Genomic DNA, 115,343 nt, shown 5'->3' on the forward strand with positions numbered 1-115,343 from the left:
GGCGCGGCGCCGCAAAATCGAGGAAGGCGCGCAGCTTCACCGGCAGCAGCCCCTGGCCGACATGGATCAGGTGGACGGGCCATGGCGCCAGTTCGAACGGCTCCAGCACGAGCGTGACGAGGCCGGCCCGCCGCGTCGTGGCGACCTGGTAGGAGAGCACGCGGGTCAGCCCGATACCGGCGATCGCGGCATCGATGGCCGCCTCTGCCGCGTTGACGGTGAGGCGCGAGCGGACCGCTACGGTGATGTCGCCCCGGTCGCCCGCGAAGCGCCAGGTGCGCGGCGAGGCCAGCCCTTCGTAGGTGATGCAGTCGTGGGCTGCCAGATCCTCCGGCCGCTCGGGCGTGCCCCGTTCCGCGAGGTAGGCGGGGCTCGCCGCGACAACGCGGCGGATCAGGCCGACCCGCGCCGCGATCAGCCCGCTGTCCGGCAGCGCGCCGATGCGGACGGCCACATCGATGCGGTCCTCGGTCAAGTCCACCAAACCGTCCGACAGCATCAGCTGCAAGGCGATCTCTGGGTAGGCCTTGAGAAAGGCGATCGCGACAGGCAGTACGTGCAGACGCCCGAACACGACGGGTGCCGTGACCGTGAGGTCGCCCCTTGGTGCGCTGTACTCGCCGGCGGCCGCGCGCTCGGCCTCCTGCACCTGCTCCAGGATCTGTTTGGCGGCGGCGGCGTAGGAGCGCCCGGCGTCGGTGAGGGCGAGAGAGCGGCTGGAGCGGGCCAGGAGCCGGGTACCGAGGTGCGCCTCCAGCTCGGAGACCTTGCGGCTCACCGTGGCGAGCGGCATACGCATCCGGCGGGAGGCCGCCGACAGGCTGCCGGCCTCGACGACGGCGAGCAGCACGGCCATGGCATCGAGGCGGTCCATCCGACCTGGGATCCGAGCGAGGAGCTGCGCCTGCATACCCTTCCATTCCATGGAAGGGTAGCTCCCGATCGAAGCCTATGACGGCCTCGTCTGACAAGATCTACATGTGTGGCTGCGAGACCCTCGCAGATGGAGTTCCGCCCCATGGACCATTTTCCGCGACCAGACGGTGCTGCTGACGCCGACGCATCCCCGGGGCCAGGCTACGCCAGCGACGTCGCCTTCACGCCCACGGTCAAGGCGGTGCAGGCGCGCAGGGGGTCGCGCGCCGGCTATGCAAAGATGGAGGAGCGCGGCTCCTGGCAGACGCGCATCGAGCCTGATCTGGCCCAGTTCATCGAAAGCCAGATCAGCGTCTTCCTCGCCACCGCCAACGGGGACGGGCAGCCCTACATTCAGCACCGCGGCGGCCCGCCGGGCTTCCTCAAGGTGCTCGATCCCTCGACCATCGGCTTCGCCGATTTTTCGGGCAACCGCCAGTACATTACCCTGGGCAACCTCACCGACAATCCCAAGGCCTTCCTGTTCCTGATCGACTACGTCAACCGCCAGCGGGTGAAGATCTGGGGCGAGGCGAGGGTGGTCGAAGGCGACGGCGATCTGATGGCGCGGCTCATGCCGCAGGGCTACAAGGCGAGGCCCGAGCAGGTGATCCTGTTCAGCGTGGCGGCGTACGACATGAACTGCCCGCAGCATATCCCGCAGCGCTTCGACGCGGCGGACGTGGCGGCGGCGCTCACCGAGCGCGAGCGGCGCATCATCGCCCTCGAGGCCGAGGTGAAGCACCTGGAGGCGGTGCTGGCCGCGGCGGGAGTGGGCGGAGGCGGCGGCGAGCGGGAGCCGCTGCGCTGACGCTGCAGGAGTCGCTTACCGTCATCCCTGCGGTTTGAACGGCTTGAGGTTGAGCTTGGTCTGGTGCCGTTCGAAGGCCGCGTCGCCGGCGACGTCGCGGCCGGCGAAATAATCGCGCTGCCACGGCGCGTCCGAGCGCTCGCTCAAGGCCTCGTTGAAGCTGCGTCGCGAGTCCGCCCAGGCGCCGTGCTGGGCGGCGAGCTGCGGTTCGTCCACCAGCGGCGCGACCCGCGGTGCAAAGCTTTCCAATTCGCCGCGCCGCATGGGCGCGATAAAAGCGACCGGCTCACCTGCGGCGAAGACGATGGGCTCCAGCGGCCGGGTCACCTTCCAATTCATGGTGAAGGTCGCGGTGGCCCAATCGGTCTCCACGATACCGTCCAGCGCTGTCACCCCATCCTTGGGCCAGTTCGGCGGCCCGCGCACCAGCAGATTGTAGCCGGGCGGGGTGCGGAACAGATAGGGAATCGAGAAGGTCAGGATGCCCGAGCCGAAGTGGCTCATCGCCATAGGCGGCCCGGTGCCGATGCGCTGGCGTACCAAGAGGTCCTCCGGCGCGGCGCCGCCCGTCCACCAGATCTCGAACTCCTGATGGGCGACGATGAACCAGCCCGCCTGGTTGGCGATGAGCAGCGGCAGGCAGCGCTGGGCAAATTGATGGGGAGTCGCCTTCATCCAGGCGCGTTCGACGCTGGCCGGCACCAGGGACAGGTGCTCGACCGAACCGGTCGCGTAGGCGATCAGTTCCAGAGTCGGATGCAGCTCGTGGCGGACGGCGGCTTGGGCGGCCGGATCGGCTGACGGGATGCTCAATCGGGCGGGTCCGCTATGGTGGCTGCACCTGGCGAATCTACATGCAGGCGCACGCCCGTGGCGAATCCGAAACGCGCGAGGAAACGATGGGACCCGTGTTCAGATCGTCGCGCCGCCAGACGCCACGCCGGCCGCGGGCCTTGCTGGCGTGGGAGCTCGGCAGCCGCGGTAACGTCGCTATCCTGCTCGGCGTGGCGGCGCATCTGCGCGCCGCCGGCATCGAATGCCTGGCGGCTTTGGCCGACACGCGCCACGATCAGCACTTCCTGCCGCTCGGCATCCGCACGGTGCAGACCGTCGCCTGGCCAGCCGCGCGCGGCGCCGACGTCGCCTGGACGCAGCGTCCGGTGTTCGGCCTGACCGATCGGCTCGCCAACCACGGTTTGGCCGATCCGGCCAGCCTCGCCGGCGCGATCGGCCACTATGAAGCCCTGTTCGGGCTGTTCAAACCGGACGTGGTGGTCTGCGCGAGCGCCTTCGGCGGCCTGCTGGCGGCGCAGGGTCGGATGCCGGTCGTCGCCTGCGGTACCGCGCAGGAACTGCCCCCGATCGTCGCCGGTGTTCCCGTGCTGTTTCGCGGCCCGGCCGCCGTCCCGAGTTGGCCGTTCCCGGATGTGCTCGACGCCATCAACCAGGGCCTCGCGCTGGCCGGGCGCTTCCCGCTCGAGCAGCTCGGCAGCGTGCTCGCTGCGGAGGAGGTGATGCCGTTCGGCCCCGACGCGTTCGACATCTTCGCGCCCTGGCGAAGCGCACCGTGCCTGCCCGCCTATGCGCCGGGCGGGCTGGCGAGCCGCGATGCCGATGCGAGCGAGAGCAGCGTCTGTCTCGACGGGCGCATCGCCGCGACGCCGCAGGTGGTGGCCGGGCTGATCCGCATGGACGGGCCGGTCCGCGCGGGCATCCCGGGCCTGCCCGAGCGCGAGCGCCGCCTGCTCGGCGAGGGCGGCGCCGTCATCGGCGACGCGCCCGCACCGTTGCCGCAGCTGCTGCGACGCTCCCGAGTTCTCGTTCATCACGGCGGCCCGGAGCTCGCCGGCGCCTGCCTGGCCGCCGGCGTGCCGCAGGTTATCCTGGCGCAGGCCGACGAAGGTCACCTCACCGGGGCCTATGTCCGCGACCGCGGGCTCGGTGCCTACCAGGACGTGGCGCTGGCCACGACCGGCTGGCTGGTCGACTGCGTTCGCCACGCTCGCAGCGATGAGATCGCCACGGCGTGCCGCGCCTTCGCGCCGACGGCACAGGCCTGGTATGGCGACGATCCGGCCCTCCTCGTCGCTCGGACCGCAGCTCGCCTGGCCGGCATCACGGCGGATCTGGGCGGGCGATAGAACAGCCGCAAGACAAATTGCGGGGCCTGGAGGATGACGAAGCCTTCGGCGTTCGACCGGCGCCGCTCGAGCGTTTTGCCATTGGATGAGGCCATCCAATGCTCATAGTCTTTTGAATCTGGAGCGCTTCCAGCAGTAGTGTGCGGAGCAGCGGCCCGCGCGGGGCAGGGGTGGTGGGACACCCGAAGGTGCCCCACCGTCGGCGCTGCTACGCGTTGTTCTGGCCGCCCAGACTGTCGAGAAGATTCTCCAGGCCGTCAAAAGCGCCACCCAGGGTGCCGCCCATAAGACCGTCCGGTCCGGAGATGCCTCCCGCCAGATCCGGAACCGAGTCCACGGTCTCTGGGATGGTGTTCGCCACGGGTGGGAGTGCGTCCGACACGCTGTCAACGATGTTTGCAACGTCTTCGGTGACGCCGCTCAAGAAATCATTCCAGTTATCGGTCACTTCATCGACCAATTCGAAAACATGGGCGGAATTTGCAGTGATGTTGTTGGCGATCTCTTCGAGGGTCTGATTGTCAATGGCAGTCATCTCAGCCTCCAGCGCGCGGGTTCGCACAGCGGCGGGAGCGCGCGCTTTACTCCCACCATGCTCGCTACGGCCTGCTCCAGCTCGTGCAGCGCCCTAACGACTTGGCCCACAGCGCCGTCGATCGACATCATGCGCGTTGCGGTTGAAATCTAGACAAGTATACAACAAGCTAAATTGCCGCCGTATGAACGCGGTAGGCCAAAATGACAAGTACATCTGTGGAATAGGATTACGGAGGCAATGTAACGTTAGAATGTCGATCGCGATAGAGGCGCCGTGACGCCGAGCGACATCCTGTTTGATGCTGAGGCGGAAATAGGGCGTCCTCCGCTTTAGCCTAAGCTAATGCTGACACGTGATTTGGAGGCGCCGGAGAGCTGTTGCGCGATCGCCGCTGCGGCAGAGGTGGTATGGGGAGCCGGCCCTTCATGGCGCCAGGTGATCGCGCGATTGGTCGCGCCGGATGGCTCTGGCGCCCCTGGTTCAGGGCGGGCTTGTCAATAGTGTCCGCCGCTTCACTTACGCATCAAAGTTATGCATTTTTTGCATGGCTAGCATGGAAATCCTGGCCTCCGGGAGCTGGTGCCGACCGCCGGCGGTGAGAATCGTCCGGTCCTCTGGATGGGCCGGCCGACCGCCGCGGCGCAGTCACCCGGACTGCATCCCCCGTGTTCGCTGATCAGGCCTAGGCGCTTCGCGATTGGGTGGGGGGCACCCGGTCGCGAAGCAACGCTCCGGATTCAAAACGTTGGAGCATGCAGTGGGCGAGGGGGTGTTCGTCCAGGCCGGAGCTGCGCTTCCCCGCCGGCACCTCGTCGACCGTGCCGCGCGGCGGCGCTTCGTACGCAGCCCGGCGTGGTGCCGTGCGGCCTGGGTGCCCGAGCTCAAGCTGCTGCGCGTGATGTCGGCGTGCCAGTGGCCGTCGTGCACGACGCGGGCCGCTGCGCTCGAGTTTGGACGGCGTCCCGGCCCAAAGCATGGCGCCATTGGACGGGTCATCCAATGGCGCAGACATGCTCATCCTCTTTTGAAGCTGGAGCGCTTCTAGAGCGCTTGGCTCAGTTTCAGCCGAGCGCGCAGGGTTCCTAGATGTCGGCGCCCTCGATGATGTTGCCGAAGCGTTTCCAGCCGGTGCCGTCGAAGCGCTGCAGCTGCACCTGTCGCAGGGGGTGATAATTGGTCGGGCTGGTATTGACCTTGATGCCGGGCAGCATGGTCGGAACCTGCATGTCCTTCAGGTTGCTCGCCTGCTTCATGATGTTCTCGCGCGAGAAGTGGCCGTCGCACTGCGTCAGCACCTGCATCAGCACCTTGGCGACGGTGTAGGCGTAGGTGTTGTAGGACTCGTGAGGATTGCCGTCCGGAAAATATTTCTTCATGAAGGCGAGGTAGTCGCCGATGCCCGGGTCTGACGCCCAGGCGGGGTCGCTGGCGTCCTTGACGTAGGCCGAGGAGATCACGCCGACGGCCCGCTCAGGCCCGGCCGGGATGAGGACGCCGGTGATCGAGGCGCCGCCGCTGGCGATGAAATGCGTCGCCTTCCATTGCAGATCGTAGGCCTTGCGGATCGACTGGGCGACGAACTTCGCCGTGGTTCCCGACAGCAGCATGTCGGCGCCACTGGCGCGCAGCGATACGAGCTGGGAATCCACGGTGGGATCGGCGGCCTCGTGGGCGATCGCGGTGACGCGCTTGTCGAAGTCCGATCCGAGCACGTCGCGCACGCCGCCGACGTAGTCCTTCCCGAGATCGTCGTTCTGATAAAGGATGGCGATCTTGGCGTCCGGCTTCTGCTGCAGCATATACTTTGTATAGATCTGGGACTCGATGCGCGCGCTCGGGGCAAAGCCCATGGTCCACGGATTTTCCTTGTAGTTCCCCCATTTGTCGCCGTTCACCGACAGGAACAGGTGCGGCACCTTCTTGGCGTTGACGTATTTGACCACGGCCGAATTCGGCGCGGTGCCGAGCATGTTGAACAGGAACGAGACCTGGTCCTGCTCGAGCAGGCGGCGTACCTGTTCCAGCGTCTTGGGCGGACTGAAGCCGTCATCATAGTAGATGTAGGTGATCTTGCGCCCGGCGATGCCGCCGCTTTCGTTGATCATGCGGAAGAACGCGTCTTGGCAACGCGCCTGGACGCCGAGTGCCGACACCGGGCCGCTGAGCGAAGTCGTCGAGCCGATCTTGATCTCGGTGGCACTGACTCCGGTCATGTCGTCGGCGCGCGCGGCCCGCGGCGCCAGCAGCGCCAGGGCGGACGAGGCCGATCCCGCGAGCAGCGCGCGGCGATCCATTGCGAGCATAGATTCCTCCCGTTCCGTGTTTCTGTTTTGTTGCCTGACATGTACACGATCCCGCCCAGGTCCCGCTAGAGCGCATTCCGATCGGATGAGGTCATCCGATCGGACGGGTACGGCCCAAGGGGTCGAATCGAAGCAATTGCGACCTGGGGGCGAGCGGCAAGCACGGCGGGCCGTGGTCCCGGGCTCCGCGAGTGTCTGTCGAGCGACAGCCGGTAGAAGACCTTCCTGAACGCCGCCAGACCGGCGAGGAAGTGGAATCACGATCGCGGCGGGCTGACGTCCCCTATCTCGCTCCCCACATCTTCGGGCGAACATATGCGCCGTGGATAGCCGTCCAGGACCGTCAAGACGCGAGCATGACGATGACCGAAGCTTCAGCCTCTCGCCCCCGCGCGCCGACGGCGGGCGACTACGCCGTCGTCCCAGGCTCGCTCGGGCCGCGCCGCGACTTTCGCATCAGCGTCGGCCTGCGCGAGGGCTGGGACCCGGAGGGTCGCGTCTTCGACGTGTCCGAGGCGGTGCGTACCGCCCGCGCCTGGATGAGGCGCCGGGTCGAGGCGGGCAGGCCGGCGCTGTCCGGGATGTTCACCCGCGCCGAGGTGACCTATGCATGGCCGCGCCGCGACGGCACCGTCGGCTCCGATCGCGAGCCCGTGGCGCTGTTCACCGGCGAGGCCGTGCACGCTTATCTCGGCCATCTGCCCGACGCGACGATCGAGGCTATGCTGAACGAGCTCGCGACAGAGCTCGGCGCCGCCCTGGGGCAGGAGCGCATCTATGTGGCATTCGCCGACAGGACGTGGATCCTGGACGCCGGGGAGCGTTGATGCCCATGGTTGTCGTTGGCCAACGCCAAGCGAAAGATCTCGGCCGCGCCGCGCTTGAGGGCCGTCGACGATCAGACCGGCATTTCGGGCGCCGACCAGATCATCGCCGAGAGGCGGGTGGCCCGCCGATGACCGTCGAGGAGTTCGTCGCATCGCCCGGGGCCGGGCTTCGACGGGCTCGCTCCGACGGTGCAACCTTCGCAGGGGAAGCAGGATGAACATCGACCTTTCAGGCAAAGTCGCCCTCGTCACCGGGTCCACCGAGGGCATCGGATTCGCCATCGCCCGCGGACTTCACGCTGCCGGTGCCGCGGTGGTGGTCAACGGTCGCACCAGGCAGAAGGTCGACGCGGCCGTGGCACGGCTCGGCGATCGCGCGCGCGGCCAAGCCATCGATCTCGCGACGTCAGAGGGGTGCGCGGCGCTGATCGGGGCCGAACCCGCGCCAGATATCGTCGTCAGCAACCTCGGCATCTTCCAGCCGCTCGATTTCTTCGAGACCGATGATGCCGTCTGGGATCGCCATTGGCAGGTGAACGTCATGGCCGGGGTGCGCCTCGCGCGCGCCTACCTGCCGAGAATGGCCGACAAGGCGTGGGGCCGGTTCATCTTCCTCGGCTCGGAATCCGCCTTCAACATCCCCGCCGAGATGATTCACTACGGGGTCAGCAAGACGGCCGACGTGGCTCTCGCACGCGGACTTGCCAAGCGCATGGCCGGCACAGGGGTGACGGTCAATTCGGTCTTGCCCGGCCCGACCTTCTCCGAGGGCGTTGCCGAGATGCTCAAGGACCGCGTCACGGCCGAGCGGTCGCTCGAAGAGGCCGGCATCGACTTCGTCAAGACGCATCGGCCCACCTCCATCCTTCAGCGCCCCGCCACCGTCGAGGAGGTCGCGAATATGGTGGTCTACGTCGCATCCAAACAGGCGTCGGCGACGACCGGTGCGGCGTTGCGCGTCGACGGCGGCGTTGTGGATTTCATCGTCTAGAAGCACTTCCGCGTTTCTTCGAATCGCCGAACGCTCTGTCTGTTTGATTTGTCGCGTTTTCTTCACGCGAACCGGCGTCCGCTTCGCGCAAAACGCTTCAGCGCAGGATCGAACGCCCGACGGGGCTCGGCGCGTCGTGGGGCAGGAGCGCATCCACGTGGCTTTCGACGAATGCACGTGGATCCTGGAAGCGGGGCACCCAGACGGGGGCTATGCGCGCAGATGGTCAGAGCGGCTGGCCGACGTCGATGCGGTTGCCGTCGGGATCCTCGAACACGAAGGCCCGCAGGCCGTAGTCCTTGTTCGCCAGTCGCTTGATGATGCGGAGCCCATGGCGCTCGCACAGGGCATAGAACGCGTCGACATCGCCCACCATCATGTGGGCGACATTGAACGGCGGCGCCCTGTGCCGGGGCTGCAAGGTGAGGTGCAACTCGGCTTGGTCGCGTTTCAGGATCATGAAGCCGACAGGGTCTCCGTTCTGGAAGGTCGTGGTGAAGCCGAGCACGCTCGTGTAGAAGTCCCGCGCCCTCTGGATGTCCTTGACAGGCAACATCGCCGCGATCCGCCCGAAGCGGATGCCGTGGTCATCGCCGTCGCTCATCGCATACACCTCTGCGTGGAAGACGCCGGCGACGGTACGGGCGGTGCCGATACGCTGCTGCGCTCCGATCCCTGGGAAGGTGAGGCGGTGCTCGTTGATATAATCTACGGCCGGCTCCGAAAAACGACAACACGTTCCTTTGTCGTCTTGCGCCCCTATGGCATTTTCGAGCGAAGTGGACGCCGGTTCGCGTGAAGAAAATGCGATAAAAAAATAAGTAGAGCATTTCCGCGATTCGGAGAAACGCGGAATTGCCCGCACGTGAGGGTGGATTCGGATTCAGTGTGGCGTGCTGGGCGCAGCCGGCGTCTCGGGCTTGATCTGCTTGTGCTTGCCCTTGAGCCGCTCGCGCAGGCTTTGGAAGGTCACGTAGAGCGCCGGGATGACGAAGATGCCGATGAACGACGCGGCGATCATGCCACCGAACACCGGCGTGCTGACGTTGCGTCGCGCCAGCATGGCCGCTCCCGTCCCGATGACCAGCGGCAGCAGGCCGAGGATGAAGGCGAACGACGTCATCATCACCGGCCGGAAGCGTAGCCGCGCACCTTCGGTCGCCGCCTCGAGCAGCGGCACGCCGTGTTCGCGCCGCTCCTTGGCGAACTCGACGATGAGGATGCCGTTCTTCGCAGCGAGCCCGATGAGCACGACCATGCCGATCTGGGCATAGAGATCGAGCGTCAGCCCGGCGAGCACGATCGAGGCGAACGCGCCGACGATGCCGACGGCGACGGATAGCAGGACGGGCACGGGTATGGTCCAGCTCTCGTAGAGCGCCACGAGGAACAGGTACGCGAAGAGCAGCGCGAAGCCGAGGATGACGGTGGTCTGCCCTTCGGCCCGCTTCTCCTGGAAGGAGACGTCCGTCCAGGCGCCGCGGTAGCCGGCAGGCAGCGCCTTGGCCGCCACCTCGTCCATGGCCCGCAGGGCCTGGCCCGACGAGACGCCCGGGGCAGGGCTGCCCTGCACCGTCACCGCGAGGCGGTTGTTGTAGCGGATCAAGGCCTGGGGGCCGACGATGACGCGGGCTTCGGCGAGGCTGCGCATGGGCACCATCTCGCCCGAGGCACTGCGCACGTTGATGCGGTTGATGTCGTCGACCGACTTGCGGTCCTGTGCCTCGGCCTGCACCTGCACCTGCCAGGTGCGGCCGAACAGGTTGACGTCGTTGACGTAGATGCCGCCAAGCGAGGCCTGCAGCGCCTGGAAGATGCTGCTGGTGGAGACCCCGAGGATCTGGGCCTTGTCGCGGTCGATGTCGAGGAACACCGACGGCGTCGTCGCGGAAAAGGTGCTGAACACGCGCGTCAGCCGCGGATCCTGGTTGGCGGCGATCAACAGTCCGCGCAACGCCTGGGCCATGGCCTTGGGATCGCCGCCGGCGACGTCCTGCACCACGTAGCTGAAGCCGCCGCCGGTGCCGAGGCCGATGATCGGTGGCGGCGCCAACGGCAGGGCGCGGGCCCCGCGCACTGCCGCGAACTTCTGGCCGAGCCGGGCGATCACCGCCGGCGCCGTCGCGGAGGGATCCTCCCGTTCCGCGAACGGCTTCAGGGTGACGATGATGAAGCCGGCGTTGGGCTGCGAGTAGTTGTCGACGAAGTTGAGGCCGATGATCGAGGAGTAATCGGCAATGGCCTCCTCTTGCTTGAGGATCGCCTCGACCTGCGCGATGGCCTCGCCGGAGCGGCCGATCGAGGCGCCGTCAGGCAACTGCACGACGACGAAGAAGGCGCCCTGGTCCTCCTCCGGCAGAAAGCCGGTGGGCGTGATGCGGGCGAGGGCATAGGTGCCGCCCAGCGCGGCCGCGACCAGCACCAGGCCGAGGATGGAAATGCGCACGAGCCGGGCGACGACGGCGCCATAGCGGTCCCGCACCCAGTCGATGCCGCGCATGAGGGCACCGATCGGCCCGCGCCGGGGCCCATGGTGGGGTTTCAGCAGGATGGCGCATAGCGCCGGCGACAGCGTCAACGCGTTGATCGCCGACAGGAACATGGCGACGGCGACGGTGACGGCGAACTGCCGGAAGAGCTCCCCGGAGATGCCCGGAATGAAGGCGACCGGCACGAACACCGACAGCAGCACGAGGGTGATGGCGATGATGGGGGCGGTGATGGTCTTCATCGCCTCCTTGGTGGCTTCGGCCGGCGTGAGGTCCGGCCGCTCCTCCATCTTCGCCTCCACCGCCTCCACCACGACGATCGCGTCATCGACGACGATGCCGATGGCCAGCACCAGGGCGAGCAGCGACACGGTGTTGGCCGAATAGCCGATGGCGTTGAGCACGACGAAGGTGCCGATCAGGCTGACCGGCACCGCGACGGTGGGGATCAGCGTGGCGCGGAAGTTGCCGAGGAACAGGAAGACGACGAGCACGACGAGCGCGAAGGCTTCCAGCAGGGTGTGCTGGACCACCTCGATCGTTGCCTTGACGAACGTGGTCGGGTCGTAGGTGACCTTCCAGGCGAGGCCGTCCGGGAATGACTTGGCCGCCTCGTCCATGCGCTTCTTCACGGCATCCAGGGCGGTGAGAGCGTTGGCGCCGGGGCTTTGGTAAATGCCGATGAGTGTCGCCGCCTGGCCGTTGAGGCGGGTCGAACGGTCGAGGTTGGAGGCGCCGAGCTCGACGCGGGCCACGTCGGAGAGCCGCAGCACCGAGCCGTCCGGGTTGGTGCGGACGACGATCTTCTCGAATTCGGGGATCGAGGTCAGTCGTCCCTTGGTCTGGATGTTGAGCTGGAGCTGCTGATCGTCGGAGATCGGCCGGGCGCCGATGCGGCCGACCGCCGCCTGCACGTTCTGCCCGCCGATGGCATTGGTGATGTCGCTGCTGGTGAGCCCGAGGCCGGTCAGCCGGTCGGTCTGCACCCACACGCGGATGGCATAGTCCTGCGCGCCGAACAGTTTGGCATCGCCGATGCCGGGCGTGCTCTTGATGTCATCGAGCAGATTGATGGTGGCGTAGTTGGAGATGAACAATTCGTCGTAGTTGCCCTTCGGCGCATAAAGCGCGATCACGCCGAGCAGCGCCGACGACTGCTTCTTGACGCGCACGCCCTGGCGCCGCACGTCCTCCGGCAGCTTCGAGAGCGCCACCTGCACGCGATTGTTGACGTTGACCGTGTTGATGTCGGGGTCGGTGCCGAGCTCGAACGACACGAGCAGCGAATAGCTGCCGTCATTGCCGTTGACGCTCTTCATGTAGATCATCTTGTCGACGCCGACGACCTCGCTCTCCAGGGGCTGGCCGATGGTCGACTCGACGACGGCAGCCGAGGCGCCGGGGTATGTCGTCGACACGGACACCTGCGGCGGCACGATGTCCGGATACTGGGCGATGGGGATCGACAGCAGCGACACGATGCCGGCAATGACGGTGACCAGCGCGATGACGACCGCGAGCCGAGGCCGGTCGACGAAGACGGAGGAGAGCAAGGCGTCAGCTCCGCGAGGCGAGGGGGGTGACGGGGCTCGCCGTCACCGGCGTGCCGGGCCGTAGGCCCTCCACGCCCTCGACCACGACCTGCTCGCCGCCGTTCAATCCGGATTGAATGATAGCGTTGGCGCCGCGCTCGCCGGCGAGCGCGACCCGCCGCACGACTGCCTTGCCGTCCTCGACGACGAATACATAGACGCCCTGCTGGTCGGCAATTAACGCAGCCTGCGGGACAAGGACGGCTTCCTCGGCCTTGGTGCCAGCGATCTGGGCGCGCACGAGCTGGCCGTCGATCAGCGTGCCCGAGGGATTGGGCACGCTGGCCCGCACGGCGACCGTATCGGTGCCGCGATCGACACTGGTGTCGATGAAGTTGATCCGGCCAGGCTTGTCGTAGGTCGCACCGTTGGAGAACGAGATCTTGACGCCGAGCGCTTCGCCGGCCGCCCGCCGCTCGTCCGCCTGGATGTCGAGAAACTCCCGCTGGCTCACCGGAATGACGACATACATCGGATCCTGGCTGACGATGGTGGCGAGCGGGCCGCTCTCGGGCCCGACGACGTTGCCCTTGGTTGCCTTGGTGCGGCCGATGACGCCGGCGATCGGTGCCGTGATGTCGGTGTAGCCGAGGTTGATTTTCGCCGTTTCGAGCGAGGCCTGGGCGATGGCGGCATCGCCTTTTGCGGTCTCCTCCTCCGCCACCCGCTGATCGCGCACGGCAGCCGAACCCGACTGGCTGCGCAGCAGCTCTTCGGCCCGCTTGCGCTGGGCCGAGGCGTTCATCACCTGGCCGTTGGCCTTGAGCAGTGCGCCCTGCGCCTGCTCGACGGCCGCCACGAACGGCGGCTTCTCCAGGCGGTAGAGGGAGGCGCCGGCCTCGACCTTGTCGCCTTCCTTGAACAACACGGCGTCGATAAAGCCGGTGACCCGGGCCCTGACCTCGACGCGCTCCACCGCTTCGACGCGCCCGACGAAGTCCAATGCCTTGGTCACCGGCTGTCTGGTCGCGATCACCGTGCCGACGCGCACGCTGGCAGGCGTCTGACCCAGCGCGCGTTCGAGCCCCGGCGCCAATATGAGGAGAGCCGTCAACAGTGTCGTTAGCCCGGCGGCAGTCCATTCGCGGGACATGGGATTTTCCTTGTTGGCCACGAGCGGGCGGCTTGAACTTGGCTTTAGCGACCGGCCAGAACCTGGAGCCGGGCGATAGGGCCGTCAATACAATTCCGGCACCTTGTGCCTGGCGTAGTCCGCCTCCTTGTAGCCCCCAGGCTTCTGGCGCTTGGGCAGCTTGATGTCCTCGCGCGGCACCTCCTTGTATGGAATGTGACTAAGGAGATGCGAAATAATGTTGAGCCGCGCGCGCTTCTTATTGTCTGATCGCGCCACAAACCAGGGCGCCCACTCCGTATCGGTTGCCGCGAACATCTCGTCGCGGGCCCGCGCGTAGTCGTACCAGCGTGAGTAGGATTCCAGGTCCATCGGCGAGAGCTTCCACACCTTGCGCGGATCGTCGATGCGATCCTTCATCCGCCGGGTCTGTTCTTCTTCCGAAACCTCGAGCCAGTATTTGAGCATGATGATGCCCGACTCCACCGCGGCGCGCTCGACGAGGGGCGTTCCGCGGAGAAACTTCTGCACCTGCTCGTCGCTGGTGAAGCCCATGACGCGCTCGACACCGGCGCGGTTGTACCAGGAGCGGTCGAAGATCATGATCTCACCCGCGGCCGGGAACAGCGGCAGGTAGCGCTGGATAAACATCTGGGACTTTTCCCGGTCGGTCGGCGGCGGCAGCGCCACCACGCGAAAGACCCTGGGGCTCACCCGTTCCATGATCGCCTTGATGACACCGCCCTTGCCGGCGCCGTCCCGCCCCTCGAAGACGATGCACACCTTGGCGCCCGTGTGCTTCGCCCAGAGTTGCAGCTTCACCAGCTCGATATGGAGCTCCTCGAGCTTGCGCGCATAGGCTTTGCGCGACAGTGGCACCGGCATGTCCATGGCGCGCCCTCCCTTAGTAGGCCGTCAGTCCCAGTGGAGAAAGAAGCCGATGTCGCCGGGCAGGCCCCCCGGCCAGTCCATGATGATCGCCTTCAGCTTGAAGTTCGCGGGCTGCAGCTGGTCCCGCCAGAGCTCATAGGCCTGGCGCGGGCGCCCCGTCAGCGTGTCCGGCCAGCCAGACTCCGAGTTGTTGATGGCACGCCCCTTGTCCGAGCACAGATCGTTGGGGAAGCGCATCACCATGAGCTCGGTGTCGCCGCGCTGGGCGGCGCTGCGCAGGCGCGCCATCAGATTGTGCACGATCTCACGCAGTCGCTCGGGCGTCGCGTCGATGGGCTGTGCCAAGGTCTTCGCAAGCTCGGCCCGCGCCCTGTCGGCCCGATCCATGGCGGAGACGAACTGGGCCGCCTTCGCCATCTGCATTTCCTGCATGTAGTGACGGAGGTCATCGGCTGACATGAAGGTCTCGTCGCCGAGATCGTGATGCTCAACTGCTTGCGACGACATCGCTTCCCCTCCTTCTTATTGCAGAGGCTAATTTGCCCGCTTCCAGACTAGCGCCGCACATCCGCAGCACCGCATTTTCGATAGCTGCTCCCGACAGTGTCCGTGAGGCTTGTGTAACGCCGCAATTCGGCAGCGGAACGAGACGCCAGGATGGCCTTCATCTCTTCGCTGGCGACGGCGTTGGTGCAAGCGAGATCAAGCACGCGCCGGTCGCCCGACCGTTTCGTCGCCTTGATTGCGCACGATGCGAGCGGCGTCTGGAGGCGGTTCCCGGCGATGATGAAAGCGGCGGTGAAGGCGCTCGCACTCGGCTTGAAGGCGAGCCCCTTGCCAGTGGACACGAAGACGTCTTGGCAGGTGCCGCCCTGCTCGAGCCAGGCACCTTGAAATTCCGCCGCGGTCGAGCCGGTCGGCACCCCCACAAGAGAGAGGAGTGCCACCAGCCCGCCTGTCCAGATGAGCATCTGCGTGCGCACAGCTTGGTCCCTCCCGCGAACAGCGTGCCGTCGCGCAACAACGCTCACTTCATGAGCCATTCTTATCTCGACAGCATGCCAAATCGTCTCAATTCTGTCCAACGAAAGGCCTGCCTTCCGACGGCAGAAAACTTTATCTTGGCAGTATGGCAAAGTGCTCGTTGGCTGTCCAACGGCAAGTGCGCGGCCCGCGGGCGCATCTCTTCTGACGAGGGACCGTCCCGACCCTGTGCGGCGCACCTCGTTCGGACGTTGAACAGGCAGGAAGGTGACGTGCCGGCAAGGCGGATGACAGGCCCGCGCGCGACGCTCAGAGCTGCGGCTATACGACCACCGCCTTGCTCGCTACCGCGCCCTTCGCGCCGTCCCGCTCAATGTAAGCTACAGCTTCGCATCGGGTAGATGAATACTTATCGAGGTGAGCGGTATCCGATGTTCTGGCTGGGGGCTGGCCGGCGCACATCGCTCCTGTCCGAGCGCCGCTCCAGATCGAACGACTTGGAACATCCCGATCAGATCGTTCCATCCGATCGGGAAATGCACTCGGCGCGAGCGCCGCTGCAGGATATGGAGCAGCCATCCCCATCCAGTCAGGCTCGGACGCGCGAGCCATCGGACGTCAGGCCGCAACGCCAAGGAGGAACCGTGAACGGGTCAGAGCGCTTCATTGTCGTCACCGGGGGCCCCGGCTCCGGCAAGAGCACGCTACTCGACGCGCTGGCCGCGGAGGGTGTCGCCGTCATGCCGGAGGCCGGACGTGCCATCATCCGCGATCAGGTGGCGATCGGTGGTGCAGCATTGCCCTGGGCCGACTCCGCGGCATTCGCCGAGCTGATGCTCTCCTGGGAAATGCGGTCCTGGCGCGAGGCAGACCGGTTGCCCCACCCCGTGCTGTTCGACCGCGGCGTACCGGACGTCATCGGCTATCTCGAACTGTGCGGCCTTCCGGTGCCGGCCCATGTGGGCCGTGCGGGTGAGCTCTACCGGTACAACGCCCGCGTGTTCATCGCGCCACCCTGGGCGGACATCTATGTCCAGGACGGCGAGCGCAAGCAGTCCCTCGACGAGGCTGCCCGCACGCACGACGCCATGGCCGCGGTCTACGGTCGCTTGGGCTACGAGTTGCTGGCGCTGCCGCGCACGCCGGTCGCGGAGCGGGTCCGGTTCGTGCGGCGCGCGCTAGGCCTCGCCGACGTCTAGGTAGGGCATGTCCGGCGAATTCCTTTCGCCGGACATGCCCTCTCTCGTTGCTCCGACGCGATTGCGGACACAGAACCGCTGCACGCTCCTGCTGCTCGCACCCTAACGCCCTCCGGCGACACGCAGCACCGCGCCGGAGACGTAGCTCGCCGCGTCCGACAGCAGGAACACGATCGTGCGCGCCACCTCGTCGGCGCTGCCCTCGCGGCCGATGGGAACGCTGCTCTTGAGCCGCTCCAGCCGATCGCGAGCGCCGGCGGCCGCATGGATCTCCGTGTCGATCAGCCCCGGCGCCACCGCGTTGACGCGGATGCCGTCGGGCCCGAGCTCCTTGCTGAGCCCGATAGTGAGGGAATCGATGGCGCCTTTGCTCGCCGCGTACCAGACGAACTCGCCGGGGCTGCCGAGCGTGGCCGCCACGGACCCTACGTTGACGATGGCGCCGCCGGCGCCGCCCTGGCGCATCGACAGCCGTGGGATCGCCTCGCGCGCGACCAGAATCGCGCCGGTCACGTTCACCTGAATACATTCGGCGATCATGTCGGGCGCGGCCGTCGCCAGCGGGCCGACATGGCCCGTGACCCCGGCATTGTTGACGAGGTCCGTGATGCGGCCTAGGCCGTCGTCCACCTCGGCGAACAGCCGCGCGATGTCGGCCGGCCGGCCGGTGTCCGCCTGCACGGCCAGCGCCCGCCGGCCCCTGGCGCGGATGGCGGCGGCAACCCGGCCCGCGGCGTCCGCATCGTTCCGGTAGGACAGGGCCACATCGAAGCCCGCATCTGCCGCCTGCACGGCCGCCGCCGCACCGATGCCGCGCGAGCCTCCGGTGATCAGCACGATCCTGCGTATCGCATCGGTCGTCATCTACTCCCCCTGATTGCTCGGCCGCGGCCGGAACTTACCCGCGGCTCGCGGGTTCGACGTTGGAATCATTATCAACTATGTCGCGCGCCTCCGGCCACCATGCCCATCATAGGATTGTGCCATGCTGCAGCGAACCGATGCCTCGCAGCGAGGCGAATTGTACCGGGTCAAACTGGCGATCAATGGTGCGCCGCACGACGTCGAGGTCGCGCCCTGGGTGACGCTGCTCGACCTGCTGCGCGAAGGGCTGGGTCTCACCGGCACCAAGAAGGGCTGTGACCACGGCCAGTGCGGTGCCTGTACCGTGCTGCTCGATGGAATGCGCGTGAACGCCTGCCTGCTGCTGGCGGTGACCTGCGACGACCGGGCGATCACGACGATCGAGGGCGTCGCGAGCCTGGAGCCGACGGCGGGCGGCGGGCTGCATCCGCTGCAGGATGCCTTCATGGATCACGACGCCTTCCAGTGCGGCTATTGCACGCCCGGCCAGATCTGCTCGGCGGTGGGGCTGATCGCGGAGGGCCACGCCCACAGCCGGGACGAGGTGCGAGAGCTGATGAGCGGCAACCTCTGCCGATGCGGCGCCTACAGCAACATTGCCGACGCCGTCTGGCAGGTCCTCCGCGATGGCACGGCCGGGGAGGGCGGGCGATGATCCGCTTCGACTACGTGCGCCCCACCAGCGTGCCGGATGCGGTGAAGGCGCTTGCGGCAAAGCCGGGCGCGCAGGTGATCGCCGGTGGCACCAATCTGGTCGACCTCCTCAAGTACGACGTGGCCAAGCCGTCGCGGCTGATCGATATCAATCGTCTGCCGCTCCGCGCTATCGAGGACACCGCCGACGGCGGCCTCAAGCTCGGCGCCCTCGTGACCAACGCCGACGCGGCCTATGACGTCCGGGTCGCGCAACGGTTCCCGCTGCTCGCCAGCGCCATCCTGGCAGGCGCATCGGCGCAGCTGCGCAACGCGGCTACCACCGGCGGCAACCTGCTGCAGCGCACGCGCTGCCTCTACTTCTATGACCCCCACGTGCCCTGCAACAAGCGCGAGCCTGGTACCGGCTGTCCGGCCAGGACAGGGGTCAATCGCAACCTGGCGGTCCTGGGCACCAGCGAGCACTGCATCGCGACTCATCCTTCGGACATGTGCGTGGCGCTAGCCGCTCTGAATGCCGTCGTGCACGTCACCGGCCCGGCGGGCGAGCGGCAGATCGCCCTGAGCGACTTCCACCGCGTGCCGGGCGACCGCCCCGACCTCGACAACACGCTGGAGCGCGGCGAGCTGATCACCGCCGTCGAGGTGCCGTTCTCCGATTTCGGCCGCCACTACACCTATCTCAAGCTGCGGGACCGGCTGTCCTACGCCTTCGCGCTGGTGTCGGTCGCGGCCGCCGTGCGCCTCGATGCCGGCCGTATTGATGAGCTGCGGGTGGCGCTCGGCGGGGTCGCCCCCAAGCCGTGGCGCAACCTGGAGGCCGAGGGGCTGCTTGCGGGGGCTGCGCCGGAGCGGCGCGCCTACGAAGCCTTCGCCGACCGGCTGCTCGCTGGCGCCCAGGGCTTCGGCGACAACGACTTCAAGCTCGGGCTGGCCCGCCGCGCCATCGTCAGGGCGCTGACGCAGGCGGTTGCCGGTACCCCTCAATCGCAGAGCGACAAGCGCGTCGCCTGAACGCTGCGGACCAGCACGGAGGAAATGGTCATGCCGCCCACGGCGATCAGCCAAGCCCCCGGATTCGTCGGCCGGCCGACACGGCGCGTCGACGGCCCCCTCAAGGTCACCGGACGGGCGAAATACGCGGCGGAATACGACGCGCCCGGGCTGGCATACGGCTACATCGTGTCGAGCGCCGTCGCCGCCGGTCGGGTGCTGGCGATCGAGGCCGATGCGGCACTCCAGATGCCGGGCGTCATCCGCATTTTTAGCCACGCCGACCGGCCGGCCACGGCGACCGCGGACAAGGCCTGGCAGGATGAGGTGGCGCCGCCCGGCCACCCGTTCCGCCCATTCGGTAGTGACGAGATACACTTCGCCCTGCAGCCGATCGCGCTCGTCGTGGCCGAGACCTATGAAGCGGCGCGCGATGCCGCCTCGCTGGTGACGGCGCGCTATGAGGTGACGCAGCATCGCGTCGATCTCAAGCGCGAGCGCGCAACGGCCTACGATCCCCCCGAGAAGCGCGCCGGCATCCCGCCGCCGCCAGCCCCGCGCGGCGACTTCGCCCAGGCTTACGCGGACGCGCCGGTCAAGATCAGCGCCGACTACGTGCTGGCGCCGGAATATCACAATCCCATGGAGATGTTTGGGACCACCGTGGTCCGCAACGACGATGGCAAGCTGCTCGTCTTCGACAAGACGCAAGGCTCCCAAAACGTCAAAGCCTATCTCGCCGGCGTGTTCGGCCTGCCGGAGGGCGACATCCGGGTGGTCAACGCCTACGTCGGCGGCGCCTTCGGCACGGCCTTGCGGCCGAACATGAGCGCGGTGCTGGCCGTCATGGCGAGCCTGGCACTGGAGCGCTCGGTGCGCGTCACCCTCACGCGCGAGCAGATGTTCGCCCTCGGCTACCGCCCGCACATGGAGCAGACCGTGTCCCTGGCGTGTGGGCGCGACGGCAAGCTGCTTGCCGTGCACCACGATGCCGTCTCGGGCACGTCGCCTTTCGAGGACTACCAGGAGGCGGTCGTCAATTGGTCGGGCATGCTCTATGCCTGCGCCAATACCAAGTTGAGCTACGCCCTCGCCAAGCTCAACACCAATACGCCCTGCGACATGCGCGCCCCGGGGGCAACCAGCGGCGTCTATGCGCTCGAGGCCGCCATGGACGAACTCGCCCATGCTGCCGGCATCGATCCGCTAGAGCTGCGCATCCGCAACTTCTCGGAGCGCGATGGCAACACGGACAAGCCTTACTCCAGCAAGGCGCTGATGCTCTGCTACCGGGAGGGCGCGGCGCGCTTCGGCTGGTCGCGGCGGCAGCTGGCACCGCGCTCCATGCGCGAGGGCAACGAACTGGTCGGCTTCGGCATGGCGACCGGCGTGTGGGAGGCGATGGTGGTGCCGGTGACGGCCAAGGCGATCTTGTCGGCCGACGGCGCGCTCGAGGTGTCCACGGCATCGTCCGACATCGGCACCGGCACCTACACCATCCTTGCTCAGATCGCCGCGGACGCCTTCGGCCTGCCGCTCGAGCGCGTGACCGTGCGGATCGGCGACTCCGCTCTCTCCGCTCATCCGGTCGAAGGGGGCTCGTGGACCGCGGCCTCCGCCGGCGCCTCGGTCAGCCTCGCCTGCGCCAAGCTGAAGGAGCAGGCGCTTGCCCGGGCGCGGCGGATGACCAATTCGCCCCTGGCCCAGGCCGCGATGGAGGAGGTCGCCTTCACAGACGGACGGATCGCGCTCGCGGGCGATGCCGGCCGCGGCGTCTCGCTTGCCGATGTCCTGCGGGCGAGCGACCTCGGCCATCTTGAAGAGGAAGCCAGCTTCACCCCCGACGAGAAGCTCGCCGGGCGCTATGCGAGCTATTCACACGCCGCGGTCTTCGCCGAGGTGCGCGTGGACGAGGAACTGGGCGTCCTGCGCGTGCCGCGTCTGGTCAGCGCCGTCGCCGGCGGCAAGATCCTCAACCCCAAGACGGCGCGCAGCCAGATCCTCGGTGGCGTCGTCATGGGGCTGGGCATGGCGCTGCACGAGGAAGGGCTGTTCGACCACGATCTCGGCCGGCTGATGAATCACAACTATGCCGAGTATCACGTGCCGGTCAACGCCGACATCGGCGACATCGACGTGCTGTTCGTCGACGAGCACGAGGACAAGCTCGGCCATCTCGGGGTGAAAGGCCTCGGGGAGATCGGCATCGTCGGCACGGCGGCGGCCGTCGCCAACGCGATCTTCCATGCGACCGGCAAGCGCGTGCGCGACCTGCCGATCACGTTGGACAAGTTGCTGGGCTGAGCCAGCGTTAAATGAGGCCGCCGAACATGTCGTTCAGCCGCTTGCCCGACGCGCCTCCGGCGAGGCCGGCGAAGGAGCCGGCCTTCATCTGCTCGGCTGCGGCGATCGCGCCGGCCCAGGCGACCCGGGCGAGGCCTCCGCCGATGCTGATACGGCGCACGCCGAGCTCGGCCAGTTCGTCCACCCCGAGCTCCGGGCCCATCACCAGCACATTGAGCGGCTTGGGCGCCACGGCGCGAACCATGGCCGCGATATCCGCTTTGTCGCGTACGCCCGGCGCAAAGAGACAGTCGGCGCCGGCCTCGGCGAAGGCGACGAGCTTGTCGATGGCAGGAGCCATTGCCTTGGGGTCGCGCAGCAGGCCTTCGGTGCGCGCCACCAGGAGGACGTCGGCGCCGGAGGCGTCGATGGCGGCCCGAGCGGCACGGATCCGTTCCACGGCCAAGCTCCTGTCGTAGATCTGCGCCGGCGCGTCCACATCGCGATCCTCGATGGAGAGGCCGGCGACACCTGTCTCGACGGCGAGCGTCACGCTCGCCGCCACCCCCTCCGGAGCGGTGGCGAAGCCGGACTCGAAGTCTGCGTTCACCGGCAGATCGACTGCGGCACAGAGCGCGGTGAGATGCGCCAGCACGTCGGCGCGGGTCACGGCGTAGTCCGGGCGCCCCGCGGTCCAGGCGAAGCCCGAACTGGATGAGGCGAGGGCGGCGAAGCCCAGGTGCTGCAGCATGCGCGCGCTGCCCACGTCCCAGGGGTTGGGCAGGACGAAGCATCCGGCCGCGTGGAGGGCACGGAACGCAGCGCGCTTGTCAGCGGTGGATCGGGTCATCGAAGTCTCGTCTCATCTGGAACGGCGGCGCAGCATAGGCATCGCCGCCGACTTGCGGAAGCGGATCGGCGCGACGCGGCGCAGAGGGACGCGGTCGCGCGAACGCCAGCTCCGACAGCATCGGAGCTGGCGCGCAGGTCCACTCGCCCTACGCGGGCGGGAAACCACTGGGCCGGCGGTGTCTAGATCGGCACGCCGTAGTAGTCGTTGACACGGCGGCTCCAGCCCGGATCGTGCGCATAGTCCCGCGTGATAGTTGGGGCCTTCTTCAGCCGGTCGGGGCTCTCGTCGACCACGTAACCGCCGAGGCCGGTATCATAGTGCAGCTTCTGCCAGGGCAACGGGTGGTAGTTCTCGCCCATCCCCAGAAAGCCGCCGAACGACATGAGCGCATAGGCGACCTGGCCCGAGCTCTTGTCGAGCATGACGTCGTAGATCGAGCCCATGCTATCGCCGTCGCTGTTGTAGACGCTTGTGCCTTCGACCTTGCTCGCCGCGATCAGGTTGGCGGTCTCGTCGGCGGCGACGTGACCGCCCATATGAGCGTGGGCCATGGCTATCTCCCTGTTGAGTACGCCTTGGGAGATTAACGCGCCAGGAGTCGGCACTGTTTCAGCTAGGCCGCAAAAAGCGCAGCCCACAGACGGCTCGGGCAGCGGCGCCGCCCGAGCCGACAGCCACGCTTGCGTCCATGGCCGGGCCCGAAGCAGGCTCCCGGCCGGCGCGCTACTCCGCTGCTTCGGCCGCGTAGGCGGCATAGTCGGTATAGCCGGCCACGTCCCCACCGTAGAACGTCGGCCGATGGTAGGGCGTGAGCGGCGCGCCGATGCGCAGCCGCTCCGGCAGGTCCGGGTTGGAAATGAAATAGCGGCCGAAGGCGATGGCGTCGGCGTGGTTCTGGGCGACGGCGGCCTCCGCAGCGTCACCGGTGAAGTTGCCGGCGGTCATCAGCACGCCGGGCCACAGGGGCCGGAAGGTCTCGGCCCCCGGCGGCACGTTCTGATGGTTCACCTCGCGTTGCCCGGCGCCGCTGGCGCGGGGCTCGATCAGATGCAGATACGCGAGCCCGAGCGGGGCCAGTTGGCCGATGACGTAACTATAGAGCGGCATCGGCTCGGCCTCGCCGCTGTCGTTGGCAACGCCGAACGGCGACAGGCGGATGCCGACCCGGTCGGCGCCCCACACGTCGCAGACGGCGCGCGCCACCTCGAGCGGGAGGCGAGCGCGGTTCTCGATCGTGCCGCCGTAGGCATCGGTGCGCAGGTTGGTGCGCGATTGCAGGAACTGCTCCAGGAGGTAGCCGTTGGCGTTGTGGATTTCGACGCCGTCGAAGCCGGCCGCCTTGGCGTTGTCTGCCGCTGTTCGATAGGCCGCGACGATGCCCGGGATCTCGTCGCCTTCCAGCGCCCGCGGCGTCTCGAACGGCTGCGCCGTCCAGTCCGCGCTCATCCCCTTGCCCTCCGGCCGTACGGCGGAGGGGGCGATGGGCAGACCGCCGCCCGGCTGGTGGGAGCGGTGCGAGATGCGCCCCACGTGCCAGAGCTGCAGGAAGATGACGCCCCCCTTGGCGTGCACCGCGTCGACGACGCCCTTCCAGCCATCGCGCTGCTCGTGGGAGTGGATGCCAGGCGTGGCCGGCGCGCCCTGGCCGTGCGCCGCCACCTGAGAGGCCTCGGCGATGATCAGGCCACCCGGGGTCGCGCGCTGGCCGTAATACGCGGCATTGAGCGGACGCGGCACGTTGCCTGGGCCTGCGCGCATGCGCGTCAGCGGCGCCATGACGATGCGGTGCGCGAGATCGTAGGGGCCGATGCGAAACGGCGTGAACAGCGACGGCCGGACCGTAGCGGTCATGGGGGGCTCCTGGCTTTCCCGTTTTCGGCTGCCATGATAGCGCGCGTGCCCGATCGGGGAAGCTGCGCTGTGCGCAGGCCGCGGGCGCGTGGGGCGGCGGCGCCCGGACGGAGCGTCCGCTACTGCTCCAAGTCCTTTGATCTAGAGCGCGTCCCTCCGATCGGGCGGGCCATGCGATCGGCAAGCGCCCTAGGCCGCGTCGCTCTGGTAGCCCGCGCCCAGCGCCTGATGGGCCGACATCAGCGATTGGTTAATGACTTGGTGCATGTCGAGATAGGTGTAGGTGCCGCACCGTCCGATGAACCGCACGCTGGGGCGGTGTTCGGCAAGGGCGGCGTAGCGGCGGTAGCGAGCTGCAAATTCGCCCTTGGCGTCGCGCACCGGGTAGTAGCGCTCCATCCCGTTGTCCTTGTAGTCGCAAGGCTCCTCGGTGGTCCGTGTTTTGGTGGCTGAACCCGCGGCGTCGTGGCCCGGCAGGAGGTGCCAATAGGTCTCGCGTGTGAGCGGGCCGTCGTCGGTGTAGTTGACGACCGATGTCGGCGGCGCCGTGCCGGCCCACGCCTGATGGTGGAACCGGATCGAGCGATACGGCAGTTCGCCGAAGCGAAATCCAAAATATTCGTCGATCGGGCACGACAGGAAGGCGCAGTCGTACGCGTCCTCCTGCCCCGGCGCGAACGCGGCCCCGAGCGTGACGTTGATCCGCTCGTGATCGAGCATGCGCGCGATGATCTGCGTGTACCCCTGCGCCGGCAGCAGCTGGAAGCGATCATTGGGAAAGTAGCGGTCGTCGCCGTCGAGACGGATGGGGATCCGCTTCACCACCGCGGCGTCGAGCTCCTCGAGCTCCATGCCCCACATTTTCTTGGTGTAGGGGCGGAAGAACAGATCGGTGATCTCGCGGCCCAGCCGGCTTTCCAGATACTCGCCCGCGTTGCGCGGCGACGGGTGCGCGATGCTCAGCCGGTCCAGGAGGCTGCTGACCGCCGCGTCGGTGGGCAGCGAGACGTCGTACATCTCCTCGAGGGTCCGCCGGTTGACCGGAAACGAGATCAGGCGGTCATCGACGCGGGCGGAGACGCGGTGTTCGTAGGGGACGAAGGATCCGAAGCGCTCCAGCCAGCGGACGACCTTGGCATTGTTCGTATGGAACAGATGTGGACCGTACCAATGGACGCGCACCCCGCGGTCGTCCGGGCCGTCATAGGCGTTGCCGGCCACATGGGGCCGCCGCTCGATGACGGTCACGTCGAGGCCGGCTTCGGCGAGGACGCGCGCGTGGACCGCGCCCGCGAAGCCGGCGCCGACGACCAGCGCGCGGTCACCAGGTTCACAAATCTGCATGGGAGATGGGCCCTTCTTCGACCGCGCCGTGTGCAGGCCGTTCAGTTGAGACCGGAGCGTAGCCTGCATATCGATGCGGGGTCACGTATGCAGATAGTAAACGTCACGTCTACTGAGGTATTACGGCTTTATCGATATAGGACATATTTGAATAAAGCGGATGGATTATTTGACTTAAGTTGGCATACCTCCTTTGAAGTACATCGCAAAGACGAGGGATTCGGAGGGTGCGCGGCATGGCCGGCTTCGGCCGCGCAACGCGCGACCGGTCGGGGAGCGGCGGGACGGGCCGGCATCGCGGCCGGAGCTCCGCAGGGCGAAAGCGGCGGGCACGGAGCCGACGGGCGGGGCAAGGCTCGGCGGGGCAAGGCTCGGGCGGTGCGGGGATGGAGATGGTGCAGTGGCCCGGATGTTGCGCTGCTCAAGGCTTTCAGCTACCCCAATCCGCGTTCTTTGGCCGACCGCGCCGTCGCGGCTCTTCAGCCGCGACCCGCGAACGGGAGCAATGATGTCGAAGCGTTTTCTGGTGACGGGCGGGGCGGGCTTCATCGGGTCGGCCGTGGTACGGCGGCTTTTGGGCGCTACCGATCACCATGTGCTGGTCGTCGACAAGCTGACCTACGCCGGCAATCTGGATTCGCTGAAGCCGGTGGCGGACGAGCCGCGCTATGGCTTCCTCAGGGCCGACATCTGTGACGCCGTCGCCATGCGTGCCGCGCTGGAGCGCTTTCAGCCCGACGTGGTGATGCACCTGGCCGCCGAGAGCCATGTCGACCGCTCCATCGACGGCCCGGCAGCCTTCGTGGAGACCAACGTCGTCGGCACCTTCGCGCTGCTGCAGGCGTCGCTCGACTATTGGCGCACGCTGACAGGCGCCAAGCGTGACGATTTCCGCTTCCATCACGTGTCGACGGACGAGGTCTATGGCACGCTGGGGTCCGACGGCCTCTTCCATGAGGAGTGGCCCTACCAGCCCAACTCCCCCTATTCGGCGTCGAAGGCAGCGTCCGACCACTTTGTGCGGGCCTGGCACCACACCTACGGCCTGCCGACGGTGGTCACCAACTGCTCCAACAACTATGGCCCGTATCACTTCCCCGAGAAGCTGATCCCGCTGATGATCCTCAACGGCATCGAGGGCAAGCCGCTGCCGGTCTACGGCAAGGGGGAGAACGTCCGCGACTGGCTGTTCGTCGACGACCACGCCGCCGCCCTCATCCTCGTGGCCGAGCGCGGGCGGCTGGGCGAGAGCTACAACATCGGCGGCTGGAACGAGCGGCGCAACATCGACGTCGTGACGGCGATCTGCGCGCTGCTGGACGAATTGGCGCCGGACCGCAGCAACGAGAGTCGGTCGCGCCTGATCACCTATGTCACCGATCGCCCGGGCCACGACCTGCGCTACGCGATCGACGCAGCCAAGATCGAGCGCGAGCTCGGCTGGCGGCCCGCCGAGACCTTCGAAACGGGCCTGCGCAAGACCGTGCGGTGGTATCTCGACAACCGCACGTGGTGGGAGCGCGTTCGCTCCGGCACGTACCGGGGCGAACGCCTCGGCATCGCCGTCTGACGGACCGGCGAGGTCCAACGCGCGCGAGCCCGAGGGCCGCGAGCATCCCCCGATAGCGCCGCATGGAGAGGAGCCGATGGTGAGCATTGAGGCGACGGCCATCCCGGACGTCAAGGTCGTGACCCCCAAGCGCCACGGCGACCATCGCGGCTTCTTCAGCGAGACCTTCAACCTGCGCGACTTCGCGGAGGGGGGGATTGCCGGCGGTTTCGTGCAGGACAACCATTCGCTGTCGGGGCCGGTGGGCACGGTGCGGGGGCTGCACTTCCAGTCGGCTCCGTTTGCCCAGGACAAGCTGGTGCGGGTGGTGCGCGGCGCCATCCTCGACGTCGCCGTCGACCTCCGTCGCTCTTCGCCGACCTATGGGCGGCACGTGGCGGTGGAGCTGTCGGCGCAGAACTGGCGGCAGCTGTGGGTGCCGGTCGGCTTTGCCCACGGCTTTTGCACGCTCGAACCGGACACCGAGGTGGTCTACAAGGTGACGGGCTATTATTCGGCGGCGCACGACCATGGGATGCGCTGGAACGATCCGGACCTGGGAATCGCCTGGCCGGTCGCTGGCGATGCGGCCCTGCTGTCGGCCAAGGACGCGGCGCAGCCGCGCTTCGCCGAGCTGCCGGCTTATTTCGATTGAGCGGCGGGGCAGACGGCATGCGTATCCTCGTCACCGGCACCGAGGGCCAGGTGGTGCGCTCCTTGACCGAGCGGGCCGGGCGCCTGACGGATGTGGAGGTCGTTGCGGTCGGCCGGCCGGCACTCGATCTGGCGCGGCCGGAAGCGGTCGCGGCGGCGCTCGATCCGGTGGGAGCCGACGTGATCGTGAACGCGGCCGCCTATACCGCCGTCGACCAGGCGGAGAGCGAGCCGGAGCTGGCCGACACCATCAACGGTGCCGGTGCCGGTGCCGTGGCGGCCGCCGCTGCCCGTCGCGGTCTGCCGGTCGTCCAGATCTCCACCGACTATGTCTTCGACGGCAGCCGTGAGCGGGCCTATGGCGAGGAGGACGCGACGGGCCCGGTCTCGGCCTATGGGCGCTCCAAGCTCGCCGGCGAGCGGGCCGTGCAGGCGGCCAACGCGAACAGCGTCGTGCTGCGCACCGCCTGGGTCTACAGCCCGTTCGGCAAGAACTTCGCCAAGACCATGCTGCGGCTGGCCGGGACGCGGGACGAGGTCGCCGTGGTCGACGACCAGATCGGCGCGCCGACCTCGGCGCTCGATATCGCCGACGCTATCCTGGCCGTGGCGGCCCAGCTGGTGGCGCGGCCCGGCGACGACGGGTTGCGCGGCGTCTTTCACATGAGCGCCGCCGGGCGTGCCTCGTGGGCCGATTTCGCCGAGGCCATCTTCGCTGCCTCGCGCGCCGCGGGCGGACCTACGGCCCAGGTCAAGCGTATCACCACGGCCGAGTTCCCGACGCCGGCACGACGGCCCGCCTATTCGCGGCTCGACTGCGGCAAGCTGGAGGTGGTCCACGGCGTGACGCTGCCGGACTGGCGCGAATCTGTGCCGAGTGTCGTGGAGCGCCTGCTGGCCGAAATTCGTTAGAGCGTCGCGACGGAGCGGCCCCTCCCAATCGGGGAAAGTCGCTGAATTCAAGTACTTGGAGCGTGAGCCTGATCGGATGGTTCCATCCGAGCGGGAAATGCTCCGGAAGCGCTTCGCGATCGGGGCCTAATCCCCGATCGCGAGAGGCGTTCCCGATTCAGTGAGTTGAGCATTTCTGCCCTTGGATGACCTCATCCAGCGGCGAGATGCTCTAGCGCAGCAAGGCTGGGAGCCCGCGCGCATCGATGAGGAGCACATGAAGGGGATCATACTCGCGGGCGGTAGCGGCACGCGCCTGCATCCGATGACAAGCGTCATCTCCAAGCAGCTGCTGCCGGTCTACGACAAGCCGATGATCTATTATCCGCTGTCGACGCTGATGCTCGCCGGCATCCGCGACATCCTGGTCATCTCGACGCCGCACGACCTGCCCCGCTTCCGTGAGCTGCTGGGCAGCGGCGAGCGCTGGGGCATCAAGCTGAGCTACGCCGAGCAGCCGCGGCCGGAGGGGCTGGCGCAGGCCTATATCATCGGCGCCGATTTCGTGAATGGCGAGCGCTCGGCGCTGATCCTGGGCGATAACCTGTTCTACGGCCACGGCCTGACGGACGTGCTCAAGGCGGCGGCGCGCCGTAGCAGCGGCGCCACGCTGTTCGCCTACCACGTCAACGATCCCGAGCGTTACGGCGTGGTCGAATTCGCTGACGGCAAGGCGATCTCGCTGGAGGAAAAGCCGGCCCAGCCGCGGTCGAGCTGGGCGGTGACGGGACTCTACTTCTACGACGCGCAGGTGGTGGATATCGCCGCCCGGCTCAGGCCCTCGGACCGCGGCGAACTGGAGATCACCGACGTCAATCGCATCTACCTGGAGCGCGGCGCGGTCGACGTGGAGCTGCTGGGACGGGGCTTCGCCTGGCTCGATACCGGAACGCCCGACAGCCTGCTGGAAGCCGGTGAATTCGTGCGCGCACTGGAGAAGCGCCAGGGATTTCGGATCGCCTGCCCCGAGGAGGTGGCCTTCGAGCAGGGCTGGATCTCGCGGGAGGAACTCGTCGCCCTCGGCACGGCCCTCGGCAAGAGCTCCTACGGCCGATACCTGCTCGGTATCGCGGGCTAGAGCGTTTTCGAGCGAAATGGACGCCGGTTCGCGTGAAGAAAACGCGACAAATCAAACGGATAGAGCATTTCGGCGATTCGAAGAAACGCGGAAATGATCTAGCGCACAGCTCCAAAAAGGCGGGCACCGCCTTGTTTGGCAGGCAGAATAAAGACCAGCGCGGGATGGTGATTCAAAGAAAGATCATCCCGTCCTAGCGGGAGCGCGCCTCATTCTTGCCTGGATCGATGATGTCGGGGGCCGGACGGCCGCGCCTCGTACCGGATGGGACCGCGGCGCGACCTTCCGCAGCCACCTTCCCTTGACGTATGTCGCGATCGAATGACGCCTGTCGATCGCGGTGCGCCCCTGTGTGTCTCGATCGGATGGGCTCGTCAGATCGCGTTGAAATACGCCAGGTCGTTGAGCTTGGGTTGGCTTCGCACGAATCTGGTGCGGCTAACCCTGAGCCGAGCGTCCTAGTCCTTTTTGATGCCTGCGGGGGGGCGCGGCGCACGGGCCTATCGCTGCTATAGGTTGTGCGGCCGCCGACGACGAGCGGCGCGAGCGAACGCCTGGCTGCCGCCAGACGCGGTCGCGAGGCGAGGTGTTCATGATGGCCGGCGGCATCGCGACCGGGAATGTCGCCGCGCGGATGGGAGAGGCGGAATGGGGCGAGTCCTTGTGACGGGTGCGGCCGGGTTCATCGGATCCCACGTCGTTCGGGGTCTCCTGGAGGGTGGCGAGGACGTCGTCGGCATCGACAATCTGAACGCCTATTATGATCCGGCCCTCAAGTACGATCGGCTGGGGGCCATCCGGGCCACCGCGCAGGGCGAGCGCTTCCAGTTCGTCAAGGCCGACCTGAGCAAGGCGGAGGAGATCATCTCGCTCATCGCCGAGAGCGACATCGATCGGATCGTCCATCTGGGCGCACAGGCGGGCGTGAGGTGGTCGCTGGAAGCACCCTTCGCCTACACGGCGGCGAACGTCACCGGCCATCTCGCCGTGCTCGAGGGCGCGCGTGCGGCGGCGGGGCGCATCAGGCACCTGGTGTATGCCTCGACGAGCTCCGTCTACGGCTCACGCACCGACGGGCCGTTCCGCGAGGGGGACCGGACGGATCATCCCGAATCGCTCTATGCGGCGACCAAGCTTGCGGACGAGCTGATGAGTTCGGTCTATGCCAGGTTGTACGACCTGCCGATCACCGGCCTGCGGTTCTTCACCGTCTACGGTCCCTGGGGCCGGCCGGACATGGCCTACTGGATCTTCACGGAGGCCATGCAGAAACGGGCCCCCATCCGCCTGTTCAACGGCGGCCACATGGAGCGGGACTTCACCTATGTGGACGATGTCGTGGCCGGCGTTCTCGCCGTGCTGGCCTCGCCACCGCAGGCCGCCGCCCATCGGCTCTACAATATCGGCAACAGTCGGCCGGTTCCCCTGCTGGAGATGATCCGCATCCTCGAAGGGCTGGTCGGCGTCGAGGCGGAGAAGATCCTGGAGCCGATGCAGCCCGGGGATGTTCCGGCGACCTTTGCGGACGTGTCGGCGATCGAGCGGGATTTCGGCTGGCGTCCGACCACGGACCTGGCCAGCGGGCTCGCGCGCTTCTTCGAGTGGTGGCAGTGGTACGCCCGCCAGCGCGCCGCGCGGCAAAGCTGAGCGCGGGGGATGGAACGGCGACGGCCCAGGGGCGATCATTGCCCCTTGAGCTGGCCGGTCGGAGGTAACTGGCGGCCGCGTGGGGCCGCCAGCGATGTGGGTCCGCGCGCCTTCAGCTCGCCGGCGCCGAGGTGGACGGCACCGAGGTGGCAGGTGCGCCATCAGCCGGGCTCGCCGCAGGCGCCCCGGTCGCCTCGCGCGCCGCATGTGCGGCGAGCGCGTCGCGCAGGGCGTTTTCCTTGGTGTGGTCGAGCGAGGTCTTCAGCACGACGCCGCCGGTGCCCTTGAGCTCGTCCAGCACCTTGTCGGCCGTCATCTTCTTGATCAGGACGAAGAGGGCCGCGTTGCCGGGCTGGATGCTGGCCGCAAGCTCCTTCATGAACTTGTCGTTGATGCCGAAGTCGCTCAGCACGCCGCCGAGCGCACCGGACGCGGCGCCGATCGCGGCACCGACCACAGGCACCAGGAACAGGGTGCCGATCAGGGTACCCCAGAACGTTCCGGTGAGCGCGCCGGCCGCGGTGGCGTTGAACAGCTGGTTCAGCTTGACGTGGCCTTCCGCCGACTTGGTGGCAATGACGGCGTCGCCGAGCTCGATGAGATACTCTTTCTGCATCTCGAACAGGCGCTTGCGCACGGCCTCGGCCTGGGTCTCGGACGGATAGACGATGACGACGAGGTCAGACATGGATCTCTCTCCCCTGGGCACGGCGCCGGCAACGGCGGTGCGAAGCATGGGCGCCTCGCGCCCCCATCGATAGGCCAGAGCACCACTCACGCGCAACGCACAGCGGCACGGCGACGTCCGGCTCGACGGCCAGCACACGAAAGTCGCGTGACGCCGTCGTGACCGGGCGTGCGACGACGGCCTGCGGGGGTTGCCAAGGGAGCGCGGATCGCAACACTGTGCAGCGGCGGCGGGGGACCGCCAGAGCGAGGTTGTTGTCGATGAGCATCTATCGCCTCGACAAGCTATTCGCCCCGGCGAGCGTCGCGGTGGTCGGCGCGAGCGGCCGCGAAGGCTCGCTCGGCCGCACCGTGCTCGGCAACCTTGAGGCGGGCGGCTTCGCCGGGCCGGTCTATGCGGTCAATCCGAGATTCGCCGATCCCACGCAGCATCTGGCGCGGGACGGGGTCATCTGCGTGCCGGAGCTCGGCGCCATTGCGCCCGCGCCGGAGCTCGTCGTGGTGGTCTCGCCGCCGCCGACGGTCGTCGAGATCGTCACGGCGGCAGGGCAGGCGGGCGCCGCCGCCGCCGTGCTGATGACCGAGGGCCTGGGCGCCGGCGAGGGCTCCATCGCCGAGGCGGCGCGCCGTGAGGCCCGCCGCTATGGGCTGCGCTTGGTGGGCCCCAAGTGCATGGGCGTGATCACGCCGCACGCCCGCCTGCATGCCTCGCTCGGCGCGCGCCTGGCGCGGCCCGGCGATCTGGCCCTGGTCTCGCAGTCCGGTCCGATTGCTGCCGCCATCGTCGAATGGGCCACGCGCCGTCAGATCGGCTTCTCCGGCATCGTGGCGCTGGGCGATCAGGTCGATGTCGATATCGCCGACTGTCTCGACTATTTCGCCGGCGACGAGCACACGCGCGCCCTGCTCATGTATGTGGATACGGTAGCGGACGCCGCGAAGTTCGTGTCGGCCGCCCGCGCCGCGGCGCGCGTCAAGCCCATCGTCGTCATCAAGTCCGGCCGCCATGCCCAGACGGCCGAGCTTGCCGCCACCCACACCGGCGCGCTGGCCGCCGTCGACGCCGTGTATGACGCGGCCTTCCGACGCTCCGGGCTGCTCAGGGTGTTGGACCTCGACGAGTTGTTCGCCGCGGCGGAAACGCTCAGCCGGCAGCGGCCATTCCACGGCCGGCGACTTGCCGTCATGGCGAACGACCACGGCGTCGGGCTTCTCGCCGTCGACCGCCTCGTCGATCTCGGCGGCACACTCGCCGAGCTGTCGGAGGCGACGCGCTCCACCCTGGCAGCGTTGCTGCCCGGCGCCGCCAGCGCCAATCCGGTCGACATCACCGGCTTCACCGATGCGCGGACCAATGCCGCCGTCCTCACGGCGCTGCTCAACGACAAGGGAACCGACGCGCTCCTGGTGGTCAACATTCCGACCGCCTTCTCCGATCCGGTGGCCCTGGCCCGGTCCACCGTCGACGCGGTCGCCGCCCAGCGCCGGGGCCGCGCGCTGCACAAGCCGGTCTTCGTCGTCTGGCTCGGGCAGAACGACGAGGCCGGGCGGATCTTCGATACGGCCGGCATTCCGCACTACGCGACGGAGGCCGAGGCGCTCGCCGGCTTCATGCATCTGGTGCGCTACCGCGAGGGCCAGGCGCTGTTGATGGAGACTCCGGACGCGCTGCCGCGCGACTTCGTGCCGGACACGGGGGCCGCCCAGCGCATCGTGCGTCGGGCGCTCGGTGAGGGCCGCGCGTGGCTCGACATGGCCGAGGCCCAGGACCTGCTCGCCGCCTACGACATCCCGGCGCCGCCGGCGGCGATCGCCTGCACGGCCGATGCCGCGGTGGCCGCGGCCCGTCCGATCCTCGCGGCCGGCGGCACCGTCGCCGTCAAGCTGCTGGCGCCGCAGGTGATGCAGAAGTCCGACGTGGGCGGCGTTCACTTGGACCTCGCCAGCGAGGCGGCGGTGCGGCAGGCCGCCTCTGAGCTGCTCGCCTTTCGGGGCACGCCGGAGGTGCCGGTCGAGGGCGCTGCCGTCATGGTGCAGGCCATGGTGCGCCGGCGCGGTGCCCGAGAGCTGATCGCCGGTCTCGCCGACGACCCGACCTTCGGGCCCGTCGTCGTTTTCGGCCGCGGCGGCACCGCGGCCGAGCTCATCAACGACAAGGCCCTGGCCCTGCCGCCCCTCGACATGAAGCTCGCCGAGACGCTGATCGCGCGCACCCGGGTGGTCCGCATCCTCGGCGCCTTCCGCGATACCGCGGCGGCCGACGAGCACGCCATCCGCCTGGTGCTGGTGAAGCTCTCGCAACTGGCGACCGACCTGCCGGAGGTCCGCGAGCTCGACATCAACCCATTGCTGGCCGACGCCGACGGGGTGATGGCGCTGGACGTGCGGGTGCGCGTGGCCCCAGTCGAGCGGATCCGCTCGGGTACCCGTCATCCGCGCATGGCGATCCGTCCCTACCCGAAGGCCTGGGAGCGCACGATCAGCGGTCGCAGCGGCCGCACATTCTTCGTGCGTCCGGTACGTCCTGAGGACGAAGGACTGTTCATCGATTTCGTGCGGCGCGTCAGCGAGGCCGACGTCCGGTTGCGCTTCTTCGCGCCCATCCGCGATTTCAATCACGCCTTCATGGCGCGCCTGGTGCAGGTCGACTACGCGCGGGCCATCGCCTTCGTCGCCATCGACGGGGACAGCGGCGAGATGGCCGGCGTCGTTCGTCTGCATGCGGATGCCAACCACGAGCGCGGCGAATACGCGGTGCTGATCCGCTCCGACCTCAAGGGCACGGGTCTCGGCTGGGAGCTGATGCACCTGATCATCGACTGGGCCCGCGCGGAGGGCATCCGCGTCGTCGAGGGCCAGGTGCTGCGCGAGAACACGGCCATGCTCGCCATGTGCCGCAAGCTCGGCTTCTCGATCCGGCCCGACGTGACGGACCCCTCGGTCATGATCGTCGAGCTGCCGCTGCGATCCGGCCCCGACGCGGTATCGACGCGGCCGGTGCTCGACCCGGCGGCATCCGGCTGATCGGCCGCGCGCGGCGGCATGATCAGCTGACGAAGAGCGAGATCACGACGGCGTTGATGATATCGATGAAGAACCCGGCGACCAGCGGCACGATGATGAACGCGCGGTGAGCCGGACCGTATTGCTGGGCGACGGCGGTCATATTGGCGATGGCCGTCGCGGTCGAGCCCAGCGTGATGCCGCCGAAGCCGGCCGCGACGACGACGGCTTCGTAGTCCCGCCCCATGGCCGGAAAGACGACGAGCAGGGTGAAGAGGATGGTCATCACGATCTGCAGGGCCAGAACGGTGACGATGAAGGCAAAGACACCGCCGAGCGCCCAGAGCTGCATGCCCATCAGCGCCATGGTCAGAAACAGACCGAGTGACAGATCCGAGATCAGCGACAGCCCGCGGCCCACCCCCGGCCAAAGACGCCGGAGGGCATCTCCCGCGGCCAACGGGGTGAGGTTGCGGATCAGAATGCCGGCCATCAGGCAACTGACGAAGGTCGGCATATTGAACTCGGTCAGCGCGATCAGGGACGCAAGGCCGGTGCCGACGACGACTGTCACGTTGAGGATCAGGATCGCCCACAGCACGCAGAAATAGTCCAACGGCGGCTCGGCTTCGCCATGGGGGGCGCCGATGTCCAGATCCGCGCCGGTCGAGGTGGCGATCCGGTTGCGCCTGATGAGAAAAGCCGCCATGGGGCCGCCGATCACGCACGCGGCGATCAGCCCGACGGTATTGCTGGCGACGCCGAGCTCCATGGCGTTGCCGATGCCGAGCCTCTCCACGAAGGTGGGGACCCAGGCGACGGTGGTGCCGATCCCGCCGGTCAACGCGATGGAGCCCGCCAGCAAGCCGGCTCGGGGGTCGAGGCCGAACAGCGAAGCGACACCCATCCCGGTGACGTTCTGGAAGACCATGAACAGGGTGGCGAGCGCGGTCAGGACGATCAGCGGCCTGCCGCCTTGCAGGAGTGTCCTGACGTCCGACTTCAGGCCGATGCCGGCAAAGAAGAGGAGCAGGAGGAAATCACGAGCGCCAAGCTCGAATTGCACCTTTCGCCCGAAGAGACCGTAGATTGTTCCGACCGCGGCGGCGCAGAGAAAGCCGCCGACGACCGGCTCCGGTATGGAGTATTTGCGCAGCATCGCCACGTTCATGGTCAACGCCTTGCCCACGATCAGCAGGATCACGGCGATATTGAACGAGTGAAATGCGCTGATGGAGATCATCGGAGGAGATCGAGGCTCTGGCTTCGGCTTGCGCCCGACGGAATGCATTCCCATAGACGATCTGCAACTGAAATTGCAGGCACGGCGCCGCGTCGCGACCGCGGGCCGAGGAGGGGGGGGCGGCTGCGGTTGAACGATGGCCGGCGATCGCGACGCGAGCCGGGCGCGACGGCTCGAGACAAGGGCATCCCGGCAGCGCCGGCGGCGAACGCCGGAAGCCCTACGCGGCAGCAGCCGCGACCTTTAAGCTCGTCGCGGTGCGACTGGAATGCGTGGCCATTCATCCAGTGCATAGGGCGAGGGGCGACCTTGGGAGGGGCAGGCCGCTTCCCTTGCCCCTCGGGCGCGCGAGACCCCAAGTCCCTTGGCAATTTTCCTGTAGCAAGGTACCGTAAGAGGAACTTTCGCAGCTTACAGACGGATATTCCGCAGCTGTGAACCAGTGTGAGGGGGCGATATGGCGACTTTTACGGCGCCCGTGTGGGTCTTAATCAATAACAACGATGGCACCTACGAGTTCACCGGTACGAGCGCGAGTACGGCGACGGTCACCGACAACGACGCGGGGAGTGATGAGATCGTCGTCGGTGAGATCGTGACCGTTACGTCGGACGGTAATTCGGCAGACCTGGAGGTGATCGGGACGATACCAGGTGGCATCATTGTCAACGTCTCGGCTGAAAATGGTGTCTATATCGGGACGTCACCTTTACCCGCCGGAACGATATTCACGCCGTCGGATGACCCTTTTGTCGTATGTTTCGCGGAAGGGACGCTGATTGCCACGCCGGGGGGCGAAAAGGCGGTCGAGACGCTCGTTGCGGGTGACCTCGTCCTTACGCTGGATGGGTCGACGCGCTCCGTCCTCTGGATCGGCCGGCAAACCATCGTTCCTCTGTTCGCCGATCCGCTGCGCAGCAGCCCGATCCGGATCGCGGCCGGCGCATTTGAAGAGAATATCCCGACCCGCGACCTGTACGTCTCGCCTGATCACGGACTCATGATCGACGGTGTGCTGATCCAGGCCGGCGCGCTGGTCAACGGCACGTCGATTGTCCGGACGAAACCCGAGGCCGCCTTCACTTACTATCACATTGAGCTCCAAGATCATGCGTTGGTGCTCGCCGAAGGTGCGCCGGCCGAAACCTTCGTCGACAATGTCACACGCCGCCGCTTCGACAATTATGCTGAATACGAAGCGCAATTCGGCCCGTCGTGGGCCCGCATCCCCGAGTTGGCGATGCCGCGGGTGAAGTCGGCCCGGCAGTTGCCGCGCGCTGTCCGCGAAACGCTTGCGGCCCGAGCCGCGGCGCTGGGCTTTGTGAGCGCTGCCGCGGCATAGGTGCCTTGGGCACTCGCTCGGAACCAGAAAGGCCCCGCCGGTCCGCGCCGGCGGGGTCTTTCTGCGCTTTGGGCCACCGCGAGGCTCGGCTGCGCCAGCCCCTAGCGCGATGCCGCTTTCGTTCGCGGGCAACGTGCGGACGGGCCGTGCGTGGCGAGCGCGTTGGCGTTCCCTTCGAGGAGGCGGAGTCGCGCGGGGCGCATGCCTCGTCTTGTGGAGGACGAGAGCGTCGGAAAGCCGCCTCCCCGTGTCTCCCGAGAGGAGGGGCCGGCACCCGGCGCCCGTCATCCCTCCTTGCCCGCTCTCGCGGCGGTCACTAGGTTCCGCCACACCACCGGTTTGATCGGGTGGATGTCGGGCAGCTCGAAAGTCGGGCGGGTGCAGTCCCAACGCTTCATCAAGGGCTTAACTGACGTGTTCGATTCGACGGCGCTGGAGCACACGCTCGACAAGGAGCAATACAAGGAGCTCGTCGGGCCGCTACGGGACGACCTTCTGCGCCTGCAGACCGAGGTCGCCGAACGCAAGTCCCACATGGTCCTGGTGCTGATCAACGGCGCCGACGGCGCCGGCAAGGGCGAGGTGCTCAATCGTCTGTACGAGTGGATGGACGACCATTTCCTCGAAACCCTGAGCTACGACACGCGCGACGAGGATCGCTCCAGGCATCCACCGGCCTGGCGCTATTGGCGCGACATGCCGCCCAAGGGCCGCATCGGCCTGGTCCTGGGCTCCTGGTATCACGAGACGATCCGCGCGCGCCTCACTGGCGCGACGGGACGGGCGGAATTCGAGCAGGCGCTGACCCGCGTCAAGAGCTACGAGACGATGCTGCATGCGGAGGGCGTGCGCTTCGTCAAGCTGTGGCTGCATATCGACGAGAAGGAGGGGCGTCGGCGCCTGAAGCAGGCCCGCGACGAAAGCGGCTTCGGCCGCCCCCTGGTCGAGGAATGGCCCGACGCCGACACCACCAAGGAGCGCAAGGCGCTGACGGCAACCGCCTTCGAGGCGATCGAGATGACCTCGACTGGCAACGCGCCGTGGATCGTCGTCCCGGCGGCGGACGGGCGCTACCGCGACGTCGCCGTCGCCAGGGCCCTGGCCCATGCGCTGGCGCGAGCCCTGGAGGAGCCGGTGTCGGATCCGGCGGGGCCGCCGACGTCGGCCGCCCCGCCGACGCCGGCCGAGACGGTGGCGCTGCCCTATCGCTCCATCCTGTCGACCATCGATCTCAGCCGGACGCTTGATGGGGACGCCTATCACGAGGGGTTGGCGCTGGAGCAGCGGCGCATCTTCGAGCTGACCTCGTCCGACGACTTCAAGGACCGCGGCCTGATCTGCGCCTTCGAGGGCAACGACGCGGCCGGCAAAGGGGGGTGCATCCGCCGCGTGCGTGCCGCCCTCGATCCGCGCGACTTCCGTGTGCACGGCATCGCCGCGCCGACGGACGACGAACGGGCCCGTCCTTATCTCTGGCGCTTCTGGCGCCATATTCCGCGCAAGGGTCGGACCGAGATCTTCGATCGCAGCTGGTACGGCCGCGTGCTGGTCGAACGGGCCGAGGGCCTCTGCTCGGAGGACGATTGGCTGCGGGCCTACGAGGAGATCAACGAGTTCGAGCGCCAGCTCGTCGAGGACGGCTACATCGTCGTCAAGTTCTGGCTCGCCATCAGCCCGGAGGAGCAGCTGAGGCGCTTCCAGGCGCGGGAGGAGACTTCGTTCAAGCGTTTCAAGATCACGCCGGACGATTGGCGCAACCGGGGCAAGTGGGATCTCTACGAGCGAGCGGTGACCGACATGGTTGATCGCACCTCGACCCGGCGTGCGCCGTGGACCCTGATCTCGGCCGAGGACAAGAAGTTCGCCCGCGTCGAGGTGTTGCGCACCGTGGCCGACCGGCTCGAGGAAGCCCTTTGATCCCATCCCGCCGCCGGCGCGTCGCCTTGGCGTCACGCGCCCAGGCGACGGTCGCCGTCCCGCCAGTCGACGGCAGCGCGCCGCGGTGGCATGACGGCGCCGAGAGGCGCCTGCGCATCAGGGGAGTTCGTTCATGACCGCCAGCCCGACTGCCCGGCACCTGCGACGCTGGTCCCTGCCGACCGAGGAGGGCTTGGGCCTCGCGCGCATCCAATCGGCGAGCGGGCTCCGGGCGGCGCTGCTGCCCAACGGCGCCCTGTTCGCGCTCGAGCATGAGGGCGCTGCGGGGCGCATCATGATCAACCAGATTCTGGGCTCGCCGCTCGATGGCCCGATCGGGCGCATCCTGCTGCGCCTCGGCCACGACGGCGGCTCACCGATCGAGATCGTCGGCCCGGCCGCCACGGTCGAGGTCGGTACCGCCGGCAACGCGATCGCCTGGGCGGGGGAGACGGCAGGCGTGCGCCACCGCGTGGTCCTGAGCCTGGGGGAGGCCGAGGCCCTCTGGCTCTGGCGCGTCGAACTCGCCAATGCCGGAACCGAACCCATCAGCCTGGACGTTCTGCTGTTGCAGGATCTCGGCCTCGGCGACCGTGGCTTCTTGATGAACAACGAGGCCTACGCCTCGCAGTATATCGACCATTGCATCGAGCAGCACCCGTCGTTCGGCCCGGTGATCCTCAACCGGCAGAACCTCGACCAGGGCGGCCGCCATCCGTGGGTGGCGCACGGCTGCCTCGGCGGGGCCGTGGCCTACGCCACCGACGCGGCGCAGGTGTTCGGGCCGGGCTACCGGGATGCGGCGGCGGTCGCGCTGCCCGCCGGCGCGGCGCTGCCCAGCGCGCGCCTGCAGCGCGAGGTCGCCTGCCCGGCGCTGCAATCGGCGCCGTTGACGCTGGCACCAGGGGCGGGGGGCTCCGTCACCTTTTTCGGCCTCTTCGTGCCGGACCACCCGGGGGCCTCCGGGCCAGGCGATCTCGCGACGATCGACGCTGCGCTCGCGACGCGGCCCCCCGCCGCGCCCGCCATCGCCATGGCCCCGGCCGCCCGCAGCATCGTCCAGGGCGTTGCCCCACTCGCCACCGGCCCGCTCCCGGCAACCGCAATCGAGGCTCTCTATCCCGAGCGCACGGCGGAGGAGATCGTCGACGGTCGCCTGCTCTCGTTCTTCGTCCGCGACGGCAGCCTCAACCGCCACGTGGTGCTCCAGGCCAAGGAAGAGCTGGTGGAGCGACGCCACGGGCTGATCCTGCGCACCGGCCGGGGCGTCCTGCCCGACGACGACATTCTCTGCGCTACCTGCTGGATGCACGGCGTCTTCGCCGCCCAGCTGACGCTCGGCAACACCTCCTTCCACAAGCTGTTCTCGGTCTCGCGCGACCCGTTCAACATCACCCGCTCCAGCGGGCTGCGGATCTATGTCGACCAGGGCGCGGGCTGGCGGTTGCTCGCCGTGCCGTCCGCCTTCGAGATGAGCCTGAGCGCCTGCCGCTGGATCTACGAGACCGAAGCGGGCCGCATCACCATCGACGCCTTCGCCGCCGTCGACGGGCCGGGCATGCGCTGGCGCATCGAGGCCGACGTGGCCTGCCGCTTCCTGCTGGTCGGCGCCCTGGTGATGGGCGAGCGCGATCTCGGGCAGACGGCCGAGATCACCTTCGACATCGCGGCGGGCCGCATCGGTTTCCGGCCAGATTCGGGCTCGCTCTGGGGCAATCATTATCCGCACGCCGCCTACGTGCTGGCCGTCGATGCGCCGGAAGCCGTCGCGGCGATGGGAGCGACCGATCTGCTGTTCGGGCGTGCCGGCGATTTCGAGGCACCGTTCGTCGCGGTCGAGACGCAGCCGGTGACGGCCTTCGCCTTCGCCATTACCGGCGACCTGAGCGACGCGGCGGCCGCCGACGCGGCGGCCGATCTGTTCACCGGCGGCTTCGATGAGGCGGCCGCGCAGGCCGCGGCCGCCGGCCATTGGTCGCGCTTCACCGGCGCCGCCGGTCTCGCGGGCGCGCCGGTCTACGACGATCTCGGGCTCGTCCTGCCCTGGCTGGTGCAGGATGCCATCGTCCATGTGTCGGTGCCGCACGGGCTGGAGCAATACACGGGTGCCGCCTGGGGCACGCGCGACGTCTGCCAGGGCCCGATCGAGATGCTGCTGGCGCTCGGCCACGATGCTGCCGCGCGAGCCGTCATGCTCAAGGTGTTCGCCGAGCAATACGAGGGCCGGGGGGACTGGTCGCAGTGGTTCATGCTGCCGCCCTATTCCTTCATCCGCGATCGCTCCAGCCACGGCGACGTCATCGTCTGGCCGCTCAAGATGGTCTGCGACTACATCGAGGCCACCGGCGACGTGGCCTGCCTCGACGAGGCGGTGCCCTGGCGGCGCTACGACGACGCGGCCGCGAGCGAGCCGACCGACACGCTGGCCGGCCATATCGACGTGCTGCTGGCCACGGTGAAGGCGCGCTTCCTGCCCGGCACGCACCTGATCCGCCTGGGCGAGGGCGATTGGAACGACTCGCTGCAGCCGGCCGACGCGGCGCTCAAGGAGCACATGGTGTCGAGCTGGACGGTGGCGCTCCTGTTCCAGCAGGTGAGCCGCTACGCCGCCATCCTCGATGGCCTGGGCGACCCCAAGGCCGCCGGGCTCGCCGCCATGGCCGAGACCATGCGGCGCGAATTCAACGAACTCCTGATGCGCGACGGGGTCGTCGCCGGATATGGCATCTTCGGCGCTCCGGGGACCGCGCCACGGCTCATCCTGCATCCCAGCGACGATCACACCGGCGTGCGCTATTCGCTGCTCCCCATGGTGCGCGCCATCGCCGCGGGGCTGTTCACGCCCGAGCAGACCGAAGGCCATCTCGACCTCATCGCGGCACACCTCACGTTCCCGGACGGCGTGCGCCTCATGGACAAGCCGCTGCCCTACCACGGCGGGCTGGAGACCATCTTCCGCCGGGCAGAATCCTCGGCCTATTTCGGCCGTGAGATCGGCCTCATGTACACCCATGCCCACCTGCAATTCGGCCAGGCGCTCGCCGCGCTCGTGGAGGCCGGCGTCCCCGGCAGCCCCTTGGCCGAACAGGCGGCGGCCTCGCTCCTGAGGGCGCTGGCCCAGGTCAATCCGGTGGGGGTCACCGACGTGGTACCGAACGCGTCGCTGCGCCAGCGCAACACCTATTTCAGCAGCAGCGACGCGGCCTTCCGCGACCGGGCTCAGGCGAGCGCCGAGTGGTTCCGCGTCAAGGACGGCTCGGTCGCCGCCGACGGCGGCTGGCGCATCTATTCGAGCGGCCCGGGCCTCTACCTCAACCTCCTGATCGGCGATCTGCTCGGCCTGCGCCGCCGCAACGGCGCATGGCAGACCGTGCCGCGCCCGATGGCGCTCGCCGGCGCCGAGGTCGCCATGGTGGTGGAGGGCACGCCGCGTCAGTGGCGGGTGGGGTAGAGCGTTTTCGAGCGAAGTGGACGTCGGTTCGCGTGAAGAAAACGCGACAAATCAAATAGATAGAGCATTTCGGCGATTCGAAGAAACGCGGAAATGCTCTGTAGGGCCGGGGCGGGCTGCGGCCCTCGGGTCGGAGTGGTCGCTTTCGCGCGGATCGAAGCGCAGCGTACCCCCTATGGGCCGATCACCTTTTGCGAGACGGCCGCCACGGTTCGCTCCGCGTAGCTCCGGGCCGTGCCCGGATCCGAGGCGAGGCATCGGACCGTCAGCAGGTCGCCGTCGCGAAGCACGACCGCGGTGGACGCGGCCGTGGACCCGATCGCGTAGCTGCTGATCCAGCCGACGGCGGGCGAGACCTCCAGCCGCGCCAACCTGCACGACGGGTTCTTCCCCCGGCACAGCTGTTCCAGCCGGGCGATCGGCGTCTGACCCGAGCGCACGCGCTGTTCCGTGCCGTCGTTCTGGCGGCCGATCTGGATGTCGACGACCGGGTGCCCCTTGCAGCCTGGACAGCTCAGCGTCACGCGCCTGGCATCGGCCCTGTGACTGAAGCCGGCTCCAAGCGCGGTACGGACGTCGGTCGCGACGGCCGACAGATTCCGCACGGCAAAGCCCTCGGCATGGACTGCGGTGGCTGCGAAGGCTGCAACGCTCGCGATCAGCAGGCGCATCCGCTGTCTCCCGCCTCGCGCAACATCGTCGGGGCGACCCGCCGGCCGTGTGCTCTTCTATTGAGAGGGCTTCCAGGGCTCAAGCGACGCAACCCTCCGCAGTGTCGATGTGGCATTACCGGTCGCGGGCCACTCCGGCGGCCGATCGTCCGGATGGGCGCAGGCATGGTCGAATGGCGGCCGGAGTATGTATTTTCGGTTGAGCCGCATGAGATAGACGGGCCGACGCGCCACTCGGCTCGCCCGCTCCGGCAACACCGGCTTCCTCAGCCGACCGGCACCTCGACGCGCGCCCGCAACTGGCCCTCCGGCGCCGCCGAGGGGCCGACGACGACCTCCAGCCGGCTGGGACTCACGTAGGGCTCGTCGCCGCAGCAGCCCGTGAGGGCCCGCCGGCTGGTGCGGAAGGTGACCGTGGTCGACGCGCCCGCCGGCACCTCCACCCCGGCGAAATCCCTGAGCGCCAGCAGAGGCCTGGCTGTCCCTTGCACGCGCACGTGGGCGAACACGAGCACCGTCTCGCGCGCCGGGCGGGCGCCGTCGTTGCTGACGCCGACCTCGACCTCGACCGGATCATCCGGCGACCGGCCATGGGCGGCGACGCTGAGCCCGTGGTAGCGCACGCGTCCGTAGGAGAGGCCGTGACCGAACGGGAACTGCGGTTCGATCGCAAGGTCCGCATAGCCCACGGTGTAGCGGTTGCCGGCCTCGTGCGGCCGGCCGGTGGCGGGGTGGGCATAGTGCACCGGGATCTGGCCGACCGCCCGCGGCCAGGCCACAGGCAGCTTGCCGCTGGGACCGGCAGCGCCGGAAAGCAGGTCGGCCACCGCGTGGCCAGCCTCGCTGCCGAGGAACCAGGTGGCGAGCACGGCGCACGGCGCGGCGAACAGGGCCGGGGCCACCAGAGGGCGACCGGACGACAGCAACACCACCGTCGGCGTGCCGGTGGCGAGCACGGCGTCCAGCAAGGCCTGTTGGCCTGCGGGCAGCGACGGGTCGGCGCGGGCCGCCGCCTCCCCGCTCATGGCCGCGGTCTCCCCCAGGCACAGAATGACGGCCTGGGCGCCGCGGGCGGCTTCCACAGCCTCCGCCTCGAGCCGCGCCCGGTCGCCGACGCCGACGATCTCGACCTCAGCGTCTGGCCAGGCCGCGAGGATACCCTCGGCGAAGGTTACGACGGCGGACGGATCGCCGGTGCCCGCCCAAGGCCCGAGCATATCGGGCTTGGAGACGGCGAGGGGGCCGACGACGGCGATGCGGCGAAGGTCGGCCTGCAGCGGCAGCAAATCGCCCGGATTGGTCAGCAGCACGGCAGACCGGCGCGCCGCCTCGCGTGCGATCTGCCGGCGGCGGTCGATGTCGTCGGCGGAGGAGGGCGGGCAGGGGCGGGTGGGATCGTCGAACAGCCCAAGCCGCTCCTTCAGGCGCAGGATCCGCAGCACCGCCTCGTCCAGGTCCTCCATGGCAGCGGAGCCTTGGCTCAGCGCCCCGGGCAATCCCGACACGTAGAGGCCGGAGACCATGTCGATGTCGTTGCCGCTGGCGAGCGCCAGGGCAGCCGCCTCCGGCCCGGTCTCGGCGGCGCCGTGGGCGATCAGTTCGGCGACGGCGTTGTAGTCGCTGACGGTGATGCCCTCGAAGCCCCAACGATCACGCAATTCGCCCCGCAGCAGCGCCAGGTGGGCGGTCATCGGGATGCCGGCGACCGAGATGAACGCCGGCATCACGGCGGCGACGCCGGCTTCCACGGCGGCTCGGAACGGTGGCAGGTAGACGGTGCGCATGGCCGCGTCGGAAATGTCGGCGGCGTCGTAGTCACGGCCACCGGCGACGGCGCCATAGCCTGCGAAGTGCTTAGCCGTCGCGGCCAGAGTCCGAGGATCGCCGAGATCGCTTCCCTGGTAGCCGCGCACCTTGGCGCGGGCGACGCGCTCGGTGACCAGCGGGTCCTCGCCGCAGCTCTCGCTGATGCGGCCCCAGCGCGGATCGTGGGACACGTCGAGCATCGGCGCGAAGGTCAGGGCAATGGCGTCCTCCGCCGCTTCGCGCGCCGCCTCGACCGCCGTCTGCCGCCAGACCTCGTCGTCGAAGCTCGCCGCTTCCGCCAGCGGGATGGGGAATACCGTGCGGTGGCCGTGCAGCACATCGAGGCCGAAGATCAGGGGGATGCCCAGCCGCGTCGTCTCGGTCGCAATCCTTTGTAGCGCCCGGGCGTCGTCACCCCAGATGTTGAGGACGCTGCCGACGCCGCCGCGGTCGAGGCCCTCGAGCCCATCCGGCGCGCCGGCCGGCCCGGTTATCACCGCGTCGGCGCTTACCATATTGAGCTGCCCTATCTTCTCTTCGACGGTCATGGCCGCGAGCAGCGCACGCGGCCGGTCTGCGGGCCGGTCGGACGCGGCGGGAGGGAACCGGGAGAAGAAGGACGCGAGTTTGGACACACGAGGCTCCGGCGGCTCTGGACAGATGACGATGGCCCCACGCATGAATGCGTTCGAGCCCGGAGTCTATCGCGCCTGCCCGGATCGGGCGAACCTTCGGGGGCCCGACCGGATCGGCCCGGAAGGCGATTTGAGTGTTGGAGGGAGACTGCGGTTGGCATGCCAAGGCGCGAAGGCCGGGATCGGTATGAAGATAGAGCTCCCTGACGGCGGTGGCGCCGCGCCCGCGGGCGCGCTGGCGGCCCGGTGCGTCCAGCGGATGAGGGTGGGATGAGCGGCGCAAGCGGGCCCGAGGGCGCCGACCACGATTATTCGAACCGGCGGATGGCCGCCGACGTCAACATGCTGCTGCGCGCGGCCATCGCCTCGCCGGAGCGCAATCAGCTCGGGTTGCTGCTGGCCGGCGTCGTCATCGTCGTCGCCGGCGTCGCCTACATGCAGATCGTGCTGAACGCCTGGAACCAGCCGTTCTACGACGCCCTGTCGGCCCGCAACTTCTCGGCTTTCATGCGTCAGCTCGGCGTCTTCGCGATCATCGCCAGCGTCCTGCTGTGCCTGGTCGTGGCACAGACCTGGTTGCAGGAGATGCTCAAGCTGGTGCTGCGCAAGCAGGCGACCCGCGACCTCTTGGACCAGTGGCTGGCCCCGGGCCGGGCCTTCCGCATCAGCCGGGCCGGCAACATCGGCGTCAACCCGGACCAGCGCCTGGCCGAGGATACGCGCCATCTCACCGAGCTCTCGGCCCAGCTCGCCATCGGCCTGTTCCAGTCGACGCTGCTCCTGATCAGCTTCGTCGGCGTGCTGTGGGGACTGTCGAAGAGCGTGGTGTTCTCCTACAAGGGCACCGAATTCGCGATCCCGGGCTATATGGTGTGGTCGGCGCTGTTCTACGCCGGCACCGCGTCCTGGCTGAGCTGGCTGTTCGGCCGCCGCCTGATCGCCTACAACGGCCAGCGCTACGCGCGCGAGGCGGACCTGCGTGTCGCCATGGTGCGCGTCAATCAGCACGTGGACGCGGTGGCCCTCTACGGCGGCGAGGCGGATGAGCGCCGCCGGCTCGATGCGCCGCTCAACAATGTGCTCGGGGCCATGCGGCGCCTGGTCTCCGCGCTGGCGCGGCTTACCTGGGTGACATCGGGCTACGGCTGGTTCGCGCTGGTGGCGCCGATCATCGTCGCCGCACCCGCCTATTTCAGCGGCAAGCTCACCTTCGGCGCGCTGATGATGGCGGTCGGAGCATTCAACCAGGTGCAGCAGGCGCTGCGCTGGTTCGTGGACAACTTCGCCGTCATTGCCGACTGGCAGGCGACGCTGTTCCGCGTCGTGTCGTTCCGCCAGGCGCTGCTGCGCATGGACGAGGCGCCCCCGACCAAGGGCGAGGAACAGATCCTGCGCGAGCTCAGCGGCAACGACACCCTGTCGTTCTCCGACCTTCAGATCGACTGTAACAGTCATCGCGCCGCGTTGAACAAGCCCGAGATCACCCTGCGCCCGGGCGACCACGTGCTCATCGCCGGCGAGCAGGGGGTCGGCAAGACCAGCCTGTTCCGCGCCATCGCCGGTCTCTGGGAGATTGGCCGCGGCACTATCCGCCTGCCGCCGCGCAGCGAGATCATGTTCATGCCGACGCTGCCCTACCTGCCGCCGGGCACGCTGCGCGAAACGCTGCTCTACCTTGCGCAGGAGCCGGCCCACGACGACAAGCTGAGGGCCGCGCTACTGCGCGTGAAGCTCGACCACCTCGCCGCCAACCTCGACCGCTACGGCGAATGGGACCGTGAGCTGCCGCACGACGAGCAGCAGCGCCTCGCCTTCGCCCGCGCGCTCATCCAGAAGCCGCGTTGGATCATCATCGACGAGGCGATCGAGCAGATCGACATCCGCTATCGCAACGACGTGGTCTCGATGTTCGAGGACGAGCTGAACGATTCCGCCATCGTCAACATCACCACCCACGCCGAGCACCAGGACTTCTACGATCGCAAGTACCGGCTGGACCGGGTGAGGGAGGAGGCGGAGGAGCCGGCGGCGGTCGCCTGAGCGGCAATCGCGCGGGTGGGTGGCGCGGGTGCCCGGACCGCCGGCTGACATCGCGCCGGCCGACGCCCACGGGGCGGACGATCGCCGCTCAGCTCGCCGTCTGTTCCAGCGCGGGATAATCATTGTAGCCCGTCTCGTCGGGCGTGTAGATCGTCTTGGCATTGACGGGGTTGAGCGGCGCGCCGTGGCGGAAGCGCTCGACGAGGTCGGGATTGGCGATGTAGAGCCGGCCGAAGGCGGCTGCGTCCGCTTCGCCGCGAACGATAGCCTGCTCCGCGGTCTCCTTCGTAAGGCCTTCGTTGACGATGAATGCGCCTTTGAACAGGTGCCGCACGAGCGGGCCGATCTGCTGCTCGCCGCGGTCGAGCTCCTCACGGGCGAAGATGAAGGCGAGGCGACGCGCGTTGAGCTGCTCGGCGACGTAGGAGAACAGGGCGCGGGGATCGGAGTCGTGCATCGAATGCGAGCTCGACATCAGGTTCAGGTGGACGCCGATCCGGTCCGCCGGCCAGACCGTCAGCAGCGCGTCGATTGCTTCGAGGAGGAAGCGCGCCCGGTTCTCGGGTGCGCCACCGTAGCGATCGGTCCGCTTGTTCGATCCGTCGTGCAGGAACTGGTCGAAGAGGTAGCCGTTGGCCGCATGCAACTCGACGCCGTCGAAGCCGGCGCGCAGCGCGTGGACCGCTCCGACGCGGAAGTCCTCGACGATAGCGGGGATCTCCTCCGTTTCCAGGGCGCGCGGCACGGTATAGGGCCGCTGGGGCCGCAGCACGCTGACGTGACCGTCGAGCGCGATGGGGCTGGGAGCCACGGGCGGCTTGCCGTCATGAAAGATCGGATCCGACACACGCCCCACATGCCAGAGTTGCGACACGATCCGTCCGCCAGCAGCGTGGACGGCGGCGGTGACCTCCGACCAGCCGCTCACCTGCCGGTCGGACCACAGGCCCGGCGTGTTCGGATAGCCGACACCTTGCGGGCTGACGGAGGTGGCCTCCGCCAGGATGAGACCGGCACCTGCCCGCTGGACATAGTGCTTCACGGTCATCGGGCCGGGGCTGCGCTCGTCGAAGGCGCGCATCCGGGTCAACGGCGCCATGACGATGCGGTTGGGCAAGCTCAAAGCGCCGATCTGGACCGGGTCGAACAGCGTGGGCATCGATCTACCTTTTTGCGGGAGGATGGTCTTTTCGCGGGGAGTGGTCCGGGGTCACGGCGATCCGCGGCCGGCCGGCTGATCTGTTGGGGGATGCGGCCGCGCCGTCGCGCGCAGCTGCCTCGGCCTGCGGCGCATGCAGGTTCCCCCACGCGATGAACGCGTCCAGGACGGCCTGGAAATCGCGCCCGGACGCGGTCAGCACGTATTCGCGCCGCTGCGGATGATCCCGGCACTCACGGCGCTCCAACAGGCCCTGCGCGACCAGCCAGTTGAGGCGCCGCGTCAGCGTGTTGGAGCCGATCCCGAGGCTCTTCTGAAACTCGTCGAAGCGCGTCCTGCCGCGCCGGGCATCGCGCAGGATCAAGATGCTCCACCACTCGCCCACCTTTTCCAGGCTGCGAGCGATCGGGCAGGACATCGATTGGAAGCTCTTGCGCTGCATCGCATTGCATCCGGCGGCAGACCTAACTTCCATGATGGAAGTTACGAGTCAATCGCTTCCACGATGGAAGTGACCTGCACCGGCGAAGACCGCGCATCTTCGGGGCAATGGCTCGCGGTCACTCGAGCGCACAGGCGACGCGGAAGCCGGTGTAGATGAAACGGTGGCCGGCCGGCAGGCTGCTTCGGTAGGCGCTGCGAAGGTACTTGGGCGCGCTGCCCCATGAGCCGCCGCGGACCATGCGGCGGCGGCCGTCGCCATTGTCGCGCGCGCGGCCGTCGCCGGGATTGCCGGCGTTGGTGTCGCTCCAGCCATCGGCGCACCACTGCCAGACGTTGCCGTGCACGTTGTAAAGCCCCCACGGGTTGGGCGCGAAGGCGTCCGCCGCGACCGTGCCGGGCTCGCGGCTGTCGCGATAGGCCGCCGTTGCCGGCGAGATCGCCGGCCCCCACCAGAAAGCGGTCGTGGTGCCGGCGCGGGCGGCGTATTCCCACTCCGTCTCGCTGGGCAGCCGATAGGGCCGCCCGGTGTGCGCCGCGAGCCAGCCCACATAGGCCATGGCGTCGTGCCAATTCACGGCCACCACCGGGTGATCGTCGCCCTGCGGGTAGCCCGGGGCCGCCCAGGTGGCGTGCGGATCGACCTCCCAGCCATCGTCGACCCAGCGGCGCGCGCCCGGCTCGACGGCGTAGCCTGTACTCTCAACGAACACAGCGAACTCGCCGCGGGTCACCGCAAGCCGGCCGATGGCGAAGCGGCGGGCGATGGCGATCTCGATCGGCGGGCTCTCCGTGCCCGCCTTCCAAGGTTCGCGCTCGGGCTCGTCGGGCGGCGAGCCCAAAGTGAAGCGACCGGCCGGCAAGACCACCATCTGGGGACAGTGCGCGGCGTCCTGGTACCAGCCGGTCCGGCCACCGCCGGGCGGCGGATGGTGTCGGCTCGTGTGCATCATCTACTGGTTGGTGAGCACGGCGGTCGCACCGGCCCCGAACATGCCGCCGACGCCGTGCACCACCGAGATTTGCGCGTCGGGCACCTGGGCCGCCGCGGTGCCGCGCAGTTGCCGCACACCCTCTTGCAGCGCGTACATGCCGTAGCGGCCCGAATGCATGTAGCAGAGGCCGCCGCCGTTGGTGTTGGTCGGCAGCTCGCCGCCGGGCGCCGTATGTCCTTCGGCGATGAAGGCCCCGGCCTCGCCGGGCCGAACGAAGCCCAGGTCCTCCAGGCCGTAGATCGGCAGGTGGGCGAAGGCGTCGTAGATCATCAAATGATCGACGTCGCGATGGCCGATGCCGGCCCGCTCGAAGGCGCGGCTGGCCGATACACGGAAGGCCTTGCTCGACGTGAAGTCCTCCATCTGGCTGATCATCGGCATCTCGAGCGCCTCCGCGCTGCCCAGCAGGTAGACCGGTCGGCCGGGCGCGTCCTTGGCGCGATCCGCCGAGGTCACGACGAGCGCGCCGCCGCCGTCGGTGACAAGGCAGCACATCAGCTTGCGGAAGGGGTAGCAGACCATGCGCGAGCTCAGCACGCCGTCCACGTCGATGGGGTCGCGCAGGGTGGCGCGGGGATTGAGCGCTGCCCATTGCCGCTGCACCACGTGCACCATGGCGAGTTGCTCCTCGGTCAGCCCGTAGGTCTGCATGAAGCGAAGCACCGGGATCGTGAACAGGCTCGGCGGCCCCCACACGCCGTAGGGCAGCTCGAACTGCCGGTGCATGTCCGTCCATTTCATGTCGAGCGGCCCGACGCCGACCTGCGAACGCCCGCTCTCGCCATGGGTGATGAGCACCGTGGTGCACAGCCCCGCAGCGATCGCGGCCGCGGCGTGGCTCAGGTGCATGATGTAGGAGCAGCCGCCCACGTCGGTGCCGTCGACCCATACGGGGGTGATGCCCAGGTGCTTGGCCACGAGCCAGGGCATCTCCTCGGCGCAGGCGATGCCGTCGATGTCGGCCGGGGTGAGGCCCGCGTCCGCGATGGCGTTCAGCGCCGCGTCGCAGTGCAATTGCAGCTGCGACATGGTCGGCACGGTACCCATGAGCGTGGTCTCGGCGGCGCCGACGATGGCTGCGCGATGCTTGCTCATGGCCGCGCTCCGGCCGGCCGGAACTGCGGCAGCCAGATCGTCTCGCTGATCTGACGGAAGGTCGCCTCGAGCGGCATGTCGAGCCGCAGCGCCTCCGGCGTCTGCGGGCAGTCGACGATGTTGCTCATCAGGCGCGGCCCTTCCTCAAGCTCCACCACGGCGATAGCATAGGGGGCCTTGTAGCCGGGAACGTCGCGATGGCTGATCGTGTAGCTGTGCAGCTGGCCGCGGCCGCTCGCCTTGAACACCGACACGGTGCGGCTGGCGCAGGCCGGGCAGAACGGCCGTGGCGGGAAATAGACCGCGCGGCAAGAGTCGCAGCGCTGCAGCAGCAGCTCGCCGCGTGCGGTCCCGTCCCAGAAGTGTTTGGTTTCCGGTGTGGGCACCGGTACCTCTCGTCCGTCCATGTCAACTCCATCGGGGATAGGCAAGCCTCGGCCGTTCGCCCGCACGGGTGGGCGCGGCCGGTTTCGTCAGCATCGGAAGGGCGGCCCGGGGGCGCGCAGACGCGGCCTCGTGGCCCGGGTCAGGGATTGGGCGGCTTATCCGGTTCGGGGGTGAGCGCCGGCGCTTTGGCCGCCGGCGTTTCTGCCAGGGCGCGCACGATCTTGAGATACGTGCGCAGGACCCACTTCGGCACGTCGCCGCGGTTGCTGTAGTGCTCGTAGATCAGCGTGCGCGCCGCGATCAGGATCAGCGCCAGCACCTCGAGCTCGCGCGCACTGAAGTCCGCGAACTCGCCGTTCGCCTTGTTGGCCCGTAGCGAGTCCGCGTAATGGCCGAGCACGTTGCCCATGTGCTGCTGGTATGCGTCGGGGGCGAACACCTGTGCCTCGGTGAACACCCGCAGCGTCGACGGATGGGCCTTGGCGTAGTCGAAGTAGGCGCGCGTGCCGCGCTCCTCCACCTCCACGGCGGAGCTGGCGCCGCGGATCTCCTGGCCCAAGCTGCCGAGCATGCGGCCGCCCACCTCGGGCAGCAGCTTGTCGAACAGCTCCTGCCGGCTCTCGAAGTATTGGTAGAAGGTGCCGAGGGCGAGGCCGGCGCGGGCGGTGACGCGCGCGATATTGGCGCCCCCGTAGCCATCCTCGCCGACGATCTCGGCGGCGGCGTTGATGAGGGCATCCCAGTTCTGGCGCGCCCGCTCCTCGCGGCTCACGCGTTGGCGGCGGGGCTTCTGAATGGGCTGGGCAGGGATGGCGGCGTCCTCTCGGGTTCGCGTCTTGTCGGTTCGGTGTCGTCAGCTTCGAGTCTTGGCGATGATATCGGGCAGCGCCCGGGCGACGATCTGCTTCATGATCTCGTTGGTGCCGCCGGCGATGCGCTGCACGCGGGCATCAGCATAGGCGCGGGCGATCGGGGTGTCCCAGACGAAGCCGTAGCCGCCGTAGAGCTGGAGACAGCCGTCGACGACGCGCCCTTGCAGGTCCGTGCACCAGTATTTGGCCATCGCGGCGGTCACCGGATCGAGTTCGTCGCAGGTCACCAGCGCCAGGCAATGGTCCACGAAGACGCGCCCCACCTTGGTTTCGGTGGCGAGCTCGGCCAGCCGGAACTGGGTGACCTGGAAGTCGGCCACGGCCTTGCCGAAGACGCGGCGATCGGTGGCGTAGGCGTGGGCATCGTCGATCGCCTTCTCGCAGACCGCGAGCCCCAGGATCGCCATCTGCATGCGCTCCCAGGCGAGCTCCTTCATCAGGTAGCCGAAGCCCTTGCCCTCCTCGCCGAGCAGGTTGTCCGCCGGTACCCGCAGGTCGTCGAAATACAGCTCGGCCGTATCCTGCGCCCGCAAGCCCAACTTTTTCAGCAGCTTGCCGCGCCGAAACCCCGGCCGGTCGGTCTCCACTAGGACGAGGGAGATGCCCTTGGCGCCGGCCGCCGGAGCGGTCTTGCAGACCAGAATGATGAGGTCGGCGTTCCAGCCGTTGGAAATGAACGTCTTGGAGCCGTTGATGACGAAGTCGCCGCCGTCCCGGACCGCCGTCGTGCGGATGGCCTGCAGGTCCGAGCCGGCGCCAGGCTCGCTCATGGCGATGCCCAGGATGGCTTCGCCGCTGGCCAGGCGCGGCAGCCACTGGCGCTTTTGCGCCTCCGTGCCATAGGCAAGGATATAGGGCGCGGCGATATCCGAATGGACCCAGAAGCCCGGACCACTGTCACCGGCGCGGCCCTGCTCCTCCAGCATCACGGCGGGATAGAGTCGATCGGCTCCGGCGCCGCCGTAGGCCTCGGGGATCGCCATGCAGAGAAAACCGAGCTCGCCGGCCTTGCGCCAGACCCCGCGGTCCACATAGCCCTGCTCCTCGAACCGGTCGCGGTGGGGGGTGACGTGCTCCGCATAGAAGCGGCGGACGGAGTCGCGGAAGGTCTGGTGCTCCTCGCGGAAGATCGGCCGTGCCATGTCGCGCCCCCTCAGTGCACATGCTTGTCATGGCCGCGCCAATAAGGCTCGCGCAGCACGTTCTTGAGGATCTTGCCCGCCGCCGACAAGGGCACCGGCTGATCGGTGACGTCGACGCTGCGCGGACACTTGTAGCCGGCGATGTGACGGCGGCAATGGGCGATGATGGCGTCGCTCGTAACCTCGGCGTCCGCTATCGGCCAGACGACCGCATGGACCGCCTCGCCCCAGCGCGGGTCGGGAATTCCGATCACGGCGCACATGCGCACGGCGGGATGCTGGGCGATGGCGTTCTCCACTTCGGCCGAATAGACGTTCTCGCCGCCCGAGATGATCATGTCCTTGAGCCGGTCGACCACATAAAGGAAGCCGTCGTCCGCCAGATAGCCCACGTCGCCGGTATGCATCCAGCCGTTGCGCAGGGCAGAGGCGCTCAAGTCCGGCTGGTTCCAGTAACCTGCGGTGATGTTGGGGCCGCGCACGAGGATCTCGCCGACTTCGCCGGCGGGCAACGGCCGGTCCTCGGCATCGACGATCCTCAGCCCGACATGGGACGCCGGGCGCCCGGCCGAGCGCAGCCGGCCCGCGTTGGGCCCATGGGTGACGTGGAAATCCGGCTCCAGGATGGTGGCGATGGCCGACGTCTCGGTCATGCCGTAAGCCTGGACGAAGCGGGCCCGGGGCAGCGCCGCGAGGGCGCGCTCGAGCAGCGCCTCCGACATGGGCGAGCCGCCGTAGAAGATGGTTTCCACCGAGGCTGCCTGGTCCGGCGAGAAACCGGGATGCTCGATCAGCATCTGGATCATGGTCGGCACCAGCAGCAGGTGCGTGGCGCCGCTGTCGGCGATGGCGCGCAGGACCTCGGCCGGATCGAAGGCATCGACGAAGACGTGCGTGCCGGCGACTGCTGTCATGGCGAAGCCCGCCGCGGCGTCGGCCAGGTGAAAGCTCGGCGCCGCATGCAGGTAGGACGAACTCTGGCGCATGTTGAGCCAGATGGCCTCCGCCATCCCGTTGGTGATGAGGTTGCCATGGCTCAGCATCACACCCTTGGACCGCCCGGTGGTGCCGCCGGTGTAGAAGATGCCGGCGAGATCGTCCCAGCCGCGCCCCGCGTCGGGCACGGGCTCTGCACCGGCGATCAGCGCGTCCCAGCGCAAAGCGCCGGCGGGTGCCGGACCGTCGCCGGCGAAGATCAGCGCCCGAACGTCCGGCGCTGCGGCCAGCAGGTCGGGCGCGAGCGCGGCGAAGTGATCATCGACGATCAGGATCCGCGCGCCTGAATCGGTCAGAGCGAAGCTGATCTCGGGGATGGCCCAGCGGGTGTTGATGGGCACGGCGACGCCGCCAGCCCAGAACGTCGCGTAATAGTATTCGAGATAGGTGCTTCCGTTCCATGCCAGCATCGCGACACGTCCGCCCGGTTCAAGGCCTGTATCCAGAAACGTTGCCGCGAGCCGCGTCACCCGTCCGACGAATTCGCGCCAGGTTCGGGACTTTCCATGGTCGATGGTTGCAACGCCCGTGGCGTTGACTTGCAAGGCTCGCTCCAAGGAGCTCGTCAGATTCATGTCCTCCCACCCATCTTGATCTTGTCGTTCCCGCAAGTATGGGCGGCTCGCGAACCGAGTCAATCATATTATGAAAAATGAACCGATTTTCATTTTGTTGACTCGACGCCGCATTTGACGGAGGCTTCGAGCAAGCGGGACGCGGCGCAGACCGACGCTCGCATCAAGCAATTCGCTCGGGAGGACGGACATGCGAGGCTCTGGACGGGTCGGATGGGGCGCGGCCCTGGCGGCCATGCTGTTGGCGTCAGGTCAGGCGAGCGCGGGGCCGGCGAGCACGCCGGAGGAGATCCGCATCGGCGTGCTGACCGACATGGTGAGTGCCTACGCGGATCTGGTGGGCCCGGGCTCGGTCATCGCCGCGCAGATGGCGATCGAGGATTTCGAGGCGCAGGACAAGCCGTCATTCAAGATCCGGCTTTATTCCGCCGATCACCAGAACAAGCCCGACATCGCGTCCAACATCGCTCGCCGGTGGTTCGACGAGGACAAGATCGACATGGTCACCGACGTCACGGGCGCCTCCGCGGCGCTCGCCGTCTCCAAGCTGGCGCCGATCTACAACAAGGTCATCCTGATGACCTCCTCCGGCCAGCCCAGCCTCACCAGCGAAGACTGCCAGCCGACGGTGCTGCACTGGACCTACAACACCTACGCCATCGGCCGTTCGACCGCGGAGATCGTCACGCGCGCCGGCAAGGATACCTGGTTCTTCGTCACCGCCGACTACGCCGGCGGGCGCTCGATGCAGGACGGTGCCACGGCCGGCGTGCTGGCCGGAGGCGGCAGGGTGATCGGCGCGGCAAAGCATCCGCCGGCCTCCGGCACCGACTTCTCGTCGCAGTTGCTGACGGCACAGGCCTCCGGCGCGAAGGTCATCGGCATCGCCAATGCGGGCGCCGACGCCGTCAACACCATCAAGCAGGCTCACGAATTCGGGATGAGCAAGACGCAGACACTGGCTGCGGCCCTGCTGTTCATCACCGACATATACAGCCTCGGCCTGCCGGTGGCGCAAGGCATGTACCTGACCTCGGCTTTCGACTGGGACCTGAACGAGGCCAGCCGTGCCTGGTCGCGCCGTTTCTTTGCCCGCCACGGCAAGATGCCCACGATGGTGCAGGCCGGCCTCTATTCCGCCACGTTGCACTACCTGAAAGCGGTCAAGGCGGCGAAGACCGCCGAGGCCAAGGCCGTCGTCGCCGCCATGAAGGCCGCGCCCGTGCAGGACATGTTCACGCCCAACGGCCGGATCCGGGAGGACGGGCTGATGGTGCACGACCTCTATGTCTTCAGGGTCAAGACGCCGGCGGAGTCACGGGAGCCCTGGGATCTGCTCAAGCTCGAGGCGACGATTCCCGGCGACAAGGCGTTTGCGCCCCTGTCCGAGAGCAAATGCCCCCACGTGTCCACACGGTAGCCGGTGATGGTTCACCGATCGCAGCCTGTTCGCCCCCTCGCGCACGGAGCACCGGCATGACCGCCATCGCGCCTTCGATCGATACCTCGGCACTCTGGTCGGCCTACGTCGATCAAGCCTACGTCGACCGCTTGCGTGCCTATGCCCGGGAGGTGGTGGCGCCCGAGGGCGAGCGCATCGACCGGGAGGACATCTATCCCGTCGAGATCATGAAGGATCTGGCCCGCAACGGCTTCAGCACGGTGGTGCTTGAGCGCGAGCTCGGGGGGGCGGGTCTCACCTATGCCCACGCGGTTGCGGTCTGCGAGGAACTGGCGGTGGCGAGCGCCGCCGTCGGGATCTCGCTGATCACCATCTTCCAGGCGCAGACGATGATCCGCAGCTTCGGTGCCGAGAGCCTGAAGCGCCGCTACCTTCCGGCCTTCGCCGAAGGCCTGCTGTCGTCCTACGCGCTGACCGAGGCGAGCCACGGCAGCGACATCCGGAGCCTGGACACCAAAGCGAAGCCCCAGGGCGGCGAGTGGATCCTGCGCGGCGAGAAGCATTTCATCACCTCGGGTTCGGCGGCCGAGTTCTTCATCATCCTGGCCGAGACGGAGAACGGCGTGTCGGTCTTCGCGGTGCCGCGGGACGTCGCCGGCCTATCGATCTACAAGGGCGCCAACTCCGCCACCTGGGGCCTGCGCAACGGGCCGCACATGAATGTGGTGCTCGACGACGTGCGCCTGCCGGCCGACCACCTGATCGGGGTGGAGGGCAAGGGGGTGCGCCAGGCGGTGGTGGTGCTCAACCACTCGCGCACCCTCGCCGGCGCCATCAGCCTGGGCGTAGCGCGGGCGGCCTTCGAGGGTGCGCTCGCTTTCGCCCGCGACCGAGTCGCCTTCGACCAGCGGGTGCTCGAATTCCAGGGCATCCAATGGTATTTCGCCGACATGCTGACCGAGATCGACGCCGCGCGGCTGTTGATCTATCGGGCCGCCGGCGCGTTGGGCGAGGGCGAGCAGATCGCGCGCTGGGGCAGCGAGGCCAAATACAAGGCCTGCGCGGTGGCGACCGAGGTGGCCGCCCGCTCCGCCCAGATCTGCGGCGCTTACGGCATCATGGAGTCCGGCCCGTTCGGCCGCTTCCTGCGCGATGCCAAGGCCTATGAGGTCGCCGGCGGCTCGGCCGAGATCCTCAAGAACACCATCGCCAAATTCCTGCTGCCGGTCGCCGGCCTCGGTGGAGGCTCGCGGCTGACATGACGGCGACGCTGCCCGGCCGGCTCATCCACCAGGCGCAGGCCCGGCCCGAGGCGCCGGCGCTCGTCTTCGACGAGGAAACGATCACGTGGGCTGACCTCGCCGACCTGGTCCTGCGCACGTCGGCCTGGCTAAGAGGCCGCGGGATCGGGCCCGGCGACCACGTCGCGCTGCTGTGCGGCAACCGGCCTGCCTTCGTCGTCGCCTTCTACGCCCTGGCCAACCTGGGCGCCGTCACGGTCTCGGTGAATACCGGGCTCGTCGGCGAGGGACTGCGCCATTCGATCGTTCAGTCCGGCGCGCGCGCGGTCCTCGCGGAGCAGGGCCTCCTCGACCAGGTCGCGGCGGATATCGCGCCGGTGCTGAGGGAGCGGCGCCTCCTGGCCTTCGGCGGCGAGGCCGATCTCTTTGCCGCAGCCCGCGCCTGTGCGCCGGACGCCATATACGGCGGGCCGGGCTCCGAGCCGCTCAGCATCATCTACACCTCCGGCACGACGGGCCTGCCCAAGGGTGTGCTCAACTGCCACGAAGCCTACCTGGCGAGCGGCCGGTGGATGGCGGCGTCGCTCGCCATCACGGCCGCCGACCGCATCATGGTCTGCCTGCCGCTGTTTCACGCCAACCCGCAGATGTACGCGCTGATGTCGGCGCTCGAAACCGGCTGCGCCGTCGTCATCCGGCCCAAGTTCTCGGTCGGCAGCTTCTTCGACGACGCGCGCCGGTTCGGCTGCACGATGTTCACCTATGTCGGCACCTTGCTCGCGATGCTGGCCAGCCGCGTGCGCGAACGGGATACCGATCACCGCCTGACGCGCTGCGTCGGCGGCGGTTGCCCGCCCGAGGTCTGGCGGGCCATGCAGGACCGTTTCGGCATCACGCCCTACGAGCTCTACGGCATGACCGAGGTCGGCGGCTGGGTCACCGGCAACAGCACCGAGGCCTACCGCTTCGACACCTGCGGCCGGGTGCGGCCAGACATGGAGGTCCTTATCGTCGATGGGCACGACGAGCCGGTGGCGCCGGGAACGCCAGGCGAGATCGTCGTGCGCCCGAAGAAGCCGTTCACGCTCCTGCTCGGCTATTGGGACAACGCGGACGCGTCCTGGCAGGCCGCGCGCAACTTCCTGTTCCACACCGGCGACCTCGGCGTGTTCGACGCGGAGGGCTTCCTGTCGTTTCGTGGCCGGCTCAAGGACGTGATCCGGCGCGGCGGCGAGAACATCGCACCGGCCGAGATCGAGGCGGCACTCCTGGCCCATCCCGACATCGACGAGGTGGCGGTGGTGGGCGTTGCCGATCCGATCTTCGGCGAGGAGATCAAGGCCGTCGTCGTCGCCCGCCGCGAAATCGCTGCGCGCGATGTCAGGCGGTTCCTGGAAGGGCGCGTCGCCCGTTTCATGCTGCCCCGCTACGTGCAGTTCGTCGCGGCACTGCCCAAGACCGAGACGGCCAAGGTCATCCGCCGCGACCTGCTGGCGTTGCCGGGCGCGATCTTCGATCTCGCCGAAGCGCGCCGCGACTAGCGCCTGGCTCAAAGAGCTCACCGGGCCCGGCTGTACGAGGCCCGGGAACGCAGGGAGGAGATTATGAAACGAAGCTTCGCGGGGATGCTGATCCCGGGCGTGGTTGCTGCGGCCGCCGTGCTGTCGGTCCATGCCATCGCAGCCGAGGTGAAGTTTGCCGACCAGGGCGTGTCGGGGGCCGAGATCGTCCTCGGCACGCATCAGGATATGTCAGGTCCGCTCAAGGGCTGGAGCGTCCCCGTCGTCAACGGCATGAGGCTCGCCATCGACGAGGTCAACGCGGCCGGCGGCATCGACGGGCGCAAGCTCCGTCTGGTCGTGGAAGACAGCGGGTCGGACCCCAAGAAAGCCGTGCTCGCGACCCAGAAGCTGGTGGAGAAGGACAAGATCTTTGCCATGGTGGGCGCCATGGGTTCGCCCACGGTGCTCGCCCCCCAGGGCTATCTCCTCGACGCCGGCGTGTTCCAGCTGTTTCCGTTCACCGCCGCCGAGTTCACCTTCAAGCTGGCGCCGGGAGCAGCACAGGATCGTCTGAAGTTCGCGAACCTGCTGCCCTATGTCGAAAGCACCCGAGCGGCCGTCAAGTATATGATGCAGACAGGAAAGTACAAAAGCCCCTGTCTGCTGCACCAGGATGACGAATACGGGCGTAATGTCCTCGACGGGCTCACTCAGCAGCTCGAGGCCATGAAGATCCAGCCTGTCGGGGTCGCGACGTACAAGCGCGGCGCCTCCGATTTCAGCGCCCAGACGGCGCGCCTCAAGGCGACCGGATGCGACCTCCTGGTGCTCGGCACGGTCATCCGCGAGACCATCGCCGTCATGACCGAGGCGAAGCGGACGGGATGGGACGTCACGGTCCTCGGCGCCACGCCGACCAACGTTCCCGAGGTGCCGCAGCTCGGCAAGGAGAATGTCGAGGGGCTCTACGCAGCCGGCTACCTTCAGGTGCCGGACGCGGCGACCGCCACCGGGGCGCTGAAGGACTGGCTGACGGCCTATGACAAACGGTTCGGCATACCCGCCAACACCCAGGCCATCCTCGGCTACAACGCCGTCATGGCATTTGCGACCTACGCCAGGCTCGCCGGCAAGGAATTGAACGGGGCTTCGCTCCTGGCGGCGCTGGAGTCGGGCAAGCCCTACGCCGACATCTTCCGCTCGCCGCCGATCGCATTCTCGCCGACCAATCATCTCGGCTCCACGGTCACCCAGATCCAGCAGGTGAAGGACGGGCGCTGGGAGGTCGTCAGCGAAGGGCTCACGTTCTAGCGTTGCGGGCTTCCTCGCTTAAGAGAATGGATGGTCGGGCTGCGACCCGGCCGTCCAACGATCAGTCAAAGGGGACAGGCCCATATGCGCATCATCGGCGAAGGCTTCCGCTTCGAGGACTTCACACCCGGCGACGAGTTCCGGACGGTGGCCCGCACCATCACCGAGACCGACCTGGTGAACTTCATCACCTGCGTCGGCATGCTGGAGGCCCTCTTCATCGATGCCGAGTACAGGGCATCAAAGGCGGCGACGAGTGGACGGCTCGTCCCTGCGGCCCTCGTCTACGCCATGGCCGAAGGCCTGGTGCTCAACGCGACGGCCCAGGCCACCGGGCTCGCCTTCCTCCACACGGAGCTCAACGTGCTGAAGCCGACGGTGGCCGGCGACACCATTCACGTGGAGGTCGAGGTGATCTCGGCCGAGCCGGCGTCGCGTTCGGGCCGCGGCAAGGTGCGGACGATGAACCGCGTCGTGAACCAGCGCGGCGAAGTCGTAATCGAATATAACCCACTCCGTCTCGTGGCCGGGCGTGGGGCCTGACGTCGCGCGGCCTGGCGCTGCGACGCGCTCATAGCGGCGGGGCGCTGGCGGGCGGCCGACGGTGGGCGGTGGCCTGCTCGAAGGCGTAGCCGAGCTTGAACAACTCGGGTTCGTGGTAGGGCAGCACCACCATCTCGATGCCGACCGGCACGCCTGCCGGCGTGAACCCGGCCGGCAGGCAGATCGACGGCAGCCAGGTCTGCGCCGCGATCAACGTGTTGGTCGGAAAGGCGAGCACGGGCCATTTGCCGGCGCGTAGCTCTTCGCGCTTGGGCGGCAGCACCTGGGACGGCGGGAAGCAGATCGACACCAGGCCGTTGTCCGCCATGATCTTGACGACGGCGCGCTGGAAGGCGTCGCGGGCCGCGAGCTTGCGGTAGTACTCGGGGTCTTCGGCCGGGTGCAGCGGTCCCGTCATGATGGCGTCGATGAGGTCCATGCCCTTGTGGTACTGGCCGTCCTTGTAGATGGCGTCGAGCGAGGCATAGGGCAGGGCCGGGCGCGAGGCCAGGAAGGCGTTGATGTCGTGGCGCGAGTGGGTGATGTAGAGCGAGGTCTCGACCACGAAGTCCATGAGGTTGGGCAGGCTCACCTCGATGATTTCGGCGCCGGCTGACTTGATCTCGCCGATGGCCGCGCGCACCACCGCGTTCACCTGGGCGCAGTCGGGATCCTCGTCGCTGCCGAACGCCTCCTTGAGCACACCGACGCGCGCACCCTTCAGGCCGCCGGCATCCAGGTTCTGCGCATAGCTGCCCGTGTGCCCGGCGATGACGTAGGCAGTGGTGTAGGTGTCCTTGCTGTCGTAGCCGACGATGGCGTCGAGCAGGATCGCCGCGTCCGTGACGGTGCGGGCCATCGGCCCGGCCGTATCCTGGAACACCACCAGCGGCGACAGGCCGCTGCGGCTGATCAGGCCCGGCGTCACACGCACGCCGACCAGGTTGTCGAAGCTCGACGGCAGGCGGATCGAGCCGCCGGTGTCCTCACCGATACCGACGGTGGCGAGATTGGCGGCAATCGCCGCGCCCGTGCCGGCGCTCGAGCCGCCCGGGTCGCGGTCCAGGTCGTACGGGTTCTTGGTCTCGCCGTTGACCGAGGAATAGCCGAACCATGAGGTGGCGAAGTCCGGCATCGCTGTCTTGCCGAGGATGATGGCACCGGCCTGCTTCAGCTTGGCGACCACGGTCGCGTCCTCTTCCGGCACGTAGCCGGAGAGCCCGACGCAGCCAAAGCGCGTTTCAATGCCCTTGGTCTCGGCCTGGTCCTTCACTGCCACCGGGATGCCGTGCAACGGGCCGCTCAGCGTCCCGCTCGCGGCGAAGGCCTCGTCAAGGGCCGCGGCCTCCGCCAGGGCGTTCGGGTTGAGCTTGACGAAGGAATTGAGCGCCGGCCCGCTCTGGTCGTAGGCGGCGATGCGGTCGAGATAGCCCTGCACCAGCTCGACGCAGGTCATCGTTCCCGCCACGTAAGCGGCGTGGATGTCGCGGATGGTGGTCTCTTCCAGGGAAAAGCTCATGGGGTCACCTGATGCTGGTCACGCGAACAGGGCGCTCGCCGGCCGTTCGGTTGGTGGTCGACTGGCCGGTCATCTGGCGCGCACGAGGCGGCTCAGGCCGGTGTCCAGGGCGAGCGCCGCGACGATGATGGAGCCCTTGATGATCGATTGATAGTAGGGGCTGATGTCGAGCAGCACGAAGCCGTTCGAAATGGTGGCGATGATGGCGAGACCCACGGCGGTGCGCCACATGGCGCCGGAGCCGCCGGACAGCGATGTGCCGCCGACGACGACGATGGTCAGCACGTCGAAGATGATGCCGGGGTCGAGGTTGGCTTGCGCCGAGCTCAGCTGCGAGGCCGCGATGCTGCCCGCCAGGCCGACGCAGCCACCGAGCAGCACGTATGTGCTCGCCACCACGGCCCGGACGCGGATGCCGGAGAGGCGGCTCGCCTCATAGTTGCCGCCCACCGCGTAGACGGCCTCGCCGTAGACGGTACGGGCGAGGACGAGCCCGAAGATGACGAGAAAGCTGACGAGCAGCATGCCGGAATAGGGAATTCCGTGCCAGCGGCCGGCCCCGAGCATGCCGAAGGCCTCGTCGTCGACCAGGAAGGCGGCATTCTGGGTCATCACCAGGGCGACGCCATTGATGATGAAGCCGCTGCCCACCGTGGTGATGAACGGGTTGATGCGCACCACGGCGACGAGGATGCCGTTCGCCAGGCCGAACAGCAGGCCGACAGCGATGGCCGCGGCGAAGGCGATCGGCGGCGCATGAGCCTGGCCGACGTAGGCGGCGACGACGGCGCAGAGCGAATAGGCCGAGGCGACGGACAGGTCGAAGCCGCCGGTCAGGATGACGAAGGTCATGCCGACGGCCATGATCCCGGCCGGCGCCCACTGCGACGCCATGTTGAAGACGTTCTGCTGCGACATGAAGGCGGGGTTGCCGATGGTGACCACGGTCAGCAGCAGCATGAGCGTCAGGATGATGCCGTAGACGCGGATCAGCGTCGGCAGCTGCGCGCGCCAGGCAGGCACGGCCTGCGGCGCGCCGCCAGTGGGAAGGGCGTCGGCGTTGCTCATCAATTGGCCCCGGTCGCGATTGCACGGTCTTCGACCGCGAAGATCAGGTTCAAGATCCGTTCCACCGTGGCGTCCTCGCCCTCGAGCAGGCCGATCTGGCGGCCGCGGGCCATCACCAGCACTCGGTCGGCATGCTCGACGACCTCTTCCAGATCCGACGAGACCAGGATGACGCCCATGCCCTCGGCGCTGAGCCGCCGGATGGTCTGAAAGATCTCCTGCTTGGCGCCGAGGTCGATGCCGCGGGTCGGCTCGTCGAGCAGCAGCACGCGCGGCTTGCGGTTGAGCCATTTGCCGAGGACGAGCTTCTGCTGGTTGCCGCCCGACAGCGTCAGGGCCTCGACTCCCAGGCGATTGGGGTCGAAGCCGAGCTGACGGGCGAGCGCCGTGCCGCGCGCGCGGGTCGCAGCCCGGTCGATCACCAGCCCGACGGCGACGCCGCCGAGGTCGGCGAGCATCAGGTTCGGCAAAGCCGCGCGCGACAGCACCAGCCCCTGGCGTTTGCGGTCTTCCGGCGCCAGCACGACGCCCAGACGGATCGCATCCCGCACGGTCCACGGGAGTGCCCGTTCGACGCCGGCCAGCCGCAGCGCGCCGCGGGCCCCGGGTTCGGCGCCGGCGATGGCACGGAGCAGTTCGGTGCGGCCGGCTCCGACCAGCCCGGCGATGCCGAGCACTTCGCCGGCGCCGAGGATGAACGAGATGTCGGCGACGCTGTCGCCCAGGGTGACGCCGCTGACCCGCAGCAACTCATCGCAACCGGCCCGGGCGCGCCTGGGCGCAGCGGTGATCTCGACATTGCCCAGCATGGCCCCGACCAGGCTGTCCTTGCTCCAGCCGGCCGCCGGCTTGGTGGCCACCAGCAGTCCCTCGCGCATCACCGAGACCCGGTCGCAGAGGCGCAGGACCTCGTCGAGATCATGCGAGATGAAGATGATCGAGACGCCGCTCGCCTTGAGCCGGCCGATCAGGTCGTAGAGCCGCGACCGCTCGTAGGGGCCGAGCGGAGCGGTCGGCTCGTCCATGATGAGCACGCTCTGGTCGGCCTGCACCGCCCGCATGATCTCGAGCATCTGCTGCTGGGCGACGGAGAGTGTTCCCGCCTTGGCATGCGCCGCTACCTTGAGCCCCATCCACTCGGCGAGTTCCGCGAAGCGTCGCTCCATTCGCCGCCGGTCGGTGAAGAAAAAGCGCGACGGTGCGGCGCCGAGGAACGCGTTCGACAGCGCCGACATCTCGGGGATGATTGTCAGCTCCTGGTAGATTGCCGCGATGCCGACGCTGCGCTGTTGGCGCGGGTTGTCGAAGAACAGTGGCGAGCCCTGCACTTCGATATCGCCGGTGTCGGGCCGGCTCGCGCCCGAGAGCATGCGGATGAAGGTGGATTTGCCGGCGCCGTTGGCGCCGACCAGGCCGTGCACCTCGCCGGCGAACAGCTCGAAGTTGACACCGCGCAGCGCCTGGACGCCGGGGAACGCCTTGGAGACGTTGCGCACGCGGATGGCGACTGTCGACTTCAGGTCGCGCCGGAGGGTCGGCGCCGGCTCGCTGGCCGTCGCCCATTGGGCGCCCGGCCGGGGTACGAGGCGTTCCGGTGATGGAGACATCCGGCAGCTCTCGCGGGCGCTCAATAGTTCGGCGTGTACTTGTCGGCGTTCTCCTTCGTGATGATCACGGTGCCGGTGGTGTTGACGATCTCCGGCAGCAGGGCCTCGTCGATGTAGGCGTTGATCGGCTTGCCCTCGAGCGCCATCATCAGGGCCGCGGCGCCGTAGTAGGATTCCTGGTAGGGCAGGTAGGCGTAAGTCGCCGCCCATTTGCCGGACTTCACCTTGTCGACGCCGACCTTCGTCGCCCCGCCGGAGAAGACCATGATGTCCTTGCCGGGCACCTTGCCGGCGGCGACGATGGCCTGCTCGACGCCGCGGGACATGTCGTCCCACGACGACACGATCAAGTTGATCTTCGGGTGGGCGAGCAGGGCGTCCTGGATCTTCTTGAGGGCGATGCGCGGGTCGAAATTCGCCGGCTCGTCGACAACGACCTTGACATTGGGATACTTGGCCGCCGCCTTCTTGATCGCCGCTTCCCAATAGGTGAACAGGTCGGAACCGACGAAGCCACCGACGGCCGCGGCCTCGCACGTGCCCGTGCAGGACTTGAAGGCGTTGTCGAGGAAGTTGTCGAAGTGCGCCGGCCCCTGCATGGTCAGGGTGGCGGCGAGGCCGGGGGTGTAGTCCGGGTCGCCGCACATGGCGATGTCGATGGAGACGACCGGCTTGCCGGTCGGCTTCAGCAGGCGGTTGTAGAGGCCGCAGCCGGGCTGGGCCGCCGCCGGCCCGAACAGGTAGCCGTCGAAGCCCTCGGTCACCGCATTCTCGACCACCTTGGCCTGGGTCGCCGGGCTGAAATTCGCGTCGAAGATCTTGTACTCGAAGCCGTATTTAGCTGCCGCCGCCTTCAGGCCGGCGAGCCGCGCCAGGCAATAGGGGTTGTCGACGCATTCGGTGAGATAGGCGATACGGAACGTCTTGGCGGGCGTCTGGAACGCCTTGTCGTAGTCCACCACCGCTTTCGCCGCCGGCGACATTTCGGCGGCCCGCGCGGTCACGGCGACGCCCGCCCATCCGATCACGGCGCCGAGCACGGCTGCGAGCATGCACCTGGTCGAAGGGCGGCTTTTCGCTTTCACAGGCTGCTCGGACATTCGGTTCCCTTTCTGCGGTCCAGCTTCCGCGGACCATGACATTGCTGCGTCCGGCCGAGGTCCGGCGGCTCAGCGGGATGGCGCGAGCACGGCCCGCGGCTGCGTTCCACGTGCAGCCTTCGTGCCATCGCCATGAGTTCGGATTCCGGCCTAAGTCGATGGTTCAGTAAAGGCTGCCGATGCATGCACGGGAGTTTCAGCGCGATGTATAATACAACCAAGAGTTCATGAGTGGGCGTGCGACATCTCGGAGCCGAACTTGGCGGGAAGATAAAATATTGTAAACCTGCATTTAGTGAATTGTGATATCGGAAACTCCGAATACAGATCGACTGGGAAATATGCAGAAGTTCAGATGTCTGATGATTGTTTAAGCAGATGATCAACAAGGTTCAGGGTGGCAAGAACCCGCTCGGCTCCGACCGGTTCCTCACTGCCGTCACTTTCCGGCAGATCCGCTATTTCGTCGCCGTGGCCGAGACGGGGAAGATCAGCACGGCCGCCGCGATGGTCGGCATCTCGGCCTCGGCGGTCACCGAAGCTGTCGGGGAACTCGCCGCGGTCTCGGGGATCAAGCTGTTCGAGCGGCATCCGCGGGGGCTGGCGCTGACCTACGAGGGCCATCGCTTCCTCGCTCATTGCCGCAACATCCTGTCGGCGGTCGAGAGCGCCGGATACGCGCTGACGCGGCCAAACAACGATCTCGCCGGCACGATCACGCTGGCGGTGTCGATCACCGTCGGCGGCTATTTCCTGGCGCCGCTGCTGTCGCGCTTCCGGCAGCGCTTTCCCAACGTCGACGTGGTGATCCGCGAGGCCAAGCGGGTCGATATCGAGGCGGGTCTCCTCAAAGGCGAGTTCGACCTCGGCCTGCTGCTCGTGTCCAACCTCGCCGACCGGGTCAATCTCGCCAGTCATACCCTGGTTCGGTCCATGCGCCGCCTGTGGCTGCCGCCGAAGCACCCGCTTCTGAAAGAGGACATCATCACGCTCGCCGACGTGGCGCGCGAGCCCTACGTCCAACTGCTGATCGACGATGCGGAGGCGTCCACCAACTCCTACTGGCAGGCGCACAAGCTCAGGCCCAACATCGTCATGCGCACGGAATCCGTCGAGGCCGTCCGCAGCCTGATCGCCTTCCGCAATGGCGTCACCATCCTCTCCGATATGATGTACCGCCCCTGGTCGCTGGAGGGGGACCGCATCGAGGTGCGCGAGGTGGCGGCGAATATCCCCACGCTCAACACCGGCGTCGCCTGGGCGGGTGATCGGCCGCTGAGTGTGCCCGCCCACACCTTCTCCGAATTCTGCCGGATCGAGTACGAAAGCGGCCGCCTAGACGGCCGGCGCCACATGCCCATCGAGCGGGAGTAGCTGCCGTGATGGCATGCCGCTTGCTCAAAGCTGCGGCAGCAGCTCAGGAGGATCGCGACATGTCGACAACCGCCATGGCCAAGGCCGCGCCGCAACCGGATGTGGATCGCAGCCGGCTCGGTACCGGCGCCTATGCGTGGAAGGTCAGCCCCACTCACGTGGACCTGTCGATGCCGCCGCCGGTGCCGCTGCCCGCGACGATTGCCGCCGAGCCGCAGACGATCACCGTCGATCTGGCGCGTTCGGCCATGATCGTGGTCGACATGCAGAACGATTTCTGCGCGCCGGGCGGCTGGGTCGACTGGCTGGGCGCCGACCTCAGCCCCGAGCGCGCGCCGATCAAGCCGTTGCAGCGGCTGCTGCCGGCGCTGCGCGCCCGCGGCGTGCCGATCATCTGGCTGAACTGGGGCAACCGGGCCGATCGCAAGAACCTGCCACCGACGACCCTTTACGTCTTCAACCCCGACGGCAACGGGATCGGCCTGGGCGAGCCGCTGCCCAATGGCTCTCTGCTGTTGGAGAAGGACAGCTGGTCGGCGGCAGTCGTCGACGAGCTCGAGCAGCTGCCCGGTGACATCAAGGTCGACAAGTTTCGCATCAGCGGCTTCTGGGACACTCCGCTCGACAGCATCCTCAAGAACCTCGAGGTGAAGACGCTGTTCTTCGCGGGCGTCAACACGGACCAGTGCGTGCTGCATTCGCTGACAGATGCCCATTTTTTGGGCTACAACTGCGTGCTGGTCGAGGATTGTTGCGGCACCACGTCGCCGGACTATTGCCGCGAGGCGACGATCTGGAACGTCAAGCGCTGCTTCGGGTTCGTCACCGACACCGACAAGGTGGTCGCCGGCCTGCCCTGATAGCGCCCGCGTCGCCGGACGGCGGGCTCGACCCGCCCTCCGGCCCTCGGCCCCGGAGCTGATGCCCCGCCGCTTCGCACGCCGATTCAGCATGGCGCGCCAAGTGCCGGAAAACATGCACGTTTCCATCAGATTTGACCGGGCGTCTTCACATGGTGACGCCAGGGCCACGGTCCGGCGCAGCGGGGTCGCTGCAGGCCCGCGCGTGAGCTTTCGCCGGACATGGCGGATCTCCCCTCGGGCGGTGCCGGCCTAGCCATCCCCCGACACAGGCGCTATGCACGGCCGGCGCTGCGGCTCGCCCGCGAGCCGACGTCCGGCCATGGGCCCGTCACCAATCCGACGCGATCGACGGCCTATTGGGCGTGGCGATAATGGAAAGGGGAGCCATGACCGCCATCAAGACGACGCCGAACCTGTCCGACAATGCGTTGCTCGACGAGGTGCAGCGGCAGACCTTCCGCTACTTCTGGGATTTCGCCCACCCGGTGAGCGGCCTGATCCGCGAGCGCACGGATTTTGTGGCGACCCGGCCGGATCTCGTCACCATCGGCGGCTCGGGCATGGGCGTGATGGCCATCATCGTGGCGGCCGAGCGCGGCTTCATCAGCCGCGACGAGGCAGCCGAGCGCGTGCTCAAGATGGTGCGCTTCCTCCTCACCGCGCCGACCTACCACGGCGTCTTCCCGCACTGGATGAACGGCGCGACAGGCGCAACCATTCCGTTCAGCCGCAAGGACGATGGCGGCGACCTGGTCGAGACCTCCTATCTGATGATGGGCCTGCTCACCGCCCGTCAGTACTTTTCGCGGCCCAATCCGGCCGAAAGCGAAATCCGCTCGACCATCGACATCCTGTGGGGCGAGGCTGAGTGGGATTGGTACGCCAAGGGCGGCCACGCGGTGCTGTTCTGGCATTGGAGCCCGAACCAGGGTTTCGTGCTCGATCACGAGATCCGTGGCTGGAACGAATGCTTGATCACCTACGTGCTGGCCGCCTCGGCGCCGCGCTATCCGGCCGACCCGCGCACCTACCATCGCGGCTGGGCGGAGGCGCGGGTGTTCGAGAATCGCCGCAGCTACGAGGGCATCGAGGTGCCGCTCGGCCCGGACTACGGCGGCCCCCTGTTCTTCGCCCATTATTCCTTCATGGGCATCGATCCGCGCGGCCTCACCGACCAGTATGCCGACTACTGGCGCCAGAACGTCGCCCATTCGCAGGTCAATCGCGCCTACTGCATCCGCAACCCGCAGGGCTACGCCGGCTACGGCCCCAATTGCTGGGGACTGACCGCCAGCGAGACCGACGACGGCTACCGCGCGATGTCGCCGACCTCCGACCTCGGCGTCATCGCGCCGACGGCTGCGATCGGCAGCTACCCCTATGTGCCGGACGAGTCGCTGGCGGCGATGCGCTACTTCTACGAGGAGCGCGGCCGGGACCTGTGGACCGAGTACGGCTTCGTCTCGTCGTTCAGCGACGCACGCAAGTGGGTCTCGCCGACCCACATCGCCATCGACCAGGGGCCCATCGTCTGCATGATCGAGAACGGCCGCTCGGGCCTGCTGTGGGAGCTGTTCATGAGTTGCCCGGAGGTCCGGCAGGGCCTCGGGCTCCTCGGCTTTTCGACCAAGGCGGCGTGAGGGCGGCATGGCGGACCAAGCAGTGGCATCCGGCGGCGCGCAGCGCACCGACGACGGCCTCCTAGCCTGGATCGACGGTCAATACGCGCGCGCGTCGGCGAAGATCTTCGGGGCCATCTCGGCCACGCACTTGCTCAAGGAGCGCCCCGGTTTCGGCCGCACGATGCGGCCGGTGAAGGGCTCGGTGCTCGCCTCGCCGGAGCTCTCATCCTACGATCCCGACCCGGACTATTTCTTCCACTGGCTGCGCGATTCGTCCCTGACCATGGACGCCCTGCGCCACCTCGTCGACGACCCGGCGCACGGGGAGGCGGCGCGGACGGCCTTTGCCGACTACGTCGGCTTCTCCCTGGGACTGACGCGGCTGAGCGGCGCAGCCCGGCTGGCCCAGGGCGACCCGCGCGACGGCGTCAGGCCGGATTTCCTGCAATTCGTGCGGGCCTCCGAGGATATCGCCAAGGCCGAGGGCGACTATGTCCTCGGCGACACGCGCTACAACCCGGACGGCACGCTCGACACCATCTCCTGGCCGCGGCCGCAGTTCGACGGCACGGCGATGCGGCCGCTCGGCCTGCTGCGCTACCGCGCGCTGCCGTGCGCGGCGGCGAATCGGGCCGCGATCGATGAACTGGTGGGCATCGACCTCGACTGCACGGCGCGGCGCTCGGCAGAGCCGTGCTTCGATCTCTGGGAAGAGGAGATCGGTCATCATTTCTATACCCGCCTGATCCAGTGCGCGGCGCTCGAGGCAGGCGTCGGCTGGGCCCGCACCCGTGGCGACGCCGCGCGCGCCGATCGCTACGCGGCGGCAGCGCAGGTGCTGTCCGCGAGCCTGCCGGGCTATTGGTCGGAGCGCGACGGCTTCTACCTGAGCCGCCTGCCGGGCCCGGACACCAGCGCCGACAAGGCGCTCGACGCCGCAGTGATCCTCGGCACCGTCCACGCCGAGCGGACAGCGGGGGATTGCAGCGTCCTCGATCCGCGCACCCAGGCGACGCTGCTGAAGCTCGAGGCGCTGTTCGCCGAGGACTACGCGGTCAACCGCGATCGTCCGGCCGATTGCGGCCTTCTGCTCGGCCGCTACAGGAACGATCGCTACTATGCCGGTGGCGCCTACCTGATGACGACGCTCGCTGCGGCCGAGTTCTATTATCGGCTGGCGGCGACGGTGGGGGCGGGAGGGCCGGCCGCCGACAGCAGCCTGCATGGAGAACTGGCGGCAGCGCTCGGAGCCGTCGATGGCCCGCCCGCCGTGGTGAAGGCGCTGATCGGCCGCGGCGACGGTATCCTCAACGCCGTCCGCCGCTTCACGCCGCCGGACGGCTCCATGGCCGAGCAGGTCGACCAGACCACCGGCGCACCGGCCTCCGCCAAGAATCTAACGTGGAGCTATGGCGGCTTCATCACGGCCGTCGTGGCGCGCCGATCGGCCGAGGCCGCGCTGCCAGGAGCCTGACGCGCTCTGAGAGCGCCGGCCGTGCGCCTCGGGTCCGGATGAGCATCCGAGCGCGAGATGCCGCGATTCGCCCGCGCCACTGCGCGGCGGCCCACCACGCACACGATCGTTCATGGCCGCCGGGACCCTTCATGGCCGCGGGACCGACCGCAGGGAATTCTCTCGGCGGACGCGCGTCGCCGTGCGGCGCCGCTTGCCGATGACGTGAATTCTGCCGGCCGCGTGCACCAGGGGCGATTTTCACTGCGGCGGGCGATTGCCCGCCTGGTTCATTTCGATTAAAACAAGGTTCGATGTGATTTTTATTAAATCACATTTTTATCTCGTTTAATTTCTCTGACCCGAGGCGGTCCCCCATGACTGCGAACACCCTGGAGCGGCTCAAGCCTGGTACGGCCGACCGGTCGGTCAAGCTCGACGCCATCGACCGCAAGATCCTGCGCGGCCTGCAGAGGGATGCGACGGTGACCATCGCAGCGCTCGCCGACGACGTGGGGCTGTCGCCGACGCCGTGCTGGAAACGGATCCAGCGGCTGGAAGCGGTGGGCGTCATCCGCAAGCGCGTAGCGCTGCTCGACCAGGACATGCTGGGCATCGGCATCACGGTGTTCGTGTCGATTCAGCTCGGCGAGCACTCGGAAGTGGAGATCAACCGCTTCGCGGCGGCGATCGGCGCCCTGCCGGAGGTGACCGGCTTCTTCCGCATGGCCGGGGACATCGACTACATGGCGATCGTCGTGGTGCCCGACATGGCCGCCTACGACGACGTCTATCGGCGCATCATCGCCGCCGGCAATCTCAAGAACGTGGTGGCGCGTTTTGCGCTGGAGCGGCTCAAGTCGGAGACCGCGATCCCGATTCCGTGAGGCACGTGCCAGAGCTCGCGCTCGCCGTTGCGTGCGGACAGCTCAGGGCCGGAACTTGTCCCGGTCCTTGGCCAGAGGTACAGCACGGAAATCGTGACCCGTTTGGCCTAGCGTCAGAGGTTGGGCTTTCATGGTTGGGTCACGCCCGATTATGACCTTGAGAATACAAGGCGCTCCGTCGCCGCCCCGTCATGGTCGGGCTTGACCCGACCATCCATCCCCGGGCGTCGTTACGACTTGGCGCGCTCCACGTAGGAGCCGTCGACGGTCATGATGACGATCTTGGTGCCCACGTCGATATGCGGCGGCACCATTGTGCGGGCGCCGTTGGTCAGGATGGCCGGCTTGTAGGACGAGGAGGCGGTCTGGCCCTTCGTCGTCGGTTCGGTCTCGGCGATCTCGACGACGATGCGCGCCGGCAGCACGATCGCGACGGCTTGGCCCTCGAACACCGACACCTGGCAGGCCATGCCCTCCTGCAGGTAGATCGCCTGGTCGCCGATAACGTCGGGCGGCACGGGGATCTGCTCGTAGTTTTCGGTGTTCATGAAGATATAGGACTCGCCCTCCTTGTAGAGGTAGGTGTGCTCGCGGTCCTCGACGAAGGCGCGCTCCACCTGTTCGGTGGTCTTGTAGCGCTGGCTCGTCTTCACGCCGTCCGAGAGACGGCGCATGTCGATCTGCGTGGTCGGGGTCCCCTTGCCGGGAAAGAAGCTTTCCGCCGAGAGCACCGTATAGAGCTGTCCGTCGACCTCGAGGATGTTCCCCTTACGGACCGAGCTCGCGATAACCTTCACGTTCCAAACCTCGTCTAGCCTTGGGCGCTCCGTCCTGCCGGATCGGGCGCCGCTCCGTCAATATGGGATGTCGAGCCTTAGCGGTCCGGGGCGCGTGGCGCCGGTGGGATCGAGGTTCGCATGTCGCTTGGCGGCATTCCTGCGGTTGCGCCGGATGCGTCGGCACCATAGTGGACTTGGCGAGAATGAGAAGCCTCTACGATCCGTCGTCTGCCTGTCCGGCGCTGCGGGCGCCTGGAGATGTCGCATGAGCGAACCTCGCTGGTGGCAGCCGGAGCATCATGCAGCCCGCCGCCCGCGGCTGCTCGCACGCATGCGCATCGTCGCAGCGCTGCGCCGATTCTTCGACGGGCACGGCTTTTTGGAGGTCGATCCTGCAACTTTACAGGTCTCCCCGGGCAATGAGACCCATCTGCATGCGTTCCGGGTCGAGCGGGACGACGGCGGGCCCGCCTATCTGCACACCTCGCCCGAATTCGCCATGAAGAAGCTTCTGGCGGCCGGCGAGGAGCGGCTCGTCGCCTTTGCCCATGTCTTCCGCGATCGAGAGGTGAGCCCTCTGCACCATCCCGAGTTCACCATGCTGGAATGGTACCGCGCGCGGGAACCTTACCGGACGTTGATGGCCGATTGCGCGGCGATCCTGGCGCTGGCCGCCGACGCGGCCGGCTCTTCGGTTTGGCGCTACCGGGGCCGCAGCGCCGATCCGCGCGCAGTGCCGGAACAGCTCACGGTCGTCGAGGCTTTTGCCCGCCATGCCGACATGAACCTGCTGCCGCTGCTGCCCGAAGCCGGGGAATCGCTGGCGGCGGGGCAGGGGGCGACCGTGCGCTTTGGCGCGGCCGCTCGCGCGGCGGGGATCAGGACGGTCCCTGACGATAGCTGGCCCGATCTGTTCAGCCGCGTGCTATCGGAGCGCATCGAGCCCAGGCTGGGCCTGGGAACGCCGACGGTCTTGCTCGACTATCCGGCCTCGGAGGCGGCACTGGCGCGGCAAAAGCCCAGCAATCCTCGGTTCGCCGAACGATTTGAGCTCTATATCTGCGGGGTCGAGCTTGCCAATGCGTTCGGGGAGCTCACCAATCCGGTGGAGCAACGTAGCCGCTTCATGGCAGACATGGACGAGAAGATGCGCATCTACGGGGAACGCTATCCCCTCGACGAGGACTTTCTGGCGGCGCTGGCGCTCATGCCGCCGGCGAGCGGCGCGGCGCTCGGCCTTGATCGGCTGGTCATGCTGGCCGTGGGGGCCGAGCGGGTCGCCGATGTGATCTGGACGCCGCTGGCGGACGCGGCCTCGCCGTGAGCAGGGCGCAGCGCTCGATGACGTCGCCGGCGGATCTGACCGCGGCTGGGCTGGTGACGCCGGGGCGGGACGCGGCGCTGGCGGCCGTCGCCGCCCGGTATGCCGTGGCGGTGACGCCGGCCGTGGCGGACCTGATCGACCCGACCGATGTCGCCGATCCGATCGCGCGGCAATTCCTGCCCGACGCGGCCGAGCTCGTGACGACCCCGCAGGAGCGGGCCGATCCGATCGGCGATGATGCAATGAGCCCGCGCAAGGGGCTGGTGCACCGCTACCCGGATCGCGTGCTGCTCAAGCTCGTCGCCGTCTGTCCGGTGTACTGCCGCTTCTGTTTCCGCCGCGAGACGGTGGGGCCGGGCGGGGCTGGCATGCTGTCCGAGGCGGAGCTCGATGGCGCCGTGGCCTACATCGCCGCCGACCCGCAGATCTGGGAGGTCGTGGTCAGCGGCGGCGATCCGCTTATCACCAGCCCTCGCCGGCTCGCCGCGGTGATGGCGCGCTTGCGCGACATCGATCACGTCAAGGTCGTCCGCTTTCACACGCGCGTGCCGGTGGTGGCGCCCGACAGGGTCGGCCCCGAGCTGATCGCCGCGCTCAAGGCGACGGGGAAGACCACTTATGTGGTGCTGCACACCAATCATGCCCGGGAGTTCTCGCCCGCGGGGCGCTCGGCCCTGGCGGCGCTGGCGGATGCGGGGATCCCGCTGCTCGCCCAGACCGTGCTGCTCAAGGGCGTCAACGACGAGCCCGCGGCGCTCGAGGCGCTGCTGCGCACCTGCGTCGAGAACCGCGTCAAGCCCTACTACCTGCACCATGCCGATCTGGCGCCGGGCACGTCGCACCTGCGTACATCGATCGGCACCGGCCAGGCGCTGATGCGGACCTTGCGCGGCCGGTTGTCGGGCATCGCCCAGCCGGTCTACGTGCTCGATATTCCAGGCGGCCACGGCAAGGTGCCGATCGGGCCGGCCTACCTGTGCGACGCGCCCGAGGCGGTAGACGACCCGGTCGAGGTGATTGATCCGGCCGGCCGGCGCCACCGCTATCCCCCCGTCTGAAGCCGCAATCCAAGAAGCTCCCAGAAACCCCAAGGAGGACCCCATGGCCCGTATCCCCTACTTCGACCCCGCCACGGCGACCGGTCCGCTGGCCGAGACCTACAAGAAGCTGCCGCCGCTCAACATCTTCCGGATGATGGGCCATGCCGGGCCGATGATGGATAAGTTCGTCAAGCTCGGGAACCAGATCCTGATCTTCTCGGACCTGGATCCGGTGCTGCGCGAGATCGCCATCGTCCGTGTCGGCGTGCTGTCCAAGGCCTCCTACGAGGTCTACCAGCACGAGGCGATTTGCCGGAAATACGGCATGTCCGAGGAGAAGATAAAGGCCATCCACGAGGGGCCGGAAGCGGCTGCCTTCAACGAACTGGAGCGGCTGGTCATGCGCTTCACCGACGACGTGGTGGCGAACGTGCGCGCCTGCGACGCCACCTTCAAGCCGCTGGTGGAGAAGCTCGGCTTCCAGCAGACCCAGCACCTGGTGATGGCCATCGGCTACTACATGATGGTGAGCCGATTCCTCGAGACCTTCGACGTCGACATCGAGGAGGACGGCCGCCCGGCGGGGCTCAAGCTGCCCGGCATGGGGTGAAACTCATTTGAGTGGATGGATGGCCGGATCAACTCCGGCCATGACGAAGTGCGTTCCATTGCAACGTCATGATCGGGCTTGACCCGATCATCCATCAGGGATGGCGACTCAGCCTTCCTTCAGCATCTGCCGCGCGATGACGATCTGCTGCACCTGGCTGGTGCCCTCGTAGAGGCGGAACAGGCGCACGTCGCGGTAGAAGCGCTCGACCGGATAGTCGGCGACGTAGCCGGAGCCGCCGTAGATCTGCACGGCGCGGTCGGCCACGCGGCCGACCATCTCGCTGGCGAACAGTTTGCAGCACGAGGCTTCCATCGAGATCACCTCGCCCGCGTCGCGGCGGCGGGCGGCGTCCTTGACCATGGAGCGGGCGGCGTAGGTCTCGGTGCGGCTGTCGGCCAGCATGGCCTGGATCAGCTGGAACTCGCCGATCGCCTGGCCGAACTGCTTGCGCTCGCGGGCGTAGCGCACGCTCTCCTCGATCAGCCGCTCGGCCACGCCCACGCAGATGGCGGCGATGTGCAGGCGACCCTTGTCGAGGGTCTTCATGGCTGTCTTGAAGCCCTGGCCTTCCCTGCCGCCGATGATGGCGGAGGCCGGCACGCGACAATCTTCGAAGATCACGTCGGCGGTGTGGGCGCCGCGCTGGCCCATCTTGCGGTCGCGCTTGCCGATGCGGATGCCGGGGGTGCCAGCCGGCACCAGGAAGGCGGAGATGCCGCCGGCGCCGGCGCCCCCGGTGCGCGCCATCAAGGTGAACACGCCGGCATGGGGCGAATTGGTGATGAAGCGCTTGGTGCCGTTGACGACGTAATGGTCGCCGTCCTTGCGGGCGGTGGTGCGCAGCGAAGCGGCGTCGGAGCCCGCCTCAGGTTCGGTGAGCGCGAAGGAGGCGATGGTCTCGCCGCTGGCGATCCTCGGCAACCAGTACGCTTTCTGTTCCTCGGTGCCGTCGATGACGATGCCCTGGGAGCCGATGCCCACGTTGGTGCCGATGGCCGAGCGGAAGGCGGGCGAGGTGAGGCCCAGGCGGAAGCAGACCTCGACCTCCTCGCTCATGGAGAGGCCGAGCCCGCCGAAGGCTTCCGGCACGGACAGCCCGTAGAGGCCGAGCTCGCGCATCTCCGCCAGGATCTCCGCCGGAATCTCGTCGGTCTCGGCCACCTGCTCCTCGGCCGGGATCAGCCGCTCGCGCACGAAGCGTTCGACCGTGTCGAGCAACTGGCTGAAGGTTTCGGGGTCGAGCGCCATGGGGTGATCTCCGCGAAAAGGAATGGGCAAAACGGCAATCTTCGCGAAAGCCAATTTTGCAGTCGCCATACGCCATCCACCGACGCAGGCAAAGGCCGGGCACGCCCTGGGGGCATGGCCGGCCGTGAACAGGCGCGATGGACGGCTCGAGGACAGCGGCGCCGGCGCCACCGCGTCAGCGAAGGATGGCCGACACGTTTGGCGAAGCGGGCATTCGATCAGCCATCCAGGCGGTAGAACCGTCGCGCGGTATCGCGGTAGAGCGCCGCCTTCTCCGCGGCGCTCGCGCCTTTGGTCACGCGTTTGAAAGCGTTCCAGAGCGTCGCATAGGTGCAAGACACGCCGTCGACCGGAAAGTTGCTCTCCAGCATGGCGCGTTTGGGCCCGAATGCCTCGATGCAGGTCTCCAGGTACGGCCTCCACGCGTTGCTGAGCTCGAGCGACCCCGGCAGCACGTCGCGCTTGTGAAAATCGAACCCGCAGATCGCCATGCCGAGCCCGCCGAGCTTGACGACCACGTTGGGGCAGCTCGCCAGCAATTTAATATCGCGCGCCCAGCCGGCGAAAATCTCGTCGCGCCGGCCCGCATAGGGACCGATGCCGAGCGGTCCGCCGACGTGGTTGAGCACGATTTCGGCCTCGGGCACGGCGCGTGCCAGCGCGACCAGGTCGGGGAGCTGGGGGTGATACTGCCACGCCTCGAACGACAGCCTGCGCTTTGCCAGCTCCCTCAGCCCGTCGCGAAAGCTCGGCACGGCGTAGAGGTGTTGCGGCGGATTGGTGTGGCTGTTGCGGACCTCGGGGCTCGCGTCCCAGCCCGCGGCGTGGCGTATGCCGCGGAAGCGGCCATTGCCGGCCCGGATATGTGCGTCGAGCACACCGCCAACCGCGGCGCCCGCCGTCAGGTCGGCCCGCGAGACGATGCCTTCGCAGGCCAGGAGCTTGCCGTAGCGCCCGCTCGCGGCCATGGCGGCCTGGCCGTTGACGAACTCGGTCTCGCCGATGAAGCGCAGTTCCTCGGGACCAGCGGCGCGGTAGAACGCCCCGCATTCCACGAACACCGTGCTTTCGATATTGTGGCCCGACTCCAGGTCGATCAGCAGCTCAGGCAGGAGATATCGACCAGCCGGATAATCCCAGAGGTGATGGTGTGGGTCGCAGATCGGCAGCTCAGGCTCGAGGATGTCTTCCACCAGGCTCGACGCGGGCATTTCGTTCTCTCCCTAGGTTCACGGAACCACGGTGCCAGCTTGGCCGGGCAACCCGCAAGGGATGACGCCAGACATCTGATGGGCTTCACCGACGCCAAGGAAGCCTGGCGCGTCGCAGGCGTCTATTTCCCCGCTGCGGCGCGGTCGTAGGGCGCGAAGTCGAACAGACCGTCAGTCTCGGGAGCTTTGGGGAAGTCGCCGAGCTCGGCCTGGAAGGCGAGCATGTGGCGGGTAGTCGGAACGATGGCGCGCGGGTCGATCAGGAAGCTGATGGCGGGCGAAGCGAGCGCCCGGGCCATGACCCCAACCTCGACGAGGCCGCCGCCCAGGGCCTGCTGCACGTAGGGCGCGGCTTCACCCGGTCGGGCACGGATGAGGTCCGTGGCGCGGATGGCCAGCCGCAGCAGCGTATCGAGCGCATCGGCGTGGCTGCGGGCAAAGGCGCCGGTGGCTGCCAGCACCACGCCCGGGATGTCCGGAAACATCTGCGGGGCGGTGACGATCGGCTTGAAGCGAGGATCGCGACTCTGCACGATGGTCGCCGCCGGCTCCAGCACCTGGCCGCCGTCCACGGCGCCGGCGAGCATGGCCTGCTGCGCCGCTTCTATGCCCATGGTCACGATCTCCAGATCGTCGGTGACAACGGCGTGCTGCTTCAGCCAGTATTTGAAGGCCGTCGTCGGCACCGCGCCCGGCGGCAGCGTGGCGATCTTCGGCTTGCGCCCCTGGTCTGCGCGGAAGGCGGCAAAGGCCTTGGCCGGGTCCCGCTGTGCGGCGAAGGCCTTGGCCAGGGGGTCTCCGGCGACGAACATCGAGCCACCGATGCCGGCGGCCGAGACGACCTTGACGTCGATCCCCTTGGCATAGGCGACCGCCACGGGTGCGACGCCGATGGCGAGCACATCGAGCGTGCCCGAGGCCAGCGCCGATATGGCGGCGGGGCCGGAGTCGAACTTGGTGGTGACGATGGCGAGCCCTGCGTCCGCGGCCCAACCCGCCTTGTCGAGCACGTAGAGCGCGCTGGCGCCGATCACCGGCACGAAGCCGACACGGACCGGCGTGCGCGTGCCCTGCGCCCGCGCCGACCCGGATCCGGCGCTCGTGGCCACGAGCGAGGCGAGGGCGGCGGCAAAGGAACGACGGCTGAGCATGGCGTGAAAGTCCCTACAGGGCGGCCGATCCGGCCGCGAGGTCGGCGCGCAGCCGCCTCACCACCGCTTCGAGCCGCGGATCGCCGCGCTCGCGCGGCCGCGGCACATCGACGGTGATGGAGGAGCGCACCTCGCCGGGCGAGCCGACGATGGCGACCACCCGGTCGGCGAGATAGACCGCTTCGTCCATGTCGTGGGTGACGAACAGGATGGTCCGTCCGGTCGCCTGCCAGACGCGCAGCAGCTCGTTCTGCAAATTCTCGCGGGTGATCGCGTCGAGGGCCCCGAACGGCTCGTCCATCAGCAGGATGTCGGAGCCGACCGCCAGGGCGCGGGCGAGGGCGACGCGCTGGCGCTGGCCGCCCGAAAGCTGATGCGGCCAGCGGCCCGCCAGGTTGCCGAGGCCGACGAAGTCGAGCGCCTCGTGCGCCCGGCGCTTGCGTTCGGCGGCGGTGATGCCGCCGTGCTCGAGCCCGAATGCCACGTTCGACAGCACGCGCCGCCAGGGCAGCATGCGGGCGTCCTGGAACACCAGCGCTGCCGGCACGGGCGCGTCGCCGCGGGTCGCCAGCCTGACAGTGCCGCTGCTCGCCTTAGCGAGCCCGATCAGCACGCGCAGCAGCGTCGACTTGCCGACCCCCGAGGGGCCGACGATGGCGACGAATTCGCCGCGCGCCACGGTGAGGTCGAGCCCGCGCAGCACCTCGGTGGTGCGCCCGTCCTGCCCGAAGGCGAGGCCGAGGCCTCTGATCTCGATTATGCTTTCCATCGCAGCAGCCAGTTCTGCAGGCGCACGAAGCCGGTGTCGATGAGCCCGTAGAGGGCCGCGATGGTCAGCATGTAGACGACCACGATGTCGGTGGCGAGGAGGCTGGAGGCCTGCATCATGCGCTGGCCGAGGCCGAACACGCCGAAGATCTCGGCCGCCACCACCGCCATCCAGGCCTGGCCGAGCGCGGTCCTGAGGCCGACGAGGATGCCCGGCGTTGCCGCCGGCAGCACGATCTTGACCAGTCGAGCCGGGCCGGAGCGGAAGCCGAACGCCTCGGCGACCTCCAGCAGGTCGCGGTCGACCGCGCGCACGGCGCCGAGGGTCGCGAAGTAGACGATCCAGAACACGCCGATGGCGATGATGAAGATCGCGGCCGGCGCATTGACCCCGAACCAGATGATGGCGAAGGGCACCCAGGCGAGCCCCGGGATCGGCCGGAGCAGCCGCACGACCCAGGCGATCGCCTCCTCGGCTGGCGGCGACATGCCGGTAAGGATGCCGAGGGCGACGCCGCAGCCGGCGCCGATGGCGAGGCCCAGGACGTAGTGCGACAAGCTGCTCAAGAGGGCGCTGAACCATAGGCCCGACGTCAGCTCCCGGCCGAAGGCCGCCGGCAGCGCGCTCGGCGGCGGCAGCAGCATCGGGTTGATCAGGCCGATCAGCGGCACCAGCTCCCAGAGCGCCAGGAAGGCGATGAGGCCGGCCGCGCCGAGCAGCAGCGGCCGCGACCGCGTCATGCCAGCACCCCCGTCGGCGCGGCTGCCGGACCCGTTGGTGCGGGCATGTCAGCGGGCCTTGGCCGCGGTCTCGTAGAAGGTCGTGTCGAACAGGCCGTCCAGCGGCAGCTCCTTGTCGAGTGTTCCGATGGAGAGCTGGAAGGCCTGCATCTGGCGGGTCGGCTCGATGATGACACGCGGATCCGCTTCCAGCTTCGTCGCCGGCGAGGCGAGCGCCTTCTTGATCGTCTCGTCGCTGACGATGCCCTTGCCCAGGACCGTGCCGATCAGCGGGGCGGCCGCTGCCGGATCCTTCTTGATGAAGTCGATGGCGCGAATATTGGCATCGACGAGCGCCTGCACCGCCTTCGGGTGCTTGGCCAGGAAGGCGCCGGAGACGCCGATCACCGTGCCGGGCTGTGTCGGGAACATGGCGCCGCCGAGCGCGATCAGCTTGATGGCCGGATTGCGCTCCATGACGATGGTGTCAGCGGGCTCGCGGATGGTCGCGCCGTCGACGGCACCCGCCAGCAGCGCCTGCTGGGTCGCGTCGATGCCCATGGGCACGATCTCGACATCGGCCTTGTCGGTCTTGGTGACGCGCTCCAGCCAGTGGCGCAGCGTCGTCTCCGGCACCGAGCCCGGCGGCTGGGTGGCGAGCCGCGCGGGCTTGCCGGTGGCTGCCTTGAAGGCCTTGAACGCCTCGGCCGCCGGCTTGCCGCCCTCGAAGAAGGGAGCGAGCTTGGGCGAGGCCACGAAAGTCATCTCCTCGATAGCGGTCGCGGCCACCACCTTGACGTCGATGCCCTTGGAGCGTGCCACCGCCAGCGGCGCGACGCCCGCCACATAAACGTCGATGGTGCCCGAGGCCAACGCCTGGATCATGTTGGGGCCTGACTCGAAGACGGTGAAGGCGGGCGCGAGGCCCGCGTCCTTCAACCAGCCCTGCTTGTCGGCCACCACCACCGGGGCGGCGCCGATGATCGGGATATAGCCGATGCGCACGGGTACGGTCTGCGCCCGGGCCGGGGCGGCCAGCGCCGTCGCCAGGAGCAGAGCTGCCCCGGCGCCTGCGGCACGGCGGGTCAATCGGGCGGCGAGCGACGGGAAACGGGACACGCGGTGATCCTCCATGGTGAGCGTCGGACCTATCAGCTTTTTCGGCACACGATAGTGAAAATCAGCAAACCCGCGCTCAGCATGTGGAAAGCGTCGCGCCGGCCACGCCCCTTGTCCTGGGGGCCATCAGGACCTATGCCGCCGTAGTAGCAGATCAAGAAGAGATGAGGAGAGGGCTATGGGACGCCTCGAAGGCAAGCGCGCGATCGTGACCGGCGCGGGGAGCGGCATCGGTCGTGCCAGCGCGATCCTGTTCGCCGAGCAAGGCGCCCGCGTCTTCGCCATCGACAAGAACCAGGCCGGTGTCGAGGAGACCGTCGCCGCGATCAAGCAGGCCGGCGGCGTGGCCCATGCGCGGGCGGCCGACAGCGGCTCCGAGCCTGAAGTCAAGGCGTTCATCGCCGAAGCGGTCGAGACGCTGGGCGGACTCGACGTGCTCTTTGCCAATGCCGGCATCAGCGGCGGCGTCGTGCCGTTGTTCGAGCAGACCGTCGAGCAATGGCAGGAGATCCTGCGCGTCAATCTGATCGGGCCGTTCCTCGCCATCCGTCACGGTGCGCCGCACATGGTGGCGCAGAAGCACGGCTCGATCATCTGCACCGCCTCCGTCGCCGGCATCCGGGCCAACGCCGGCGGCAACCCCTACAGCGCCAGCAAGGCGGGAGTGGTCTCGCTGGTGCAGACCAGCGCCTATTCGCTGACCGGCACGGGGGTGCGCGTCAACGCCGTCTGCCCGGGCCTGATCGAGACGGGCATGACCCGGCCGATTTTCGACAGCGCCCGTGAGCGCGGCACCGATCACAAGATCGGCCAGATCAACCCGTTGCAGCGCGCCGGCGCGCCGGCCGAGATCGCCGCCATGGCGTTGTTCCTGGCCAGCGATGAAGCTTCCTACGTCAACGGCCAGGCCTTCGCCGTCGACGGCGGCCTGTCGGCATCGCACCCCTATGCCGGCAGGATGCGCCTGTCATAGGCGCCTCCTGCGGGGTGGCGCAAAGTCAACGAGCCCCGCTCGTCCGGCCATCGGGAGTGGCGGGACGCCTGGCGGCCTGGAGGGAGACGAGCCCTTGAGCATCGCCATCGCCGAGCACGTGACGAAGAGCCGTCGCCACGCCACCTTCTACCTCGCGTGCGGCGCGCCGGCCGGCACGCCGATCATCTTCGTCCACGGCTGGCCGGAGCTGTCGATCTCGTGGCGACACCAGCTGCCGGTGTTCGGGGGCCTCGGCTTCCGCGCGATTGCGCCCGACATGCGCGGCTACGGCCGCTCCGGCGTGTACAGCCGGCATGAGGATTACGCGCTGCAAGAGATCGTCGCCGACATGGTCGAGCTGCTCGATGCGCTCGGCGCGCCGAAGGCGATCTGGGTCGGCCACGACTGGGGCGCGCCGGTGGTCTGGTCCATCGCCCAGCACCATCCGGATCGCTGCCTGGGCGTCGCCAGCCTCTGCGTGCCCTACATGCCGGAGGGCTTCGCGCCGGAAACGATCGTTCCGCTGGCCGATCGCTCGGTCTACCCGGACGAGCAGTATCCGGCGGCGCAGTGGGACTATCAGCTGTTCTATCGCGAGAATTTCCCGGCGGCCTGCGAGGCCTTCGAGGGCGACGTACGGGCAACGGTCAAGGCGCTGTTCCGTGCCGGCCGCCCCGAGGACCGGGGCAAGCCCGCGCGCCTCGCGTCGGTGCGCGCGAGCGGGGGCTTCTTCGGCCCGGGGCGGGCTGCGCCCGACCTGCCGCGGGACGAGCGGGTGCTCACCGAGGAGGACGAGAACCGCTACACCGCTGCGCTGCTGCGCAACGGCTTCTTCGGCCCCGACAGCTGGTACATGAACGGCGAGGCCAACATGGCCTACGCCGCGCGCGCCAGGGGCAGCTGGCACCTGTCCATGCCCGTGCTGTTCCTGCACGCGGCCCACGACTATGTCTGCGAGACGATCGACTCGCGACTTGCCGGGCCGATGCGGGCGCATTGCGACAACCTTGTCGAAGGCACCGTCGCGTCCGGGCATTGGATGGCCCAGGAGAAGCCGGTGGAGGTCAACGCCGCGCTCGCCCGATGGCTCGCGGCGCAGCTGCCGGAGGCTTGGCTGCGGGCGTGACCGGCACACGATGCCTCTGCCGCAGCCTCAGCTCTTATCCGAGACAAGCCGCGCGATTGCGCCGATAGAAACCTTGGCCCTCGGCAACGTTCTTCTGCCTCGGCCGCAGTGATTGGCGGCATCTGTTCCCACACTTCGGTTGTACTGAGGTCAGTCGCGTTCCCCCGTTCACTTGCCATGGAAGGCGAATGACCGGGCACCGGAATAGTTCACGACAAGCGCAATCGCCGAGGCGATGGCGAGCGCAACGGCAGGCGACGCGAGTACGCCCGGGCCAAACGCGATCAGCGTCACATACACCGTCAGATTGACCAGCAATCCCACGATCTGCACCGACAGATACGAAGCGAATTCACGCATGCTCGGCCGGGTCCCGGCCTTGAAAGTCAGCGTGCGGTTCAGAAGCCACGTCACTACGACGGCGATGCCGAACGATAGCCCCCGGCCGGCGAGGGGGCCGGCGCCGAGCCAGACGGCGGCGAGGAGCACGCCGAGGTCGGTGACGAAGCCGAGGCCGCCGACGACACAGAACCGCAGGAAGCGCCGGGCCTCGCCGGAGCGGACCAGGGCCGTGACGTCAAAGCCCGTCATCGAAGACCGGAATGGCGAGATAGGCGAGGCGCATCATGTTGTGCCGCGTCTTGGTGACCATATCGAGGATCAGCCCGGCGGCAATACTCAGCACGCCGACCAGGACGAGGCTCGTGGCGAGGACGGCCGTGGGTAGGCGCGGGACGAGGTGGGTCTCGAGGAATTCGTAGATCACCGGGACGCCGATGACGATGCCGGCGATGACCGCGAGCAGGCCGGCCGTGCCGAAGAACAGCAACGGCCGTTCGTCCTTCACCAGGCGGGCGATGAGCCACAGGATGCGCGTGCCGTCCCGCACGGTGCGCAGCTTGCTCTCCGAGTTCTCCGGCCGCTCCTTGTAGCGCGCCCGCAGCTCGAGCGACGGCATGCGCAGCTCGAGGCAGTGAATGGCAAGTTCCGTTTCGGTCTCGAAGCCGCCCGAGGTGGCCGGAAACGATTTGACGAAGCGCCGCGACAGCACCTTGTAGCCGGACAGCATGTCCTCGAACTGTCGCCCGAAGACGGACTGCACGATGCCGCTCAGCAGCCTGTTGCCCCAACGATGGCCGCGCCGGTAGGCGGCGCCGTCCGCCGCGTCCCGCGCCGCGTTGACGAAGTCGGCCCGCTCGGCGAGCAGCCGGGCGACCAGGTCGGGGGCGGCCCCGGCATCGTAGGTATCGTCGCCGTCGACCAGGATGTAGACGTCCGCCTCGACATCGGCGAACATTCGCCGGACCACGTAGCCCTTGCCTTGCCGTGGCTCGCGGCGGACGATCGCGCCAGCCGCCCTGGCGATGGCAGCCGTGTCGTCGGTGGAATTGTTGTCGTAGACGTAGATGGCCGCGTCCGGCAAGTGCGTGCCGAAGTCCCGCACCACCTTGCCGATGGCCGCCGCTTCATTGAAGCAGGGGACCAGCACGGCGATGCGTGGACGCGCCGCCCGGCCGGTGCCGGCGATGCCAGGTGAGGCGAGAGGCTGGTTCATCGGCAAGCTCTTCTCATCGCGGCGTGGCGGAGCTCAGCCGGGCGCGCCTGCATCCGGCATCTCCTTGCGGCACGAGCCCGCCTCTAAGGACAGGGAGGTCAGGGCAAAATCAAGCCGCCGCGGGTCGCGCCCGCGGCCCAGCTCGCGCGGCGAGTAGGAGCGATCCGTCTCGAACGTCAGGCGCATGATGCCGTCGGCGGGGATGTCGGCGGCGGCAATGCAGACCGTCTGTTCGCTTCGTTCAGCGGTCAGCGTGAGCTCGGCCAGTGGCCGACCCACCAACAAAACACGCACCGCCTTGCTCGCCACCGCGTCCGGCAGGACGGACGACATGGCCAGACGCAGGCGGGCATCGCCGCCCGCGAGTGAGGCGGCGCCGAGCCGGACGGTGAGTTCAGAGCGCGTGTCGAGCGCCCAAGTGCCCCAGTCGTCCGGTTGCCACCATCCGGTCGACAGCATGCCGGCGCCGCGATCTCCGGCGCGGAAGGTGACGGTCTCTCCGGCCGCGAGCGGCTGCACCGGCGGGCCGGGCAGCGGCCGGCTGGTGACGTGCCGCCAGGTCGACGAGGCGAGGTCGAGCGCGCACAGGCCGTCCGCCACTCCGCGGCGGCGAGCATAGTCGTAGACGCGGGTCTCATAGGCGCCGCCCAGGGGATCATCGAGGTCCCAGCCGGGCGGCAGGAAGCTGTCCACGCCCAGTACCGTCGGCAGCCCGGACGAAGTGGCGTAGAGCATCGCCTCCACCGCGTGGACGTAGAAGCGGCGTTGCGCCTCGCTATCGGTCGGCGCCACCGTCGGGTGGACGACGTAGAAGGCGCGGCATTCGCGCGGCGCGGTCGCCGGCGGCCGGCGCAGCACGGCGACATCGGCCGTCCTCAAGCCTGCGGTCGGCGTGAGATTGTGCTGTTCGACCAGCACGGCGAGGCCGATGAGCGCAGCGGCCAGGGGGCGCCAGCCCCGGCCGCGGCTGGCCGCGCTATGCGCCAGCCGGTCCAGGGCGACCGCGGTCAGGATCGCGCCGAACGTCACCAGGACCAATTGCAGGCGGGCCACCACGCGCAGGGCGCGAGCGCCCGGAACCGTGTGATAGATCAGCGTCCACAGCGTCATGCCGCCGATCTGCACCTCCAACAGCATGCCGGCGACGATCGCCACCAGCAGGCTCTTGTAGACCAGCGCCGGCAGAGCATGCGGGCGCCCGCTCTGCCGGACCGCGGCGACCAATGCGGCCAGCAGCGTCACCAGCACGAGCGGCGTGAAGCCGCGCGCCAGTTCGCCGACGCTCCAGCTGGCGAGGCCACCCCAGAGGAGGTTGCCGGCCCCGACGTTGATGAGATCGATCGGCGCCAGCAGATATTGATAGACGTCGGCCAGCCGGTGCATGCCGGTCGAGCGCGCGGTCGGCCCGTAGGTCAGCGCAAAGGGAATCAGGCCGAGCGCAAAGGCGGCCGCGCCCGGCAGCAGCGCCCGCCAGCGGCCGCCACGCACGAAATCTCCCACCAGCGCAATGAGCACCGCCCAGTCGATCACCGCGGCGGCGGCCAGCGCGATCAGCGCGAACAGGCCGGTGAACCAGAACGTGTAGAAGGCCGTCATCGCCCACGCCGTCAGCAGCAGTCCGAGGGCTCCGCCCCACAGCGCCGCGGCGGCTCGCCGCTCGGCCACCAGCAGTTCGTGGACGCGGGCAAGCAGGCAGCCGAGCAGCGGCGCGAAGGCGACGGTCGCCAGTTGGGTGTGTGCCGTGCCGATGTAGAAGGCGTTGGAGCACATGACCAGGAGGGCGCCGAGAGCCGTCGCCCACAGCGACAGCCGGAAGTAGCGCCGCATCAGCACCCAGGCGGCAAAGAAGCCCACGGCGCGGACAACGGCCACGGTGAGCTCCATGGCGGCGAGCTGGCTCGCGCCGAGACGGCGAAAGCCGGAATAGATCACGCCGTAGACGAAGTAGCCGTCGTTGAAGCCGAGGACATGCGGATAAGGATAGAAGAAGATCGGGTCGCGCCAGCGATACCAGCCTTTGAGCACGCCGTACCAATGCTCGAGCCGAGCCGCCTGGATGACCGGATCGAAGCGGTCCCCCGTATAGATGTCGGGCCCATGCCAGAGATGGGCGCGGTAGAAGTAGAGGAGCGCGAGCCCGCAAACGAGGACGCTGACGATGACATCGGTGCCGGGAAAGCTACGCGGCGCGCGCGCCGCCTCGCGGTCTCGCATCCTGTCACCCTCCCGCAGGCGATGGTTTTCGTGTTGGGAGGAGGTGACGCGATTCGTGTGCCCAGACCAAGGCCACCGCCTGATCGACGGAAGGCGCGATCGCGCGCTGAGAGCGTGGCGCGCGATGCGGGACGATTTCTCCTTAAATCAACATCCCTCTATAAGTTTTTGATTTTAAAATGATCTTGTCGAAAAGCGGTCCACTGCTTCAGTTCATGCGCTCGTCGTCGAGCAGCCGGTTCACGGCCGCAGCAAAGCCATCTGCTTCGTTGCCCTCCGCCATCACCATGTCGGCGGCGGCCTTGGCCGCGTCGCTGCCGTTGCCCATGGCAATGGCGTAGCCCGCCTTGCGGAACATGGGGATGTCGTTGTCCATGTCGCCGATGGTGACGATCTCGCTCGCCGGGATGCCCATGCTGCGGCTGATGAACGCCACCACGGTGCCCTTGTCCACGTGGGGCGGCGTCACGTCGAGATAGTAGAGCTGCGAGCGGCCGGAGTGGGTGAGGCCGTGCAGCGCTTGGGCCAAGGTTCCCTCGATGGCGGCAAGGTGCTCATGATCGTCGCTCGCCCCCACGATCTTGCCGCCCTGGGCGAGGTAGGGGGTAAAATCCGATACCACCGTCGGTTCGGTCAGGATCGTCCGCAGCTCGTGCTCCACATGGGGCCCATCCGGATCGGTGATCAGCCACTGGCCGGCCGTGAAGAACCAGGTGCTGATCCTCTCGCTGCCGAGCAGATCGATCGCGACGCGGGCGGCCTCCTCGGGAATGAGGGTCTGCTCGATGACGCTCATGTCGGGCCGAACCATGGTGCCGCCGTTGAAGCCGCCGACCGGGTCCGTGATGCCCAGCGCGTCGACGATGTAGCGCATGCCGAATGGCGGCCGGCTGCTCGTCACGCTGAAGCCGATGCCCTGTTGCTTGAGGCGCGCCACCGCGGCCTGGCTCGCGCGCGTCACCCGCTTGTCGTCGGTGACGAGCGTGCCGTCCACGTCGGAGAGGACGAACGAGATGCGTTCGGGCCGCGAACGTTTGGCGGCGGGCTCCGTGTCGCTCAAGCCAGGCTCCCGGGTGGCATTTCGGTGCGCTCGCGCAGGCCGAGGCCTCGGATGATGTCGGTCACGATCTCGTCGGGCGCCGGCTCCACGGAAACTGTCAGCGCGCGCTCGCCCGGGCTTGGCGCCTGGAGCGTGTCGAGCTGATCCTGGAGCAGGCTCGCGGGCATGAAGTGCCCGCTGCGGCCACCCATGCGCGCGGCGATCAACGGGGCGGGGCCGGTGAGATGCACGACCCGCACCTCGGCCGCCCCGCGAACGAGGGCATCGCGGTAGACGCGCCGCAACGCCGAGCAGGCGAGCACGGATGGGGTGCCGGTGTCCCGTTGCCGGTCGATCCAAGCCGCCAGTGCGGCGAGCCACGGGGCGCGGTCGGCGTCGGTGAGCGGCACCCCGGCGCGCATCTTGGCGACGTTGGCGGCCGGATGCAGCGCGTCGGCATCGAGGAAATCCCACCCGAGCCGCTGGGCGAGGAGCGTTCCGATCGTCGTCTTGCCGGACCCCGAGACGCCCATGACGATCACGGTCGCCGGCGCGTGCTCGGGCGCCGAGCCGGTCAATCGACGTCGTCCGGGTGGGCGGCGCGATCCACCAGCCAGCTCAACTGCTCCTGGGCGGTGACGCGCGCGGCCGGCAGGTCTTCGCCCGCCAGCACGCGGGCCAGGATCGCCCGTTTGTCGGCGCCGGCGACCAGAAAAGCCGTCGATCGGCTGGAGTTGAGAGCGGGGAGGGTCAGGGTGACGCGCGGCACGTAGGGGGTCTGCCCGGCCTCCGGCACACCGACAACCCAGCGCGTCTCCTCCGCGAGGGCCGGCTTCCCAGGAAACAGCGAGGCCGTATGGCCGTCGAGGCCGATGCCGCAGATCATCACGTGGAACAGCGGCCGGTTGGGGTCGAGGATCTCGGCTCCGTAGAGCTGCTGCAGCGTCGCCTCATAGGCGCGGGCGCTCGCCTCGGGCGTCTCGAGATTGGGGATGACGTGGATGCGGTCCGGCGGGATGGGCGCGTGGTCGAAGAGGGCGAGCCGCGCCATGCGGGCGTTGCTGCGCTCGTCGCTCGGGGGCACGAAGCGGTCGTCGCCGAAGAACCAGCGGATGCGCCCCCAAGGCAGCGTCTCCAGGAACGGCGGCCTGGCCAGAGCCTCGTACAGTTTCTGAGGCGTCGAGCCGCCGGAGAGGCAGACGAACACGTCACCCGGCGTCGCTTCGATCTCCTCCAGCAGCCAACTGGCGGCGGATTGACGGAGCGCCTCTGCATCCTTGGAAACGATGGTTTCGATCGTCGTCATCGCCGCCTCGCGTGCTCCGTCGAATCAGCCGGGCCAAGCCTTGCCGCTCTGTGCAAGCCCTGCCGTTCTATAGATGCCGCCAACTGCGGCCGTCGCGCCCGAGCAGCGCGTCGGCTTCGCTCGGGCCGTTCGTTCCGGCAGCATAGGTGGCGAGGCCTGCGCCCTTCGTCTCGCGCCAGACCCGCTGGAACGGCTCGACTGCGCACCAGCCGGCCTCCACTGCATCGGCGCGCTGGAACAGCATGGCGTCACCGATCATGCAGTCGTAGATCAGCGTCTCATAGCCCGTCGACGGGGCCGCCTCGAAGAAGTCGGCGTACTTGAAGCGCATGTCGACGCCGCCGATGCGAATGGCGGGGCCGGGCACCTTGGCATTGAAGTGCAGCCGGATGCCCTCGTCCGGCTGGATGCCGAGGACCATGAAGTTCTGTGCCAGACGTTCCACCGGCGTCTCGCGGAACATGCTGAAGGGGGCGGCCTTGAACTTGATCGCCACTTCGGACTTACGCGCGGAGAGGGCCTTGCCCGTGCGCAGGTAGAAGGGCACGCCCGCCCAGCGCCAGTTATCGATGTGCAGCTTCAGCGCGACATACGTCTCGGTCGTGCTGGTCGGCGAGACATCGGGCGCCTCCCGGTAACCGACGACGGTCTCGCCGTTCACGGTGCCGGCACCGTAGCTGGCGCGCACGGAGTTCGCGAGCGCCTGCTCGTCCGTATAGTGGGAGATGGCGTCCAGCACCTCCGCCTTCTCGGCCCGCACCGCGCCTGCCTCGAAGCGGGACGGGGGCTCCATGGCGACGAGCGAGAGGAGCTGGAAGAGGTGGTTTGGCACCATGTCGCGCAGGGTGCCGGTGGCGTCGAAGAACGCGCCGCGCCGTTCCACGTTCACCGTTTCGGCCACCGTGATCTGCACGTGGTCGATGTGGTTGCGGTTCCATAGCGGCTCGAACACGCCGTTGGCGAACCGCAGCATGGTGATGTTCTGGACCGTCTCTTTGCCGAGATAGTGGTCCATCCGGTAGATCTGATCCTCGTCGAGGACGCTCAACAGATCGCCATTGAGGGCGCGGGCCGAGCCGAGGTCGGTCCCGAACGGCTTCTCGACGATCACCCGCCGCCAGGGGCCGCCATCTTCTTCGCCCACCAGCTTGGCGGCGCCGAGCGCCTTGACGATCGGGGCGAAGCCCGCCGGAGGCGTCGCCAGGTAGAAGATGCGGTTGCCCTGCGTGCGGTAGCGGTCCTCCACGTCGAGCAGCCGGGCGCACAGCGTGTCGAAGCTGCCGTCCAGGCTCGGGTCCGCCTGGACGTAGCTCAGGTTGTTGAACAGCTTCTTGGCGAGTTCGCGATCGACCGGCCGTGTCGCGAATTTTCCCAGGGCTTCGACGAGGCCGTTGCGGAAATCGTCGCTCGTCAGATCGGCGCGGCCGACGCCGATGACGGCGAAATGGTCCGGCAGCAGGTTGGTCGCCGCTAGGTTGTACAGGGCGGGCACGAGCAGCCGTTGCGTCAGATCGCCCGTGGCGCCGAAGATAACGAAGCAGCAAGGGTCGGGCCGGCGGACGCCGGAGGTGTCCGTCTGGATCATCGGGCCACCTTGCTCGACGCAGCAGCGGGAGACGGCGCGCCATGGCCGGGCTCGACGTGGCCGCCGAAGCCCTTGCGCATGGCCGACAGGATCTTCTCGGCGAAGGTGTGCTCCTGGCGCGAGCGGAAGCGGGCGTAGAGGGCCGCGGACAGCACGTCGGCGGGGACGGCTTCCTCAATCGCGGCCTGGATGGTCCAGCGCCCTTCACCCGAATCCTCGACGAAGCCCGAATAGCTCGCCAAGGTCGGTTCCTCCGCCAGCGCGTCCGCCGTCAGGTCGAGCAGCCAGGAGCTGACGACGCTGCCGCGGCGCCAGACCTCGGCGATGTCGGCGATGTCGAGGTCGAACTGCTCGGCCGCCACCCGGTCTTTGCCACCGGCGTTCTTGAGAATGTCGAAGCCCTCGGCGTAGGCCTGCATCAGGCCGTACTCGATGCCATTGTGCACCATCTTGACGAAATGGCCGGCACCGTTCGGCCCGGCATGGATGTAGCCGTGCTCGGCGCGCGCATCGCGCCCCTCGCGGCCCGGCGTGCGCGGCACGTCGCCGAGGCCCGGCGCCAGGGTCGAGAAGATCGGATCGAGCCGGTCGACGATCTCCTTGTCACCGCCGATCATCATGCAATACCCGCGCTCCAGGCCCCAGACGCCGCCGCTGGTGCCGACGTCGACGTAGGAGATGCCCTTGGGCGCCAGCGCCTGAGCCCGGCGGATGTCGTCCCGCCACATGCTGTTGCCGCCGTCGATGATGGTATCGCCCGGCGACAGCAGGTTGCCGAGTTCCATCACCGTCTGCTCGGTCGCCGCGCCGGCCGGCAGCATCACCCACACATGGCGCGGCGCGTCGAGTTTGGCCACCACGGCGGCGAGGTCACCCGCGCCGACCGCACCCTCGCCGACCAGCGCATCGATCGCCGCCTGGGCACGATCGCTGACGACTGCCTGATGGCCGTTCTGGAGTAGCCGCCGGACGATATTGCCGCCCATGCGTCCGAGGCCGATCATGCCGAGCTGCATTGTGGTGCCTTTCCTGCCTTGAGGACCGGCCGGCGGCCGCGTGCCACCGGTCAATGATACGAATGTTGCGCGGCCGGCGCGGCTCGGCGCAGGCTCTCAGGCCCGCGCCACCGCTTGCTCGATCGCTTCGGCGATGGTGGCGAGCCCGTGCGCGACGTCGCCTGAGATGTGCAGGCGAAGGTAGCGCCGGCCCCGCTCGGCGAGCACGCCGAGGTCGCCCGCCGCCTGCGCCGCCTCGACCTGGCCGAAGCTCAGGCTGCGGCCTGGTATGGCGATGTCGTGGGCCGCATCGGCGGTGATCTGCACGAAGACGCCGCTGTTCGGTCCGCCCTTGTAGGCTTGGCCCGTCGAATGCAGGAAGCGCGGGCCGAAGCCGAGGCAGGTGGCCACCCGCCGCTCGACGAGCACCGCCTTGCGGGCCTTTTGCAGCACCTCGTGATGGGCCGGGTTGCGGGCAACATAGGCGAGGATGGCGACATAGTCGCCCGCCTTGGCCCGGCCCAGGTGGGCGCGCAGCACCTCTGCCAGGCCGCCCGCCTCGGCGGCCAGATCGAACTGCTCGCGATCGGCCTCGCTGCTGAAGACGCTAATCGGGCCGGTGATGGCCGTCGGCGTCTCCTGCGGCAGGTGGCCGGTCTGCTCGATGGCGGCGCTGAGTTCGCGCGTCTTGATCTTGCTCGCTTCCACGTCGGGCTGGTCGAACGCGTTGATGCCGATGACCGCGCCGGCGACGGCGGTGGCGATCTCGAAGCGGAAGAACTCCTCGGCGAGCCGATCACGCGAGGCGAGGTCGATGCGCACCACGGGATGGCCAGCGGCCCGGAGCGTCTCGGCGAAGGCGTCCTGCGTCCCACTGGAGCCGTCGGTCAGGCGCAGATAGATGAAGACGCGGTCGCCGGCGTAGGCATCGATCGGCACCTCGGGCTCGCCGTCCACCGGGATCAGGCCCTTGCCCTGCTTGCCGGTCGACTCGGCGAGCAATTGCTCAGCCCAGGCGCCGAAGGTCGCGATGCCGGGCGAGGCGATCAAGGTCACCTTGTCCCGGCCGGCGTTGGCGGCGGTGCCCAGCACGAGGCCGAGCGTCGCGCCCGGGTTGTCGGCGGGCGGCACGTCGGGCCCGCAGGCGTAGACCATTTCCTGCGCGGTCTTGAGGAAGACCTCGACATTGATGCCGATGGCGGCGGCCGGCACCAGGCCGAAGCGCGAGAGCACAGAGTAACGGCCGCCGACGCCGGGCAGGCCGTAGAAGACGCGCCAGAAGCCGTCGGCCTTGGCGGTCTTCTCCATGGAGGAGCCGGGGTCGGTCACGGCCACGAAGCGGCTGCCAGCCTCATCGCGGCCGAGCGCCTTGCCCACCTTGTCGAAGAAGTAGTCCTTGAGGATGTTGGGCTCGAGCGTGCTGCCCGATTTGCTCGAGACGATGAACAATGTCCGGCGCAGGTCGAGTTTGGCCTCGGTGGCGGCGATCTGCTCGGGATCGGTGGAATCGATGATGGTGAGGGCCGGGTAGCCGTCGGCGGCGCCGAAGGTCTCGGCCAGCACCTCCGGGCCCAGGCTCGAGCCGCCCATGCCGATCAGCAGCACGTGGTCGAAGTCGGCCTCGGCGACCTCCCGCTGGAAGGCGACGAGCTCGTCGACGCGCTTGAGCTCCTCCGGCACCAGGGTCAGCCAGTCGAGCCACTTGGCTTCGTCCTTGCCGGTCCAGACAGCCGCATCCCGATGCCACAGGCGGCGCAGCGATCCCTCGCTCCGCCAGGCCTCGCTGGCGTGCGCGACACCGTCGGCCAGCGTTTGGGGGAGGGCGGTCGTCTGCGTGTTGAGCTGCGCGCCCAGCACGGTGATGCGCCGCCGCGCCACCGCACCGAGCAGCTTGTCGGCCGCATCGGCGAAGAGCTTGACGCCGTCGCTGACCAGTTCGTCGGCAACGGCCTCGATGGAAATGCCGGCCTTGGCCAGGGCGGCCATGATCGCTTCGGCCTCGCCGACGTTCTCCTCCAGCGAGTTGCGCAACCGGCCGTGATCGCGGAAGGCGTCCATGGTGGCCGGAGGCATGGTGTTGACCGTGTTGGGCCCGATCAGCTCCTCCACATACAGCACGTCGCTGTAGGCCTTGTTCTTGGTGCCGGTCGAGGCCCACAGCAGACGCTGGGCGTGGGCGCCCTTCGCCTTGAGCTGCGCAAAGCCGCCGTTGAAGAGGCGCTGGTAGCGCCGGTAGGCGAGCTTGGCGTTGGCGATGGCGACCTTGCCCTTGAGGCCGGCCAGCCGCGCTTTTTCGTCCGGATCGTTGGCCTTGGCGATGGCCTGGTCGAGCAGCTTGTCGACGGCGACATCGATGCGGCTGATGAAGAAGCTCGCCACGCTCGCCACCCTGGAGACGTCGCCCCCCTTGGCGGCCAGCGCCTCGAGGCCGGCGATGTAGGCCTTGGCCACCTCCTCGTAGACCTCCTGCGAGAACAGCAGCGTCACATTGATGTTGATGCCGTCGCCGATCAGCGTGCGGATGGCCGGAATGCCGGCCTTGGTGGCCGGCACCTTGACCATCAGGTTGGGACGGTCGACCTCCTTCCAGAAGCGGCGCGCCTCCTCGACGGTCGGCTCGGTCTCGAGCGCCAAGTAAGGCGAGACCTCGAGGCTGACGTAGCCGTCGGCGCCGCCAGTCGCGTCGTAGACCGGACGCAGCACGTCGGCTGCCTTGCGGATGTCAGCCATCGCCAGGTGCTCGTAGAGCCCCATCACCGACAGGTCGCTCTGGCCGAGAAGGTCGGCCGTCGCCTGCGAATATTCGTCGGTATCGGCGATCGCCTTCTCGAAGATGGACGGGTTGGAGGTCACTCCGCGCAGCCCGTCCTCGGCGACCAGGCGGGCGAGGTCGCCCTTGTCGATGAAGCCGCGGGCCAGAAAGTCGAGCCAGGCGGCCTGGCCATGGTCGGGAAGGGATTTCAACGGGTTCATGGCGGTCTCCTGGCGGACTTCTATCCCGGTGCGCCCGAGCGGGCGAGCGTCTTCGCGCGCGGCTTGCCGTTCCGTCTTGCGGCCGCTGCGGCCTTCGGATCCCCGTGGCCGCCGCGCAGACGAGTGCGACAGGTCGCAGCCATTCATGACGTCCTTACGTCAGTCGCGTCTACAACGATTGGCGACGTTGACCGAGGAAACTGAACCGATCAATCTCAAATGCAACCGCCGCAATCCGGATCCGCGCCTGCCGCAACGGACGGCGCCTTAGAGCGCATACCCGCTCGGATGAACCCATCCGTTGCGCAGATGTGCTCCAACTCTTTGAATTCAAAAGCTGAATCCTGGTTGGCCGAAATCGGCCGGCCGGACGTGCGCCAACGCAATTGACCGATCCTACCGGAGGAACGCCCTTGCAGAAGAAACAGTTCGCGCTCGGTGCAGCGCTCGGCCTTGTCTTGGCCTCGGCCGCGCAGGCCCAATCTCCCATTCAGGTCAAGATCGGCGTGCTGAACGACCGCGCAGGGCTTTATTCGGACATCACCGGTGAGGGCTCGGCCATCGCGGCGCGCATGGCCGTGGAAGACGCCAAGGTCGCCGACAAGGGAATCAAGGTCGAAGTGCTCGCCGGCGACCACCAGAACAAGCCGGACGTCGGCTCCTCCATCGCCCGCCAATGGATCGACCAGGACGGCGTCGACGTGATCGCCGACGTGCCCACCTCCTCCGTAGCGTTGGCCGTCAACCAGGTCGTGCGCGAGAAGAACAAGATCTTCCTCAATTCGGGGGCCGGTTCGTCCGACCTCACGGGCAAGCAGTGCTCGCCCAACACCGTACACTGGACGTACGATACATGGGCGCTCGCCAACGGCACGGGCGGCGCCATGGTCAAGCGCGGCGGCGACACCTGGTTCTTCGTCACCGCCGACTATGCCTTCGGCCAGGCCCTGGAGCGCGATACCAGCGCGGTCGTCACGAAGGCCGGCGGCAAGGTGCTGGGCTCGGTCAAGCATCCGATCAACACCAGCGACTTCTCGTCTTATCTGCTGCAGGCGCAGTCATCGAAGGCGAAGGTGATCGGCCTCGCCAACGCCGGCGGTGACACCATCAACGCCATCAAGCAGGCCGGCGAGTTCGGCATCACCCAGGGCGGCCAGGCGGTTGCCGGCCTGCTGATCTTCAGCAGCGACATCCATTCGCTGGGGGTCAAGACGGCGCAAGGCCTGGTGCTGACCGAGGCATTCTATTGGGACCTGAACGACAAGACACGGGCATTCTCCAAGCGGTTTGCCGAGAAGAATGGCGGCAAGATGCCGACGAGCGTGCATGCGGGCGTCTACAGCTCCGTGCTGCAGTACCTGAAGGCGGTCGCCGAGCTGAAGAGCAAGGACCCGGAGAAGGTGCTGGCCAAGCTGCGGAGCGCGCCGATCGAGGATGAGCTGTTCGGCAAGGTGGTGCTGCGCGAGGACGGTCGCGCCGTGCACGACATGTATCTGTTCGAGGTGAAGAAGCCGGACGAGTCGAAGGGGCCGTGGGACCTCTACAAGACGTTGACCGTCATTCCCGCCGATCAGGCCTTCCGGCCGCTGAAGGAGGGGGGCTGCCCCCTCGTCAAGAGCTGACCGACCCCGGCCGTGCAGGTCCTTCGCAAGGCGACGGGTCTGCACGGCGTGCGGCATCGGGCTGATCAAGCCGGCGCCCCGCCGGCGCCGGCGGTTGGTGTCCCCGGCTGGACCTGCCGTCTTGTATAGAATATCACATCGCGGGTCTGGCCCTGTGGCCAAGATGCATATACACATTTGACCGAGGCCGGGCAGAGACGGCCGCCTCGTTCGGGAGAAGACGAACCGGGCGGAGGTGGCGGGCGTCGGGCCGTCGAGGGAGCGAACACATGAGCAGTGCTGCGGCAGAGCGGGCCGACAATTCCAAGGCCAAGGTCGAGCTGACCGTCGACGAGCTGAAGGCCAAGGTCGGCCAGGAGGTCGGCGTGTCCCGCTGGTTCGAGGTGGACCAGAAGCGCATCGACGCCTTCGCCGACGTGACCGAGGACTGGCAGTTCATTCACGTCGATCCGGCGGCGGCCGCCAAGACGCCGTTCGGCAGCACCATCGCACACGGCTTCCTGACCACATCGCTGCTCGCCCCCATGGCCTACGATGCGCTCCCGGGAATCGCCGGCCGCGCCATGGGCGTCAATTACGGTTTCGACAAGCTGCGCTTCATCTCGCCGGTGCGCTCCGGCAAGCGCGTCCGCGGTCGCTTCACGCTGAAGGAATTCACCCAGAAGGGCCCGAAGGAGCTGCTGCTGAAGCACGAGGTGGCCGTCGAGATCGAGGGGGAAGCCAAGCCCGCCCTCGTCGCCGAGTGGCTCGGCATGTCTTTCCTGGCCTGATCGTTCGGGTATGACGTGGGGTGCGTCGGCCCGGCTGCGGCCGATGCGGAACCCGTCCCCGACGCCGACGGCGCCACCCCAACTTCAAGGACAACAGGATGAGCATTCGTTTCGATGATCGCGTCGCCATCGTGACCGGCGCCGGCAACGGCCTGGGCCGCGAGCATGCGCTCGGCCTCGCGGCTCGTGGCGCCAAGGTGGTGGTCAACGATTTCGGCGGCGCGCGCGACGGCACCGGCGGCAGCTCCGAGGCGGCCGAGAAGGTCGTAGCGCAGATCAAGGCGGCGGGCGGCGAGGCGATCGCCGACGGCGCGGACGTCGCCAATGCCGAGCAAGTCAAGGCGATGGTCGACCGCGCCAAGGGGCAGTGGGGCCGCGTCGACATCCTCATCAACAACGCCGGCATCCTGCGCGACAAGACCTTCGCCAAGCTCGACATCGCCGATTTCTGGAAGGTGGTGGACGTGCACCTCATGGGCACGGTCAACTGCACCAAGGCCGTGTGGGACACCATGCGCGAGCAGAACTACGGCCGCATCGTGCTGACCTCGTCGTCGTCGGGCATCTACGGCAACTTCGGCCAGGCCAACTACGCTGCCGCCAAGGCCGCCATGGTCGGCCTGATGAACGTGCTGCACATCGAAGGGCAGAAGAACAACATCCACGTGAACACCCTGGCACCAGCGGCCGCGACCCGCATGACCGAGGAGCTGATGCCGCCGGAGGTGCTGAAGCTGTTGGAGCCCGGCAAGATCTCGCCCGGCGTGCTGTTTCTGGTCAGCGAGAACGGCCCGTCGCGTGTCATTCTGGGCGCTGGGGCGGGCGTCTACGCGCAGACCCATATCTATGAGACCGAGGGCGCCTATCTGCCGCCGGCCGAGAATACGCCGGAGGGCGTCGCCGCCCAGTTTGCGCGCATCTCCGATCCAGCCGGCCAACGGGAGCTGCAGGGCGCTTTCGAGCAGACCGGGCACTTCGTCAGCAAGGCGGCCGCGGCGCAGGGCATCAAGCTGCCCGCGCGCTGATATCAGTTATCCGACGTCGGGGGCCGGCGGCTTCGCGCCGGCTCCGCAGCAGATCCACGGGAGGATCCCCATGAGAGAAGCGGTCATCGTCTCCACGGCCCGCACGCCGATCGGCAAGGCCTATCGCGGCGCCTTCAACGACACCCAGGCCCAGGCCCTGGGCGGCCACGTGATCAAGCACGCGGTGCAGCGTGCCAAGATCGACCCGGCCGAGATCCAGGACGTCGTCTTCGGCGCGGCCATGCAGCAGGGTTCCAGCGGGCTCAACATCGCCCGCCAGTCGGCCATGCGCGCCGGCCTGCCGACCTCGGTGGCGGGCATGTCGCTCGACCGCCAGTGCGCCTCCGGCATGATGGCCATCGCCACCGCCGCCAAGGAGATCATTTCCGACGGCATGGACGTGACCGTCGGTGGTGGCCTCGACTCGATCTCGCTCGTGCAGAACGACAAGCAGAACACCTATCGCGCGCGCGATCCGTGGCTGGTGGACCACCTGCCGGCCATCTACATGTCCATGCTGGAGACGGCCGAGACGGTCGGCGCCCGCTACAATGTTTCGCGCGAGGCCCAGGACCGATATTCGGTGCAGTCTCAGGCTCGCACCGCCGCCGCCCAACAGGCCGGCCGCTTCGCCGACGAGATCGTGCCGCTCCCCAGCACCATGAAGGTGCAGGACAAGGCGACGGGCGAGGTCAAGGACGTGGCGATCACCCTAGACAAGGACGAAGGCAACCGTCCCGGCACGACGTACGAGAACCTCGCCAGCCTCCAGCCCGTCTTCAAGGATGGGTTGACGATCAAGCAGGGCAAGTACATCACCGCCGGCAATGCCTCGCAGCTCTCCGACGGTGCTTCCGCGGCGGTGCTGATGGAGGGCAGGCTCGCGGAGAAGCGCGGCCTGGAGCCGCTTGGCATCTACCGCGGCATCGCGGTGGCCGGCTGCGAGCCGGACGAGATGGGCATCGGCCCGGTGTTCGCCGTGCCGAAGCTGCTCAAGGCCAACGGCCTCAAGATCGAGGACATCGGCCTGTGGGAGCTCAACGAAGCCTTCGCGGTGCAGGTACTCTATTGCCGTGACAAGCTCGGCATTCCGGACGAGTTGCTCAACGTCGACGGGGGCGCGATCTCCATCGGCCATCCCTACGGCATGTCAGGCGCCCGCATGGTCGGGCACGCGCTGATCGAGGGCAAGCGCCGCGGCGCCAAATACGTCGTCTGCACCATGTGCGTCGGCGGCGGCATGGGCGCGGCAGGCCTGTTCGAAGTGGCCTGATCGGATACACAGTCCACGCTTTTCGACAGCCCGTCGCTCGGCCGAGCGACGGGCTTCTTTTCGTGCAGGAGACATGGTCTACGAGGGAGGGGCGCGGCGCGGGGCCGGGCGGCAGGCAAGACGGGGTGGGCGATGAGCGACATCACTGATCAATCCGGTTCGGGCCGCCGCAGCTTCCTGCTCGCGCAGGCTCCCTACATCGCCATGCTGCTCCTGGTGTTCGGCGGCATCGCCCTCACCAGCCTGCTACCGTCGCTGACCTCCGTCTACTGGCAGCTCATCGCTGTCGTCTTCGCCGTCATGTGCATACTCAGCGAATGGCGACGGCATCCCCCCGGCCGGCCCCGATGGCGGATGGCCATCGCGCAGCTCCTGCACTGGGCGGTGATCCTCATCGCCATGCGCGTGCTGTTCGTGCACGACGTCGCCAACATGCTGAACTCCGATGCCATCGGCCTTGCGGTGCTCGCGGTGCTCGCGCTCGGCACGCTGCTCGCCGGCATTCATATCGGCGCTTGGCAGATCGGCTTCGTGGGCCTGCTGCTGGCGCTCGGCATCCCGGCGATCGCCTGGCTCGAACAGGCGGCCCTGCTCATCACGGCGGCTGCCATCTCGATCGCCGCCATTGCGGCCCTCTACCTGTGGCAGCGGCATCGCAGCGCCGAATCGGCGGATGTCTAGACGGATTCCAGAACTGCGACTGCCGTTCGCACTATTGTGAGCTGGTCAACCAGCCCAATGTCTTGCGAAAACTTGCACACGCGGCAAATAGGAGCTGCGTCTCGCGCCAATCCGCGCTAGGGGAGTCCGGCAGGGCGCCGGTCTGTAGCCGGCTCGGTTTCCGGCGCGATCTGCTTCCATCTCGGCGAAGGGGGGAATCGCCACATGAAGCACACCTGGTCACTGTTGGGCGCGGCCGCGATCGGCGCCGCACTGGTCACGGGTCCGGCCTGGGCGCAGCAGCCCGCCGCAGCGCCCCCTGCGGGGCAGACGATGGCCGCTCCGGCGGCCGGACAGGCCGACGCGGGCGCGCCGCCGCCGTACAGTGCGGAGGATGCCCGCGCCATCCTCAACGCGCGTCTCGCCGCGCTCAAGGCGGTGATCGAGCTGACCCCCGAGCAGGACAAGCTCTGGCCGGCTCTGGAGACGGCGGTGCGCGACATCGTCAAGGATGCCGCTCAGCGGCGCGCGCAACGCAGTCAGCAGCCGCCTCCGGCGACGTTCCTCGACGTGCTTGGCCGCATCGCCGACGCGGAAGAGACCCGCGGCAAGGATCTGCGTCGCTTCGTCGAGGCCGCCAAGCCGTTCGTCGCGTCGCTGAGCGACGCGCAGAAGCGTCGCGTGCCGGCCTTCCTGGGCATGACCGACCATCCCGGCGGCCCGCAGCCGAGCGCGCAGATCTGGCTGTTCGAGGAAGAAGACGATCAATCCTGACGCGCTCGGCAATCGAGGGAGGACAGCTTCCATGCGCAAGATGATACTGCTGGTGTGGGCGGCTGCGGCGGCCCTGCTCGCTGGCGCCCCCGCGGCGCAGGCCATGCCGGTCGATCGCGGCCCGGCCTTGGCGGCTCCGGCCGAGCCGACCGCCGGCGGCTGTGGCTGGGGCTGGCACCGCGGGCCGTGGGGCGGCTGCCGTGCCAACGGCTTCTATGGTCCCCGCGCCGTCTGGGGCGGTCCCGGTCCCTATTGGGGCGGCGGAGTCGTCCTGGCCCCCCGCTGCTGGTGGCGGCCGGGTCCGTGGGGGCCGGTGCGTGTCTGCAACTAAGGCGCTACCGGCCGCGCTGTCCGATCGGGTGGGGGAGCCGGTCAGCCGGAAAAATGCTTCAGATGCAAACGCTTGAAGCACATTACCCCATCGGGTGATTTCGCGTGATCGGGATTTGCACTAGTGGGGTTGCGCTGGGTCGATCGTTCTAGATCGGCTTCATGTCAGGGGAGAATACCCAATGCGTAAATCACTTGCGATCGCTGCCGTCGCGGCTGCCTGCGGCCTCTTCGGCGCTGTCGAGGCCCAGGCGTTACCGGGGGCGCCGGCCCTCCAGAGCGACAATGCGATGGTGCAGCAGGTCCGTGGAGGCTGCGGGACCGGCTTTCATCGCGGGCCATACGGCGGCTGCCGCCGCAACACCGCGGCCTATGGCCCGCGGGGGGCGAACGCCTGCTGGTTCCGCGGCGGCGTCAAGGTCTGTCGCTAAGCGGCTCGGGTCCCACGATGCGCGGCGATCGTCCGGGTCGACCCGGACGGTCGCCGGGCTCCCGTGGCCAGCTCAACCTGCGGCCTGCGGATGGCTTGTTTCGGTGAAGAAGCGGTTGCTCGGGCGCGGCAGCCCCAGATTCTCGCGCAGGGTCCGTCCCTCGTAGTCGAGGCGGAACAGCCCGCGCCGCTGCAGCTCCGGCACCACCTTGTCGACGAAGTCGTCGAGCCCCTCCGGCAGATAGGGGAACATGACGTTGAAGCCGTCGCAGGCCTCCGTCATCAGCCACTCCTCCATGCCGTCGGCGATGGTCTGCGGCGTGCCGACGAAGGCCAGGCCGGCATAGCCGCCGAGGCGCTGCGCCAGCTGCCGCACCGTCAGGTTGTCGCGGCGCGCCACCTGGATCACCCGGTCCTGCGCGCTCTTGCTCGCGTTGCTCGGCGGAACCTCCGGCAGCGGGGCGTCGGGATCGAACGCCGAGGCGTCGTGGCCGAGGGCAATCGATAGGGCGGCGATGGCGCTGTCGTAGTGGACCAAGCTGTCGAGCTTGAGACGCTTGGCGCGCGCCTCGGCGGCCGTCTCGCCGACCACGACGAAGGCGCCGGGCAGGATCTTCAGGTGATCGCGGTCGCGGCCGAGCCTTGCCATGCGCCCCTTGACGTCCGCGTAGAAGCGCTGCCCGTCGGCCAGGCTGCCGCCGGCGCCGAAGATCACCTCCGCCGTCTCGGCGGCGAGTTGCTTGCCGGCCTCGGAGGCGCCGGCCTGCACGATGACCGGCCAGCCCTGGATCGGTCGCGCCACGTTGAGCGGGCCGCGCACGGAATAGTAGGGGCCCTTATGGTTCAGCACGTGCATCTTGGCGGGGTCGAAATAGATGCCCGTCTCCATGTCGCGGACGATGGCGTCGTCGGCGAAGCTGTCCCAAAGGCCTGTGACGACATCGTAGAATTCACGAGCCCGGCGGTAGCGCTCGTCGTGCCCGACATGGTCATCGAGGCCGAAGTTGAGGGCCGCGTCCGGGTTCGAGGTGGTGACGATGTTCCAGCCGGCGCGGCCTTCGCTCAGGTGATCGAGCGAGGCGAATCGGCGGGCCAGGTGATAGGGCTGCTCGAAGGTGGTGGAGCCGGTGGCGATGAGCCCGATGTGCTCGGTGACCGCGGCGAGCGCCGGCAGCAGCGTCGGCGGATCGAACGAGGTGACCGTATGGCTCCGCTTCAGCGCCTCGATGGGCATGTTGAGCACGGCCAGGTGGTCGGCCATGAAGAAGGCATCGAACTTGCCGCGCTCGAGCTTCTGCGCAAATGCCTTGAGATGGCGGAAATTGAAGTTCGCGTCCGGATAGGCGCCGGGATAGCGCCAGGCGGCGGTGTGGATGGTCGTGGGCCGCATGAAGGCGCCGAGGTGAAGTTGACGGGCTGAGGCCATGGGATCACCTGAAGGGCTCTGCCGAGCGGCCCTTCCGCCACGCGCGCGGAGGACGCCGGCCCGGCGGCGCTGCGCCGCCGGTGAAGGCTGCGGCGGATGTAAGCAACGCCGCGGCCCATTGGAAGGTCGGAGCCTTAACTGGGCGGCTGCCAGATCCGCGCGGCAGAGGTGTCGATCCGCTTGGGAATGAGACCGTCCTTGGTGAAGGCATCCGCAATCGTCTGCTGTTCGGTGAGGCCCGCCCGGGTCACTGGGCCCACCGCATAGGAGCGGTGGCTGTTGGCCTCCTCGATGGTCGCGGCATCGATGCCCCACAGCCCGGCCAGCAGCTTGGCGGCCTCGGCCGGATGCTGCTTGACCCAGAGGCCGGTCTCCTTGAGCTTGGCGAAGGTCACGGCGAGCGCCGCGCCGCGCTTGTCCTGCGTCGCCGCCGAGGTCAGGTAGTAGCGCTTGTAGCTGGCGAGCCTCTCGCCGTCGGCGAGTATCCTGGCGTCGGTCTGCCGCCTGGCGCTGGTCAGGAACGGGTCCCACGCCACCCAGGCATCCACGTGGCCACTGACGAACGCTGCCCGGCCATCGGCCGGCGGCAGATAAGCCGGCCTGATGTCGGCGAAGCTGAGGCCCTTGCTGGCTAGCGCGGCGAGCAGCAGGAAGTGGCTGCCGGCCCCCTTGGTCACGGCCACCCGCTTGCCCTTCAAATCTGGGATCGCAGCGATCGGCGCATCCTTCGCCACGAGGATCGCCTGGGCCGCCGGGGAGGGGCCCTCTTCGGCAACGTAGACCAGGTCGGCCCCCGCCGCCTGGGCGAAGACCGGCACGGTGTCGGCGACGTCGGCGCTGAAGTCCACGTTCCCGAGGTTGAGCGCCTCCAGCAGCGGCAGGCCGCTGGTGAACTCGTGCCAGCTGACCTTGGTGCCGAGCGGCGCCAGCGCCTTCTCCAGTTCCCCGTTGGCCTTCAGGATGGCGATCAGCGTGGACGATCTCTGAAAGCCGATGCGAAGCGTGTCGGCTGGCTGGGCGGCGGCGGTGGTTACCAAAGCGAGGGCGACGGCAAGCGTGCCCAGGATCGTCCGCAGGCCCGTCAGCGCCCGCGCGGCTGTCGCCGATCGGCGCTCGTTCATGTGCTGAAAAGTCAACGTGCCGCTCCTGGAGCATAGGGCCGCCCGCCCGGGCCCGCCGCATCGTCGCAGAGCATCTTCCACGGCCCCAGAGGTGTCGATGAGACAGACTTCCGTTCTTGCATGCTCATGGAGAAATAAATTCTCCGTTGGGCCTGCCGGTTGCTGGTCGGCAACCTCGGGCAGACGCCCGCGACACGAACAGCGCGAACGCCCGATGGCTGCCGTTCAGGGTCGACGCCGGGAAAGCAACGTGGCGGCGAATGCCTGAAGGTCAGGGGGGACGACGCTGGCCGGTTCGATGCCCGCCGACAAAGGCACACTCAGGTGCCAGTTGGTTTGAAACCGGAACGCACCAAAATCTTCGTCGACGATACTGGGAATATCGAGCGTTCCGGTCGGGCAGGGCTCTGGATCGAAAGGAGCGCCCAGGCCGACCTGGCCGTACGCGCCCTGAAATGTTGCAGAGTCGAAGCGAAAGTCGAGATGCGAATAAACGAAGGCGCCGCTCGTCGTAAGCGAGATAAGCGGGTGTTCAAGGAGCCGTCGGACCGATTTCAGGCGAGAGAAGCGGGGATTGGCGGCTTGTCCCGGCAATCCCCGTTCGGACAAATCGGTGCCGATCTCCCCGAGATCGCATTGAACTTGAAAGGATCCGTCGCGCGACGTGATCCGGGCGAGCCGCTTGTTGAAGCCATACAGGTTGACGCCGATCCATACGGGTGCAATCTCGTCAAGAAAAAGATGCGGCATATAATTGAATGGGCCGCCGCTTGGAGCATTAATACTGTTCTGTTTTACAAAAGGTATAAGCTCAATTACCTCATGATATCGCATGCCGCCAATCGGGACAAAGCCGGGACGAACATTTTTCTGGCGGCTGAACAGAAATACGATTGGATGCCGACGCCTTGACGATGCCTCCGGCCCGAGGCCAAGCGGCGGGTCGAGAGCCAGCCCCGCCGGCAGCAAACGCTGTACAGCGTCAGAGTCGCGCCAGATGGTGACACAATAGCCCTCCATCGAGCCAACGCCACCGGCGGCGCCGGCTTTCAGTTGTTTGAGAAGGCTGACGACCGGCAGCAACGTGACGGGAATAGGGATTCTGCCGGAGTTGCCGAAACCTGGAATGGACATGCTCCCTCCTGTTATCGCTCTTGCCGTCGCTCGGCCCGACATGACCGCGGCTTCAATGCAGCCGGCGTCTAATCCGGTCCGGACCCAGTCGCCCGCGAGAAATAGATTGGAAACTCCGGTCCCATCCGGCCAAAGGCGTGAGCGGAGACTGCCGGGTGTCGACAGCACATATCGCTCCCACGGATTTATATTTACCCGCACGTATTGAGCGTCGAGGCGAGCCGCGCCGGCCGTCCCTGGAGGAGCCTGGAGCAGCCCCCAATTGAAACCCGAACCGCAGGCATCGCGGGCATTCGGCCAGAGCACCGGCAGTTGCCGGTTCATCCAAGGCACGATCGCCGCTTTGGCCCTCTCGATCTCGGCCTTGGGGAACTGAGGATAGGGCGACGGCGGAGGGATGACCTCCGCATCGGGGAAAACGCCCACAAAATAGGCCAACGACCGCGCGATCCGCCCGCCGCCGGCATATTCGGCTGCGAGCAGCGGCGTATTGTCTTGCCACGACTGGAGAGGCGAATGGCTCCAATCCCTACGCTCATCCCCAAAGCCAACCAGAACGGTTCCGGGGTCGTGCCAGCCAAGTTGTGCGGTCTCCTTGTTCAGCCAGAGTTGCACGGCCAACGTCTGGGTGGTCTTGACCTCGTCGAGGCACCTGCCCCAGGTGTCTGGATAAAAGTCCCGAAGCTCGTGGCAAATCGAATGAAGTCCTCCGAAACCGGTTCCGAGGATCGCGATGTCGAAGGTGTCGATGGCCGAACCCTGAACGTCGGGGGATCGCAGGCGCAACGTGACCTCGTTGTTCGTGCCGGCCCAATCGGTCCACGCCGACTCCAGGTCATGCCCCTCCAACAGGTGGCCATTTTTTATTTGAGAATAGTCAGGATGAATTGGCCAACTCTTGAAGTCGCGTCCCGGTACATCGATCAACGGCTCGTATTCGGCTCGCGGGTCCTTGAGGTCGACCTGGCGGCTGAGCGCAACTCTCTCGATCCTGCTTCCGTCGGACGATAGGTGAAGCGCATCGAGTCTATGGAAAAAATTGAACTTCACCTTCCGCCCGCAAAGATACTTGTAAAGTGGGGCGAATAGAAAATCGGCCATCGGCTCGCGCAGGGTATAGAAGATCGAGCCCTTATGGGTCAACAAGAGCCGAAGTAGTGCGAGCGTGCCGACACCTGCACTGACCTCCCGGATTCCTTTAACGTAGCCAAAGACATAGTCGTAGCATCCCCGAACGATCGCCGACTCCAAACTGTCCTGGCGGCAGCCGTTCTGCTTCATCCACGCGGACCACTCCAGATCGTCGATGGCGTCGAATCCGCTCGACAACACGTCGGCGGACAGGAGTCCTTGGATGAGCCCACCGGCCAAGTCGTAAAGGATGTCGAAACGACGCGCCTCATCACCGTCGGGAGCGGCGCCGACCGCGCTAGTGACCTGCCTGCGGAAGGCCCCGACAAGCCTGTCCCTATCGCCGGCCTCGATTTTCGCGGGTTCCGCAGCGGACCGGTCCAGCAATGCCGCTATGGCGGACAAAGGCGTTGGAAAGACGACGTCATGCGGCACCCCCATGACCGCGGCGATCTCCCGGTGCATGCTCACTTGAGCGTTCGGCTCCAGGAACTGCGCGAGCGGAGAGTTGAGAAAGCTCTCCTCCACCCAAGTCAGGAGTGTTCTCAGGAGGGTGACCGGGGCAAAGCCGCCATTCCCGTCGATACCCGGATCCCGGGCGTTCGGGCGCGCGCTCAGCAGCCAGGGCTTCCATACGCCGTCGACGAGCTCCATGGCGGTGAAGTGGTTCAGGCCTTCGAATTTTTCGCGCCATTCATCGTTCGGACGCCCGAGGCGCGCGTAGAGCCGCTGCACCAAATCGAAGGAGTTGTCATAAAATCCGGCCCAGACATGAAGGCCGTGCTCGAGCGCGCGGCAATCTCTATGCGCATCTCGACCGACCAGGCATTTGCCTCCGAGGCGCCAGCCGAGCGTATAGATGGCAATATCGTAGCGCGTCTGCTCCGGATCCTGCTCGGTCAGTTCAAAAGCAGCGGTGAGGGCGGCGATACCGCCGCCGAAGATTGCAACGCGTGTCCTTTGCATCATCTCCGGCCCTCCCTCACGGTGGATGGCGCGGCATGCCGCCGACCGAACTCGGCGCGCTGCCTTCCCATGCCGCGTCGACAAGAGCTTCCCACAGCAGCATCGCGCCCTCCGCCACAAGGCTGAGCGGAGCGGGTAGGCCGTCGCCAAATCTCAGGAAGTCCTCGCCTGGAATGGCGAAGCTGGTCCCTGAGATGGCGCGGGCCGCCTGCATGCCGGAGATGACCGCCGTCTCGATGCATTCGGTGTTGAAGCCGCTGTCAATCCAAGCGCCGGCGAGGTAGAGATGGCCGAACCCGGAGGCGTCGGTCGCCAGACGCCATCGCGTCGAGCCGGCGGCCGAGGCGACGCAGCAACTCGACGGATCGACGTTCGCCTGACACACCTGTGCGTCGATGCGGTCGGACCCTGCGGCCCCGTCGGGGTCGAACAGAACGGTCCAATCAAAATATCCGTGCGGACTTGTTCCCGGCCAAATACAGCGAGCCTTTCTGCTGAACCAATCGATCGCCTCGGAGCGCGCGCGCGCCTTGGCATCCGCGGGAACGTGACCTTCTTCGGGAGGGGCGCGGTACAGTTCGCACGCAAACGCGTCGCAAAGATACTGGAGCGATTCCGGCCCAACGGGGCCGGAGCCGTAGGGCTCGAACTGCAGGACCTGCGACATGTCGGCCCAGATGCCGAGCGGATCCGGTCCGGTCGAGATGACCGTTTTCTCCGGTGCGTCCGGCGGCACCGCCCCTTCGGGCGGCCATCGGAATCCGGCCGTCGGGACGCTGCACCATGCCTGAACCGAAATGCTCGGAACCAGGGTTGCCGTCTCGGTCATTGCACGGAACTGCGCATTGGCTTCGATGAGCGCGTCGCAGGGTCCTGGCGCCGCATTCAGCTTCTTGAAGGCGCCGAGGGGAACGGCGAGGATGACATTGTCGAATTCACGGCCCTGCCGGAGCATGACCTTGCCGACGGAATGAGTGCACCAATGCGATTCAAGATCGATGTTCTGCGTCGCGAGTTGTTCGCCGCAGTGGATCTGGTCCCATAGTGGCCGGCTTGGCCAGGATTGGAGGAACCCGTTGCCGGGGCCGGGAGCGATCGTCGGGATGTATTCTCCGCTTATCAGATTGACCTGCCGATCAAATTCGATCCACTCCACGGCGGTTTTGGAGGGGTCCAATGCAATGCGGTTCATTTTCATGAAGAATTGAAATTTGACTCCACGTCTCTTCAAGACCTCGTATATCGGCACGACGACGACCTCGCCCATTCCCGATTGCATCTCGAATGCGAACGCGCCCCTGTAGGTGCCGTACAGGCGAATGACGGCCTGGGTGGCCGTTCCGGCGCCGTAGCTCGGGCGCCGCTTGTCCCCCTCGCAGTATTGAAGCATGGAATCATAGAGCGCCTGCACGATCGGCGAGCCATAGATCGAGCTCCGATCCGCTCCGCAGACCGCAAGCCATTCGCGGAAATCCATGAGGTCGAGATCGCCGACGGTGGCGCCCCCAAGCATCATGTCGACGACGACGCCCTTGATCGCGGCCGTCCCCACATCGATAAGTTGAGCGAGGAAGTTTCCGGAAGGCCGCTTCACGAAGGCTTCCGTGTCGAGTGCGGCCCTTGCAAAGCTTCGGATCACGCTGATGAAGGCTCGGAGCTGAGCTTCGTTCCGGAGCCTGTCGTTTGCAGCGAGCATCCCTGCCCAGTCACTCGCGAGCTCAAGCACTCTTTCGGCTTGAATCGCAAGCGACCGCTCGCCCCGTCCGGCTTCCGCCGATGCCGACGTGGCATATTTCGAGGCGTCGACGCCTGCGAGCCGCAGAAGCGCGATCGTAGTGGTGCCGAGAATCGGGTCGGGAGGAAGGGAATCGGCGAATTCACCAGGGGGTGCAAGCTGACGGAAGAACTCCTGCATGACATGGAGCATTTGTGAGAACGATGAGAACGCCGTGAGGTCGGGGGCGCTAACGCCTGGCGTGCCATCGATGCTGGGCCACCGCAGGCCAATAATCTCCGGCCGGTCCCCGGCGCCGATCGCGGAATTGCATTGGGGCTTCAGAGCGTCATCGGAACACACGATCTTCTGGTCCGCCAGGGGCTCCCACTCCTCGTAGGCTGCCCTCAGCATGCGGAATGCATTCTCGTAGCAGCCGAACCAGATATGCAGACCGTGCTCGACGACGCGGCCGCGCTCGTCGCGGCCTGTCGCGCCTTTCCCTCCGAGGCGCCAGCCCATCTGGTAGATCGTGATGTCGAAGCGCTCCCGCTGTTCAGCGCGCTGGGTCAGCTCAAAGGCGGCAGTGAGCGCGGCCATGCCGCCGCCGACGATCGCGATTCGTTGCCGTGTCATGCAAGTACTCCGCGCGTTCGGTCCTCACACTGACAATGCCCTGCGGACGGCAGCAAGATCGGGCTGGGCACCTACACCTTCAAAAATGTCGGCAGCTCGGCTGAGAGTTGACGACCTGTCCGGATCGTCGTGGGACTTCGTCTGGCCGATCTGATACAGGGCGAGGCCGAGCTCGCGCGGCATCCGCAGTTCCTTCGCCGCCTGCGCGGCAGCGTTCCAGAGGCGTTGCGCTTTGGCCGGCCGGCCCGCGAGAAGCGCGGAGCGCCCCCCCAACAACAAGGCCTGTGGCCGGCAGACGGGAGACATTCTGGTGGCTCGCGCCGCGTGCCGGCACGCGAGCAATGCACGCGTTTGCGCGGCCGGGCCGACATTCCGGCCGTCCTTCTCCTCGGCCCACCTCGCCAGAAGGACCTCCGTCACGCCCACCACTCCATAGACGTAGCTGCCCCAGACAACATCCACCTCCTGAAGAACGGCAAGACCGCGCTCGGCCGCCTCCATGGCGTCCGCCGTCTCCTGCCGCTGCAGAAGGGCCGAAGACAAAATCCCAAGGCAAAGCAGTCGATCGGCGCGGCCCATCCGGACCTGGGAGAGGTCATTGAGCTGCCGCAGCTGCGCCGTGTCTGTCCGACCGCGCATCAGATTGAGCAATGCGGTCGCCGCCGCGTGCCATGCCGCTGCCTGGCGCGTCGACTCGGACGAAACCATCGTTTCCAGATCCGACAGCAGCGTTTCCGCGGTTCCCAGATCGCCACGAAAGATCGATGAAAAGGCCAGGATCGTCACCGGCGCATGCCAGCGGGACCGGTCACCCAGCTGACGGTAGAGCGAAAGCGCGCGTCGCGCGCAACGCTCCGTGAAGTCCCAGTCGCCCATGCCGTAGCCGAAGACCGCGGCGAGGAGGTGCGCCCGGGCCGCGACAGGCAAGCTGTCCACCTCGTCGGCGACGCGCAGGGCGCGTGCGCAATAGAAGCGCCCGATGCGGTGCAGTCCGGACATTCCGAGGCCCAGCCCCAGCGCGCTATAGCCGCTGACGGCTTCGGTCGTGGCGCCGCAGCGCTCGGCCAGATTGAGCGCAGAGAGGGTCTCGTCGAGGACTGCCAGTGACTCATTCAAAAAGAAATGCCGTTCCGCCAGCCGCTCGCGCATGTGCGCCGTCCGCTGGAGCGTCCGCAGATCAACGGCCGGGCGTCCCGCCAGCCGCGGGGCCCAGGCCCGCATGCGGATTTGGCGGGCCACGTTGGTCATCACCCGCGCGAGCCGACCCGCAGGCCCTCGTGGAGAGGTCTGATGCAGGAAGGCCATGGCCCGGCCATAGTGGAGAAACGCTTCCTCATAGTCCGCCAGCTCGTTGTTGGCGTCTCCGAGGATTTCCTCCCATTCCGATAGGCGGGCGTCGTTGTCCACGGTCCGACTGCCTTCGGTCAGACCATAGGCTCGTTCGATGTAGCGTATGGCGTCCCGGTTCGCATGGCTCCTCAACGCCTGCCTTGCCGCAAGCTCGAAGTAACCGATGGCGCGATCGCTCTCGGCTGCGTGTTCCCAATGTTGTGCGAGCTGAGAATAATAGGGCTCCAACCATTGAGAATGTTGGCGCTCGATTGCGACAGCGATCAACTTATGAAGCGTGACACGCTGTGCCAGCGACAGAAGCCTATACGTGACCTCCTGGCCAATGGCGTGGCGAAACGAGTAGCGGGGTGCCGATCCGTCGTCCTCCATCAAGAGAAAGTCCTGCTCCATCAGTTGGCGGAGCATGGCCTTGATGTCCGTCAGAGCCGTCTTCCTCGGATAGACCGCGATCGCGGTCTCGGCGGTGAAAGTTCCGCCGATTGCGCTCGCGGCCTTCAGCAAGAGCTGGGTTTCGAGGGGAAGTGCATCGACACGACTGACGATCGCTCCCTCGAGACTTGCGGGCAGCGATCGTTTTGCCGGGTCGTCCAGATCAGCCAATACCTCGCAAACACCCCGAGCCACGGCAACTGCCCCGGTATCGCGCAGCGCGAGCGCGAGTTCCTCGCAATGGAACGGGTTCCCTTCACTGTGTTGATAGACAAACTTCACCAGACGCTCCGGAAGCTCGCTGGCGCGCAGCTTTCGGCGAATGAGTTCCTCGATCGCGCGCTCGGACATCGCGGAGAGGCTGATCTCGATGCCATGACCGAGCTCGTCTGCGGGCCCGGCACGGGCCGGGGCGGAAGCGGCAGGTCGGCGGCTCGCAACCAACAGCAGACGGGGCAACTTCCGGGCGACGGCGGCCAGGAGGTGAATAGACGCGCTGTCGAACCAGTGCAGGTCTTCAAAGATCAATGCGCCCGGGGCCTGCTCACGTTCGGCAAGCAGCGCAATGGTTAGGGCTTCAAGACAGGCGGCCCTTGCCGAGCCGGTGATCTGACTGGTCAGCGCGGTTTCGGTAAGATCGATGTTGATGATCTCGCGCAGCAAGGGTAACCATGACGCGAGCATTTCATCGTGCTTCAGCCTTTCCTCGGCAATCCGCCGTGTCTGTTCGGGCGAATCCCCGCCGAGGATTTCGTGGATGACGCCTCGCCACGCAAAATACGGCGTCGATTTGTCAATTGCAGTCGCGAAGCCGCGCAAGACCCGGTATTTCTGCGCCCTGGCAAATTCCGCGAGATCGTCGAGAAGAATGGACTTGCCGATGCCCGGTTCGCCTTGAACGATGATCGCACCGCCCTGTCCCCGTTGTAGCGCATCGCGAAGCTGACGTCGTTCGTCCTCCCGACCGACGATCTCGCTATCGCCATGGTCGCGACTGCCTGTTGAGACGGTCACGGGGCGAAATGCTGCCACATGGGGTTCAATCCCTTTGACCTGCTGCGGGGGCAGAACAGAGAAGCTGACGCGATCCCGAACTGCCGTCGCCGTTGCGGCGTCGCAAAGGATGTCGCCAGCTGCCAGCTCCATCAGTCGCGCGGCAATATTGATAGCCGGGCCGATAAGGCAATATTCACGGCGCCGCTCTCCACCGTAATCTCCACAGAATAACTTGCCCGACGCAATGCCAATCGACGTCCTCACGCCCGCGGCTTTGAGCTGCCTGGCTATGGCAAGACCGGCCTCGATGCCTCGTTGCGGGTCTTCTTCATGCGCCAATCGCGGAACGCCAAAGGCGAGAAATATGCTGAAACCCTTGTCATCCATCAGG

At 67.7% G+C, this 115,343-nt stretch carries 93 protein-coding genes (2 of these 93 running past the window's edge); 41 read left to right on the top strand and 52 right to left on the bottom strand.

Going from position 1 to position 115,343, the window contains the following annotated elements; all coding sequences use genetic code 11:
* On the bottom strand, positions 1-874 hold the 5' portion of the coding sequence (locus tag IEW34_RS05385; protein WP_188608134.1) for a LysR family transcriptional regulator. 74 nt of this gene lie to the left of the window's left edge; the window shows 874 of its 948 coding nt (coding positions 1-874); its start codon is at positions 872-874; its stop codon lies off the left edge, out of view.
* A 144-nt stretch (positions 875-1,018) separates the two neighbouring features.
* Here IEW34_RS05385 and IEW34_RS05390 point away from each other — a divergent pair, with 144 nt between their 5' ends.
* Positions 1,019-1,726 (top strand): pyridoxamine 5'-phosphate oxidase family protein, encoded by a 708-nt coding sequence (locus IEW34_RS05390; RefSeq protein WP_188608135.1) that lies wholly within the window; start codon positions 1,019-1,021, stop codon positions 1,724-1,726.
* Positions 1,727-1,747: 21 nt separating this feature from the next.
* Here the strand turns inward: IEW34_RS05390 and IEW34_RS05395 are convergent, their stop codons facing one another.
* Positions 1,748-2,539 (bottom strand): DUF6065 family protein, encoded by a 792-nt coding sequence (locus tag IEW34_RS05395; RefSeq protein WP_188608136.1) that lies wholly within the window; start codon positions 2,537-2,539, stop codon positions 1,748-1,750.
* A 95-nt stretch (positions 2,540-2,634) separates the two neighbouring features.
* Here IEW34_RS05395 and IEW34_RS05400 point away from each other — a divergent pair, with 95 nt between their 5' ends.
* Entirely contained in the window at positions 2,635-3,867 is a 1,233-nt protein-coding gene (locus IEW34_RS05400) for a nucleotide disphospho-sugar-binding domain-containing protein (protein ID WP_188608137.1), read from the top strand.
* A gap of 208 nt (positions 3,868-4,075) precedes the next feature.
* On the opposite strand, the gene IEW34_RS05405 is transcribed toward IEW34_RS05400, so the two are convergent.
* Both IEW34_RS05405 and IEW34_RS05410 read right to left on the bottom strand, forming a co-directional pair.
* A complete protein-coding gene (locus tag IEW34_RS05405) occupies positions 4,076-4,402 on the bottom strand; it encodes a hypothetical protein (protein ID WP_188608138.1) in 327 nt (108 codons plus the stop codon).
* A gap of 1,085 nt (positions 4,403-5,487) precedes the next feature.
* Positions 5,488-6,708, bottom strand: a complete 1,221-nt coding sequence (locus IEW34_RS05410; RefSeq protein ID WP_188608139.1) for an ABC transporter substrate-binding protein — start codon at positions 6,706-6,708, stop codon at positions 5,488-5,490.
* A gap of 362 nt (positions 6,709-7,070) precedes the next feature.
* Here IEW34_RS05410 and IEW34_RS05415 point away from each other — a divergent pair, with 362 nt between their 5' ends.
* Entirely contained in the window at positions 7,071-7,535 is a 465-nt protein-coding gene (locus IEW34_RS05415) for a hypothetical protein (protein ID WP_188608140.1), read from the top strand.
* Positions 7,536-7,749: 214 nt separating this feature from the next.
* Positions 7,750-8,526: an SDR family NAD(P)-dependent oxidoreductase gene (locus tag IEW34_RS05420; protein WP_188608141.1), complete on the top strand. Its 777-nt coding sequence runs from the start codon at positions 7,750-7,752 to the stop codon at positions 8,524-8,526.
* Positions 8,527-8,752: 226 nt separating this feature from the next.
* On the opposite strand, the gene IEW34_RS05425 is transcribed toward IEW34_RS05420, so the two are convergent.
* The 6 genes from IEW34_RS05425 to IEW34_RS05450 all read right to left on the bottom strand — a co-directional run bounded on the left by IEW34_RS05425 (position 8,753) and on the right by IEW34_RS05450 (position 15,553).
* Positions 8,753-9,130: a glyoxalase superfamily protein gene (locus tag IEW34_RS05425; RefSeq protein ID WP_188608142.1), complete on the bottom strand. Its 378-nt coding sequence runs from the start codon at positions 9,128-9,130 to the stop codon at positions 8,753-8,755.
* Between the two features lie 279 nt (positions 9,131-9,409).
* The gene (locus tag IEW34_RS05430) at positions 9,410-12,568 is read right to left on the bottom strand and encodes an efflux RND transporter permease subunit (RefSeq protein WP_188608143.1); all 3,159 of its coding nucleotides are present in this window, start codon (positions 12,566-12,568) and stop codon (positions 9,410-9,412) included.
* Positions 12,569-12,572: 4 nt separating this feature from the next.
* Positions 12,573-13,700 carry an efflux RND transporter periplasmic adaptor subunit gene (locus tag IEW34_RS05435; protein WP_188608144.1) on the bottom strand — a complete coding sequence of 376 codons (1,128 nt, stop codon included), beginning with the start codon at positions 13,698-13,700 and terminating at the stop codon, positions 12,573-12,575.
* An 84-nt stretch (positions 13,701-13,784) separates the two neighbouring features.
* Entirely contained in the window at positions 13,785-14,570 is a 786-nt protein-coding gene (ppk2, locus tag IEW34_RS05440; protein ID WP_188608145.1) for a polyphosphate kinase 2, read from the bottom strand.
* 24 nt (positions 14,571-14,594) lie between these two features.
* Positions 14,595-15,077 (bottom strand): hypothetical protein, encoded by a 483-nt coding sequence (locus IEW34_RS05445; RefSeq protein ID WP_188608146.1) that lies wholly within the window; start codon positions 15,075-15,077, stop codon positions 14,595-14,597.
* Between the two features lie 47 nt (positions 15,078-15,124).
* On the bottom strand, positions 15,125-15,553 hold the full coding sequence (locus tag IEW34_RS05450; protein ID WP_188608147.1) for a hypothetical protein: 429 nt from the start codon (positions 15,551-15,553) through the stop codon (positions 15,125-15,127).
* A 645-nt stretch (positions 15,554-16,198) separates the two neighbouring features.
* On the opposite strand from IEW34_RS05450, the gene IEW34_RS05455 reads away from it, so the two are divergent.
* The gene (locus tag IEW34_RS05455; RefSeq protein ID WP_244641805.1) at positions 16,199-16,753 is read left to right on the top strand and encodes an AAA family ATPase; all 555 of its coding nucleotides are present in this window, start codon (positions 16,199-16,201) and stop codon (positions 16,751-16,753) included.
* A gap of 102 nt (positions 16,754-16,855) precedes the next feature.
* On the opposite strand, the gene IEW34_RS05460 is transcribed toward IEW34_RS05455, so the two are convergent.
* Positions 16,856-17,617, bottom strand: a complete 762-nt coding sequence (locus tag IEW34_RS05460) for an SDR family oxidoreductase (protein WP_188608148.1) — start codon at positions 17,615-17,617, stop codon at positions 16,856-16,858.
* A 121-nt stretch (positions 17,618-17,738) separates the two neighbouring features.
* Here IEW34_RS05460 and IEW34_RS05465 point away from each other — a divergent pair, with 121 nt between their 5' ends.
* Genes IEW34_RS05465 through IEW34_RS05475 form a run of 3 tightly spaced genes read left to right on the top strand, consistent with a single transcriptional unit; the run spans position 17,739 to position 21,568 of the window.
* Positions 17,739-18,272 (top strand): (2Fe-2S)-binding protein, encoded by a 534-nt coding sequence (locus tag IEW34_RS05465; RefSeq protein WP_188608149.1) that lies wholly within the window; start codon positions 17,739-17,741, stop codon positions 18,270-18,272.
* On the top strand, positions 18,269-19,285 hold the full coding sequence (locus IEW34_RS05470) for an FAD binding domain-containing protein (RefSeq protein ID WP_188608150.1): 1,017 nt from the start codon (positions 18,269-18,271) through the stop codon (positions 19,283-19,285). The genes IEW34_RS05465 and IEW34_RS05470 overlap by 4 nt, the downstream gene beginning before the upstream one ends.
* 30 nt (positions 19,286-19,315) lie before the next feature.
* The gene (locus tag IEW34_RS05475) at positions 19,316-21,568 is read left to right on the top strand and encodes a xanthine dehydrogenase family protein molybdopterin-binding subunit (RefSeq protein WP_188608151.1); all 2,253 of its coding nucleotides are present in this window, start codon (positions 19,316-19,318) and stop codon (positions 21,566-21,568) included.
* 7 nt (positions 21,569-21,575) lie between these two features.
* Here the strand turns inward: IEW34_RS05475 and IEW34_RS05480 are convergent, their stop codons facing one another.
* From IEW34_RS05480 to IEW34_RS05495, 4 genes are all read right to left on the bottom strand, one after another.
* On the bottom strand, positions 21,576-22,397 hold the full coding sequence (locus IEW34_RS05480; RefSeq protein WP_188608152.1) for an isocitrate lyase/PEP mutase family protein: 822 nt from the start codon (positions 22,395-22,397) through the stop codon (positions 21,576-21,578).
* A 182-nt stretch (positions 22,398-22,579) separates the two neighbouring features.
* On the bottom strand, positions 22,580-22,951 hold the full coding sequence (locus IEW34_RS05485) for a PRC-barrel domain-containing protein (RefSeq protein WP_188608153.1): 372 nt from the start codon (positions 22,949-22,951) through the stop codon (positions 22,580-22,582).
* A gap of 172 nt (positions 22,952-23,123) precedes the next feature.
* Positions 23,124-24,251, bottom strand: coding sequence for an alkene reductase (locus IEW34_RS05490; protein WP_188608154.1), 1,128 nt, complete (start codon positions 24,249-24,251; stop codon positions 23,124-23,126).
* 189 nt (positions 24,252-24,440) lie between these two features.
* Positions 24,441-25,595, bottom strand: a complete 1,155-nt coding sequence (locus tag IEW34_RS05495) for an FAD-dependent oxidoreductase (protein WP_188608155.1) — start codon at positions 25,593-25,595, stop codon at positions 24,441-24,443.
* Positions 25,596-26,103: 508 nt separating this feature from the next.
* On the opposite strand from IEW34_RS05495, the gene rfbB reads away from it, so the two are divergent.
* From rfbB to IEW34_RS05520, 5 genes are all read left to right on the top strand, one after another.
* A complete protein-coding gene (gene rfbB, locus IEW34_RS05500; protein WP_188608156.1) occupies positions 26,104-27,165 on the top strand; it encodes a dTDP-glucose 4,6-dehydratase in 1,062 nt (353 codons plus the stop codon).
* Between the two features lie 76 nt (positions 27,166-27,241).
* Positions 27,242-27,799 carry a dTDP-4-dehydrorhamnose 3,5-epimerase gene (gene rfbC / locus IEW34_RS05505; RefSeq protein WP_188608157.1) on the top strand — a complete coding sequence of 186 codons (558 nt, stop codon included), beginning with the start codon at positions 27,242-27,244 and terminating at the stop codon, positions 27,797-27,799.
* Positions 27,800-27,816: 17 nt separating this feature from the next.
* On the top strand, positions 27,817-28,710 hold the full coding sequence (rfbD, locus tag IEW34_RS05510) for a dTDP-4-dehydrorhamnose reductase (protein ID WP_188608158.1): 894 nt from the start codon (positions 27,817-27,819) through the stop codon (positions 28,708-28,710).
* Positions 28,711-28,966: 256 nt separating this feature from the next.
* On the top strand, positions 28,967-29,827 hold the full coding sequence (gene rfbA / locus IEW34_RS05515) for a glucose-1-phosphate thymidylyltransferase RfbA (protein WP_188608159.1): 861 nt from the start codon (positions 28,967-28,969) through the stop codon (positions 29,825-29,827).
* Positions 29,828-30,475: 648 nt separating this feature from the next.
* On the top strand, positions 30,476-31,474 hold the full coding sequence (locus IEW34_RS05520; protein ID WP_188608160.1) for an NAD-dependent epimerase/dehydratase family protein: 999 nt from the start codon (positions 30,476-30,478) through the stop codon (positions 31,472-31,474).
* 112 nt (positions 31,475-31,586) lie between these two features.
* On the opposite strand, the gene IEW34_RS05525 is transcribed toward IEW34_RS05520, so the two are convergent.
* Complete coding sequence (locus tag IEW34_RS05525) at positions 31,587-32,162, bottom strand: DUF1269 domain-containing protein (protein WP_188608161.1); 576 nt, start codon at positions 32,160-32,162, stop codon at positions 31,587-31,589.
* Positions 32,163-32,422: 260 nt separating this feature from the next.
* Here IEW34_RS05525 and IEW34_RS05530 point away from each other — a divergent pair, with 260 nt between their 5' ends.
* Positions 32,423-35,185 carry a bifunctional acetate--CoA ligase family protein/GNAT family N-acetyltransferase gene (locus tag IEW34_RS05530; protein WP_188608162.1) on the top strand — a complete coding sequence of 921 codons (2,763 nt, stop codon included), beginning with the start codon at positions 32,423-32,425 and terminating at the stop codon, positions 35,183-35,185.
* Between the two features lie 22 nt (positions 35,186-35,207).
* Here IEW34_RS05530 and gltS read toward each other — a convergent pair whose 3' ends face one another.
* A complete protein-coding gene (gene gltS / locus IEW34_RS05535; protein WP_188608163.1) occupies positions 35,208-36,407 on the bottom strand; it encodes a sodium/glutamate symporter in 1,200 nt (399 codons plus the stop codon).
* A gap of 457 nt (positions 36,408-36,864) precedes the next feature.
* Here gltS and IEW34_RS05540 point away from each other — a divergent pair, with 457 nt between their 5' ends.
* The 3 genes from IEW34_RS05540 to IEW34_RS05550 all read left to right on the top strand — a co-directional run bounded on the left by IEW34_RS05540 (position 36,865) and on the right by IEW34_RS05550 (position 43,117).
* Positions 36,865-37,749: a Hint domain-containing protein gene (locus tag IEW34_RS05540; protein WP_188608164.1), complete on the top strand. Its 885-nt coding sequence runs from the start codon at positions 36,865-36,867 to the stop codon at positions 37,747-37,749.
* A gap of 351 nt (positions 37,750-38,100) precedes the next feature.
* On the top strand, positions 38,101-39,666 hold the full coding sequence (pap, locus tag IEW34_RS05545; RefSeq protein WP_244641807.1) for a polyphosphate:AMP phosphotransferase: 1,566 nt from the start codon (positions 38,101-38,103) through the stop codon (positions 39,664-39,666).
* 133 nt (positions 39,667-39,799) lie between these two features.
* Positions 39,800-43,117 (top strand): cellobiose phosphorylase, encoded by a 3,318-nt coding sequence (locus IEW34_RS05550; RefSeq protein WP_244641809.1) that lies wholly within the window; start codon positions 39,800-39,802, stop codon positions 43,115-43,117.
* A 173-nt stretch (positions 43,118-43,290) separates the two neighbouring features.
* Here the strand turns inward: IEW34_RS05550 and IEW34_RS05555 are convergent, their stop codons facing one another.
* The gene (locus IEW34_RS05555) at positions 43,291-43,788 is read right to left on the bottom strand and encodes a hypothetical protein (RefSeq protein ID WP_188608165.1); all 498 of its coding nucleotides are present in this window, start codon (positions 43,786-43,788) and stop codon (positions 43,291-43,293) included.
* Between the two features lie 266 nt (positions 43,789-44,054).
* Complete coding sequence (locus IEW34_RS05560; RefSeq protein WP_280516266.1) at positions 44,055-46,142, bottom strand: glycoside hydrolase family 3 N-terminal domain-containing protein; 2,088 nt, start codon at positions 46,140-46,142, stop codon at positions 44,055-44,057.
* Positions 46,143-46,499: 357 nt separating this feature from the next.
* On the opposite strand from IEW34_RS05560, the gene IEW34_RS05565 reads away from it, so the two are divergent.
* Complete coding sequence (locus tag IEW34_RS05565; protein WP_188608167.1) at positions 46,500-48,269, top strand: ABC transporter ATP-binding protein/permease; 1,770 nt, start codon at positions 46,500-46,502, stop codon at positions 48,267-48,269.
* Positions 48,270-48,357: 88 nt separating this feature from the next.
* On the opposite strand, the gene IEW34_RS05570 is transcribed toward IEW34_RS05565, so the two are convergent.
* The 8 genes from IEW34_RS05570 to IEW34_RS05605 form a co-directional block, all read right to left on the bottom strand.
* Entirely contained in the window at positions 48,358-49,428 is a 1,071-nt protein-coding gene (locus IEW34_RS05570) for an alkene reductase (RefSeq protein ID WP_188608168.1), read from the bottom strand.
* A 4-nt stretch (positions 49,429-49,432) separates the two neighbouring features.
* On the bottom strand, positions 49,433-49,870 hold the full coding sequence (locus IEW34_RS05575; RefSeq protein WP_188608169.1) for a winged helix-turn-helix transcriptional regulator: 438 nt from the start codon (positions 49,868-49,870) through the stop codon (positions 49,433-49,435).
* A gap of 118 nt (positions 49,871-49,988) precedes the next feature.
* Positions 49,989-50,819: a formylglycine-generating enzyme family protein gene (locus tag IEW34_RS05580; RefSeq protein WP_188608170.1), complete on the bottom strand. Its 831-nt coding sequence runs from the start codon at positions 50,817-50,819 to the stop codon at positions 49,989-49,991.
* A gap of 3 nt (positions 50,820-50,822) precedes the next feature.
* On the bottom strand, positions 50,823-51,959 hold the full coding sequence (locus tag IEW34_RS05585) for a thiolase C-terminal domain-containing protein (RefSeq protein WP_188608171.1): 1,137 nt from the start codon (positions 51,957-51,959) through the stop codon (positions 50,823-50,825).
* The gene (locus IEW34_RS05590; protein WP_188608172.1) at positions 51,956-52,366 is read right to left on the bottom strand and encodes a Zn-ribbon domain-containing OB-fold protein; all 411 of its coding nucleotides are present in this window, start codon (positions 52,364-52,366) and stop codon (positions 51,956-51,958) included. The genes IEW34_RS05585 and IEW34_RS05590 overlap by 4 nt, the downstream gene beginning before the upstream one ends.
* A gap of 119 nt (positions 52,367-52,485) precedes the next feature.
* The gene (locus IEW34_RS05595; RefSeq protein ID WP_188608173.1) at positions 52,486-53,118 is read right to left on the bottom strand and encodes a TetR/AcrR family transcriptional regulator; all 633 of its coding nucleotides are present in this window, start codon (positions 53,116-53,118) and stop codon (positions 52,486-52,488) included.
* A gap of 81 nt (positions 53,119-53,199) precedes the next feature.
* A complete protein-coding gene (locus IEW34_RS05600; protein ID WP_188608174.1) occupies positions 53,200-54,360 on the bottom strand; it encodes an acyl-CoA dehydrogenase family protein in 1,161 nt (386 codons plus the stop codon).
* An 11-nt stretch (positions 54,361-54,371) separates the two neighbouring features.
* Positions 54,372-55,931 carry a long-chain-fatty-acid--CoA ligase gene (locus IEW34_RS05605; protein ID WP_188608175.1) on the bottom strand — a complete coding sequence of 520 codons (1,560 nt, stop codon included), beginning with the start codon at positions 55,929-55,931 and terminating at the stop codon, positions 54,372-54,374.
* A 190-nt stretch (positions 55,932-56,121) separates the two neighbouring features.
* On the opposite strand from IEW34_RS05605, the gene IEW34_RS05610 reads away from it, so the two are divergent.
* The 5 genes from IEW34_RS05610 to IEW34_RS05630 all read left to right on the top strand — a co-directional run bounded on the left by IEW34_RS05610 (position 56,122) and on the right by IEW34_RS05630 (position 61,930).
* Complete coding sequence (locus IEW34_RS05610) at positions 56,122-57,351, top strand: ABC transporter substrate-binding protein (protein ID WP_188608176.1); 1,230 nt, start codon at positions 56,122-56,124, stop codon at positions 57,349-57,351.
* A 56-nt stretch (positions 57,352-57,407) separates the two neighbouring features.
* Complete coding sequence (locus tag IEW34_RS05615; protein WP_188608177.1) at positions 57,408-58,595, top strand: acyl-CoA dehydrogenase family protein; 1,188 nt, start codon at positions 57,408-57,410, stop codon at positions 58,593-58,595.
* Positions 58,592-60,115: a class I adenylate-forming enzyme family protein gene (locus tag IEW34_RS05620; RefSeq protein ID WP_188608178.1), complete on the top strand. Its 1,524-nt coding sequence runs from the start codon at positions 58,592-58,594 to the stop codon at positions 60,113-60,115. The genes IEW34_RS05615 and IEW34_RS05620 overlap by 4 nt, the downstream gene beginning before the upstream one ends.
* A 63-nt stretch (positions 60,116-60,178) precedes the next feature.
* Positions 60,179-61,387: an ABC transporter substrate-binding protein gene (locus IEW34_RS05625; protein WP_244641811.1), complete on the top strand. Its 1,209-nt coding sequence runs from the start codon at positions 60,179-60,181 to the stop codon at positions 61,385-61,387.
* Between the two features lie 84 nt (positions 61,388-61,471).
* The gene (locus tag IEW34_RS05630) at positions 61,472-61,930 is read left to right on the top strand and encodes a MaoC family dehydratase (RefSeq protein WP_188608179.1); all 459 of its coding nucleotides are present in this window, start codon (positions 61,472-61,474) and stop codon (positions 61,928-61,930) included.
* 28 nt (positions 61,931-61,958) lie between these two features.
* Here IEW34_RS05630 and IEW34_RS05635 read toward each other — a convergent pair whose 3' ends face one another.
* From IEW34_RS05635 to IEW34_RS05650, 4 genes are all read right to left on the bottom strand, one after another.
* Positions 61,959-63,449 carry an amidase gene (locus IEW34_RS05635; protein WP_188608180.1) on the bottom strand — a complete coding sequence of 497 codons (1,491 nt, stop codon included), beginning with the start codon at positions 63,447-63,449 and terminating at the stop codon, positions 61,959-61,961.
* 69 nt (positions 63,450-63,518) lie between these two features.
* Entirely contained in the window at positions 63,519-64,517 is a 999-nt protein-coding gene (locus IEW34_RS05640; protein ID WP_188608181.1) for an ABC transporter permease, read from the bottom strand.
* Entirely contained in the window at positions 64,517-66,124 is a 1,608-nt protein-coding gene (locus IEW34_RS05645) for a sugar ABC transporter ATP-binding protein (RefSeq protein WP_188608182.1), read from the bottom strand. The genes IEW34_RS05640 and IEW34_RS05645 overlap by 1 nt, the downstream gene beginning before the upstream one ends.
* 20 nt (positions 66,125-66,144) lie before the next feature.
* Positions 66,145-67,176, bottom strand: coding sequence for a sugar ABC transporter substrate-binding protein (locus IEW34_RS05650; RefSeq protein ID WP_188608183.1), 1,032 nt, complete (start codon positions 67,174-67,176; stop codon positions 66,145-66,147).
* Between the two features lie 426 nt (positions 67,177-67,602).
* Between IEW34_RS05650 and IEW34_RS05655 the strand changes: the two genes are divergently transcribed.
* The 5 genes from IEW34_RS05655 to IEW34_RS05675 all read left to right on the top strand — a co-directional run bounded on the left by IEW34_RS05655 (position 67,603) and on the right by IEW34_RS05675 (position 73,423).
* Positions 67,603-68,598, top strand: coding sequence for a LysR substrate-binding domain-containing protein (locus IEW34_RS05655; RefSeq protein WP_188608184.1), 996 nt, complete (start codon positions 67,603-67,605; stop codon positions 68,596-68,598).
* A 59-nt stretch (positions 68,599-68,657) separates the two neighbouring features.
* On the top strand, positions 68,658-69,458 hold the full coding sequence (locus IEW34_RS05660; protein ID WP_244641812.1) for a cysteine hydrolase family protein: 801 nt from the start codon (positions 68,658-68,660) through the stop codon (positions 69,456-69,458).
* Between the two features lie 389 nt (positions 69,459-69,847).
* A complete protein-coding gene (locus IEW34_RS05665; RefSeq protein WP_188608185.1) occupies positions 69,848-71,101 on the top strand; it encodes a glucoamylase family protein in 1,254 nt (417 codons plus the stop codon).
* 7 nt (positions 71,102-71,108) lie between these two features.
* Positions 71,109-72,557: a glycoside hydrolase family 15 protein gene (locus IEW34_RS05670; RefSeq protein WP_188608186.1), complete on the top strand. Its 1,449-nt coding sequence runs from the start codon at positions 71,109-71,111 to the stop codon at positions 72,555-72,557.
* A gap of 356 nt (positions 72,558-72,913) precedes the next feature.
* Positions 72,914-73,423 (top strand): Lrp/AsnC family transcriptional regulator, encoded by a 510-nt coding sequence (locus tag IEW34_RS05675; RefSeq protein ID WP_188608187.1) that lies wholly within the window; start codon positions 72,914-72,916, stop codon positions 73,421-73,423.
* 230 nt (positions 73,424-73,653) lie between these two features.
* Here IEW34_RS05675 and efp read toward each other — a convergent pair whose 3' ends face one another.
* Positions 73,654-74,220 (bottom strand): elongation factor P, encoded by a 567-nt coding sequence (gene efp / locus IEW34_RS05680; RefSeq protein ID WP_188608188.1) that lies wholly within the window; start codon positions 74,218-74,220, stop codon positions 73,654-73,656.
* A 247-nt stretch (positions 74,221-74,467) separates the two neighbouring features.
* Here efp and epmA point away from each other — a divergent pair, with 247 nt between their 5' ends.
* Genes epmA through IEW34_RS05695 form a run of 3 tightly spaced genes read left to right on the top strand, consistent with a single transcriptional unit; the run spans position 74,468 to position 77,176 of the window.
* Positions 74,468-75,526: an EF-P lysine aminoacylase EpmA gene (gene epmA, locus IEW34_RS05685; protein ID WP_188608189.1), complete on the top strand. Its 1,059-nt coding sequence runs from the start codon at positions 74,468-74,470 to the stop codon at positions 75,524-75,526.
* A gap of 17 nt (positions 75,527-75,543) precedes the next feature.
* Positions 75,544-76,584 carry a lysine-2,3-aminomutase-like protein gene (locus tag IEW34_RS05690; protein WP_188608190.1) on the top strand — a complete coding sequence of 347 codons (1,041 nt, stop codon included), beginning with the start codon at positions 75,544-75,546 and terminating at the stop codon, positions 76,582-76,584.
* A 43-nt stretch (positions 76,585-76,627) separates the two neighbouring features.
* A complete protein-coding gene (locus tag IEW34_RS05695) occupies positions 76,628-77,176 on the top strand; it encodes a carboxymuconolactone decarboxylase family protein (RefSeq protein ID WP_188608191.1) in 549 nt (182 codons plus the stop codon).
* Between the two features lie 108 nt (positions 77,177-77,284).
* On the opposite strand, the gene IEW34_RS05700 is transcribed toward IEW34_RS05695, so the two are convergent.
* The 6 genes from IEW34_RS05700 to IEW34_RS05725 all read right to left on the bottom strand — a co-directional run bounded on the left by IEW34_RS05700 (position 77,285) and on the right by IEW34_RS05725 (position 83,396).
* The gene (locus tag IEW34_RS05700) at positions 77,285-78,427 is read right to left on the bottom strand and encodes an acyl-CoA dehydrogenase family protein (RefSeq protein WP_188608192.1); all 1,143 of its coding nucleotides are present in this window, start codon (positions 78,425-78,427) and stop codon (positions 77,285-77,287) included.
* Between the two features lie 218 nt (positions 78,428-78,645).
* Positions 78,646-79,638 carry an amidohydrolase family protein gene (locus tag IEW34_RS05705; protein WP_188608193.1) on the bottom strand — a complete coding sequence of 331 codons (993 nt, stop codon included), beginning with the start codon at positions 79,636-79,638 and terminating at the stop codon, positions 78,646-78,648.
* Between the two features lie 122 nt (positions 79,639-79,760).
* Positions 79,761-80,789 carry an ABC transporter substrate-binding protein gene (locus IEW34_RS05710; RefSeq protein ID WP_188608194.1) on the bottom strand — a complete coding sequence of 343 codons (1,029 nt, stop codon included), beginning with the start codon at positions 80,787-80,789 and terminating at the stop codon, positions 79,761-79,763.
* Between the two features lie 13 nt (positions 80,790-80,802).
* The gene (locus IEW34_RS05715; protein ID WP_188608195.1) at positions 80,803-81,558 is read right to left on the bottom strand and encodes an ABC transporter ATP-binding protein; all 756 of its coding nucleotides are present in this window, start codon (positions 81,556-81,558) and stop codon (positions 80,803-80,805) included.
* Positions 81,546-82,298 carry an ABC transporter permease gene (locus tag IEW34_RS05720; RefSeq protein ID WP_188608196.1) on the bottom strand — a complete coding sequence of 251 codons (753 nt, stop codon included), beginning with the start codon at positions 82,296-82,298 and terminating at the stop codon, positions 81,546-81,548. Before IEW34_RS05720 ends, IEW34_RS05715 begins: the two co-directional genes overlap by 13 nt.
* Positions 82,299-82,346: 48 nt before the next feature.
* Positions 82,347-83,396 (bottom strand): ABC transporter substrate-binding protein, encoded by a 1,050-nt coding sequence (locus IEW34_RS05725; protein WP_373288185.1) that lies wholly within the window; start codon positions 83,394-83,396, stop codon positions 82,347-82,349.
* Between the two features lie 178 nt (positions 83,397-83,574).
* Here IEW34_RS05725 and IEW34_RS05730 point away from each other — a divergent pair, with 178 nt between their 5' ends.
* Together IEW34_RS05730 and IEW34_RS05735 are read left to right on the top strand one after the other, a co-directional pair.
* The gene (locus IEW34_RS05730) at positions 83,575-84,369 is read left to right on the top strand and encodes an SDR family NAD(P)-dependent oxidoreductase (RefSeq protein ID WP_188608198.1); all 795 of its coding nucleotides are present in this window, start codon (positions 83,575-83,577) and stop codon (positions 84,367-84,369) included.
* A gap of 94 nt (positions 84,370-84,463) precedes the next feature.
* On the top strand, positions 84,464-85,495 hold the full coding sequence (locus IEW34_RS05735) for an alpha/beta hydrolase (protein WP_210324457.1): 1,032 nt from the start codon (positions 84,464-84,466) through the stop codon (positions 85,493-85,495).
* A gap of 168 nt (positions 85,496-85,663) precedes the next feature.
* Here the strand turns inward: IEW34_RS05735 and IEW34_RS05740 are convergent, their stop codons facing one another.
* From IEW34_RS05740 to IEW34_RS05780, 9 genes are all read right to left on the bottom strand, one after another.
* Positions 85,664-86,086, bottom strand: coding sequence for a GtrA family protein (locus IEW34_RS05740; RefSeq protein ID WP_188608200.1), 423 nt, complete (start codon positions 86,084-86,086; stop codon positions 85,664-85,666).
* The gene (locus IEW34_RS05745) at positions 86,073-87,050 is read right to left on the bottom strand and encodes a glycosyltransferase family 2 protein (RefSeq protein ID WP_188608201.1); all 978 of its coding nucleotides are present in this window, start codon (positions 87,048-87,050) and stop codon (positions 86,073-86,075) included. The genes IEW34_RS05740 and IEW34_RS05745 overlap by 14 nt, the downstream gene beginning before the upstream one ends.
* Before the next feature lie 33 nt (positions 87,051-87,083).
* A complete protein-coding gene (locus tag IEW34_RS05750) occupies positions 87,084-89,264 on the bottom strand; it encodes a hypothetical protein (protein WP_188608202.1) in 2,181 nt (726 codons plus the stop codon).
* 208 nt (positions 89,265-89,472) lie between these two features.
* Entirely contained in the window at positions 89,473-90,324 is an 852-nt protein-coding gene (locus IEW34_RS05755; protein ID WP_244641813.1) for an HAD family hydrolase, read from the bottom strand.
* Complete coding sequence (locus IEW34_RS05760) at positions 90,321-90,881, bottom strand: gluconokinase (protein WP_308424363.1); 561 nt, start codon at positions 90,879-90,881, stop codon at positions 90,321-90,323. Before IEW34_RS05760 ends, IEW34_RS05755 begins: the two co-directional genes overlap by 4 nt.
* The gene (pgl, locus tag IEW34_RS05765) at positions 90,878-91,609 is read right to left on the bottom strand and encodes a 6-phosphogluconolactonase (RefSeq protein ID WP_188608203.1); all 732 of its coding nucleotides are present in this window, start codon (positions 91,607-91,609) and stop codon (positions 90,878-90,880) included. The genes IEW34_RS05760 and pgl overlap by 4 nt, the downstream gene beginning before the upstream one ends.
* Positions 91,610-91,676: 67 nt before the next feature.
* Positions 91,677-93,194 carry a glucose-6-phosphate dehydrogenase gene (zwf, locus tag IEW34_RS05770; protein WP_188608204.1) on the bottom strand — a complete coding sequence of 506 codons (1,518 nt, stop codon included), beginning with the start codon at positions 93,192-93,194 and terminating at the stop codon, positions 91,677-91,679.
* Positions 93,191-94,210 carry a phosphogluconate dehydrogenase (NAD(+)-dependent, decarboxylating) gene (gene gnd / locus IEW34_RS05775; RefSeq protein WP_188608205.1) on the bottom strand — a complete coding sequence of 340 codons (1,020 nt, stop codon included), beginning with the start codon at positions 94,208-94,210 and terminating at the stop codon, positions 93,191-93,193. Before gnd ends, zwf begins: the two co-directional genes overlap by 4 nt.
* A 96-nt stretch (positions 94,211-94,306) precedes the next feature.
* Entirely contained in the window at positions 94,307-97,162 is a 2,856-nt protein-coding gene (locus IEW34_RS05780; RefSeq protein WP_188608206.1) for a bifunctional transaldolase/phosoglucose isomerase, read from the bottom strand.
* Between the two features lie 458 nt (positions 97,163-97,620).
* Between IEW34_RS05780 and IEW34_RS05785 the strand changes: the two genes are divergently transcribed.
* The 8 genes from IEW34_RS05785 (at position 97,621) to IEW34_RS05820 (ending at position 104,047) form a co-directional block, all read left to right on the top strand.
* Complete coding sequence (locus IEW34_RS05785; RefSeq protein WP_373288190.1) at positions 97,621-98,784, top strand: ABC transporter substrate-binding protein; 1,164 nt, start codon at positions 97,621-97,623, stop codon at positions 98,782-98,784.
* 269 nt (positions 98,785-99,053) lie between these two features.
* The gene (locus tag IEW34_RS05790; protein ID WP_188608208.1) at positions 99,054-99,554 is read left to right on the top strand and encodes a MaoC family dehydratase; all 501 of its coding nucleotides are present in this window, start codon (positions 99,054-99,056) and stop codon (positions 99,552-99,554) included.
* A 98-nt stretch (positions 99,555-99,652) separates the two neighbouring features.
* Positions 99,653-100,579, top strand: a complete 927-nt coding sequence (locus IEW34_RS05795; RefSeq protein ID WP_188608209.1) for an SDR family NAD(P)-dependent oxidoreductase — start codon at positions 99,653-99,655, stop codon at positions 100,577-100,579.
* A 70-nt stretch (positions 100,580-100,649) separates the two neighbouring features.
* Positions 100,650-101,852 (top strand): acetyl-CoA C-acyltransferase, encoded by a 1,203-nt coding sequence (locus IEW34_RS05800; RefSeq protein ID WP_188608210.1) that lies wholly within the window; start codon positions 100,650-100,652, stop codon positions 101,850-101,852.
* 132 nt (positions 101,853-101,984) lie between these two features.
* Positions 101,985-102,533 carry a hypothetical protein gene (locus IEW34_RS05805; RefSeq protein WP_188608211.1) on the top strand — a complete coding sequence of 183 codons (549 nt, stop codon included), beginning with the start codon at positions 101,985-101,987 and terminating at the stop codon, positions 102,531-102,533.
* A 204-nt stretch (positions 102,534-102,737) separates the two neighbouring features.
* Entirely contained in the window at positions 102,738-103,286 is a 549-nt protein-coding gene (locus tag IEW34_RS05810; RefSeq protein WP_188608212.1) for a Spy/CpxP family protein refolding chaperone, read from the top strand.
* Positions 103,287-103,317: 31 nt separating this feature from the next.
* The gene (locus IEW34_RS05815; protein WP_244641814.1) at positions 103,318-103,617 is read left to right on the top strand and encodes a GCG_CRPN prefix-to-repeats domain-containing protein; all 300 of its coding nucleotides are present in this window, start codon (positions 103,318-103,320) and stop codon (positions 103,615-103,617) included.
* 181 nt (positions 103,618-103,798) lie between these two features.
* Positions 103,799-104,047, top strand: coding sequence for a GCG_CRPN prefix-to-repeats domain-containing protein (locus IEW34_RS05820; RefSeq protein WP_188608213.1), 249 nt, complete (start codon positions 103,799-103,801; stop codon positions 104,045-104,047).
* Between the two features lie 72 nt (positions 104,048-104,119).
* Here IEW34_RS05820 and IEW34_RS05825 read toward each other — a convergent pair whose 3' ends face one another.
* The 5 genes from IEW34_RS05825 to IEW34_RS05845 all read right to left on the bottom strand — a co-directional run.
* Positions 104,120-105,472: an LLM class flavin-dependent oxidoreductase gene (locus tag IEW34_RS05825; protein WP_188608214.1), complete on the bottom strand. Its 1,353-nt coding sequence runs from the start codon at positions 105,470-105,472 to the stop codon at positions 104,120-104,122.
* Between the two features lie 134 nt (positions 105,473-105,606).
* Positions 105,607-106,593 carry an aliphatic sulfonate ABC transporter substrate-binding protein gene (locus tag IEW34_RS05830; protein ID WP_188608649.1) on the bottom strand — a complete coding sequence of 329 codons (987 nt, stop codon included), beginning with the start codon at positions 106,591-106,593 and terminating at the stop codon, positions 105,607-105,609.
* 225 nt (positions 106,594-106,818) lie between these two features.
* Positions 106,819-109,827: an NAD(P)-binding protein gene (locus tag IEW34_RS05835; protein WP_188608215.1), complete on the bottom strand. Its 3,009-nt coding sequence runs from the start codon at positions 109,825-109,827 to the stop codon at positions 106,819-106,821.
* A gap of 13 nt (positions 109,828-109,840) precedes the next feature.
* Complete coding sequence (locus IEW34_RS05840; RefSeq protein WP_188608216.1) at positions 109,841-112,174, bottom strand: NAD(P)-binding protein; 2,334 nt, start codon at positions 112,172-112,174, stop codon at positions 109,841-109,843.
* Positions 112,175-112,198: 24 nt separating this feature from the next.
* A protein-coding gene (locus IEW34_RS05845) for an AAA family ATPase (protein ID WP_188608217.1) crosses the window boundary here: on the bottom strand, positions 112,199-115,343 show its 3' portion. Its footprint extends 770 nt past the window's final position; only the last 3,145 of its 3,915 coding nucleotides appear in the window; its start codon lies beyond the right edge, outside the window; its stop codon occupies positions 112,199-112,201.

The sequence above is a fragment of the Chelatococcus reniformis genome, from assembly GCF_014640075.1.
GTDB classification, from domain to species: domain Bacteria; phylum Pseudomonadota; class Alphaproteobacteria; order Rhizobiales; family Beijerinckiaceae; genus Camelimonas; species Camelimonas reniformis.

What these genes read in the sequence shown, in the direction of transcription:
- IEW34_RS05390 (WP_188608135.1), top strand. Translation starts at nt 1,019, where the DNA reads ATGGACCATTTTCCGCGACCAGACGGTGCTGCTGACGCCGACGCATCC.
- IEW34_RS05405 (WP_188608138.1), bottom strand. Translation starts at nt 4,402, where the DNA reads ATGACTGCCATTGACAATCAGACCCTCGAAGAGATCGCCAACAACATC.
- IEW34_RS05410 (WP_188608139.1), bottom strand. Translation starts at nt 6,708, where the DNA reads ATGCTCGCAATGGATCGCCGCGCGCTGCTCGCGGGATCGGCCTCGTCC.
- IEW34_RS05415 (WP_188608140.1), top strand. Translation starts at nt 7,071, where the DNA reads ATGACCGAAGCTTCAGCCTCTCGCCCCCGCGCGCCGACGGCGGGCGAC.
- IEW34_RS05420 (WP_188608141.1), top strand. Translation starts at nt 7,750, where the DNA reads ATGAACATCGACCTTTCAGGCAAAGTCGCCCTCGTCACCGGGTCCACC.
- IEW34_RS05425 (WP_188608142.1), bottom strand. Translation starts at nt 9,130, where the DNA reads ATGAGCGACGGCGATGACCACGGCATCCGCTTCGGGCGGATCGCGGCG.
- IEW34_RS05435 (WP_188608144.1), bottom strand. Translation starts at nt 13,700, where the DNA reads ATGTCCCGCGAATGGACTGCCGCCGGGCTAACGACACTGTTGACGGCT.
- ppk2 (WP_188608145.1), bottom strand. Translation starts at nt 14,570, where the DNA reads ATGGACATGCCGGTGCCACTGTCGCGCAAAGCCTATGCGCGCAAGCTC.
- IEW34_RS05445 (WP_188608146.1), bottom strand. Translation starts at nt 15,077, where the DNA reads ATGTCGTCGCAAGCAGTTGAGCATCACGATCTCGGCGACGAGACCTTC.
- IEW34_RS05460 (WP_188608148.1), bottom strand. Translation starts at nt 17,617, where the DNA reads ATGACGACCGATGCGATACGCAGGATCGTGCTGATCACCGGAGGCTCG.
- IEW34_RS05465 (WP_188608149.1), top strand. Translation starts at nt 17,739, where the DNA reads ATGCTGCAGCGAACCGATGCCTCGCAGCGAGGCGAATTGTACCGGGTC.
- IEW34_RS05470 (WP_188608150.1), top strand. Translation starts at nt 18,269, where the DNA reads ATGATCCGCTTCGACTACGTGCGCCCCACCAGCGTGCCGGATGCGGTG.
- IEW34_RS05475 (WP_188608151.1), top strand. Translation starts at nt 19,316, where the DNA reads ATGCCGCCCACGGCGATCAGCCAAGCCCCCGGATTCGTCGGCCGGCCG.
- IEW34_RS05480 (WP_188608152.1), bottom strand. Translation starts at nt 22,397, where the DNA reads ATGACCCGATCCACCGCTGACAAGCGCGCTGCGTTCCGTGCCCTCCAC.
- IEW34_RS05485 (WP_188608153.1), bottom strand. Translation starts at nt 22,951, where the DNA reads ATGGCCCACGCTCATATGGGCGGTCACGTCGCCGCCGACGAGACCGCC.
- IEW34_RS05490 (WP_188608154.1), bottom strand. Translation starts at nt 24,251, where the DNA reads ATGACCGCTACGGTCCGGCCGTCGCTGTTCACGCCGTTTCGCATCGGC.
- IEW34_RS05495 (WP_188608155.1), bottom strand. Translation starts at nt 25,595, where the DNA reads ATGCAGATTTGTGAACCTGGTGACCGCGCGCTGGTCGTCGGCGCCGGC.
- rfbB (WP_188608156.1), top strand. Translation starts at nt 26,104, where the DNA reads ATGTCGAAGCGTTTTCTGGTGACGGGCGGGGCGGGCTTCATCGGGTCG.
- rfbC (WP_188608157.1), top strand. Translation starts at nt 27,242, where the DNA reads ATGGTGAGCATTGAGGCGACGGCCATCCCGGACGTCAAGGTCGTGACC.
- rfbD (WP_188608158.1), top strand. Translation starts at nt 27,817, where the DNA reads ATGCGTATCCTCGTCACCGGCACCGAGGGCCAGGTGGTGCGCTCCTTG.
- rfbA (WP_188608159.1), top strand. Translation starts at nt 28,967, where the DNA reads ATGAAGGGGATCATACTCGCGGGCGGTAGCGGCACGCGCCTGCATCCG.
- IEW34_RS05520 (WP_188608160.1), top strand. Translation starts at nt 30,476, where the DNA reads ATGGGGCGAGTCCTTGTGACGGGTGCGGCCGGGTTCATCGGATCCCAC.
- IEW34_RS05525 (WP_188608161.1), bottom strand. Translation starts at nt 32,162, where the DNA reads ATGTCTGACCTCGTCGTCATCGTCTATCCGTCCGAGACCCAGGCCGAG.
- IEW34_RS05530 (WP_188608162.1), top strand. Translation starts at nt 32,423, where the DNA reads ATGAGCATCTATCGCCTCGACAAGCTATTCGCCCCGGCGAGCGTCGCG.
- gltS (WP_188608163.1), bottom strand. Translation starts at nt 36,407, where the DNA reads ATGATCTCCATCAGCGCATTTCACTCGTTCAATATCGCCGTGATCCTG.
- IEW34_RS05540 (WP_188608164.1), top strand. Translation starts at nt 36,865, where the DNA reads ATGGCGACTTTTACGGCGCCCGTGTGGGTCTTAATCAATAACAACGAT.
- pap (WP_244641807.1), top strand. Translation starts at nt 38,101, where the DNA reads ATGTCGGGCAGCTCGAAAGTCGGGCGGGTGCAGTCCCAACGCTTCATC.
- IEW34_RS05550 (WP_244641809.1), top strand. Translation starts at nt 39,800, where the DNA reads ATGACCGCCAGCCCGACTGCCCGGCACCTGCGACGCTGGTCCCTGCCG.
- IEW34_RS05555 (WP_188608165.1), bottom strand. Translation starts at nt 43,788, where the DNA reads ATGCGCCTGCTGATCGCGAGCGTTGCAGCCTTCGCAGCCACCGCAGTC.
- IEW34_RS05560 (WP_280516266.1), bottom strand. Translation starts at nt 46,142, where the DNA reads ATGACCGTCGAAGAGAAGATAGGGCAGCTCAATATGGTAAGCGCCGAC.
- IEW34_RS05565 (WP_188608167.1), top strand. Translation starts at nt 46,500, where the DNA reads ATGAGCGGCGCAAGCGGGCCCGAGGGCGCCGACCACGATTATTCGAAC.
- IEW34_RS05570 (WP_188608168.1), bottom strand. Translation starts at nt 49,428, where the DNA reads ATGCCCACGCTGTTCGACCCGGTCCAGATCGGCGCTTTGAGCTTGCCC.
- IEW34_RS05575 (WP_188608169.1), bottom strand. Translation starts at nt 49,870, where the DNA reads ATGCAGCGCAAGAGCTTCCAATCGATGTCCTGCCCGATCGCTCGCAGC.
- IEW34_RS05580 (WP_188608170.1), bottom strand. Translation starts at nt 50,819, where the DNA reads ATGCACACGAGCCGACACCATCCGCCGCCCGGCGGTGGCCGGACCGGC.
- IEW34_RS05585 (WP_188608171.1), bottom strand. Translation starts at nt 51,959, where the DNA reads ATGAGCAAGCATCGCGCAGCCATCGTCGGCGCCGCCGAGACCACGCTC.
- IEW34_RS05590 (WP_188608172.1), bottom strand. Translation starts at nt 52,366, where the DNA reads ATGGACGGACGAGAGGTACCGGTGCCCACACCGGAAACCAAACACTTC.
- IEW34_RS05600 (WP_188608174.1), bottom strand. Translation starts at nt 54,360, where the DNA reads ATGGCACGGCCGATCTTCCGCGAGGAGCACCAGACCTTCCGCGACTCC.
- IEW34_RS05605 (WP_188608175.1), bottom strand. Translation starts at nt 55,931, where the DNA reads ATGAATCTGACGAGCTCCTTGGAGCGAGCCTTGCAAGTCAACGCCACG.
- IEW34_RS05610 (WP_188608176.1), top strand. Translation starts at nt 56,122, where the DNA reads ATGCGAGGCTCTGGACGGGTCGGATGGGGCGCGGCCCTGGCGGCCATG.
- IEW34_RS05615 (WP_188608177.1), top strand. Translation starts at nt 57,408, where the DNA reads ATGACCGCCATCGCGCCTTCGATCGATACCTCGGCACTCTGGTCGGCC.
- IEW34_RS05620 (WP_188608178.1), top strand. Translation starts at nt 58,592, where the DNA reads ATGACGGCGACGCTGCCCGGCCGGCTCATCCACCAGGCGCAGGCCCGG.
- IEW34_RS05625 (WP_244641811.1), top strand. Translation starts at nt 60,179, where the DNA reads ATGAAACGAAGCTTCGCGGGGATGCTGATCCCGGGCGTGGTTGCTGCG.
- IEW34_RS05630 (WP_188608179.1), top strand. Translation starts at nt 61,472, where the DNA reads ATGCGCATCATCGGCGAAGGCTTCCGCTTCGAGGACTTCACACCCGGC.
- IEW34_RS05635 (WP_188608180.1), bottom strand. Translation starts at nt 63,449, where the DNA reads ATGAGCTTTTCCCTGGAAGAGACCACCATCCGCGACATCCACGCCGCT.
- IEW34_RS05640 (WP_188608181.1), bottom strand. Translation starts at nt 64,517, where the DNA reads ATGAGCAACGCCGACGCCCTTCCCACTGGCGGCGCGCCGCAGGCCGTG.
- IEW34_RS05645 (WP_188608182.1), bottom strand. Translation starts at nt 66,124, where the DNA reads ATGTCTCCATCACCGGAACGCCTCGTACCCCGGCCGGGCGCCCAATGG.
- IEW34_RS05650 (WP_188608183.1), bottom strand. Translation starts at nt 67,176, where the DNA reads ATGCTCGCAGCCGTGCTCGGCGCCGTGATCGGATGGGCGGGCGTCGCC.
- IEW34_RS05655 (WP_188608184.1), top strand. Translation starts at nt 67,603, where the DNA reads ATGATCAACAAGGTTCAGGGTGGCAAGAACCCGCTCGGCTCCGACCGG.
- IEW34_RS05660 (WP_244641812.1), top strand. Translation starts at nt 68,658, where the DNA reads ATGTCGACAACCGCCATGGCCAAGGCCGCGCCGCAACCGGATGTGGAT.
- IEW34_RS05665 (WP_188608185.1), top strand. Translation starts at nt 69,848, where the DNA reads ATGACCGCCATCAAGACGACGCCGAACCTGTCCGACAATGCGTTGCTC.
- IEW34_RS05670 (WP_188608186.1), top strand. Translation starts at nt 71,109, where the DNA reads ATGGCGGACCAAGCAGTGGCATCCGGCGGCGCGCAGCGCACCGACGAC.
- IEW34_RS05675 (WP_188608187.1), top strand. Translation starts at nt 72,914, where the DNA reads ATGACTGCGAACACCCTGGAGCGGCTCAAGCCTGGTACGGCCGACCGG.
- epmA (WP_188608189.1), top strand. Translation starts at nt 74,468, where the DNA reads ATGAGCGAACCTCGCTGGTGGCAGCCGGAGCATCATGCAGCCCGCCGC.
- IEW34_RS05690 (WP_188608190.1), top strand. Translation starts at nt 75,544, where the DNA reads ATGACGTCGCCGGCGGATCTGACCGCGGCTGGGCTGGTGACGCCGGGG.
- IEW34_RS05695 (WP_188608191.1), top strand. Translation starts at nt 76,628, where the DNA reads ATGGCCCGTATCCCCTACTTCGACCCCGCCACGGCGACCGGTCCGCTG.
- IEW34_RS05700 (WP_188608192.1), bottom strand. Translation starts at nt 78,427, where the DNA reads ATGGCGCTCGACCCCGAAACCTTCAGCCAGTTGCTCGACACGGTCGAA.
- IEW34_RS05705 (WP_188608193.1), bottom strand. Translation starts at nt 79,638, where the DNA reads ATGCCCGCGTCGAGCCTGGTGGAAGACATCCTCGAGCCTGAGCTGCCG.
- IEW34_RS05710 (WP_188608194.1), bottom strand. Translation starts at nt 80,789, where the DNA reads ATGCTCAGCCGTCGTTCCTTTGCCGCCGCCCTCGCCTCGCTCGTGGCC.
- IEW34_RS05715 (WP_188608195.1), bottom strand. Translation starts at nt 81,558, where the DNA reads ATGGAAAGCATAATCGAGATCAGAGGCCTCGGCCTCGCCTTCGGGCAG.
- IEW34_RS05720 (WP_188608196.1), bottom strand. Translation starts at nt 82,298, where the DNA reads ATGACGCGGTCGCGGCCGCTGCTGCTCGGCGCGGCCGGCCTCATCGCC.
- IEW34_RS05730 (WP_188608198.1), top strand. Translation starts at nt 83,575, where the DNA reads ATGGGACGCCTCGAAGGCAAGCGCGCGATCGTGACCGGCGCGGGGAGC.
- IEW34_RS05740 (WP_188608200.1), bottom strand. Translation starts at nt 86,086, where the DNA reads ATGACGGGCTTTGACGTCACGGCCCTGGTCCGCTCCGGCGAGGCCCGG.
- IEW34_RS05745 (WP_188608201.1), bottom strand. Translation starts at nt 87,050, where the DNA reads ATGAACCAGCCTCTCGCCTCACCTGGCATCGCCGGCACCGGCCGGGCG.
- IEW34_RS05750 (WP_188608202.1), bottom strand. Translation starts at nt 89,264, where the DNA reads ATGCGAGACCGCGAGGCGGCGCGCGCGCCGCGTAGCTTTCCCGGCACC.
- pgl (WP_188608203.1), bottom strand. Translation starts at nt 91,609, where the DNA reads ATGACGACGATCGAAACCATCGTTTCCAAGGATGCAGAGGCGCTCCGT.
- zwf (WP_188608204.1), bottom strand. Translation starts at nt 93,194, where the DNA reads ATGATCCAGACGGACACCTCCGGCGTCCGCCGGCCCGACCCTTGCTGC.
- gnd (WP_188608205.1), bottom strand. Translation starts at nt 94,210, where the DNA reads ATGCAGCTCGGCATGATCGGCCTCGGACGCATGGGCGGCAATATCGTC.
- IEW34_RS05780 (WP_188608206.1), bottom strand. Translation starts at nt 97,162, where the DNA reads ATGAACCCGTTGAAATCCCTTCCCGACCATGGCCAGGCCGCCTGGCTC.
- IEW34_RS05790 (WP_188608208.1), top strand. Translation starts at nt 99,054, where the DNA reads ATGAGCAGTGCTGCGGCAGAGCGGGCCGACAATTCCAAGGCCAAGGTC.
- IEW34_RS05795 (WP_188608209.1), top strand. Translation starts at nt 99,653, where the DNA reads ATGAGCATTCGTTTCGATGATCGCGTCGCCATCGTGACCGGCGCCGGC.
- IEW34_RS05800 (WP_188608210.1), top strand. Translation starts at nt 100,650, where the DNA reads ATGAGAGAAGCGGTCATCGTCTCCACGGCCCGCACGCCGATCGGCAAG.
- IEW34_RS05805 (WP_188608211.1), top strand. Translation starts at nt 101,985, where the DNA reads ATGAGCGACATCACTGATCAATCCGGTTCGGGCCGCCGCAGCTTCCTG.
- IEW34_RS05810 (WP_188608212.1), top strand. Translation starts at nt 102,738, where the DNA reads ATGAAGCACACCTGGTCACTGTTGGGCGCGGCCGCGATCGGCGCCGCA.
- IEW34_RS05815 (WP_244641814.1), top strand. Translation starts at nt 103,318, where the DNA reads ATGCGCAAGATGATACTGCTGGTGTGGGCGGCTGCGGCGGCCCTGCTC.
- IEW34_RS05820 (WP_188608213.1), top strand. Translation starts at nt 103,799, where the DNA reads ATGCGTAAATCACTTGCGATCGCTGCCGTCGCGGCTGCCTGCGGCCTC.
- IEW34_RS05825 (WP_188608214.1), bottom strand. Translation starts at nt 105,472, where the DNA reads ATGGCCTCAGCCCGTCAACTTCACCTCGGCGCCTTCATGCGGCCCACG.
- IEW34_RS05830 (WP_188608649.1), bottom strand. Translation starts at nt 106,593, where the DNA reads ATGAACGAGCGCCGATCGGCGACAGCCGCGCGGGCGCTGACGGGCCTG.
- IEW34_RS05835 (WP_188608215.1), bottom strand. Translation starts at nt 109,827, where the DNA reads ATGATGCAAAGGACACGCGTTGCAATCTTCGGCGGCGGTATCGCCGCC.
- IEW34_RS05840 (WP_188608216.1), bottom strand. Translation starts at nt 112,174, where the DNA reads ATGACACGGCAACGAATCGCGATCGTCGGCGGCGGCATGGCCGCGCTC.